Below are 113,074 nucleotides of genomic sequence, written 5' to 3'. Positions count from 1 at the left end.
TCGGGCGGGAAAAATCGGTGCGTGCCCTGGAAGAGGTGATGACCGACGACAAGCAGATCCTGCTGTCCAGTCAGATCGACCCGGCGGAAGATGATCCGCAATCCGATGGCATCTACAGTGTCGGCGTGCTGGCCAATGTGCTGCAGCTGCTGAAACTGCCCGACGGCACCGTGAAGGTGCTGGTCGAAGGTCATGCGCGGGTGAAAATCACCGAATATCTGGACAACGACAACTTCTTTGAAGCGCGCGCGGAGTATCTCAGCGAGATTCCCGGCGATGTCACCACCGTGGAGGCGCTGCTGCGCACGGTCGGCGATGAGTTCGAGCGTTATGCCAAGGTCCGCAAGAACATCCCGGAAGAGGCGCTGAGCGCCGTTGGAGAGACCACGGAGCCGGCCAAGCTGGCCGATCTGGTCGCCGGTCATCTGGGGATCGAGGTCGACAACAAACAGGATCTTCTGGAAACCCTGTCGGTGAGCGAACGTCTGGAGAAGGTCTATGGCCTGATGCAGGGCGAGCTGTCTGTGCTGCAGGTCGAGAAGAAGATCAAGACCCGCGTCAAATCCCAGATGGAGAAGACCCAGCGCGAATATTATCTGAATGAGCAGATGAAAGCCATTCAGAAGGAGCTGGGCGACAGCGAGGACGGTTCTAACGAAGTCGCCGAGCTGGAAGCCAAGATTGCCGAGACCAAACTCTCCAAAGAGGCGCGCGAAAAGGCCGAGGCCGAGCTGAAGAAGCTCAAGAACATGTCGCCGATGTCGGCGGAAGCCACGGTTGTGCGCAACTATCTGGACTGGATTCTGGCCCTGCCCTGGGGCACCAAATCCCGCGTGAAGAAAGATCTGAGCCGGGCGCAGGATATTCTGGACGCCGATCACTACGGGCTTGAGAAGGTCAAGGAACGTATCGTTGAATATCTCGCTGTGCAGCAGCGCTCGGCCAAGCTGAAGGGGCCGATCCTCTGCCTTGTTGGCCCTCCGGGTGTCGGCAAGACCTCGCTGGGCAAATCGGTGGCCAAGGCAACCGGTCGCGAGTTCATCCGCATTTCGCTGGGTGGCGTGCGCGACGAGTCCGAGATCCGCGGTCACCGCCGGACCTATATCGGCTCCATGCCCGGTAAGATCATTCAGGCGCTAAAAAAGGCCAAGACCACCAACCCGCTGATCCTGCTCGATGAAATCGACAAGATGGGGCAGGATTTCCGGGGTGATCCGGCATCGGCGATGCTGGAGGTGCTGGACCCGGAACAGAACGCGACCTTCATGGACCACTATTTGGAAGTGGAATATGACCTGTCGAACGTGATGTTCCTGACCACCTCGAACAGCTACAACATGCCGGGGCCGCTGCTGGACCGGATGGAGATCATTCCGCTGTCCGGTTACACCGAGGATGAAAAGCGTGAGATCGCCAAGCAGCACCTGATTTCCAAGCAGGTGAAGAACCACGGTCTGAAGGCCAAGGAATTCGAGCTCACCGATGAGGCGCTGACCGAGATCATCCGCACCTATACCCGTGAGGCGGGGGTGCGGAATCTGGAGCGTGAGATCGCCAAAGTGGCGCGGAAATCGCTGACCAAGATCGTCAAGAAAGAGGCGGAGAGCGTTTCTGTCACGCCTGAGAATCTGGATGAATTCCTTGGGGTTGCGAAGTATCGCTATGGTCTCGCCGAGAAGGAAGATCAGGTCGGTGTTGTCACCGGTCTTGCCTATACTTCGGTCGGGGGTGAGCTGCTGAGCATCGAGGCGCTGCGCCTGCCGGGCAAGGGTCGGATGAAGACCACCGGCAAGCTGGGTGATGTGATGAAAGAGTCGATCGAGGCGGCTTCAAGCTATGTCCGCTCCATCTCTCCGCAGTTGGGCATCAAGCCGCCGCGTTTTGACAAGTGGGACATTCACGTGCACGTGCCGGATGGGGCCACCCCCAAGGACGGGCCGAGCGCGGGCCTTGCAATGGTGACGGGTATTGTGTCGGTGCTGACGCAAATCCCGGTGCGCAAGGACATCGCCATGACCGGCGAGGTGACCCTGCGTGGCAATGCAACCGCGATTGGTGGTCTCAAGGAGAAGCTGCTGGCGGCGCTGCGTGGCGGCATCAAGACCGTGCTGATCCCGCAGGAGAATGAGAAAGACCTGCCGGATATCCCGGATAACGTGAAGGAGGGGCTGGAGATCATCCCCGTCAGCCACGTCTCCGAGGTGCTGAAACATGCGCTGACCGATACGCCCGAACCCATCGAATGGGATGAGGCCGCAGAAGAGGCCGCCGCCGCTGCCAAGGCAGCATTGGGTGTTCCCGAGGATGGCGCCAGCGCCACCGCGCATTGATCCAGGCCACGGGTGCTGCCCCTAAGCTGTTGAGATCAATCCGCAATAGGTAACAATAGATGGGCGTCCCTTATCCGGGGCGCCCATCTGCCTTATGTCCTGTGAGATGCGTTTGCGACCTTCTTGAAGCAGGCGACCTGTCGGTTCGTCGACGGTGGGAAGAGGAAGAAATAGATCAGTTCGCCGCATTGTTGGGCCGCTTGATTGTCGCAACAGGGGATACGCTGGCCTGATACGACAGGGCGACGAGAAACCGGTTGTTGGCCGGTCCGCCGGGCGGTGGCTCTGGCGGAGACGCAGGCGCGGGCCGTGTCATTGGCGGGTGATATCGTCATAATCGCCAAGTCGCAGATAGGCGTATTCACGGTAGAGTTTGATCGTCGGGCGCAGTCCGAAGAGGACGGATCCTACCAGAAACAGCCATGTGCCGGGGGTGACGGTTGCGTCGTTGAAGAACAGGATTGAACCTATCACAAACAGCACCGCAGCGGAGACATCGACCATCGTGTAGGCGATTTCACAATAGGCGTAGATCTTCTTGTGGCGGTCGCTGCGATTGCGATTGTCGGGGTGGAACAGGGCCATCATGTCCTCCGTCGGTCTGTGTCGGCTGCTTTTACCCTAACGCGCGGGGGGAGGATTGGTTCAAAGGAGATCTTCATAGCGGCAGTCAGTGACCCTCAGGGGTTCCCCGCAGGTCTCGCAAGAAAAAGGGCGACCGCAAAGGGTCGCCCAAATCAGGTTTTATTATTGTTTTCCCGAGGTTTCGGGTTCTTCCGTCTGGCGCCCGCTCTTATTCGGCGGGCTTGATCCAAGGCGCTGCATTGGGCAGCGCATCTTGGATGTTCGGGGCGGGCGACAGGGTCGCGATGCCGGGTCAGGCCGCTTTGGGCGCCATTTTTGCCTGCACGGTGGCGATGGCCACGGCGTCGGGGCTAACGTCATCGGCGGTGGCCTGCTTCAGGATTGCCGCCATGGTGACCTCCAGCGCCTCAAGCCGTTCGGCCACAAAGCTGTTGCGGTTGCCGATTTTCAGGATCTCGGTGGCGACATTGATAATGCCGCCGCCATTGGCCACGAAATCGGGCGCGTAGAGGATGCCGCGTTTGTGCAGTGCGGCTGCATCCTCGGCCGAGGCCAGCTGATTGTTGGCACCGCCTGCGACCAGGGCAACCTTCAGCTGCGGAATGGTTTCGTTGTTGAGGATGCCGCCGATCGCGCAGGGGGCAAAGATATCGGCCTCCACCGCGTAGATCTCATCGGGGGCGACAGCCGTGGCGCCAAAGGCGGCAACTGCACGTTCAACCTGTGTGCTGTTTACATCGGTGACGATCAGCTCGGCACCGGCCTTGTTGAGAAAATCGCAGAGATACCAGCCGACATGGCCCAGGCCCTGAACCGAAACAACCCGGTTTCTGAGGTCGATCTGGCCGGTCTTATGCGCCCAGGCGGTGCGGATCGCATTGAAGATGCCGCGCGCCGTGATGGGTGAGGGGTCACCGGAGGCATATTCACCATCGGCAAGCCCGGCGACGGAGCTGGTTTCCTCGGCCAGGATGGCCATGTCCGCGGGGCTCATGCCCATATCCTCGGCGGTGATGTAACGCCCGTCCAAGCTGTCGATGGCGCGGGCAAAGGCGCGCAGCAGCTCCGGGGTTTTCTGGGTGGCGGGATCGCCCATAATCACCGCCTTGCCGCCGCCAAGCGCGAGGCCTGCTGCGGCGTTTTTGTAGGTCATGCCTTCGCTCAGGCGTTTGACATCGGTCAGCGCGTCATCGGCGCTGGCGTAGGGGCGCATCCGCAGCCCGCCGGCCGCCGGGCCAAGCAGGGTGGAATGCACGGCGATAAAACCGGTGAGACCGACCGAGGCATCCTCGACGCGGTAGATTTCTTCATGTGTCGAGGTGGCGACGGGGGTGATTGTGGCTGTCATCTTTGGATTGCTCCTCCATTTCACCGCAGAATACCGCCACGCAACCGCCGGTTTCCTCCAAAATACGTCGCAGTTATTGATGCTGTTGGTGGTTTTCCCTAATATCGGGCCAAAATTAGGGGGAAACACGTGGATAAGATTGATCGCAGGATTCTGGCCGCCCTGCAGGAGAACGGTCGGATGAAGATCGCCGAGCTGGCGGAGAGAGTCGGCCTCTCTGCGACGCCCTGTGCGCGGCGGGTCGCCAATCTGGAGGACAGCGGCGTGATTTCGGGCTATTCAGCGCGGGTCGATCAGGCCGAGGTTGGCCTGCCGGTCACCATCTTTGTCGCGGTGGAGCTGGAACGCCAGTCCAGCGAGGGATTGCAGGCCTTTGAGGCGGCGGTGCGGCGGTTCGATCAGGTGATGGAATGTTATCTGATGACCGGCAGCCGCGATATTCTGCTGCGGGTCGTGGCGCAGGATCTGACCGATTTCGATCAGTTTCTGGAGCATCGTCTGATGCGGGTCCCCGGCATTCGCAACACCCGGTCCAGTTTTACCCTGCGCACGATGATCTGCCGCAATGTGCTGCCGCTGGAGTAGGAGGGGGCAGCGCCCGTGCGGCGCAAAAATCGCAGCGCAGCGGGATTTTTCATCACCCCCCTCTTGCAGCGACGCGCGACCGGCGGTATGACCGCCGCCAAGGGTGATTAGCTCAGTGGTAGAGCGCTTCGTTCACATCGAAGATGTCAGGAGTTCAAATCTCTTATCACCCACCATCCTCCTTTTGCAGTGCCGATTAGCTGACCTCTGCGTCTTGTGGTGCGGACGTGGTGTCGCGTTTCGCGCTTGGTTCTTCTCAGGCCGGAGAAACCTGTCTAGATGTTTAGGCAAGGGCCCGAGGGTCGGGCATCAACGAGGGCGGGCATGGACTATCCGAAGATCTGGTTTCTGCGGCATGGGCAGACGGAATGGAACGCCGAAGGGCGCATTCAGGGACAGCTGGAATCGCGGCTGAGTCCGCTGGGGATTGAGCATGCGCAGCAGCAAGCGGGGCTGATGGCGCCGATTCTGGCACAGGGGCCTGCCTGCTATGTCTCGCCGCTGGGGCGGGCGCAGCAGACGGCGCAGATCGCGCTTGGCGGTCAGCCCTATGTCACGGACGCCCGGCTGGCCGAGGCGCAGGCCGGCGTGTTTCAGGGCATGACCCGTGCCGAGGTCGCGGCTGAATACCCGGATATCTACGCCGCCAACCCGCTTAATCTGGATTTGTTCTGTGCGGCGCCACAGGGCGAGGGCTTTGCTGCGTTTCAGGCCCGGATCACGGATTTCCTGACCGGGCTGAGTGAGCCGACCGTTGTGGTGGCGCATGGGCTGTGGGGGCAGGTCCTGCGCGGGGTGATCTGCGGCTTGTCGCGCGCGAAAATGGCCGCCTTGCCCAATGAACAGGGCTGCATCTACGAGTTGTCGCAGGGCATGGAGCGGGTGCTGCGCTAGGGGCGGGAATTTTTTCGCAGATTTTTGCGATTTGCCTCTTGCGCAGAGCGCGCGCATTCTCTAAATCCGCGCTCACCGGGTCGTTAGCTCAGTTGGTAGAGCGCTTCGTTTACACCGAAGATGTCGGGAGTTCGAGCCTCTCACGACCCACCATCCCCCCCTTGAATTCCATATCAATAAGCTCTGCCAGCGCCAAAGTTGCGAGACATATGGTTTCGCAGTAGGCTCATGTCGCTCCTTCGGTGAATTGCCCGCCGGAGGGGAGTTTTTTTACCGAGTATATGACGTGGAGTTTATGTCGTGAAATATTTTGCAATCCTTTCAGTCGTGGTCTCTGTCCTGTTCTGTCTGCCCGCAGCGGGGCAGGCCGGGTCCTACAAACCAATCAAGACCGAGGCGGAGTTTCTCGCTCTTGTCGGTGGCAAGACCCTCAGCGCCGATTGGGGCAGTATGCAGATCCTGCCCAACGGGAAAATCAAGGGAAAGACCAACCAGGGCAAGCTGGTTGGCGCCTGGCAGTGGAATGGCGCCCTGTGGTGCCGCAATGTCCGCATCGGCAAGCAGCCGGAGCGGGGGACGGACTGCCAGAAAATCGGTGTCTCTGGAAATCAGATGCAGTTTATCCGTGAGCAGGGCCGGGGCGCGGCCGTTGTCATGGTGATCTCCAACTGATCAGGACTAACCGCTGGCGCGGCTCTGGTACGGCGCGCCATCGGTGCTGTCTGCGGCACCTTGCGGCTGGATGGCGCTGTTGTTGTCGCCGCGTGGCTCCGTGATCCGCGGATCTGAGGTTGGCTGTGATTTTCCTGATCGATTATCCCTGGTGTCCGGCGGGACGCCAGATGGGAATTTCGGAAAAACAATGGGTTAGGCGGTAATTTGGCGGTGGCTTTGTTTTTTTTCACGGAAACCGGAGAAAATGCCAAAACACCGCTTGACGATCCCTCGGTGCTGCGAATATTACAGCCCAACATTCAGCGGCGACGTTGGATGGAACAGCAAGCGGTTGTAGCTCAGTTGGTTAGAGTACCGGCCTGTCACGCCGGGGGTCGCGGGTTCGAGCCCCGTCAACCGCGCCACTGCTGTCCGCCCCGGATCCGGGTTAAGGGATCCAGATGAAAGTAAATGCGCGGTTGTAGCTCAGTTGGTTAGAGTACCGGCCTGTCACGCCGGGGGTCGCGGGTTCGAGCCCCGTCAACCGCGCCACTTTCATACGATGCCCTGTCGTTCAGGGTCCGCCCCGGAGGGGATATATAGGTCAGGCTGCTGCCTGATTTGCCGAAAGGCCCATGCGCGGTTGTAGCTCAGTTGGTTAGAGTACCGGCCTGTCACGCCGGGGGTCGCGGGTTCGAGCCCCGTCAACCGCGCCACTTTCTCCCCTAAATTTGTGGATGAACGCTCCCTGCTTCGGCGGGGTTTTTGCGTTTGTGGGGGGCGTTACTGTGATTGCCCCGTCGAGATGTGGTGCGCGCCGGAACGCACACCACTGGCCTTGTTATTTCGTGGTCAAAGCATCCAGCACCCGCGCCCAGGAGCGAATACCTTTGTGGAAGCTTTCCAGATCGTATTTCTCATTTGGGGAGTGGATGGCGTCATCTTCATTGGCAAAGCCGATCAGCATCGCATCCATACCGAGGATGGATTTGAAGAAGCCGGCAATGGGGATCGAGCCGCCCATGCCGCAGAATACGGCTTCGCGGTTCCATTCATCCGACAGCGCACCGCGGGCGGCTTCGAACTCGGGGCGGGCGATATTCATCACCGAGGCACGCGAGCCCTCCAGGTCATTGTCCCAGACCACCTTGCAGTCAGGTTTCAGCCGGTCTTCGACATGTTTGCGGATCTTCAGGCGCAGCGCATCCGGGTCCATGTCGCCGACCAGACGGCAGGTGATCTTGCAATGCGCCTCAGACGGGATCACGGTTTTGGAGCCGGCACCGTTGTAGCCACCCCAGAGGCCGTTCACCTCCAGCGTTGGGCGGGCCCATTGCTGTTCCAGAACCGAGCGGTCCTTTTCCCCGTGGGCCTGAGTATAGCCTGCGTTGGAGAGATAGTCCTTTTCATCAAAGCCGCAGCCTTCCCACTGGCGCAGCTGCTCTTCCGGCACCTCATGCACGCCCTCATAGAAGCCCTCAACCGCGACCTTGCTGGTGTCTTCGTCATAGAAGGACGCGACGATGCGGCTGATTTCGCGCAGCGGGTTGAGGCCGGGGCCGCCGTAATGGCCGGAATGCAGGTCGATGCGCGGGCCGATCAGGGTGAACTCATCCTTCAGCATGCCGCGCAGCTGCGAAGAGATCGACGGCACCCCGCGCGACACCATCGAGGTGTCGCAGATCAGCGCCAGATCCGCCTTCAGCTCGGCTGCGTGCTGTTCCATGAAGGGCACGAGAGAGGGCGAGCCGCTCTCTTCCTCGCCCTCAAAGAAGAAGGTGATACGGCAGGGCAGGGTGCCATTGACCGCCTGCCAGGCGCGGCAGGCTTCGACAAAGGTCATCAGCTGGCCCTTGTCATCCGAGGCGCCACGGCCGCGAATGACGGTGCCGCGCGCGGTCTCTTCCAGCTGCGGCTCAAACGGGGGGGTGGTCCAGAGGTTCAGCGGATCCACCGGCTGCACGTCGTAATGGCCGTAGAACAGCACATGCGGCAGCGCCTCATCCTGAGGGCCGACGTGACCCACCACCATCGGGTGGCCGGGGGTGACGCGCTTTGCCGCCTCGATGCCGATGGATTGCAGATCCGCCACCAGCCAATCGGCAGCCTTGTCGCATTCGGCCTTATAGGCGGGATCGGTTGAGATCGACTGGATGCGCAGCAAATCCATCAGCCGCTGCGTCGCGGCATCAAGGTCGCTGTCAATCCGGTTCAGGACGTCGTTCAAGGACATGGTCAGGGGGCTCCTGCAATTGATGATTGGCTCGCCGCGAAGCCTAACAGTGCCCGTCGGCAGGGGCCAGAGGCCGCCCACCTGTGATGTGCCAGTGATAAGCCTGTGATATGCGTCGGTTTGTAGCGTCAAACGGGCGTTACAATTCTTGCTGCCGTCGGCGCAAAGGTCTATTTGACCTGCATCAAGGCTGGACCGGCCCCTTCACCGTATTTGATTGATCAAACGGAGGGATCGGGTTATTTATTCGGTAACGTGAATATATCAGCCCGACCACAGCTCGCGCCAGATCCGCTGGTGCCAACTATGCCATGGAGATGCCGGTGGACTATACCGCGAAACTCGACCAAGCGATTGCTCAGCTTCACACCGAAGGTCGCTACCGGACATTTATTGATATCGAACGGCAGAACGGTCAGTTTCCACATGCGGTCTGGACCCGTCCAGACGGCAGCAAACAGGACATAACGGTCTGGTGCGGCAACGATTATCTGGGCATGGGTCAGCACCCGGTTGTGCTGGAGGCAATGCATGGGGCCATTGATGCCACCGGTGCAGGCTCCGGCGGCACCCGCAATATCTCGGGCACGACGGTCTATCACAAACAGCTGGAAGCCGAGCTGGCGGACCTGCATCAGAAAGAGGCGGCGCTGCTGTTCACCTCGGCCTATATCGCCAATGATGCCACGCTGAGCACGCTGCCCAAGCTGTTTCCCGGTCTGATCATCTTTTCCGATGCGCTGAACCACGCCTCGATGATCGAAGGTGTGCGGCGCAATGGCGGGGCCAAGCGCATCTTCCGCCACAATGATGTTGCGCATCTGCGGGAGCTGCTGGCAGCGGCGGATCCTGCCGCCCCCAAGCTCATCGCCTTTGAATCGGTCTATTCCATGGATGGCGACTTTGGCCCGATTGCCGAGATCTGCGACCTGGCTGATGAATTTGGCGCGCTCACCTATATCGACGAAGTTCATGCGGTTGGCATGTATGGCGCGCGCGGTGGCGGTGTGACCGAACGCGACGGGCTGATCGATCGCATCGACATTGTGAACGGAACCCTGGCCAAGGCCTTTGGCGTGATGGGCGGCTATATCGCCGCATCGGAAAAAATGTGCGATGCCATAAGATCTTATGCGCCGGGCTTCATCTTTACCACGTCGCTGGCCCCGGCGGTAGCGGCAGGGGCGGCGGCCTCGGTTGCCCATCTGAAGACGGCGCCGGAACTGCGCGAACAGCACCAGTTGCAGGCACGGATCCTGAAGATGCGGCTGAAGGGGCTTGGCCTGCCGATCATCGACCATGGCAGCCATATCGTGCCGGTGATCGTCGGCAACCCGGTCCATACCCAGAAGCTGAGCGACATGCTGTTGTCGGATCACGGGATCTATGTGCAGCCGATCAACTTCCCGACAGTGCCGCGCGGCACCGAGCGGCTGCGCTTTACCCCATCCCCGGTACATGGTCCCAAAGAGATTGACGCCCTGGTCAAGGCAATGGATGGGCTCTGGTCGCATTGTGCGCTGAATCGTGCCGAAATGGCGGGCTGAATCATAGCGCTGTGTCAAAATGGTAAGATTGTGGTAGTATGACCATAATCAAAGGGCGCAGGCGAATCGCATTCCGCGGATCCATGACGTCCTAAATGTCGAATGCGGCAGGCTAAAATGGGACAGCAGGCATGATCGGGCGCCTTACTCAGCGCAAATCGAAGACGCACGACGAATCGCCAAGGCCTCGCAGCTTTGATGATTACGAGCTTCGGTTGGGTGACATTATGCGCGGTGAACGGGCCACGATGGGCAAGTCGCTGCTGGATGTCCAACGTGAGCTGCGGATCAAAGCCTCCTACATCGCCGCGATTGAGAATTCTGACCCGACTGTCTTTGACACGCCGGGTTTTATTGCGGGTTACGTGCGCTCTTATGCGCGCTATCTCAATATGGATCCCGACACCACATTTGACGCCTTCTGCCAGGAAAGCGGTTTCCAGGTGGCCCATGGCATGTCCGCCGAGGCATCAGTGCGCAAATCCGCCGGGAAACCGATTGCAACCGGCATGGGTGGGCTGCGCAGCGATGCCTTCACCTCTCCCAATACACCCTTCGTACCCGCAGCCAGCAGCGTCTTCAGCCAGATCGAGTTGCGCGCGGTGGGGTCGCTTGCGGTGCTGGTGGCGCTGATCGGCGGCATTGGCTACGGCGGTTGGGCGGTTCTGAAAGAGGTCCAGCAGGTGCAGATGGCGCCGGTGGATCAGACCCCCATCGTGCTGGCTGATCTGGATCCGTTGGCCGGGGCTGCCCGCGAGGGGGATGCCCAGAACGAAGATCCCGCACTTGAGGCGCTGGATCGGCTCTATCGCCCGCAGGCGCTGGACGTGCCGGTCATGGTGCCGCGCGACGGCCCGATCGCGACGCTTGATCCACGCGGCTTCGGCAATTTTGTCATGCCGGAGCTGCCCTCGGTTGCGCTGGCAGATGCCAGCCTCAGCACGGCAGCACCGCTGCCCGCCATGCCGCAGGTCGTGGAAGAGACCGCGCCCGCGCTGCAGATGGTCGCCGTGCGCCCGTCCTGGGTTCAGGTCACTGCCGTGGATGGCAGCGTGATCTTTGAAACCATCATGGAGCCGGGTCAGCATTTCGAAATTCCCGCCACCGAAGAAGCACCGCTGCTGCGCACCGGCGAAAGCGGCGCGATTTACTTCGCAGTGAACGGCGCCCACTACGGACCGGTCGGCGAACGGGGGCAGGTGACGAAGAACGTCGTGCTGTCCTCCGATGCGCTCACCGAACGGTTTGCGCTGGCCGATCTGAGCGAGGATCGCAACAGCGCACTGGCCACGCTGGTCGCTGAATTGCAGGCCAGCAGCCTCACCGTTCCCGTGACCGAGACCACGGGCGAATAGGCCCCGTCCGGCCCGGATGTTTCCAGCCGGGGCGTCTGACCTGCCTTTGCCGTACAGCTGACCTTTCTGAGCCCGGGCCTCCCTCATGGGCCACGCGTGGTGATTGCGACATCTGGCCTGCGACCTTCAGGATTGCCTGCCTCCCATTGAAGCTGCGCGAGACTGCGCGTATTTATGCCCGGAACCCTGAACAGCGCGGACCGGACCTCATGTCGATCAACCACATTCGCCCCTGGCGCCACATCGAACGCCGCAAAAGCCGCCAGATCCATGTCGGCAATGTGCCTGTGGGTGGCGATGCGCCGATTGCGGTGCAGACGATGACCAATACGCTGACCACGGATGTTGCGGCGACGGTGGCCCAGGTGCAGGCCGCAGCGGAGGCTGGCGCCGATATCGTCCGGGTCTCGGTCCCGGATGAGGCCTCCTCCAAGGCACTAAAGGAAATCGTTCGCGAAAGCCCGGTGCCTATCGTTGCCGATATCCATTTCCACTACAAACGCGGCATCGAGGCCGCCGAAGCTGGCGCTGCCTGCCTGCGCATCAACCCGGGCAACATCGGCGATGAAAAACGCGTGGCCGAAGTGATCCGCGCGGCCCGCGACCACAATTGTTCGATCCGCATCGGCGTCAATGCCGGTTCGCTGGAAAAACACCTCCTCGACAAATACGGCGAACCCTGCCCGGAGGCGATGGTGGAGAGCGGTCTCGATCACATCCGTATCCTTCAGGATCACGATTTTCACGAGTTCAAGATCTCGGTCAAAGCCTCCGACGTTTTCATGTCCGCCGCCGCCTATCAGCAGCTGGCCGAGGCAACCGATGCGCCGATCCACCTTGGCATCACCGAGGCCGGGGGCTTTGTCTCCGGCACCATCAAATCCGCCATCGGCCTTGGCCAGCTGTTGTGGATGGGCATCGGTGACACGCTGCGGGTCAGCCTCTCCGCCGATCCGGTGGAAGAGGTGAAAGTGGGTTTTGAAATCCTGAAATCCCTCGGCCTGCGCCACCGTGGCGTCAATATCATCTCCTGTCCCAGCTGCGCGCGGCAGGGGTTTGATGTGATCAAGACGGTGGAGGCGCTCGAAAAGCGCCTGGAACATGTGAAGACCCCGATGAGCCTCAGCATCATCGGCTGTGTGGTGAATGGCCCGGGCGAGGCGTTGATGACAGACGTGGGTTTCACCGGTGGCGGCGCGGGATCCGGCATGGTTTATCTGGCCGGCAAGGCCAGCCACAAGATGTCCAATGATCAGATGGTGGATCACATCGTCGAAGAGGTAGAGAAAAAGGCGGCTCAGCTGGATGCAGAGGCCGCCGCGGCGGAATAGATCCGCGACCACCAACTGACAACGAGATGAGCAAAAGGGCGCTATGATGACATCAGCGCCCTTTTCTCGTGTCTGTTTCGCCCGTCATCTTTCCAGAAATACTCCGGGGGTCTGGGGGCTGGCCCCCAGTGAGACCTGTGTCTGGGGGCTGGCCCCCAGTCCGCCCTGCATATAGGGGGCAACCTGCGTCACACCCCCAGAAAAAGATCAGCTGCGGTTCTCGCGGATCTCGGCGACCATGATTTCCATCTGATCGGCGGGCAGGTAGCCACGCAGCAGCTCATCGCCAAGGACAAAGGTCGGGGTGCCCGAAATCGCCAACTGCTGGGCCAGCGCGCGGGTTTCCTGCAGCTGACGGGCAATCTCGGGATCTGACATCCGCGCGAGGATCGCATCGGCGTCCAGACCCAGCCCCTCTGCCAGGCGGCGCAGCGTGCCTTCGTTCGGCTCGCCTCCGAGGGTGATCAGCGCGTCATGCACCATCTTGTAGGCTTCATCCCCGGCGACCATCTTGGTGGCGATCGCAAACCGCGAGGTCAGCACGGAAGCCTCGCCGAGGATCGGGAATTCCTTGATGATCAGGCGGATATTGCCATCGCCGGAGACCAGTTTTTCCACCTCTGGCGCGGCGCGGCGGCAGTAGCCGCAGCGGTAGTCCATGAATTCGACCAGCGTGATATCGCCCTCGGGGTTGCCGCCGACCCAGGAAAACCCGTCATCATGCAGCGCGGTCATATTCTCGGCCACCAGCGCATCGTCGCGGGCGGCCTCATCGGCGGCCTGCTGCTGTTCCAGCTTGCTGACAGCCTCCAGGATCACCTCCGGGTTCTCCAGCAGATAGGCACGCACCTCGGCGCCAAAGGCGGCGCGTTCCTCGGCGCTCATCTTGCCGAGGTCGAGCGCCGAAGCGGCAGGAGCGATCATCAGCCCAAGCGACAGGGCGGCCGCCGACAGAACAGGCAGCGCCGGGGCGGGAAGGCGGGCAATACGGGTCATCTCGATTTCCTTTTTTCGTGTTGTTCGGCGGCAATCAGCACATCTTGTGCACGTCGCCAGGCAGGGGATCCGGTGGGCAGCTGCGCGGTGGCCCGTTTGGCATGGAGACCCGCATCCTTCAGCCGACCCTGTAGCGCATAGCGCTCGGCGGTGGCCAGTGCTGCCATGCCGGACTGGCCAAGTTTCGCGTAGGCCTGCGCCATGTCCCGCAGCATGTTGGCGTTGCGGAAATCCTGCGCGCGGGAGGCCTCAAGGGATTTCAGCGCCGCTTTCGGCTGGCCCGCCGCCAGTTGCGCGCGTCCGAGGCTGGCGAGGATCAGCGGATCACGCCCCGCCTTCTGAACGGCCCGGCCATAGGCGGCAAGTGCCGGCTGCCAGCGGCGGTTCTCCATCAGGATCTGGCCTTTCAGCTCCTGAAAATAGGGATCGGAGGGGCGGATCGCGAGGGCGCCGTCGATGGCGCGCAGGGCCTTGTTCAGATCGTTGCGGCGGTGATGGGCGATGGCTTCGCGCATCAGGCGCACATCCTTGTAAGGCTCATCCCCGATCCGGCGCAGGGTCCATTTGGGTGACCGGGTAAAGGCTGACAGCTTGCCGCGCACCCGCGCAAACCAATAGATCGCGTTGGCATCGGGTTTGGCGCTGTCACCGTGGCTCGCAAGATAGGCCTCGGCGGCGCGGATCCGGTCGCGGCTGAGCGGATGCGAGCGCATATAGGGATCCTGATTGACCGGGCTCAGCAGCTCTTGCCCGGCAAAGATCTTATGCACATCGACCAGTCCGCGCGGGCTGACACCGGCCCGTCGCAGGATGCCTGCGGCGGTGCGGTCGGCGGAGGCTTCCTCGGCGCGGGTATGAGCCAGAAAGCCGCGCAGCGCGGAGGATTGCGTGCCAAGCGCGATTCCGGCGGCGGCTTCCCCGGCGCCAGCGGCAGCCGCCAGCACCGCAAGAGCCGCGCCAAGCCCCGCCGCGGAGCGCGCAGAGCGCATGTTCTGCATCCGCCGGGACAGGTGGCCATTGGTGATATGCGCGGCCTCATGGGCAATCACCGCCTGCAGCATCTCGGGGCGGTCCACCTTCAGGATCAGCCCGTAATGTATGAAAATCGTTTGGGAATCGATGACGAAAGCATTGAAGGAGCCGTCATTGACCACCAGCACCCGCACCCGTTTGGCATTCAGCCCGGCGGCGCGCAGCACCGGGGCTGCCAGCTCGTTCAGTCCGCGTTCGATATCAGGATCGCGCAGCAGCGAGATCGAGGCCGCCTGCGCCGCGGGGGCCAGTGACCCCGCGACGAAACACAGCGCGGCAAGGGCCAGAGCCGGGATTGACGTGAGGCGGGAGAAGCGGTCAAAGGTCATGGCCGCACCATGGGAGATCAACATGCGAAACTCAAGCCGGTCCAACGTGGATCCCTTCATTGTGATGGATGTGATGGACGCCGCACGCCGGGCCGAGGAAGCTGGACGCCATATCATTCATATGGAGGTGGGCCAGCCCTCAACCGGCGCGCCGGATGCCGCGCGCAGGGCGCTGGCGGAGGCGCTGGATCGCGACAGCCTCGGCTATACGGTGGCGCTGGGTCTGCCGGCGCTGCGCAAGCGGATCGCGCAGCTATATGGCGACTGGTACAATGTTGATCTGAATCCGGAGCGGGTGGTGATCACGCCGGGCTCTTCGGGGGCGTTCCTGCTGAGCTTTACTGCGCTTTTTGACAGTGGCGACCGGGTCGGCATCGGTGCGCCGGGCTATCCCTCCTACCGTCAGATTCTGCATGCGCTGGGGCTGACGCCTGTTGATATCGAAACCTCGCTTGATCACCGCCTGCAACCGGTGCCGCAGGATCTGGCGGGGCTGGATCTGGCGGGTCTGATGGTGGCCTCACCGGCCAACCCGACCGGCACCATGCTGGACCGGGATGCGATGGCGGCGCTGATTGATGCGGCACAGGGGCAGGGGGCGGCGTTTATCTCGGATGAGATTTATCACGGCATCGAATATGACGCGAAAGCGGTCACCGCACTTGAGGTGACTGATGAGTGCTATGTGATCAATTCCTTTTCCAAGTATTTCTCCATGACTGGCTGGCGCGTGGGTTGGATGGTGGTGCCGGAAGACCACGTACGGGTGGTCGAGCGCATCGCGCAGAACATGTTCATCTGCGCGCCTCATGCCAGTCAGGTTGCCGCGCTTGCGGCGATGGACTGCGGTGCGGAGCTGGAGGAGAATCTGGCGGTCTATGCGCGCAACCGGGCGCTGATGCTGGAGGGGTTGCCAAAGGCCGGGTTTGACCGGATCGCGCCACCGGACGGGGCGTTCTACGTTTATGCGGATGTTTCCGAGCTGACCAATGACAGCCGCGCCTTTGCCAAGGAAATCCTGGATCAGGCCGGGGTGGCGGTGACGCCGGGGCTGGATTTCGATCCCAAGCGCGGCGCGACCACCCTGCGGTTCTCCTATGCGCGGTCGACGGCGGATATCGAAGAGGGGCTGGCGCGGCTCAAGAGCTTTATGGAGCAGCGTCGGGTCTGAGAGCGCGTCGCGAAAGGGCAGGCCGTGCGGGGCAAGCGGATGAGGCTGGCAATCAGGCCTCGCGATGGCTTAGTCTTTGGCCAAAAGCCGTGCCGCCACCAGCCGCGCGGCCATCCTGTGTCCTTATGGCAGGGCAATACAAAAAAACGGGCGGAGCAACAGCCATGAGCAGACCTATAAAAGCCCTCGCAGCGCTGCTGCCGGCCCTGGTGATCGCGATGACGCCGCCGGTTGTCGCTGAGGAAACAGCTGCTGCCAGCAGTCAGATCAGCGGGCAGGGCTTCAGCGGTCTGGCGCGGATCCTGCCGCAGGACAGCCGCGCCGCCGATCGCCGCTCGGGGGTGGATGTGACATTGGCGCTGAGCCAGGGGGTGCCGTATCGGCTGTTCACGCTGGATGGCCCGCCGCGCGTGGTGCTGGATTTTCAGGAGGTCGACTGGAGCGGCCTCGGCGCCGAGGCGCTGGTGACAGAGGACGGCATACGGACGGCGCAGTTTGGCACCTATGTGCCGGGCTGGTCGCGGCTGGTGCTGGAGTTGACGCGCCCAATGCAGGTCGAGACGGCGGCGATGGAGGTTGATCCGGTGACAGCGGCTGCGGGGCTGACCGTTGCCCTGCGCGAAACGAGCGCGGAGCAATTTGCCAAAACCACCGGCGCGCCGCGCGATGCCCGCTGGGATCTGCCCGCACCAACGCCAATGATCGCACCCGAGGATAAGGATTCGCTGGCGCCGCTCTTGGTGGTGATTGATCCGGGTCATGGCGGCATTGATCCGGGGGCGGAGGCCTTTGTTCAGGGCGGTCTGGTGCAGGAGAAGGATCTGATGCTGCAATTCGCCATCGAACTGGGCGAGATGCTGGTGCGGTCGGGCCAGTTCAATGTGCAGCTGACGCGCGACGACGATTACTTCGTCTCGCTTGAGCGGCGGATCGCGCTGGCGCATCAGGCCAAGGCGGATCTGTTCCTGTCGCTTCATGCCGACAGCCTGTCGGAAGGGCGCGCTCATGGCACCACGGTCTACACGCTGTCGAAAGACGCCTCTGATGCGGCCTCGGCGACGCTGGTGGAACGTCATGAACGCGGTGATCTGCTCGCGGGGACCGATCTGAGTCAGGTCGATGACCGGGTGACCGATGTGCTGCTGGATCTGGCGCGGGCGGAGACACATCCGCGCAGTCAGGCGCTGGCCCGGGCGCTGGTCAAGGGGCTCAAGACCCAAGGTGGGGCAATGAACCGCCGACCGCTGCGCGAGGCGGGCTTTTCTGTGCTAAAATCGGCCGACATCCCCTCGGCGCTCGTGGAAATCGGATTCCTGTCCAGCCCGCGCGATCTGGCCAATCTGATGGACCCGGAGTGGCGCGAACGCACGGCGCGGGGAATCCTGAATGGGCTTTTGTCCTGGCGCATTGCCGATGATGAGACCCGCCCGCTGGTGCGTCAGTAGCTGCCGCTCGCCGGGATCGCCGGTCAGGCGGAACGGATCTGGCGCAGGGGCGTTTGATATCCGGGGACGGTCAGCGTCGCTTTCCCCCTGTTTTCTCCGGGTCAGCGGCATCAATATGCCGTTTCCCGTTTTGACCCCACGCGCCGCTGCACCTATATAGGCGGCACTGCGCGAGAAAGGCTCTACAGTGGTCAGATATATTCTATCGTTCTTTGGTTCCATCTTCAGCACCATCACGCTGGGCATCGCGATGATCGCGCTGACCATTGGTGCGGTGTTCTGGATTTATGGCCGGGACCTGCCCAGCCATGAATCGCTGGCGCAGTATCAGCCGCCGACGATCAGCCGGATCTACTCCGGCGAGGGGCAGCTGATTGACGAATTTGCCCAGGAACGCCGCCTGTTCACGCCCTCCGAGGAAATTCCCGATCTGGTCAAACAGGCTTTCATCTCGGCCGAGGACAAGAATTTCTACAGCCACAAGGGCTATGACATGCGCGGCATCGCCGCGGCGGCGGTCGAGGCGGTGCGCTCGCGCGGGTCGAACGTGCGCGGCGCCTCCACCATCACCCAGCAGGTGATGAAGAATTTCCTGCTCTCCGGGGACCGCAAGGCGGAGCGGAAGGTGAAGGAGCTGATCCTGGCTTCCCGTCTGGAAGATACCCTGAGCAAGGAAGACATTCTCGAACTTTACATGAACGAGATCTTTCTGGGGCAGAACTCCTATGGCGTGGCCGCAGCCGCCCAGACCTATTTCAACAAGACACTGAGCGAACTGGCCCCGCATGAGGCCGCGACGCTGGCCGCCATGCCAAAGGCGCCGTCGGATTATCACCCGGTCCGCCAAAAGGACCGCCTGCTGACCCGCCGCAACTACGTGCTGCGCGAGATGCGCGAAAACGGCTATATCTCTGATGCGGTCTACAAGGTCGAGGTCGATCTGCCGCTGCGCTCGGTGCAGAATGGCGATTTTGAGAGCTTCCGCACCGCGCTGCCGCCGCGCGATTATTTTACCGATGAAATCCGTCGTCAGCTTTCGGAGGATTTTGGCGAGGGCGAATTCTTCACCGGCGGCTTTACCGTGCGGGCGACGATCGACGAGGAGATGCAGGCCGAGGCCGCTGTTGCGCTGCGTGCGGGTCTTCAGGACTATGACCGGTCGCGTGGCACCTGGCGGGGCACTGGCGTGACGCTGGACGCCGATCTGCTGGCATCCGAAGACAGCTGGCGCGCGGCGCTCAGCGCTGCTGCCGTGCCGCGTGATATCGAACTGGGCGGCAAATGGCATCCGGCGGTTGTGCTGGAGATCGGTGACCAGAGCATCAGCGTAGGCGTCGAGGAGGTGGCCGAAATCGGCTCGGTTCCGCGCTCTGACATCAAATGGATGAAGGGCAGCTTCAAGGACAATCTCGCCACCGGGGATGTGGTGCTGGTCCGCGCGGTCGAAAAGGACGGCGCACTGCAACATTGGTCGCTGCGTCAGGTGCCGGAAGTGCAGGGCGGCTTTGTCGCGATGGATGTGAACACGGGCCGGGTTCTGGCCATGCAGGGCGGGTTCTCCTACCAGCATTCGGTGTTCAACCGCGCGACCCAGGCGCAGCGCCAGCCGGGCTCCAGCTTCAAACCCTTTGTCTATGCGGCAGCTTTGGACAGCGGCTATAGCCCTGCGACCATCGTTGTGGACGCCCCGATCGAGATCAACACCCCGCAGGGGCTGTGGCGCCCCAAGAACTCCACCAACAAGTTCTACGGCCCGACACCGCTACGGACCGGAATCGAGATGAGCCGGAACCTGATGACCATCCGACTGGCCCAGGAGGTCGGCATGGAGGTGGTTGCAGGCTATGCGGAGCGTTTTGGGGTCTATGACAATATGGGGGCTTTCCTTGCCAACTCGCTGGGGGCCGAGGAAACTACACTCTACAAGATGGTGGCGGCCTATGCGATGTTTGCCAATGGCGGCGAACGGGTGCAGCCGACACTTGTGGACCGCATTCAGGACCGCCGGGGCGAGACCATCTATCGCCATGATGACCGTGACTGCGTGGACTGCGCCTCGCCTGCGCTGGCACCGGGGCAGGCGCCCCGGATCGTGGACAACCGCGAGCAGGTGATGGATCCGATCACCGCCTATCAGCTCACCTCGATGATGCGGGGCGTTGTGGAGCGTGGAACCGCCTCCAGCGTGATCAACCTGCCGGTGCCGACCGCAGGCAAAACCGGCACCACCAATGACTCGCGCGATGTGTGGTTTGTCGGTTTTACCTCCAATATCGTGGCGGGCTGTTACATGGGTTATGACCAGCCGCGTCCGATGGGCCGCGGCGCCTATGGTGGCACCATGTGTGGTCCGGTGTTCCAGCAGTTCATGCAGAAAGCGACGGCCAAATATGGCGGTGGTAAGTTCGCGGTGCCGGAGGGCGGCCATTTCATCAAGATCGACCGCTACACTGGTGCGCGCCTTGCCGATGCGGCTTCGGGGGCCAATGTGGTAGCGGAGTATTTCCGCGATGGTGAGGAGCCGATCTTTGGCCTGGCATTTGACGGTGGTTTTGCGATGGGGTCGAACCTGCCGCTGTTTGAGGAAGCCGCGCAATCAGCGCGCCGGGTGACCACATCGGATGGTGGCACGGCGGTTCTGGGACCGAAGGCGAGTTTTGGCACCATCAGTTCCGGCGGGCTTTACTGACGCCGACTGTTTTGGGCGAACCTATCTGTTGGGCGGGGCGTGGAAATCATGACCCCGCCCGTTTTATGCTGTGCGGTGGCGTGGTGCGCCAATCGCGCTGCTGCCTGCTGCGTCGGCTTGCCCGCAGGGCGCGGGTGGTTTATCACGCAGGCCTGATACGTGATTTCAAGGGATTGCCATGCGCGCCGAAACTCAGAACATCGTGGCCGATATCGAAAAGTCGCTGGAGCTTTTGGCGCAGCGTCTGGATTGGGAAACCGCAGAGTTCCGCCTGGAAGAGTTCAACGCCCGCGTTGAGGATCCCAACCTGTGGGACGACGCCGAGGCGGCGCAGGCCCTGATGCGCGACCGGCAGATGCTGGTTGATGCAATCGACACCTATAAATCCATCAAGCAGGATCTCAGCGACAATATGGAGCTGATCGAGCTGGGCGAGATGGAAGAGGACGATGAGGTCATCGCCGATGCCGAGGCCGCGCTGAAGGCGCTGAAGGAAAAGGCCGCCGAAAAGGAGCTGGAGGCGCTGCTGGATGGCGAGGCCGACAGCAATGACACCTTCCTTGAGATCAATGCAGGCGCAGGCGGCACCGAAAGCTGCGACTGGGCGTCGATGCTGGCACGGATGTATGTCCGCTGGGCAGAGAAAAAGGGTTACAAGGTTGAACTTCAGTCCGAAAGCGCGGGCGAAGAGGCGGGGATCAAATCCGCCGCCTACAAGATTTCGGGCCACAACGCCTATGGCTGGTTGAAGTCGGAAAGCGGCGTGCACCGTCTGGTGCGGATTTCCCCCTATGACTCCGCAGCCAAGCGCCACACCTCGTTCAGCTCGGTCTGGGTCTACCCTGTGGTGGACGACAATATCGAGATCGAGGTGAACCCGTCGGATATTCGGGTGGATACCTATCGCTCCTCCGGTGCCGGTGGCCAGCACGTCAACACCACCGATTCTGCGGTCCGCATCACCCACGTGCCCACCGGCATCGTGGTCACTTCCTCCGAGAAGTCGCAGCACCAGAACCGTGACATCGCCATGAAAGCGCTGAAGTCGCGGCTCTATCAGCTGGAGCTGGACCGCCGGAACGCCGATATCAACGCCGCCCATGAGGCCAAGGGCGATGCCGGCTGGGGTAACCAGATCCGTTCTTACGTGTTGCAGCCCTACCAGATGGTGAAGGATCTGCGCACGCAGCACGAGACCTCCGACACCAAAGGTGTGCTGGACGGCGATCTGGACGGGTTCATGGCGGCAACGCTGGCGTTGAACGTCGCCGGAAAGAGCCGCTCGGAAGCGCAGGGCGAGTGATCTCGACGCGGCATCCTGCCGCTTTGCGATAGCAGCACCCCCGGTTGAGAACTTGCAGACCCGTTTGCCTCGGCAAGCGGGTTTTCTTTGTGTTTTGCTGCGGCTAGGCTGACATCATCTGCCAGCCAGGAGCCCCCGGAGATGACCCAGATCCAGACCAGCGCCCGCGAGATCCTGCGCGATCTTTCGACCGGGCGTCGTCGCGCAGAGGCGCTGATGGAGGAGACGCTGGACCGCATCGAGGCGATCAACCCGAGCGTCAATGCAATTGTGGCCCTGCGGGCGCGAGACGTGCTGCTTGCCGAGGCGGCCGCTGCCGATCGGGCAGAGACGCGGGGGCCGCTGAATGGGCTGCCGATGGCGGTCAAGGATCTGGCAAATGTGGCTGGTGTTCCTTCGACGCAGGGTTCGCCATTGCTCGCAGATTTCGTGCCGCAGACGGACGATCTGATGGTGGCGCGGTTGCGGGCGGCGGGGGCTGTGATCATCGGCAAGACCAACACCCCGGAATTCGGCCTTGGGTCGCATACCTATAACCCGGTCTACGGGGCGACGGCCAACCCCTATGACCGCAGCCGCAGCTGCGGCGGTTCCTCCGGCGGCGCGGCGGTGGCATTGGCGACCGGGATGGTGGCACTGGCGGACGGGTCCGACATGATGGGATCTCTGCGCAACCCTGCCGGCTGGTGTAATGTCTACGGTTTCCGTCCCAGCTGGGGGCGGGTTCCGAATGAGCCACGCGGCGATCTGTTCCTGCATCCGCTGTCCACCAATGGGCCGATGGCCCGCAGCCCCGAGGATCTGGCGCTGCTGCTGGATGTTCTCTCCGGTCCCGATCCGCGTCAGCCGTTCTCGACCGGGTTTGCGGCGGCGGATGGTGTCGCCCCCCTGCCTGCCGCGCGACCGATGCGCATTGGCTGGCTTGCGGATTGGGGCGGTGCCTATCCGATGGAGGCAGGCATATTGGAAACCTGCGAGGCCGCGCTGGAGGTGCTGCGCGGCTTGGGGCATCAGGTCGAGCCGATTGCACCGCCTTTTGCAGCGGAGCGGATCTGGCAGAGCTGGAGCACGCTGCGCTCCTTTTCCGTGGCCTCTGGTCTCAGGGTGTTATCCGGGCAGCGGCAACAGCTGAAAGCCAGCGCCCAATGGGAGTTGGAACGGGGCATGGCGCTGAGCGGGCAGGAGGTTCAGGCAGCATCTGATTTGCGGTCGGACTGGCAGCGTGTCGCGGCGCGTCTGTTTTCACAGTATGACGCGCTGGTGTTGCCGACCGCGCAATGCTGGCCCTTTGATATCACGCTTGAGCACCCGCAGGCGATCAACGGCACCGCGATGGACAGTTACCACCGCTGGATGGAGGTGGTGACACCGGTCAGCCTGCTGGGCCTGCCCTGTCTGGCGGCTCCGGCGGGGTTTGGAGCTGGTCAGCTGCCGATGGGCCTGCAGATCTTTTCCGCCCATGGCCGCGACCGTGACCTGCTGGCGCTGGGGCAGCAGTATCATCTTGCGACCCGCTGGCCAGAGCGGCGCCCGCCCGAGCTGCCGTGCTCGGACACGCCCCCGTAAGGAGATCCTCATATGGACGAAAAAGCCTTTGGCGTGCCGCAGTTGCAGCCGATGACCCTGTCGACCCTTGGGCAGGCGCTGCGGCGCGGATGGGCTGATTTTCGGGCCAAACCGGGCTATGGGCTATTCTTTGCTGGGGTCTATGTACTGGCGGGCTGGATCATGGCCTGGATTACGGTTGCGACCGGCACAACCTTCTGGCTGGTTCTGGCGGCCATCGGCTTTCCGTTGGTCGGCCCTTTTGCCGCGGTCGGCCTATATGAGGTCTCGCACCGGCTTGAACAGGGGCGGGCGCTGGGTTTTGGCGCGATCCTGAGCGTTGTGCTGCAACAGAGCCGCCGTCAGCTGCCGTCGATCTGCGCCATCATCATCATTGTCTTCCTGTTCTGGTTCTTCCTTGGTCATATGATCTTTGCGCTGTTTCTGGGCCATTCGACGATGACCAATATCTCCAGCTCGCCCGAGGTTTTCCTGACGGCAAACGGGATAACCATGCTGCTGGTCGGCAGCCTGGTCGGGGCGGTATTTGCGCTGCTGCTTTACATGATCACAGTGATTTCCCTGCCGTTGCTGCTGGATCGTGAGGTGGATTTTGTCACCGCGATGATCACCAGTTTTTCCTATGTGCAGGCCAATTTTCTGGTGATGCTTGTCTGGGCCGCAGGCATTGCCATAGCCACATTCTTGGCCATGGTGCCGGGGTTTCTGGGGCTGTTTCTGGTGCTGCCATTGCTCGGCCATGCCAGCTGGCATATCTATCGGCTGATCGCGACCGCAGCCTGAGCGGCAGCTAGCGAAACCGGGTTCCCACGCCGAGCAACCGCTGCTGAAACGGGCTCAGCTCATGCTGTTCTATGAACCCGGCCCGGCGCGCGGCGCCGAGGATGGCGGCGGGATCCTGGCCGAGATGTTCATAGACCATGCGGGTTACCCGGTCCGACGTATCGCTTTCGCGGCTGGTGCGCGCAACATAGCCTGCCCAGATGTTGGCCTGCATTGACGGCACATTGGCAAGATAGTTGAAGGAGGAGGTCCGCCCGCCACGCCGCGACAGCAGAAAGGCTACCCCATCATCATGGGCCGAGGCGTAGCCACGGAACTCTCGTGATTGCGGATCCGACGGCAGGCCCTGGTAGCGCATGGCGGATTTCGCTTCATAACCGCGTAGGTAGGTGATGCCTTCGGTGCGAAAGACCAGCGCCAACCCCAGGATATAGCGATCCGTGCGTACAAAGCTGCGGCGTACGAACTGATAGAGGCCGGAGGGAAAGAATGCCTCGGTCACATTGGCAACGCCGGGGCCAAGAAAATCGCCGAGGAACGGCCCCTGAAGGATCTGCCCTTTGCAGGAGAGCTGATCGACGGGATCCAGCAGAATCCGCGCATCAACGTCAAAGAAATTGCAGATCCGGTCCAGCACGTCAGGGCGGGGGAAGCTCTCGCCGGTCAGGTAGCGGTTGAACTGGGTGCGATTGATCCCGAGGCGTCGAGACAGATCCGAAATTGAGCGGTAGCCCTTGGCGAGTTGACGCAGGTTGGCACCGAACATATTGCGCAGTTCCGCCGGCGAACGATCGGCCTGGTTCAAGATTGGCTCCCTCTGTGTCGTGGACCGGGTGTTACACCAGATCTTGTGGTTTCCCTAGGGACTCCCTAATACCCTTGTAGATAATACATGAGGATCTGACGCTATCCAGCATCAATTTTGCGCAAACCGGACACAAATTGACACAGATCTTGTTACAGGTTTTTGGTGTTCCTTTGCCATGATTTATCCCAGAATAGCTCGGGACCAATGTGAGGTATGATATGATTGGCGTCGTTCTTTGGACGGACTACGATCTGCGGCAGGCGGTGATCTGGAGCGAAGATCACGGTGATCTGGTATATTATCGCTGGACCTCGCTCGATGAACCCATAGAGCTGCGCAAGGGTGACTGCGTCGCTTTTCGGGTTGAGACCAAGGGCGCGTTGCGGTTCGCCAGCGATCTGCATGTCATCCAAGAAAGCCAGAGTCCGGAACTGGCGGCGAAGCTTGGCGATGCCGAGCATGAAGCCAGCCAATCGCTGCCCAACAGCCGCTCGGAGGCGACGGTGATGACCTGGGAGGACGCGCGCCACGATCCCTTGTTTGTGGATCCCTCGGTCTACCCGGAGCATAACGCCCATGAGGTAAAAGCGCCTGTTCGTGGTGCCGGTGATAGCCAGCCGTCCAGCGCGACCATTTTGTCCTTCCCTGACAAACAGGCCCGCGACGCCCGCGCGCAGGCGAAACGGCGCAGCGCTGATCGAAAGCTGATCCGTAGCTGATCTACAGAGCGGATCCGCCGCTGGAGCGTGATCGGATCAGTTTGTATGGGACACGAAAAAGGGCTGCGCGATGGCGCAGCCCTTTTTGTCATCCTGTCGGAATGATCAATTGCCGCGCAGCAGGGCAGCTACGCCGGTGCGGGCGATCTTGGTCAGGCCCAGCGGGCGCATCATCTCGGCAAAGGCGTCGATCTTGTCCGGTGCGCCGGTCAGTTCAAAAATGAAGCTGTTGAGCGTGGTGTCGACAACCTTGGCGCGGAAAATATCCGCCAACCGCATGGCTTCCACGCGCTTGTCGCCTTCGCCGACCACTTTCACAATGGCGAGTTCCCGCTCGACAAAGGGGCCTGCGACGGTGAGATCGGTGACTTCATGTACCGAAACGATCCGGCCCAGCTGCGCCTTGATCTGCTCGATCACCTGCGGCGTGCCGGTGGTGACGATGGTGATGCGCGACAGATGGCCGGTGTGATCGACCTCGGCCACGGTGAGGCTGTCGATGTTGTAACCCCGACCCGAGAACAGGCCGATCACACGGGCCAGAACACCGGGTTCGTTTTCCACCAGAATGGTGATGGTGTGACGTTCCTGAACATCCGAAAAATTCGGGCGCAGGTTATAGGCAGAATGGCTGGTGGAGCCTTTTTTGATGTGTAGGGCAGACATTTACGTCCCTTTCCTAGAAATCGGGGCAGGGCGATAGCGCCCCGCTGTATCTGTTCCTGAACCGGGTTAAACCAGCACCGCGCCGCCGGATTGGATGACGCCTTGGGTCTCGGCATCGCCCAGCAGCATTTCGTTATGCGCCTTGCCCGAGGGGATCATCGGGAAGCAGTTTTCGTGCTTCTCCACCAGACAGTCAAAGATCACCGGCCCGTCATAGTCGAGCATTTCCATGATCGCATCATCCAGATCCTTTGGATCCTTGCAGATGATGCCCTTGGCGCCAAAGGCCTCGGCGAGCTTGACGAAATCGGGCAGGGCTTCGGACCAGGAATGGCTGTAGCGTTCGCCGTGCAGCAGCTCCTGCCACTGGCGCACCATGCCCAGACGTTCATTGTTGAGGATGAACTGTTTCACCGGCAGGCGGTACTGCACGGCGGTGCCCATCTCCTGCATGTTCATCAGCCAGGAGGCCTCACCGGCGACGTTGATCACCAGCGCATCGGGGTGCGCGACCTGCACGCCGATCGAGGCCGGTGTGCCATAGCCCATGGTGCCCAGACCACCGGAGGTCATCCAGCGGTTGGGATCCTCAAAGCCGAGGTACTGTGCGGCCCACATCTGGTGCTGCCCCACTTCGGTGGTGATGTAGCGGTTGCGGTCCTTGGTCAGGGCTTCCAGACGCTCCAGCGCGTATTGCGGTTTGATGGAGGTCTCCGAGGCGGTGTAGGACAGACAGCGAATATTGCGCCATTCGGTGATCTGCTCCTGCCATTTTGCGATGGCAGCGCTGTTCACCTTGCGGCCGCGGCTCTTCCAGACTTTCAGAACGTCTTCCAGCACGTGGCCGATGTCGCCGACGATCGGAATATCGACGCGGATCACCTTGTTGATCGACGAGGGGTCGATGTCGATATGCGCCTTGGTCGATTTCGGGCTGAAGGCATCCAGACGACCGGTGATGCGGTCATCAAAGCGGGCGCCGATATTGATCATCAGGTCGCAGCCGTGCATGGCCATATTGGCCTCGTAAAGACCGTGCATCCCCAGCATCCCGAGCCAGTTCTTGCCCGAGGCCGGATAGGCCCCAAGCCCCATCAGCGTGGAGGTCACCGGAATGCCTGTGGCCTCGGCCAGCTCGCGCAGCAGCTGGCTGGCGCCGGGGCCGGAGTTGATCACGCCACCGCCGGTGTAGAATACCGGGCGTTTTGCGGTTTCCATAGCCGCCACCAGCTCGGTGATGGCCTCCAGATCGCCCTTCACCGGCGGCTGGTAATGCGACGCGGCGGGTTTCGGCCCCTGATAGGTGCCGGTGGCAAACTGCACATCCTTCGGGATGTCGATCAGCACCGGGCCGGGACGACCCGCGGTGGCGACATGAAAGGCCTCATGCAGGGTGCTGGCCAGCTTTTCGGTGTCTTTCACCAGCCAGTTGTGTTTGGTGCAGGGGCGGGTGATGCCCACGGTGTCGGCTTCCTGAAAGGCATCGGAGCCAATCATGAAGGTTGGAACCTGACCGGTGAGAACAACCAGCGGAATGGAATCCAGCAGCGCGTCGGTCAGGCCGGTCACCGCATTAGTGGCGCCGGGACCGGAGGTCACCAGAACAACACCGGGCTTGCCGGTTGAGCGGGCATAGCCTTCGGCGGCGTGAACCGCGCCCTGTTCATGGCGCACAAGAATGTGCCGGATATCATTCTGCAAAAAGATCTCGTCATAGATCGGCAGAACGGCACCGCCGGGGTAGCCAAAGACCGTGTCCACCCCCTGATCCTTCAGGGCCTGAACAACCATTTTTGCGCCGGTCATCTCACGTTTCATCTGCTTTAGCTCCAATTGGCGGCATCGTCCGTTTCGCATAAAAAAAGCCCCCGATTTCTGGTCGGAGGCGCATGGGTTCGATTATGGTCTACCGTTACCGGCCCATGCGCGTGGTTCCTACGACTACGACTAGGATATTCATCGTGTTGGCTCCTTTAGCGTTGCAGCGGACCTTAGGACCGGTGGCCGGGGGCGTCAACAGGGAAGTGAACCGAAAATACCCCAGTTTCGGACATTTTGTTGCGCTGGCGGGGTTCCTTGCGACATTTTCGCCTTTCGCGCTGCTAAAAATCGGACCACTTCGGCCCTAAAGTCGAAAATCTCCCTGAACCAAAGGCCAAGGTCAGATCGCGCGCGGCGGCGTTTTGCCAAATTGCGAGGCGCATCGGACCTAGTTTGCGGGAGTTTCTGCTGCATTGCGGCGCAATTTTAGCTCTGCCACCAGGCGGCGGGGTGGGCGGGTCAGAAACTGTGACCGGTGCCCTGCAGCACGCCATGTTCCAGCGCGTAGCGTGTGAGACCGGCGGTCGAGGAAATGCCAAGCTTGCGTTTGATGTTCTTGCGATGGGTTTCCACGGTGCGCACCGAGATATCCAGCGCCAGGGCAACGTCCTTGTTGGATTTACCCTGTGCGAGTTCGAGCAGAATGGTCTGCTCACGTCCGGTCAGCGCCTCGCGGGCGGGGTCGTCCTTGGGCTTCAGCGAGCCTTCGGCGCCGGTGCAGAGATATGTCTCGCCACGCATCACCGTGTCGATGGCCTGGCGGATCTCCTCGGTTGGGACATCTTTCAGCACATAGCCCATGGCCCCATGCGCCAGCGCGCTGGAGATATATTCGGGGCTGTCGTGCATGGACAGGATCAGGATGCGGGTGGCAGGGGTCTGCTCGAGGATGATTTCCGTGGCGCTCAACCCGCCCAGTTTCGGCATATTTAGATCCATCAGGATCACATCGGGTTTCAGCGCGCGGGCCTCGGCCACCGCCTCTTCGCCGTTGCAGGGGATGCCGACAACCTCGATATCGTCATAGCTTTCAAGGATGGATTGAATGCCCTCGGCGACCATCGGGTGATCGTCAACGATCAGAACGCGAATGGTATTTGGCATGGTCTCCCCCCTCATTTGGCGTGGCGCGGTCCAGCCCGTCGCGTGCATCCACCGGTGCGGCGGCGACAGTCTGGCAAGAGCGCCGATTGGCTCAGGACACCCGCTTGGACGCCGGTTTGGAGGCATCACCCGGGGGCAGCAGATGGCTCAGCGGCAGCAGGACCTCGATCACGGTGCCGCTTTGCGTGCCCCGTGATGACAAAATCCTGAGGGTGCCGTCAAGCTGTTCGATTCGTTCCTGCATATTGCGCAGCCCGATGCCGGGCCCGCTGCGGTCCTGAACCGGCGGCAGGCCGCGGCCATTGTCGGTGATCCGCATAGTGGCGCCGCGCGCGTGCCCGCGCAGATCCATGGTGACCTCCGTCGCCTCGGCGTGGCGTTCGATATTGGTGAGCGCTTCCTGCGCGATCCGATAGAGCGCAATCTTGGCATCCCCGTCCAGACGGTTGCGGAACACGACAGTGCTGAAACGGGTCTCGATGCCGGTGCGTGCGGCGAAATCATCGGTCAGTGCCTTCAGCGCCGGGCCAAGGCCGAGATCATCCAGCACACCGGGGCGCAGGTCGCGGCTGATGCGGCGCACCTCGGTGATGGCGGTGCCCAGATGCGAGATCCCTTTGTTCAGCGGATCCTCGACACGGTCAAAATCTCCCCGCGACAGGCGTCTGCGCGCGTTGTCCAGCGCGTAACGCACCCCGACGAGGAGCTGACTGATCCCGTCGTGCAGCTCGCGCGCCACCCGGCCGCGCTCTTCCTCCTGGGCGTCGAAAACCCGCTGGGTCAGCTCTTTCAACTTGGCGTCCGCCAGACGACGCTCGCGGATGTTCAGCACCATGCCGGAGGCGAAGACCAGCCCCAGTGCAAACAGGGTGATGCCACCGATGTAGTAGAACGTACGGCGCACACGGGTCTCGACCTCGGCGCGCGAGGCCGCGACAGAGGCCAGCACATCGTCAATGAACACCCCGGTGCCGATGGCCCATTGCCAGTCCTGCAAGCCCAGCACATAGGCAACCATCTGCGCCTCTTCGCCGGTTGAGGGTTTCTCCCACATAAACGTGTGCCATCCGGCGCCCTGACGGGCCAAGCGGATGAATTCATCCACGACCGGTGTGCCGCGGCTATCGGTCAGCCCCTTCCAGTTGTTGTTGATGAACTCGGTCTGGCGCGGGCTAACCAGATTGGTGCCGTCGTAGTCATAGACAAAGAAAAACCCGTCGCGGTCATAGATCATTGCACTGAGGATCTGGGTGACCTTTTCCTTGGCCTCCTCGTCATCTGGCGCCGCCAGACCGTAGATGTGCGAAAACCCATTGCGGGCCTGGGTCACATAGTTGCGCAGCTCGGCCATCTTGGCCTGCAACAGCTGCTGTTCCAACGCTTTGATCTCGCGTTCGGCCAATGCGCGCGACTGCACGGAGACCAGCACGGCAATGGCGGCCCCGGCCACGATCAGCGGCAGCGTCGCCAGCAGGGACAGCTTCTGGGCGTAGTTGGGTCGCAAGAATTGGGGGATCAGCTGCATGGTCGAATCGTTACGCAATCCGCCCGGAGAATCAAAGCCCCCACAGCTGCGCTCAGCGCGCAATTCTCGGGATCGGCCTTGGCGGTTGTCACAGGCTGCCCAGATTTTGGCCAAATAATTTGTCCAAAATGCGGTTTTCTACGCAGTAGTAGGTATTCACATGACGCAGCGTACAGCTAGGCTTGCGTCACTCGACAAGACCCGCCTCGGGCACAGACCCGGGGCAATCCAATTAAATGGGAGGAGAAACCTATGGATCGTCGTTCCTTTTTGAAGACATCCGCGCTGGGGGGCAGCGCCGCTGCAGCAACCACTCTGGCCGCACCGGCTTATGCGCAGGGCAAGCGTACCCTGACCATGGTCACCACCTGGGGCCGTGGCGCCGCGGGCGTTCATGACTCCGCACAGCGCGTCGCAGATTCGATCACCGCCATGTCCGATGGCGACCTGACCATCGACCTCAAAGCTTCCGGCGAACTGGTTGGTGCATTTGAGGTATTTGACGCGGTGACCGCCGGTCAGGCCGACATGTACCACGGTGCCGACTATTATTTCACCGGCCAGCACCCGGCCTATGCCTATTTCACTGCCGTGCCTTTCGGCATGACGCCGCAGGAACTGGTGAACTGGTACTACCAGGGCGAAGGCATGGCCCTGCATGATGAGCTGGGCCAGATCTTCGGTCTGAAATCCTTCCTTGGCGGCAACACTGGCCCTCAGGCCGGCGGCTGGTTCAACAAGGAAATCAACAGCCCCGAAGATTTCAACGGTCTGAAGTTCCGTATGCCGGGTCTGGGCGGCAAGGCGCTCGGCAAACTGGGCGCATCGGTTCAGAACATTCCCGGCTCCGAAGTGTATCAGGCGCTGTCCTCCGGTGCGATCGACGGCACCGAGTGGATCGGCCCCTGGGCAGATGAGAAGATGGGCTTCCAGGAAATCACCAAGGTCTACTACACCTCCGGTTTCCATGAGCCGGGTGCGGCGCTGTCCGTGGCGACCAACCGTGACGTGTTCGACAGCCTGTCGCCCGCGCATCAGAAAATCATCGAAATCGCGGCGGCCGAAGGTCACCAGTGGAGCCTGTCGCAGTTCATGAACAACCACGGTGCGGCTCTTCAGCGTCTGCAGACCGGTGGCGTGAAGACCCTGGAATTCCCTGACAGCGTCTGGGATGCCTTTGGCTCCGCGACCAAGGAAACCCTGGACGAGTTCATGGGTGACGAGCTGTTCGCAAAAATCCGCAACAGCGTCGAAGCGTCGATGAAAGCCTCTTCGGGCTGGATCACCAAATCTGAAGGTGCCTATCGCACCCAGCGCGACCGCGTTCTCGGCTAACCGCCCCAAGAGTGGGTTCAATCGGATCCTCCGCATCGGCGGGGGATCCTTTCGCAATAGCAGCCGACACGGATGGCTCGCGCCATTAGTGTCCATCGGGTCCCAGGATCCGTGCGGCCTGATTATTATCCCTATGATGACGATCCAGACCGCCCGCGCTGCACGCATTTATTCGAGGGAAAAATGCAGGACGAAAGTGGCGTTTCCTTTTTCGGGACCTTACTGGACGGCCTGATCTGGCTGGTACAGAACATCGCGGGCGCCTTTTACAACTTCGGCTATGCCGTCGCCAACCCGCAGCTCTGGCTCGACTGGTCGGACAAGGCTTCCATCATGCGGTTCGTCTACTATGGCGGGTCGGTTGAGTTCTTCTTTGTTGTCTTCACCGCGTTTCTGGTGCTGACGGCGGTCGGCATGTATCGCCGCTCCATCATGTGGGGGGTCGTGCGCGGACTGGAGGGCTTTGCCAACACGCTGGGTCGGCTGTTTGCCTGGGCAGGTCTTCTGATGGTGCTGCAACAGATCATCATCGTCTTCATGCAGCGGGTGTTTGCGCGCCCGGACATGAGCTTTGGTCTGGGTATCGCGCTGGAAAAAGACATCAGCTGGTTCGCAGAAGAACTGAAGCTTTACAATGCCTTGGTGGTCTGCCTTTGTGTCACATACACCTTTGTGCAGGGCGGCCACGTGCGGGTCGATCTGATCTACTCCGGCATCAGCTTCCGGGCCAAGCGGATGGTTGACATGCTGGGATCGCTGATCTTCATGATGCCCGCCGCGGTGCTGACCTGGATGTATGGCTGGTACTTCCTGTGGCGCCACCTGATCGTGCCGAAGCCCTCGGCCTCGGACACGCTGGAGCGTCTGGTGATGAAATCCCGCGCGCTGCGCTGGAACATCGAGACCATCGGCTTCAGCCCCAATGGGTTCAACGGATACTTCCTGTTCAAGATCCTTCTGGTGACATTCGCCGGTATCGTCTTCCTGCATGCCATCGCGTTTTTCTACCGCTCGTATCTTGAGTTTGTGGAAGGCCCCGGCAGCGAGAACAAACACCTCGACAAGGACAGCCTTGGTGAAGGTGAAGAAGCCTATGAAGGCGCGCATTAAATAAGGGACAGCCCCCATGCTATTCGGACTTGATGGCGTTGAAATCGGCCTGATCATTGTCTTCTTCTGCCTTTTCGGAGGCATTCTCTCCGGCTTTCCAGTGGCCTTTGCCATTGGCGGAGCCGGCATCATCTCCTTCGGGATCATTGCGGCGCTCGACAGTGCCGGGATCCTGGTTCACCAGGCCATCGACACCTCGTCGCAGGTCTATCGCGACCTGGTGGGCTCCGGCGTCAAGCCGGATGTCATATCGGTGTTCAGATATCCTGAACTGCCACGGGTCGCCGAGGCGGTGTTCCCGCAGGGTTGGGAAGTTGCGATGGACCGCAACATCTCCTTTGTCGTGAACCGTATGAACGAACGGGTTCTGGCCGGTGCCTCGATCGAGACCCTGCTGGCAGTGCTGATGTTCGTCCTGATGGGCATCACGCTGGAACGGTCGAAGATCGCCAACGACCTGCTGACCACCATGGCGCGCGTCTTTGGTCCGCTGCCCGGCGGTCTGGCAGTTTCCATCGTGGTTGTGGGCGCTTTCCTTGCGGCCTCCACCGGGATCGTCGGCGCAACCGTGGTGACCATGGGCCTGCTGGCGCTGCCCACCATGCTGCGCAACAACTATTCGCCGGAACTGGCGACCGGTGTGATCGCCGCCTCGGGCACGCTGGGGCAGATCATTCCGCCCTCCATCGTGATCGTTCTTCTGGGCACGCTTGCGGGGGATCTCTATTCCACCGCACAGGAAACCCGTGCGCAGGAATTCGGCTGCTCCGATGCGCTGACCTATCTGGGTGAGCCAGCGGTTGTTTCGGTCGGGACGCTGTTCCAGGCCGCGCTGCTGCCGGGTATCCTGCTGGCGCTTCTCTATGCGCTCTATGCCTTTGGCTATGCGCTGCTGAATCCGGAAAAAGCTCCGGCAGTTGTGCTTGAGGGCGGTACTGGCGAGCCGATCACCCGTGGCGAAGGCCTCACCTGGTTCCTCGGTGTGCCGGTGGCGCTGATTGCAGGTGCGTTGCTGCTGGGCCAGGTGAACCTGATCGGTAGCCAGAACATCACGGTTTCGACCTTCTCCGATGCGGGGCAGACGGCATCGCTGCGCACCAATGTGGCTGCGGACTGTCAGGCGGCAATGATTGACCTGCATGGCCAGGAGGCCTGGGATGCCGCCGTCGCCGAGCAGAAGAGCATCGACGACGCAGGCGGCGTTGCCCAGGCAACCAAGCTGACCGAGGACGAGATGGCCGCAGCCCGTGTCGCCAAGATCGAAGCCGCGGCTCCGATTGGCACCGGTCTGACCGTGCTGATGGTGCTGATGGGGCTGACGCTGGCGGTTGGTCGCGGGGTTTCGCCCTCGCGGGATCCCAAGCCCTTGATCCTGGGGGCGATTGGCGTGCTGCTGATTGCGCTGGTCGATATCGTGGCAATTTCACCGACCACGACGCCCGGGGTCACCGTGCTGCTGATCGCGCTGCCAAGCCTCCTGGCGCTCTATGGGTGCAAGGTCGCGGCGGTGCGCAGTTCACAGAATGATCTGATCCGCGTGGTGTTCCCGCCGCTGATCCTGATCATTGCGGTGCTGGGGTCCATTCTGGGCGGCATCACCAACCCGACGCCCGCTGCGGCGCTGGGGGCTGGGGGCGCCATCATGCTGGCGGCCTACCGCAAGCTGCAGGACCAGGGGAAATCCGGCTGGATCATCATCTGGGCAACCCTTGCGGTGGCGATCTGTATCCTAGTTGGTGTCAACTTCGATCTGCGGATCAATGGGCAGGATGGGGTTTCGGCAGAGACCATTATCGCCTTTGGTGTGGCCTATGGCGCCTATCTCTTTGCGCTCTTCGGGCTGCTCTACGGTTGCTGGGTGCTGTTTAAGGGCGGGGTGCTGACACCGGTGGTGCGCGAAACGGCCAAGGTCACGTCGATGGTCTTCACCATCCTGATCGGCTCGCAGCTGCTCAATCTGGTGGTGATCTCCTTTGGCGGGGAACACTATATCCAGCAGTTCCTCAAGAGCTTTGACAGCGAGCTGAAGGTCTTCCTGATCGTGATGGTGGTGCTGTTCATCCTTGGCTTCGTGCTCGACTTCCTGGAGATCATCTACATCGTGATCCCGATTGTCGGGCCGGTGATCTACGGCGGCTCCTTCGATCCGAAGTGGGTGACCATCATGGTTGCGGTGAACCTGCAGACGTCGTTCCTGACGCCGCCGTTTGGATTTGCGCTGTTCTATCTGCGCGGGGTGGCACCGAAGGAGGTGACCACAGGCCATATCTATCGCGGGATCCTGCCATTTGTGCTGATCCAGGTGGTGGGTCTGGGGATCCTGTGGATGTTCCCCTCCATCGTGACAATCGTGCCGGCGCTGATGCCAAACTGATTGCAATCAGCCAAAGACGACAAAGGGCCCCGCTTGCGGGGCCCTTTTTTCATGTCGGCACCGGGGCGAAAGCAGAAACAGGGGCGCTGCCCCTCTGCGCCATGCGGCGCATTCACCCCGGGATATTTGACGCCAGAAGATTGGCCATGCAGCCGTTTGCCGATGGCAGCTGAAGGGGCGGTGCCGAATGGGACCGGCGCCCTGCGGTTCAGGTGAGCTGGAGCAGATCCCAGCGGTTGCCGAACGGGTCGCGCCAGACCGCAACCCATCCGTAGGGTTCATGGCGGGGTGCTTCGTCGAAGGTGACGCCTGCGGCCAGCATGGCGGCATGGTCTCGGGCGAAGTCATCGGTGTGCAGGAACAATCCGACGCGGCCGCCAAATTGATTGCCGATGATGGTCTTTTGGGCATCACTGTCGGCCCGGGCCAGGATCAGGCTGCCCTCACGGGCGCCCGGCGGCAGGATCCGGACCCAGCGCTTGCGCCCCTGATCGACATCTTCGGCCAGCTGCCATCCGAGGGTGCCGCAGTAAAACGCGATCGCGCTGTCGTAGTCCGGGACGATCAGCGTCACGGCATGAAGAGATTGCATTGGGTTACCTGCTGTGGCTGCGCGATTCCGGCAGGTGAATATTAGCGACCTGTTCCGCAATCGGATCGGTCGACAGCGGGTGCGCCGTGTCATCAAAGGCGTCGGGATCGGTCATCGGCTGCCAGGCGCCGCGATGATAGACTTCAAGCCCGGTGAACTTCGCCTTGTAGCCCATCTTGGCGCTGCCTGGCACCCAATAGCCGAGGTAGACATAGGGCAGCCCGGCCTCGCGCGCGATGTCGATGTGATCCAGGATCATGAAGGTGCCGAGCGAGTTCTGCGGCAGATCGGGCCGATAGAAGGAATAGACCATGCTCAGCCCATCCTCCAGCACATCGGTCAGCGACACCGCCGTCAGCGCGTTGCTGTCGCGGTCGATATATTCGACGACGCGGCTGCGAATGGGCGTCTCCTCGATCATGGCGGCATATTCGAAGACATCCATATCGGCCATGCCGCCATCGGCGTGCCGGCTGTCGAGGTAGTTGCGGAACAGCGCATATTGATCTTCGGTCGCCCAGGGAGAGGTCGCGCGCCGATCCAGCCCGGCGTTGCGTTTCAACGTGCGTTTCTGCCCCCGGCTGGCGGTGAAGGCGGCGACATTGATCCGGGCAGACAGGCAGGCGGAGCAATCGGAGCAGGATGGCCGGTACAGAACATTCTGCGAGCGACGGAATCCCTGCTGCGACAGGCTGTTGTTGAGCTGTTCGACACCATCGCCCTGCAGGGCGGTGAACAGTTTGCGCTCCATCCGATCTGCCAGATAGGGGCAGGGCTGCGGCGCAGTCACGTAGAACTGTGGGGCAATCGGCAGAGTGTGGCGCATCAGGCGGTCAGGTGTCCGTTTGGGCTTGGCACAAATGGCCCCGAGTGTCGCGCGGGCGCCGAGTACTGATCACGGAGCCGCTGACAGATCGGGGCATTCTGGCCACAGGGTTATCTTGAATGATAGCAATGCCATCGCACTGCGCCAAGAGGCCAGTTGGGATTAAGGTTTACAGATTGCCCATCTTCGCCTTGAACCAGACGGTGGATCAGCGGCGCCGGTTCAGCATGACGGTGCCCATCACCGCATCCGTCAGCCCCTGACCGCGCGCGGACATCAGCATCATGAGGATGGAGATCACCTGCAGCAGCGGGAAGGCCATGGAGACTGTATATCCGGCGGTATGCAGCAATGCGCCCTGACCGTCGAGCTTGCGTCCCGACAGGTCGCGCAATTCGATGCCTGCGACGGCCATGCCCCAGGTCGCGGAACCAGAAGCGATGGTTGCAGCACGATAGATGAAACCGATCACCAGATAGAGCAGCGGCCAGATGAACAGCCCGGTAAAGGCGGTGAAAACCACGGCGATACTGGCAAGAACGGTGATCAACAGGCTGTCGATAAGCCAGGCAAACAGACGTTTGGCAGGGACCAGCTGATAGAAATCAGCCTGGTAGTCTGGATCGGGCAGGGCGGTCATCAAAGCTTCCTTATCGCGATAACGGGGTCGAAAGAACCGGGGCGGGGAACCGGGCTCATGGTTTGGCCGTCTGGCCAGGGTGGCGGCTGACACGAGGGCTGATCATCAGCTATGGCGCCAGGCCGCTCCCGCCGGGATAGGCCCCGCCCAATGCGGGCGGAGCTGGCGCTGGTCAGTGACGCTTGCTGCGCGGGCTGTCCGCGTCATCCTCTGCATCATCGATTTCGATGGCCTCATCGTCGTTCTGCAGCGCGCGTTCGTGCATGAACTGATCGAACTCCGATTTGTCCTTTGCAGCCCGCAGACGTTGCAGGAAGGCTTCGAAATCATGCTGTTCCTGCTCCAGCCGTTGCAGCGTATCGGCCTTGTAGGCGTCAAAAGCGCTGTTGCCGGACGGGGTCATCGCGGACATGCCATGACGGGCCCAGGATTTACGGCGTGTGGTGCAGGATTTCGAGAACATGCGCTTGCTCCAGATCATGTAAAACAACAGGGCGAGGCCAACCGGCCAGAAAAAGACGAAGCCGAGGACCATGGCGGCAATCCAGGCGCCTTTGCCTTTGCTGTCGAGCCAGGATTCACTGCGGGAAAACCAGCCCTGTTCGGACGGGTGCGGGGCGGTAGAGGTGTAACTCGTCATCGGGGTCTCCAGGTTAACGTTGCGAGGTTCGGCGTCCATGTAAATGCGCTTCACATTATGGAATATCGGACTGCCCTCACACGGTTTCAAGCCTGCATGTAAACATTTTTCACATTTTCGCAGATCGAAACAAGTAACCTGTTGATATGTTTTTATTTATTGATGATTTTGTGGCTAACGGGAGATAAACGGCTGCGCTTTGCTGTCAGACTTTGTGATACATATCCGATGACCTGAACACGCGTTGTATCGCCATTTTGGCAATACTAGGGTGCCGGTCGGTCACTGGTGCACTGGTTACTAAGACGCTGTCTGACATGCCCCCGGAACTTGAGCGCAGCCGCAGTACCAGCATTAATGTCTCATTCATAAAAGGGCTATTCCGGTATTCCTTACCTTACGTAAACTTTTGAACTCTGGCAGGGCCAAAGGGTGGTTTCCTCAATTGACGACGGCGGCGTCTCACCCCAGTGTCTGCGGATGGGACAGTCGATTGATATTCAGCGCCTTCCACGGGCATTTGATGCGGATCTGGCCGGCGATGCGCTTGCGCTTGTGCCGGACCTTGGCGGCGATGAGGCGCGCCTGGTCGCAGGGGCGGCGGGCTCCAGCCCCTATCTGAAGGAGCTGATCACCCGCGAGGCCACCTGGCTGGCGCCCGCACTGGCGGATCCGCTGGTCGCGCTTGGTAAGATCATGGAGGCTGTGCGCGGTTTGGCACCGGATCAGCTGAAGCCGGGGCTGCGGCAGGCCAAGCGCCGACTTGCGCTGCTGAGCGGGCTTTGCGATCTGGCCGGGGCCTGGGATCTGATGCAGGTGACCACGGCGCTGACGCAATTTGCCGAACTCTGCGCCGATCGGGCGATCAAGGCGGAAATTGCCGCACTGATCCGCCGTCAGAAACTGCCGGGCCTGACCGAGGCCGATGTGGAGACCGCCGGCGGGTTGACCCTGCTGGCCATGGGCAAGATGGGCGCCTATGAGCTGAACTACAGCTCCGACATCGACATGATCTGCCTGTTTGACGAGACACGGTTTGATCCGGCCGACTTCTATGAGGCGCGTCAGGGCATGGTGCGGGCGACGCGCAACATGTGCACGGTACTGAGCGAACGCACTGCCGACGGCTATGTCTTCCGTACCGATCTGCGCTTGCGGCCCGACCCGGCGGTTACACCGGTGGCCATGGCGATGGAGGCGGCGGAGCGCTATTACGAGAGCCTCGGGCGCACCTGGGAGCGCGCCGCCTATATCAAGGCGCGCCCCTGCGCCGGGGATCTGAAGGCGGGGGCCGAGTTCCTGCAGACGCTGCGCCCCTTTGTCTGGCGGCGGCATCTGGATTTCGCGGCTATTCAGGACGCCCATGACATGCGTTTGCGGATCCGCGAAAACAAGGGGACCGGCGGGCCACTGACGGTGCCCGGCCATGACATGAAACTGGGGCGTGGTGGCATCCGCGAAATCGAGTTCTTTACCCAGACCCGACAGCTGATCGCCGGCGGGCGGGATGAGAGCCTGCGCCAGCGCGGCACGCTCGATGGGCTGACCGCGCTCGCGGCCAAGGGCTGGGTGCCGCAGGAGGCCTGCGCGCAGCTCAGCGCGCATTACATTGCCCACCGCGAGGTGGAGCACCGCATCCAGATGGTGCATGACGCCCAGACCCACCGGGTGCCGCAGTCCGAAGATGGCATTGCCCGGATTGCCTGTCTGATGGACCGCGACCCGCAGGCGCTGCAGGCGGAGATCCGTGGGCGGTTGCAGGAGGTGCATGAGCTGACCGAGGGGTTCTTTGCCCCGGATGTGCCAAGGCCGCAACCGGCCGCGGCGGTGCCGGAGGCTCTGGATGGCGATATCCTGGCGCGCTGGCCGACCTATCCTGCGCTGCGCTCGGCGCGCGGTGCGCAGATATTCGAGCGGCTGAAACCGGAGCTGCTGGCGCGACTGTCCCGCACCGCCCAGCCGGCCGAGGCGCTGGTGGCGCTGGATGGGTTCCTGGCGGGGCTGCCTGCCGGTGTGCAGCTGTTTTCACTCTTTGAAGCCAACCCGCAACTGATTGATTTGCTGATAGATATTGTCGGCACCTCTGGTACGCTGGCGAGCTATCTGTCGCGTAATTCCGGGGTATTCGATGCTGTGATCGGCGGCTCGTTCTTCAGTGACTGGCCCAAGCGGGAGGGGCTCTGCCAGTCGCTTGCGGCGGTGCTGGCGCAGGAAGAGGATTATGAAACCCAGCTGGATGCCACCCGGCGCTGGTGCAAGGAGTGGCATTTCCGTATCGGGGTGCATCATCTGCGCGGGCTGATCGATGCTGCCACCGCAGGGGCGCAATATGCCGAACTGGCCGAGGTGGTGATTGCCGGGGTGGCGCCGGTTGTCCTGCAGCAGTTTGCAAAGAAACACGGAACGCCTCCAGGGCGCGGGGCGGCGGTTCTGGCCATGGGATCGCTGGGTGCGGGGCGGATCAATGCGCTGTCGGATCTCGACCTGATCGTGATTTATGACCCCGGAACCGCGGAGGCCTCGGAGGGGCCGCGACCGCTGGCGACACGCCCGTATTATGCGCGGCTGACCCAGGCGCTGATCACGGCGCTGACTGCGCGTATGTCGCAGGGGCAGCTCTATGAGGTGGACATGCGGTTGCGACCCTCCGGCACCCAAGGCCCGGTGGCCACGAGCCTCGAGAGCTTCTGCGCGTATCAGCGCAATGACGCCTGGGTCTGGGAACATCTGGCGCTGACCCGGGCGCGGGTGATGGCGGCTGTGCCAGCACCGGGTGCGGAGGGGCTGGCGCAGGATATCAACGCATTTCGAGCGGGTTTTCTCGGGGCGCCGCGCAGCCGCGCGGCGATCCTGCCCGAGGTCGCCAAAATGCGCGCCCGTCTGGCCGCTGCCAAGGTGCCGACAGGTCCCTGGGACGCCAAGACCGGCGCGGGTCGGCTGATGGATATCGAGCTGATCGCCCAGGCCGGGGTCCTGCTGAGCGATGCCACCGGGCAGGACGTGGCCGCCGGACTGGCGGGCGCTGTCGCCTGTGGCTGGCTGGATGCCGCAGATGCAGCGGAATTGCAGCGCGGCTATGATCTATTCTGGTCGGTACAGACGGCGGCGCGGCTGGTCTCGGGCAAGGCAATTGATGCACGGACATTGGGAGAGGGCGGCGCGCTCTTTCTGTGTCGCAGCACCGGCTATGACGATCTCGCCGCGCTGGAGGCGACGCTGACCGAGAGCTACGGCAGATGCGGTGACATCATCGCCGCCGCATTGGAGAGAGAGGGGGCGACAGGCCATGACGAATGAGGCGACGGTTGATGCGGCGCAGCTGGCGCGTCTGGATCCCAAGGGGTTGATCCGGGAAAGCTACCGTATCGAGGGGATTGGCGAGGGCGAATGCCGCAGCATCTTTCTGGATTGGGCGCTGAGCCTGCCTGATGGGGTCGACAGCCGTGTGGCAACCATCGCGCTCGTGGAGCAGCTTGCGGCAGTGCATCCCGATCACCCGATGACGGCTGTTCTGCGCGAGGGGCAGGAGGCTGCCGACAGGCCTCGCAGGCGCGGCGGCTGGCGTTCCCGTCCGCGGTGAACTCACTTGCGCCGCGCGGGATCGGGCCGCAGAGCCTGACGCGACCAAGGCATCGACCCTGCGTGGCGGATGCCCTTTCAACCGCGCGTCGTTGGGAGTAAGAGAGGCGCATGACAGCATCTTCCTCCGCGCCCGAGCGCGCCCGCGTAAAACTGAAACCCAAAGCCAATGCCCGTGCCCTGCGCCACGGCTTTCCCTGGGTCTATGCCAATGAACTGGTCACCGACCGGCGCACCCGGAAACTGGCACCCGGCACCCTGGCGGTGCTGGAAGACGACGCGATGACGCAGATGGGGCTGGTTGCGGTCAACCCCGAAAGCAAGATCATCGCGCGGATGCTGGACAGCGATCCTGCGGCCGAGCTGAGCGTGGAGTGGTTCAGCGCCCGCCTGCGCCGCGCGCTGGAGCTGCGCGAACAGCTGTATGATGCGCCGTTCTACCGGCTGGTCCATGCTGAATCCGATGGTCTGCCCGGCGTGGTGATCGACCGCTTTGGCGATACCTGCGTGGTGCAGCCCAATGCCGCTTGGGCCGAAGCCCATATCGAACCGCTGACCGAGGCGCTGGTGGCGGTGACCGGGGTGACAACGGTATTGAAAAACGCCTCGGGCCGTACGCGCAGCCTGGAAGGGCTGGACGATATCAGCACTGCTCTGCGCGGCACCGCCCCCGAGGCGCCGGTAGAAGTGTCCATGAATGGCGCCACCTATATGGCGGATCTGACCGGCGGGCAGAAAACCGGCCTGTTCTACGACCAGCGCGACAATCACGCCTTTGCCGCCAAGCTGGTCAGGCCGGGCGCAAATGTGCTTGACGTGTTTTCCCATGTCGGCGGTTTTGGTCTGGCGATGCTGGCGGCTGGCGCGGCGACGGCAACCTGTGTAGACGGATCCGCTCCGGCGCTGGATCTGGCGCGGGACGGCGCAGGTGCCAGCGGTTTTGGCGATCGGTTCAACGCACGGCAGGGCGATGCCTTTGAGGTGCTGGCCCAGCTCGCCGAAGAAGGGGCGCAGTTTGATGTGGTGATCTGCGATCCGCCAGCCTTCGCACCGTCGAAACAGGCGCTTGAGGCGGGGTTGAGGGCCTATGAGCGGATTGCCAAACTGGCCGCCCCTCTGGTGGCGCCGGGTGGTTATCTGGGGCTGTGCTCCTGCTCGCATGCGGCTGACCTCAGCCGGTTCCGCAATGCCTCGGCGCGTGGCATCGGGCGCGGCGGGCGGCGCAGCCAGCTGCTGCACACCGGGTATGCCGGGGCGGATCATCCACAGCTGCCTCAGCTGGCCGAAAGCGGCTATCTGAAGGCCGTGTTCTTCCGGCTCGACTGATCTGTTGCGGTTGATCAGGCCATGAAACTGCTGCTGGACGCCTGTGTCCTCTATCCGACCGTGATGCGTGAGATGCTGCTGGGGGCGGCCCGGATTGGCCATTTCACCCCGCTGTGGTCACAGCGCATCCTTGAGGAATGGGCGCGGGCGGCGCGCAAGATCGGTCCTGCGGGGGAGCCGCAGGCGCGGGCAGAGATCGCGCTGATCTCTGCGGCCTGGCCAAAGGCTGCCGTCACCCCGACAGCGGCGGTTGAAGCACGACTTTGGCTGCCGGACGTGGCCGATATCCATGTGCTGGCCGCCGCCATCGCCGGCCATGCCGACGGGATCGTGACCGTCAACAACAAGGACTTCCCGCGCCACACGCTTGCCGAGGAGGGGCTGGAACGGATCGGCCCGGACCAGCTGCTTTATGATCTGTGGCGACAGGATCCGGACGGGATTTCGGGCGTGGCAGCGGCTGTGCTCGCCGAGGCAAACCGGCTGTCAGGCGGCGGCTGGGAGCCGCGCCCGCTGCTGAAGAAGGCGCGGCTGCCAAGGGTGGCGAAGGCGCTGTCGACCTAGCGTGCTCAGCCGATGAGACCTTGGCGCGGCTCAGATGTCGCCCAGCACCTCAGCGGCGATCTCAAAGGATCGCAGCCGTGCATCGTGGTCATGGATCTGCCCGGTCAGAATGATCTCATCCGGTTGATACCGCTCAAGAATACCAGACAGTTCGGCGGCCACCGTGGCCTTGCTGCCGGTCGCGGAAATCCGCAGCGCCTCATTCACCCCGTGCAGCACCGGCGGGGCGATATGCTGGGTGATATCCTCCACCGGAGCCGGCAGCTTGCCGGGTTTGCCTTCGTGCAGCCGTGCAAAGGCCTGCTGCATGGTGGTTCTCAGCCGCTGCCCTTCGCGGTCGGTATCGGCGGCAAAGACGTTGACCGCGATCATGGCGCGGGGGGCGTCGAGATGCTCAGATGGCTGAAAGCCGCTGCGATAGGCGGCCAGCGCCTGCTCCAGCGCGGCGGGGGCAAAGTGCGAAGCAAAGGCATAGGGCAGCCCCAGCTGTGCCGCAAGCTGCGCCCCATAAAGGCTGGAGCCGAGGATCCACAGCGGCACCCTGGTGCCCTGTCCCGGAAAGGCCCGCACCCGCGCTTCGGGTGTTTCGGGGCCAAGGTAGTTGATCAGCTCGATCACATCATGCGGGAAGGTATCGGGATTGCGCTCACCGGTTTGCAAGCCCCGACGCAGGGCGCGGGCCGTCTGCAGATCCGTGCCGGGCGCGCGTCCCAGCCCAAGATCAATGCGGTTGCCATATAGGCTGGCCAGCGTGCCAAAGGCTTCGGCCACCATATAGGGGGCGTGGTTGGGCAGCATGATTCCCCCGGCACCGACCCGGATCGTTTTGGTCTGTCCGGCGATATGGCCGATCAGAACAGCGGTGGCGGCACTGGCGATCCCCGGCATATTGTGATGCTCCGCCAGCCAGTAGCGGTGATATCCCCAGGCCTCGGCCCGCTGTGCCAGATCAGTGCTGTTGCGCAGCGATTGAGCGATGTCATGGCCTTCGGGTACGGGGGCAAGGTCAAGAACGGAATAGCGCATGGTAGGTCTCCGGGAGCCCGCCCAGGCGGGTCGTTAGGTCTTGTGTCCGCAGGGACATATCTGACTGAAACGCCTGCAACGGGGGATTGGTTGCCCACAGATGGGGATGGCGGCCGCACGGGCCAAGGGGGATGACGCGCCCGGTTGCGCTTGATCTTGTGTAAATTTCAGTGAACCAATGGTTTGCGGCCTGATCTTCAGCTCTTTCCCTTACTCCAGCGCTGTTCGAGCCGGTCCAGCGCGGCAATACGCTCCTCGGTCTTGGGGTGGCTCATCAGCCAGGCGGGCGCCATGCCGCTGCGGGCCTGTGTCAGCTCTTCCAGCTTGCGAAACAGGCTTTTCTGCGGAGCGATGCCGATCCCTGCCTTGGTCAGCAGTGCTGCGGCATATTCATCGGCCTCATATTCATCGCTGCGCGACAGCCGTGCCGCCAGCAGTGAGGTCAGCACATTGGCAATCCAGGGCCCGACAAAAGGCACGAAACGGCCGATGATAAGCATCAGCGCCGTGCGCAGCGCGTTCTGCCCGGAAAAATCAATCATGCGTTTTCGTGCGTGCCCCAGCGCCACATGGCCCAGCTCATGTGCAATCACCGACGCCAGTTCAACATCGCTGACCTCGCCATTGCGGTATTTGCGATAGAACCCACGGGTGATGAAGATCCGGCCATCCGGCGCCGCCAGCCCGTTTACCGGATCGACCTCGTAGATATAGACCGGGATATGGCTGATGCCGAGCGCCGCTGCCATTCGATCCGTCAGCTGGCGCAGGCGGGCATCGGCCAGCTCGGTCGATTGCTGATCAAGGGCGCGATGGGTGCGCCAGACCGACAGGCGGTACATGACCAACCCGTAGATCACGGCGAGAAGGATGGGGGTTAGACGCAACATGCTTTAGGATATGGGGCTGGCGGTGAGAGCGGACAAGGCGCGTGGCCCGACAGACCGCGCGGTGGGCAGCGCGTCAGTCATCGCAGGATGGCGTGGCCGCGCGCGCCTCTGCCTTTACCTCGTCCCAGAGCGCGTCCATTTCCGCCAGGTCACTGTCTTCGGGACGTTTGCCGCGGTCGGAGAGCTTGGCCTCGACCCCTTCAAAGCGGCGGGTGAACTTGGCATTGGCGGCCCGCAGTGCGGCTTCCGGCTCCACCCCCAGATGGCGGCCCAGATTGGCCATCACAAACATCAGATCGCCAAATTCCTCCTCCACCTCGGCCTGGCTCAGGCTATCGCGGGCTTCTACCAGCTCGGCGGCCTCTTCAACGATCTTGGCGATCACATTGTCCGCCGACGGCCAGTCAAAGCCGACACGTGCGGCGCGTTTTTGCAGCTTGTAGGCGCGCAGCAGGGCGGGCAGGCCGACCGCCACACCGTCCAGCGTCCCCTGTTGCGCCTTGCCTGCGCGCTCCGCGGCCTTGATCGCCTCCCAGTCAGCGGTCTGCTGGTCGGCGGATTTCTCGCGGCTCTCGTCACCAAAGACATGCGGATGGCGCGCGACCATCTTGTTGGACATGGTGGTGACCACATCCTGAAAGGTGAAATGCCCGGCCTCTGCCGCCATCTGCGCATGAAACACCGACTGGAACAACAGATCCCCCAGCTCGCCCTTCAGCTCATCCCAGGCCTCGCGCTCAATTGCATCGGCAACTTCGTAAGCTTCTTCAATGGTATAGGGCGCGATGCTGGCAAAGTCCTGTTCAATATCCCAGGGGCAGCCATGCTGTGGGTCGCGCAAGCACGCCATGATCTGCAGGAGCCGGTCGATACCGGCGGTTTCATCGTGGATCAGGTTGGTATCGGGCATTGCGGCGGCTCTTGTTCCTGTGTCAGATGCATCAATCCCGAGTCTGACCAAGGAGTCCACCCCCATGCCGGTTGTGAACCGAATTGCCGATTATGCCGAGGACATGACAGCCTGGCGGCAGCATCTGCACCAGATCCCCGAGCTGGCGCTGGATCTGCCGAAAACAGCGGCCTTCGTGGCGGAACGGCTGCGGGACTTCGGCGTTGACGAGCTGCATGAAGGGATCGCAAAGACCGGCATCGTGGCCATCATCAACGGTCAGGAGAGCAGCGCGGCGGATGCCCCCTGTATCGGTCTGCGCGCCGACATGGACGCCTTGCCAATCCCGGAGGAGACCAGTGCGGCCTATGCTTCGACCCATGCCGGCAATATGCACGCCTGCGGCCACGATGGGCATACGACAATGCTGCTGGGTGCGGCGAAATATCTGGCGGAAACACGCAACTTCAAGGGCCGGGTGGCGCTGATCTTCCAGCCCGCCGAGGAGGCCATCGGCGGTGCGCGCATCATGGTCGAAGAGGGGATCATGGAACGGTTCAACATCGGTGAGGTCTACGCGCTGCACAATGCGCCGGGTCTGCCGGAGGGGCATTTCATGACAACTCCGGGTCCGCTGATGGCGGCGGTGGATAGTTTCCATATCCATATTCAGGGCGTTGGCGGCCATGGCGCGATGCCCCATGAAACCCGCGACCCGGTGATGGCGGCCTGCGGCATCGCCCAGGCGATCCAGACCATCGTCTCGCGCAACCATTACGCGCTGGATGATCTGGTGGTGTCGGTGACGCAGATCCACACCGGCACGGTGGACAATGTGGTCCCCGATACGGCCTATATCAACGGCACCGTGCGCACCTTTGATCCCAGGGTGCAGGAAATGGTGATACGCCGCATGGGTGAAATCGTGGCCGGGCAGGCGGCCAGCTACGGGGTCGAGGCGGAACTGGACTATGAGATCGGTTATCCCGCGACCATCAATGACGCGGCCAAGACCGATTTTGCGGTCTCCGTCGCGGCCGAGATCGCAGGCGCGGAGCATGTCGAGGCCGAGGCCGGCCGCGAGATGGGGGCGGAAGATTTCTCTTATATGCTACAGGCCCGTCCCGGCGCCTATCTGTTTCTGGGCCAGGGCAATAGTGCCGGGCTGCACCATCCAAAGTACGATTTCAATGACGATATCGCACCGGTCGGAGCCTCGTTTTTTGCCCGTCTGGTCGAGAAAGCACAGCCCGCAAGCTGATCTGGCGACAGCGCGGGGGCTTTCAGATGACAAGGCCACGCGCATTCGCTAGGAGATGGCCATAACCCGAGAAGAGGGAGCAGTCTGCATGGCGCTAGAAGACGCAAAGAAACAGGTCGATCAGGCCTTCACCCGCGACGACCTGAAGGGGTTGAGCTTTGAAAACACCTTTGGCGGGGCGACGTCCTTTCTGCGGCGCCGCTACACCAAGGACCTGACCCATGCGGATATTGCCGTCACAGGCATTCCCTTTGATCAGGCGGTGACGAACCGCCCCGGCACCAGGCTTGGCCCCCGCGCGGTGCGTGAAGCCTCGGCCCTGCAAAGCCCCGACGCCCCCTATGGCTGGGACATTTGCCCGGCAAGCGAGCTGGCGATTGTCGACTACGGCGATCTGGCCTTTGACTACGCCAATGTCGCGGCCTTCCCCGACACGCTCACCGAGCACATCCGCGGCATTCTGGCGACCGATACGGCTTCGGTGGCCATCGGTGGCGACCACTATGTGTCCTTCCCCATCCTCAAGGCCTATGCCGAGAAATACGGCCCGATTTCGCTGCTGCATTTCGATGCCCATAGCGACACCTGGCAGGATGATGATTTCAGCCGCGTCGATCATGGCACGATGTTCTACAAGGCGGTGAAATCCGGCATCATTGACCCCAAGACCTCGGTTCAGGTGGGCATTCGGACCACCAATGAGGACAATCTCGGCGTGCCCACCATCGACGCGCCCACCGTGCATGAGATTGGCCCGGACGAAACCGCGCGCCGTATTCGCGACGTGCTGGGTGACCGGCCGGTTTACCTGACCTTCGATATCGACTGTCTGGATCCGGCCTATGCGCCGGGCACCGGCACGCCGGTCTGGGGCGGTCTGACCTCGGCGCAGGCCGACGCCATCCTGAAAAACCTGCGCGGTATCAACATCCTGGGCGGCGATGTGGTTGAAGTGTCGCCCCCCTTTGACACCACCGGCGCCACCGCCATCGCAGGCGCGCATGTCGCCATGAGCATTATCTGTCTTCTGAGCTGGAGAATTACGGGCCGATGACTGACTTTAACCAGCCGATCAGCGGCAATGATCTGGCGCGGTTCTCCGGGCCGAACACCTTTATGCGGCTGCCGCAGGCGACCTCTCTGGAGGGGCTGGATGTGGCCATTCTGGGTGTGCCGATGGATATCGGCACCTCCTGGCGCTCAGGGACCCGCTTTGGGCCAAAGCAGATCCGCGCCGAAAGCGCGATGATCCGACCTTATAACATGACCAGCGGTGCGGCGCCCTTTGACAGTCTGAACATTGGCGATATCGGCGATCTGGCGATCAACACGTTCTCGCTGCCCGACAGCCTGCGCATCATTCAGGAAAGCTACAGCGCCATCCTGTCCAGCGACGTGACGCCGGTCGCGATGGGTGGCGATCATTCGATCACCCTGCCGATCCTGCGCGCGATTGCGGAAAAATACGGGCCTGTCGCATTGGTCCATGTCGATGCCCATGCGGATGTGAACGACGATATGTTCGGTGAGCGCGAGACCCACGGGACGGTCTTCAGGCGCGCCTATGAAGAGGGGCTGATCGTCGCGGACAAGACCTATCAGATCGGCCTGCGCGGCACAGGCTACGGGGCGGATGATTTCAAGGAGGCGCAGCGCTGGGGGTTTCAGCATTTCCCCGCAAGCGAGCTGTGGAACCGCTCCCTGCACGGGATGGGTGCGGAAATTCGTCGCGATATCGGCAATAGGCCGGTCTATGTCTCCTATGATATCGATAGTCTGGACCCGGCCTATGCACCGGGTACCGGCACGCCGGAAATCGGTGGGCTGACCACACCGCAGGCGCTGGAACTGATCCGCGCCCTGCGGGGTTTGAATATTGTGGGCTGCGATATGGTCGAAGTATCGCCGCCTTATGACACGTCGGGCAACACGGCGCTGACAGCGGCCAACCTGCTGTATGAGCTGCTCTGTGTGCTGCCGGGTGTGACAACCAAATAAGGCCGGCTGTCCAGTGGCAGCCGCCACGAGGGAGAGCGGACCATATGGGTCGAGTGATGATATTTGTCTGGCTGAGCATCGCGGCGGTTGTTGTGGTGCTCGGGTTTATCCGGCTGGCGCCCAGCGATCCGCTGGACTGGAACACCCAGCCTGAATTCACCGAAGACAAGACCTTTCGCGGTGGCGTGTTCCGGGTGCTGCGCAGTGGCGAGGACGGGCTGGAGCGGTTCCACAACGTTGCCAGCAACGCTCCGCGCACCCGTGTGCTGGCCGGTTCGGTTGAGGATGAGATGGTCACCTATGTGACGCGTACGCGGTTTCTGGGCTTTCCCGATTACACCACCGCGCGGCAGGATGGCGATCTGCTGAAAGTCTATGCCCGTCTGCGGTTTGGCCGCTCCGATCTGGGCGCCAACAATGACCGGATCAACAGCTGGATCGCGCAGATGGCGCCCGCACCGCAATAGCGCCCTGATGCGGATCTCCCGGCCGCGTATGCTGCCCGGCCTGATATGACAGGCCAATCTCAACAAACGCATATCGGAGGGATCAGATCCGTGGCAGCGGTTCCGCAGCCGTCGAGATGGCCGGCGCCGTATCAGCCTCAGCCGCAAGGCAGCCCGCCTGAACTTCGCGCCACATCGGCACATTCAGCGACATCTGGCATTGGGCCGTGAACATGCGCCCGTCGACCTGCAGGCAGACAAATTCGCCCAGCTCAACCCGGCTGCCGCTCTTGTCGGTGCAATAACAGTCGATCGTGCGCCCATTTGGCGCGACAACATCGGCCTGAATGGGCGACGCGGTTGCGCTCCAAGCCAGCGCAAACCCCAGCAGATACAGCAAAGAGCGGGGCAGGCCTGGTGTCGCAGGGGTCAGCCACCCAAGCTCAGGCAGGCGGCGCTGCGCATGATCCTTTCCCGCAATATGAGGACTGGCATGTTGCATGACCCTAGCATATCACAAGGGCAGCCTTGCGCAAAAGACAGATCGATATGGATATTGCACGCATGATCCCCGAAGACCGCCTCGAGCAGATTTTACAACGGTTTCAGTATCTTGAGGCCGCAATGGCAGAGGGTGTCGCAGGCGGCGATATTGCGGCTCTGGCCAAGGAATATTCCGATCTGCGCCCGGTTGCCGAGCAGATCAGCGCCTATCGCCGCCTGCTGTCCGATCTTCAGGAGGCAGAAGACATGCTCGCCGATCCCGATATGGCGGCGCTGGCGGAGGAGGAGCTGCCCCAGCTGCGCGCGGCGTTGCCCGAGGCCGAACATGCGCTACAACTGGCGCTGCTGCCCCGGGATGAGGCCGACAGCCGCCCGGCCATTCTGGAAATCCGCCCCGGCACCGGCGGCGATGAGGCGGCCCTGTTCGCCGGGGATCTGCTGCGCATGTATCAGCGCTACGCCGAGGCGCGGGGCTGGGGGTTTGACATCATCGAGGAACAGACAACCGAACTCGGCGGGCTGAAAGAGGTGGTCGCCCATGTCAAAGGCGAAAACGTCTTTGCCCGGTTGAAATATGAGTCCGGTGTCCACCGCGTGCAGCGCGTTCCGGTGACCGAATCCGGCGGGCGCATCCACACCTCTGCCGCCACGGTTGCGGTGCTGCCCGAGGCGGAGGATGTCGATCTGCGCATTGATCCGGCGGATCTGCGGATCGACACCATGCGCGCCTCCGGGGCCGGTGGCCAGCATGTGAACACCACCGATTCCGCTGTGCGGATCACCCATATTCCCACCGGTATTATTGTGGTCAGCTCCGAGAAATCGCAGCACCGCAACCGCGAGATCGCGATGCAGGTCATGCGCACGCGGCTTTACGATCTGGAGCGCCAGCGCATCGACAGTGAACGGTCCGCCGATCGCGCCAGTCAGGTCGGCTCTGGCGACCGGTCGGAGCGGATCCGTACCTACAACTTTCCGCAGGGCCGGATGTCGGATCACCGTATCAACCTGACGCTCTATAAGCTTGACCAGATCATGCAGGGCGATCTGGACGAGATCATCGACGCGCTGACGGCGGACGATCAGGCGCGGCTGCTGGCCGAGATGGGCCAATGAACGCGCCGCAAACAGCCGCGCAGGCGATGGCTGCCGCTGCGGCCCGGCTGCGCGCGGCCGGTGTGCCGGACCCGGCACGTGATGCGCGGATCCTGCTGGCCCATGCCGCCCGGATCGAGGCCAGCCGCGTGACCCTGATCGCGCCCGAAGATCTGGCGCCTGAAATCGCCGAGCGCTATGAGCAGCTCATCGCCTTGCGCGCCATCCGGGTGCCGGTGTCTCAGCTGATTGGCGAGCGGGAGTTTTATGGCCGCCGCTTTAAGGTCTCCGGCGATGTGCTGGATCCGCGTCCTGAAACCGAAACCCTGATCGAGGCGGCGTTGGCCGAACCGTTCTCGCGGGTGCTGGACCTCGGCCTTGGATCGGGCTGCATTCTGGTCACCCTGCTGGCCGAGCAGCGTGCCGCGACCGGCGTTGGCGTCGATCTGAGCGAAGCTGCCTGCCTTCAGGCGAGCGCCAATGCGGTGCTGCACCGGGTTGAGGCGCGTGCCGAAATCCTGCGGTCGGACTGGTTTTCCGCCGTCGAGGGGAAGTTCGATCTGATTGTCTCCAACCCGCCCTATATCGCGCTTGACGAAATGTCGGAGCTTTCGGATGAGGTGCGCGCCCATGAGCCGGAGATGGCGCTGACGGATGGCGGCGACGGGCTTGGCGCCTATCGGACCATCGCCGCCGATCTCGGCGATCATCTGGCCGCAGGGGGGCGGGTCTTTCTGGAGATCGGCCCGACGCAGGGTAGGGCGGTCAGTGATCTTCTGCTGTCGGCCGGGTTGAAAGAGGTCCGCATCCTGCCGGATATGGATGGGCGCGACCGGGTGGTCTGTGGCCGCAGCTGTGGCCAAAACAGCTCCTAAACCCGTGAAAATGGCCTGAATTTGTAGTTTCGTAAGAAAAAGCACCGATAATCGCCTGGACCCCCTTGTCTGAAAGGGCGGAACATGATTACTCAAAGAAGTCGCTTTAGGGTGAGGTAAAGAATACCTCCCGGCGACATCAAGCCCAAAATGGTCGATGATCCGGCGCAGAGGCGCGCTGGTATGGATCCACGACAAATACAATCAAGGCTGACGTTAGGCATATGAGATCGTCCAAATCACGTTCGCGTTCCAAGTCGAACCGGAACCGCCCAGCAGGCGCAAATGTTGTCAACCGCGTGTTCGACAGCTCCGGCCCCGAAGGCAAGGTACGCGGAACGCCGCAACAGATCATCGACAAATACAATCAGCTGGCGCGCGATGCCCAGCTGAGCAATGATCGCGTTGCCACCGAGAATTTCCAACAGCATGCTGAGCATTACCTGCGCATGCTGAACGAAGCGCAACGCGAAATTGATGCGCGTCGCGAAGAGCAGGAACGCCAGAACCGCGAGCGTCAGGCTGAGCGGGACCGTGAACGCGCAGAGCGTCTGGAGCGCCAGGAACGCGAGGCGGGCAGCCGCTCCGACGATACGTCCGCCGCGCCCCAGCCCGACGTGATGGATCCGCGCGATGGCAATGGTGACAGTGGCCTGGTGGAAACACCCGAGAGCCGCGATCAGTCCGCCGCCGCCGCCGCCGCCGCCGCCGCCGACAGCGACAGCAAACCGGCAAAGCCAGCAGCGCGCAAACCGCGCAGCCGCAAGCCCAAAGCTGAGGGCGACAAGCCTGACAGCAGCTCGACCGATGAGGCAAACGCGGACGCGCCTAAGGCGGGCGCCGATGCCCCGGCAGCAGATGGGACCGCGGCACCGGAACGCAAACCAGCACCTCGGCGCAAGCCCAAGCCGAAACCCACGGCTGAAGACGCTCCCGAAGCGGCCGAATGATCCGCAGACCGACCGTTCGACCGGATCGACGGATACAGGGATAGATAAAAAGCCCGGTCTCAGCTGAGACCGGGCTTTTCTCTTGTCAGTCACATTGCGGACAGCCTGGGATGGATGTCGTTGCCTGTCTGGCGTGGCTGGTCAGGATTCGTTCTTCAGGCTTCGCGCCAGCGCGCAGAAGGCTTCCAGCCCGACCTGTTCCGCCCGCTCGGTTGGTGGAATGCCCACCGCCACAAGGTGATCCTCAATATCGGGGCTCACGCTCTTGAGACTGGCGCGCAGCATCTTGCGGCGCTGGTTGAAGGCGGCGGCCACCACCTTGTTCAGGGTGCCGGCATCTGCCGGATACCGGGGTGCCTCCAGCGCTTTCAGATGCACCACCGCGCTATGGACCTTGGGTGGCGGGCTGAAGGCCTCCGGCGGCAGCGACAGCACGATGCGGGCATCGGCGCGCCATTGCGCCAGCAGCGCCAGTCGTCCATAGGCCTTGCTGCCGGGCTGCGCGACGATCCGTTCGGCGACCTCGCGCTGGAACATCAGCGTCAGGCTCTGCCAGAAGGGCGGCCAGGCCTTTGGTGTCAGCCAGCGCACCAGCAGTTCGGTGCCGACGTTGTAGGGCAGGTTGGCGGCGATGCGGATGGGCGGTGTCAGATGGGTGAGCGGGTTCACCTCCAGCGCGTCACCTTCGATGACCTGCAACCGGCCCGGATAGGCCGCGGCCACCTCTGCGAGTGCGGGGATGCAGCGGCTGTCCTTCTCCACCGCCAGCACGCGCCGCGCGCCTTCGGCCAGCAGACCGCGGGTCAGACCGCCGGGACCGGGACCGATTTCCAGCACGTCGCATTCGCTGAGGTCTCCGGCCTGGCGGGCAATTTTTGCCGTCAGGTTCAGATCCAGAAGAAAATTCTGCCCCAGCGATTTGCGCGCCGAGAGCTGGTGGGTCTCGATCACCTCACGCAGGGGAGGAAGGGAGTCGATAGCGCTCATATCATCTGTACCTTGGGACGGGGCGCAGCGGCTGCGCCTTAGATTTTCATGCCTCCGGCGGGGATATTTCCGGCCAGAAGAAGTTTCAAGTGCTGCTGGCCGCGTTCGGGGTCCGGCGCTGCGCCATGGATTGCGCCAGCCGCAGCGCCTCGATCAGGCTGGAGGGGTTGGCGATCCCCTGACCGGCGATATCGCAGGCAGTGCCGTGATCCGGCGAGGTGCGGATGAACGGCAGCCCCAGCGTGACATTGACGCCGCGATCGAAATCGAGCGTCTTGATCGGGATCAGCGCCTGATCGTGATACATGCAGATCGCCGCGTCATAACGCGCGCGTGCAGCGGCATGGAACATCGTGTCGGCAGGGTGCGGCCCAGAGAGCGTATAGGCGCCGCCCTGCATATCGGCAATCAGCCCGCGCATCCAATCCAGCTCTTCGTGGCCCATGGCGCCATCTTCACCGGCGTGGGGGTTCAGCCCCGCAACTGCAATCCGGGGGTGGGCCAGGCCAAACTGGTCCCGCAGCCCCTGCGCGGTGATTTCAATCGTGCGGCGCAGGCCGTCGGCCGTCAGCTGCTGCGGGACCTGTGATAGGGGGATATGGATGGTGGCGGGCACCACCCGCAGCTCCGGGCTTGCCAACATCATGACGACATTTGGCGTGCCGCCCAGATGGGCGAGAAACTCGGTATGGCCGGGGTAGGCAAATGCGGCGCCGTCAATCAGCGCCTTCTTGTGGATCGGTGCGGTGCAGAGCGCGCTGGCCTCGCCGGATTGCACCAGCGCGACACCGGCCTCAATGGCGCGGATGACACCGGCGGCATTGTCGGGGTTGAGCTGTCCGGGCACGGTTGGGGCGGCAAAGTTGACCCGCAGCACAGGCATAGCGCTGGCACTGACATCGACGGCCTCAGCGGCATTGTCGATCTCTTGCCAGTCTGTTCCCGTGGGCAGGTGTCGCGGATCGCCCAACCACAGGAACGGGCAACTGTCGCGCAAGTCCTGCCAGGCTTTGACCGCCAGTTCCGGGCCGATACCCGCCGGTTCCCCACAGCTGAGCGCGATGGGCAAGGGGCGGGCAGGGCGGCTCATTCCCCGCTGATCCGCGCGTCGGCTTTCAGCTGTTCCAGAAGGCTGTCGGCAAAGGCGCCGAGCCGTTGCTGGGTCAGCGCATTGCCGACGCTTTCGCGGCTGGCTTCGGCGTTCACTTCAGCGGTGCGGCCACAGAGCATCAGCAGCATCAGGGTCTGGCCATTGTTGCGGGTCAGCGCCAGCGAGGTCTCATTGGGATCGAGCTTGGCAAGTTCAATGGCGATATCCTGCGGGATCTCACCCGGCGCCAGGGTTTCGCGGTCCAGTACAGAGGGATCCTGACCCTTGGCCACACCGTAGAGATCATCGCAGCTGTCAACCGCATTGACCACCTTGGTGCCAGCGGCCAGCGCCTCGGGGGTGCGGCCTCCGGGCAGATAGTAGGCCGCGTATTCGATGGCGGCATAGCTGGGTGCGGCGCCGCTGGTTTCGCGCAGATCACGCAGCTGGAACAGGGCAACCGCGCCATCCAGCGGCAGCGGCGCAGTGACTTCACCGGGGCGCAGCGCCAGGACGACCTGTTGCAGCTGGGGGGGCAGGTTGGTCAGCGGCATCCAGGGCAGCCGTCCGCCGCTTTGCCGGGTGGCCGTGGCCGAATATTGCTGCGCGGCCTGCGAAAACGCGCCGGTGGTGGTGATCCGGCTGACCTGTTGGGCGATATCCTCGACCTGGGCGGCATTCTGCGCGTTGATCGGCATGATCAGCTCGGACAGGAGCACCTCGACACCACCGGAACCGGCAAGCCCCATGGCGCGGTCGATCTCTTCCTCGCTGGGGCGGGCCTGTGCAAGGTAGCGCGCAGCGATATATTCGCGCCAGGCAATGCCGACGCGGGTGAAATCGCGCAGGGTTTCAGGCGCCACGCCATTCTGACCCAGCACATTCAGGAATTCCTGCAGGCTGAGATTGGCGCGGCCGGCCAGTTCGGTCATACCTGCGACAATTTCTTCTTCGGTCGGCTCGATCCCGGCCTGGGCCAGAACGTCGAGTTTCAACCGGTCCTCGATGAGGTCTTCGCGGGCTTTTTCCAGCGGATCGCCCGGATCGCGCAGCAGGGTCAGGAACCGGGCGCGCTGTTGCAGCTCGTAATTTGTGACCACTGCGTCATTCACCGTCACCGCCGGGGCAAACAGCCCCTGTGCCAGGGCGGCGGGGGCGGGGGCGAAGATCACCGCCGCTGCCAGCGCCACGGCTGTTGCGGTCTGGGTCAGTCGCTGAACGAAGGGGGCCGCATCCTGGGGCCGGAAACTCAGGTGTTTTTGCATGATCGCCTGTACTTCTTGCTGCCGCTGTCCACGGAAAACCCGTTTAACGCGATGGTAAAGCCGAAATCCGTTGTCGGCTCAACACTTGTTGTCGATGTATAGCGCCGGTTGACCGAAAGATCGACCGTCACGCATTCGTTGGAATAGACCAGCCCGAGGCCTGCGCGGGTGGCCCGGGCGTCAGAGATGTCGTAGCGCAGATTGGCGCTGGCGGTCCAGCCGGGGCTGACCTCATAGGCACCGTCGAACCAGAGTTCGGAGACCTCCTCGGCGCGGCCTTCGGCGGGATCGGTGCCCAGCCACATATAGGTGCCGGTCAGGCGGCTGCGGTCGGTCATCCAGTCGCCGCGCACCTCCGCCTTGGAGAAGTTGAGTGAGCCGTTCAACAGGCCCCGCGTGGTGATCGCCAGATCATCGTTCAGCTTCAGCTGCGCGGCCATCAGGAGGTCGGAGGAGGTGCCGCCAAGGCCGGAGCTCTTGGTGAACCGACCATCGTCGCTGTCGCGGAACACCTGCCCGATGGTGGCAGAGGCCTGCCAGCCACTGGGCGAGAACCGCGCCCAGTTCAGCCCGAAAGCCACCGTCACCCCGTCCTCGCGCGCATCGGTGGCCGGAAACCGCGACAGATCCAGCAGGTTGCCCCGGTCGAACTCCACGAAATTGCTTTCGTCGTTGGGGACAGCGGTATCGCCGGTATCGGTCCAGCCGATCTGCAGGATCGGTTCCAGAAACTGCGTGGCGCCGGACTGCTCCCGCCGGGTCATCGGCAGGCGGAAGGTGAGCGCGCTGCGTGGGCTGAAGCGCGAGGTGTTATTGGCAAAGACATCGTCGTCATAGACCGCAAAGGCATCCGCCGCAGCGCCCAGCGACCAGTCCGCCACCAGCCCGTTGGCAAAGCGCCAGCTGCGGTTCCAGTCCACATCAAATGTCGCCCGGCCAATATCGCGGCCGCCCGGATCGGTCAGGTTGCCCCGGATGTCGGAGGTTCGGTTATGACCGTGGGTTTCCAGTGACAGGCGCAGCTCGCCGCCGATCGGCGTCGGGAAAAACCGTCGTTCATAGTAGAGGTTGCCGACGGAGGACGGGATCAGATCCTGATTTTCGCTATCGCGCAGTGTCTTGTAGGAAATCGCGCTGGCGCGGAACAGGCTGTCGCGCTCGACCTTTGTCACCACAACCTCGGAGCGGAGGCGGTCCAGATCACGCAGGCCGTAGTCGACCAGATAGGCATCATCCGACACCGTCTTGAGATCGAACCGCAGCTTGAACGCATTGGGCAGGTCAAAGGTCCCCTCGGCAAAGACATAGCCGCGATCCTCGCCCCGGTAGAGCTCATCCCGGGTATAGGCGCCGTTGATTTCGATCTCGCCACGGCGGAAGGCCTGACGATAGCGCATGTCCAGCGTCCGGGTACGCGACGACAGATAGGGCGACAGCGTCAGGTCACGATGTGGGCCGATGGTCAGGAAATACGGCAGTTTCACCCCGGTGCCGAGGTTCGAGGTGGTGCGGATCGACGGAATCAGAAATCCATTGGCCCGCTCCAGCGTCGGGTCGGGCAGGCGGATGCCGGGGAAATAGAACACCGGCGTGTCCAAGATCCTCAGCTGGGCGTTCTCCAGATAGAGCTGGCGCTCCTGCTGATCGTGGGTGATCCGCTCGGCCCGGATCTGCCAGAGCGGCGGCCGCCCGTCGGTGCAGACATGGCAGGAGGTGACGGCGGTTTTGTAAAGCTGCGTGTAGCGGCCGCCAACGCGGGTCATCTGCAGGGAGGCCAGTTGCAGCTGCTGCTGAAACACCATGCGCGCGCCGACCAGCAGGCCATTGCGCAGATCCCGGTCCAGCTCGGCAGCATCAGCCAGAATGGTGATGTCGCCGCCTTCGTCGATGCGAATGGGGCCTTCGATCTGCAGGGCGCCTTGGGTCTGATCAAAAGTGATCTTCCGCGCCCGGAGCCTGACATCGCCCTGGAACGCTTCGACATTGCCTTCGGCCACCAGGGTACGATCCGGGGTGATGAACAGCTGGTCTGCCACCAGAATTGCGGGCGTATCAGCCGATTGCGCAGCGGCGCCGGGGCGGGCGCTCTGGGCATGGGCGACATCGCTCAGCGCCAGCTGGCCAACCGCCAGCCAGGGCAGAACCGTCGAGAGTAGCAGGGCGCGGCGCATGTTATCCGTCCTCGGCATGTAAGAGTAACCCCATCGTCAGCAGGATCGCCGCCACCGGCGGTGCCCAGCCGGCCAGCGCCACGGGGATCTGGCCGTTTTCCCCCAGGATCTGGGCGAAATTGCGCAGGAAATAAAGCCCGAACCCCAGCAGCACCGCTGTCAGAACCGCCAGACCGGTGCCGCCAAACCGCGTATGGCGCATGGTAAAGGCGGCGCCAACCAGCGCCATGGCGATCAGGAACAGCGGTCGCGCCAGTTCCACCTGCAACCAGACCTCATAGCGCTTGGTGGAGAACCCGGCCTCGGACAGCTCGCGGATCGTGGCGGGCAGATCGTAGACGGAGATCCCGGTCGCAGTGCCCAGCGTGTCGCGAATCCGCTCCGATGTCAGCGTGGTCGAGAGGCGCAGTGTCGGGTGCCGCTCGGCGTTGGTCTCGGGGTTCACACCCACGATGAGCGGCCAGACCTTGGCCTTGGTCAGCACCCAGTCGCCGCCATCCAGCGTCGCCTGTTCCGCAAGCGTCTGGCGGATCGGGCGGCCTTCGGGGCCGTAAGAAAGGATCGTCACATCATGGAGCGTGATATCGCCGGTATCGCCGCTGTAGCCGGTGGCGTGGATGACCGATTGCCCCAGCGCGCCGCCCTGCCGCAGCCACAGGCCCTCACCGGTAAGCGACAGCGCCGCCGGGCCGCCGTTGCGGTAGGTCTCCGCCAGATCGCGGTAGCGGTTGGAGGTCGCCGCCACGATCGGGTTCAACGTGCTGACAGCCAGTACCCCGATCAGCGCCGCCAGCAGCACCGGAGCCGCCAGCGCGCGGATGCCCGAACGGCCAATGGCGCGGGTCACCACCAGCTCGCTGCTGCGCGCCAGCCCGATGAACAGCACGATGGTGGTGAGGATCATGATCAACGGCAGAAATTCACTCAGCGCCGCAGGGGTATTGAGCAGCGTCAGGCCAAACAGCTGGCCCAGCGACAGGTCCTGCGCCTCAAACCGGCGGATCTGCTCATTCAGGTCGATCAACATCACAAGCGTTAACAGGACGCCGCAAATCACTGCAAACCATTGCAAAAAGCGGCGCGCGTAATACAGATCCAGGGTCATGTGGCGCGCTCCCTGCGGGTTTGGCGGCTATGGCGCCGCCGCGCCAGCAGCGGTCCCAGCGGCTTGGCCGCCAATTGCAGAAACGCCAGCCCGACCAGCAGCCCGATCAGCGTCGGCAGGTAGATCAGCGGCCAGAAATCGGCGTTGCGCAGCACCGGCTCGGAGACCACGCCGCGCAGCCCCTCGACAAAGATCAGTAGCACAAAGGCAAGAAGCGCCTGCCGCCAGACTCCAAATCGCGAGAAACCGCCCAGCATCAGGGAGGCAAAGCCGATCAGCACCACAGCGACACAGACCAGGGCACGGGCAAACCGCAGGTGCAGCTCTTCGGCCAGCGCGCCGGCACTATAGGGGCCATCGGCGATCAGCTTCGGCATCTGGCGCAGCAACTCAAGGCTGGGGATGGCGCGGATATTGCGGGTCTTTTCTTCAGCTTTGTTGGCAAGGCTACTGATATCATAGGAAAAATCGGAAAAAATGGTGGAAGACAGGCGCTGGGTCTCAGCGTCGATACGCTGTGACATGCCATCAACCATCACCAGATGGGTCCTGTCGTCGTCGCGCACCAGATAGGCCTTGCCGCCGGTATAGGTGACGCTTTCTGCCGGGCTGCGGCGATCGGACAGGAACACGTCATTGAGCGTCCCATCGGGGTCAATCCGACCAATGTAAAAGGTGACGCCGCGCGCCGGATGCAGGAAATCACCCTCGCTCAACAGCTTGGCCGTCACATTGCGGGCGACCTCGGATTCGCGCTGCTCCAGCGTCGCGATGGAGGCAGGCAGCAGAACATGGGTCAGGATCGACATCATCAGCGCGGTGATCAGGCCAAAGGCCAGCGCCGGTTTCGCCATCTGCCAGGGGCTGGTGCCGGTGGCCCGCAGAACCGTCAGTTCGCTTTCGCTGTTGAGCCGGTTGGTCACCCAGACCGATGCGGCAAAGGCCGCAACCGGCAGCACCATACGCACCAGATTCGGCAGGGCAAGGGCGGTGAATTCCAGGAAAACCAAGGCCGACTGCCCGTCGCCGATCAGCCGGTCAAACAGCACCACCGCGCGGTTGATCCAGAATACGGCCACCAGAATCAAGGCAAAGAACCCAAAAAACAGCAGGTATTGGGACAGCACATATCTGTCGTATCGTGACACGCGATCCCCCCAGATCCTACTGCCCTTGTTTTGAGGAGACCTTAGAGGATTTGTTGGCCGGGGAAAACTGCATTCTGCGGACGCGCGACAGTCGGCCGGTGGCCGCCCGCTAGCCCGTTCGGCGCATCCTTCGACGGCGGTCAAACCATATCTGGCCCTAGTCATTGTCGCACAGGCAGGCTACCTGTTGGGGATTGAGGAATTGACCCTGACAGGAGCCCCGCACATGCGTCCGCTGACCCCTACACGTTTTGTCGAATTTGATCCCAAGACCCTCTCCGAGATTGAGGGCCGTGTGGTGGTTCAGATCACCCCGGAGGGGACATTGGGGCAGGCAGCGCGCACGGCAAACCGGTTGACCAAAGGGGCGCTGGCACGTCTGGTTGAAGCAAAGGGTTTTGAGAAGACCAAGGCGGGCGATGTGGTTTCGCTGGCCTGGCCCGCTGGCATGAAAGCCGAGGCGCTGGATATTCTGGTCACCCCGCGCAAGATCAGCGCGATCGAGGCGCGCAAGGCCGGCGCCAAGCTGGCCGCGCGCAGCGATGGAAAATCGGTGACGGTGATGGCAGGCTCCATGCCACGCGCTGCGGATCTGGCGCTGGGGATGGCTCTGCGCGACTATCGCTTTGACGATCACAAGACCGGCGACAAGGCCCCCTCCGACGCTGAGGTGGTGATCGCCCATAAATCCCCCGCCGATGTCGAGGCCGCCTATGGCCCGCTGGCAGCCGTGGCCGAAGGTGTCCACATGACCCGCGATCTGGTCAATGAGCCGGCCAATGTGCTGACCACTACCGAATTTGCCAATCGGCTGGCGGAGATGGAAAGCCTCGGACTGAAGGTTGAGGTGCTCGACGAGGACCAGCTGGAAGAGCTGGGCATGCGGACGCTGCTCTGCGTGGGGCAGGGGTCCGACAGCCCGTCGAAAGTGGTGGTGATGCAGTGGAACGGCGGCGAAACCGATGCCGCACCGCTGGCGCTGGTGGGCAAGGGCGTGGTGTTTGACACTGGCGGCATCTCGCTGAAACCGGGCGCGGGCATGGAAGACATGACCATGGATATGGGCGGTGCCGGCGTTGTTGCGGGCACCATGCGGGCGCTGGCCCTGCGCAAGGCGAAAGCCAATGTGGTCGGTCTTGTCGGGCTGGTCGAGAACATGCCGTCTGGCAATGCGACCCGCCCGGGCGATGTCATCAGATCCATGAAGGGTGACACCGTCGAGGTGATCAATACCGACGCCGAGGGGCGCTTGGTTCTCTGCGACGTGATGTGGTACGCGCAGGAGCGCTTCAAACCGGTGGGCATGATCGACCTCGCCACCCTGACTGGCGCCATTATTATCGGCCTTGGCCATGAAAACGCGGGGGTCTTCTCCAATGACGACACCTTCTGCAACCGCTTCCTGAAAGCCGCCGAAGCCGAGGGCGAGGGCGCCTGGCGGATGCCTCTGGGCAAGGCCTATGACGACATGCTGAAATCGCGCATTGCCGACATGAAGAACATCGGTGGCCGCCCGGCCGGGTCGATCACCGCCGCGCAGTTCCTGCAACGTTTCGTCAAGGAAGACACCCCCTGGGTCCATCTGGATATCGCAGGCGTCGCCTCGGTCAAGACAGACACCGACTACGCCCCCAAAGGCGCGACCGGCTGGGGCGTCATGGCGTTGAACCGGCTGGTGCAGAATATGTTCGAGACGGACTGAGACAGGCAGAGATACAGACCATGGGGGCGGCCTATTTCTACCATCTGACCCGGCGTTCGCTTGAAGAGACGCTGCCGGTCCTCCTCGACAAGGCGCTTGGCGCCGGGTGGCGCATTGTCGTGCGCGGGGTGGACCGGCAGCGGATCACGCAGCTGGACGAACGGCTGTGGCTTGGACCGGAGGAGCAGTTTCTTCCGCATGGTATTCTCGGCGGCCCCCATGATGCGCTTCAGCCCGTTCTGCTCAGCCATGAGACGACGCCGGTGCCCGGTACCAGCTGCCTGATGGCGGTGGATGGCGCCGAGGTCACGGCGGAGGAGGTTGCCGCGCTGGAGCGGGTCTGCATTCTGTTTGACGGCACCAACCCGGACGCGGTGGCCCGAGCAAGGGTGCAGTGGAAATCCCTCACCGATGCGGGATGCTCAGCGCAATATTGGTCCGAAGAGAGCGGGCGCTGGGAGAAAAAGGCCGAGAAAACCGCCTAGGTATCAACCCGCGAAAGGGGGGCGGCGCTGGCCTCAGCGCGTCAGGATCAGCGATCCGTTGCGGATCTCGATGCTGGACCAGCGTTGCAGGTAATCCATCCCCAGGAGCGACTGATCCATCTGCCCCTCGTTCACCGAAAGCGTGATGTCGCGGTCGGTGATGCCGCCCAGCGACATGCTCTTGACCGTGGCCAGCGCAGTGCGCACCTCGCCATTGGCGGTGCGCGCCCGTCCCAGATAGGCAAGGCTTTCGGGATCAATGCCAACCCGCCGCGCATCCTTTGCATTCAGCACCACGGCGCTGGCGCCGGTATCGACCAGGAAGCGCACCGGCACCTCGTTGACATCGACGGTCAGATAATAATGCCCGTCGCGCGCACGCGGCACATCCACGCGCCCCTCGTCGCGCATCACCACCTGCTGCGGCTGCACCGTGCTGCGGATGTCCTCCCACAGGCCGTAACCGGCTATCACGCCAAGAAAGATGAACGCCCAGATCGCCAGCTGCTGCACGGTTTTGCCCAGCCCCTGCCGGTTCTGCACAAACACCCAGGAGCCAACCGCGACCAGCAGCAACACCAGATAGATCAATCGTGGAGTTTCGATGCCGTCCAACCTGTTTCTCCTGCCTTGCGCCGATCTCTCCCCTCAATATGGGGAGGCACCCGGAAAGTTTCGAGAGGCTCAGCCCCCGGCAAATCCAAAGGCCTGCAACCCGTCCAGCACGAATTGCACCGAGAGCGCGGCCAGCAGCATCCCCAGCAGCCGTGTCACAACAGTAATGCCGGTCTTGCCCAGCAGCCGTTCAAACAGGCCGGAGAACAGGCACATCAGCAACAGGATGCTCAGCACTGCAAAGACCACCGCCATCACCATGGCAAATCCGGCAAACCCCGGCTGCTGACCGGTCAGCAGGATCACCGTGGCAATTGAGCCCGGCCCGGCAATCAGCGGGATCGCCAGTGGAAAGACCGAGGGATCGTCAAAGTCATCTTCCTCGCTGCGGTCCTCGCGCCGCTTGTTGCGACGTTCAAACAACATGTCGAGCGCGGTCAGGAACAGCAGAACGCCGCCGGCGATGCGAAAGGCGGCCATGGAAATCCCGGCAAACCCCAGCACCGCCTCGCCAAAGGCCGCAAACACCGCCAGCAGCACCGCAGCGGTGATGGTGGAGCGCAGGGCAATCGCCCGCCGCTGCGCTGGCGTCATGCCCTGGGTCAGCGCCAGAAAGATCGGCGTCAATCCAATCGGATCGACAATCACGAACAGCGTCACAAAGGAGGTGATCAGAAAGGCGGTATCGATCATAGCGCTTCTGCCTTTTCCAGTTTTTCAACCGCCTTCAGCCACAGATCCTCTGCCCGGTCCTGCGCCTCCATCACCTCGGCGTATTTGCGCTGCCAGACCAGCGCCTCATCCTTGCGATCTTCGTCATAGAGGGCAGGATCGGCCAGTTTCTTGGCCAGTTTGTCGCGCATTTCGCTGACCTTCTCCAGCCGTGCCTCGCCTTTGCGCACCTCGGCGCGCAGCGCCTGTAGCGCATCGCGCGACGGGCGTTTGGGCTTTTCCGCCTTGGCCTTGGATTTGCCCGCCGGTTTGTCCCGTGTGAGCAGCAGATCGCGGTAGGAGGGCAGATCGCCCTCATAGGGTTTCACCGTGCCGCCGGAGACCAGCCACAGCCGGTCGGCAACAAGGCTGAGCAGGTGCATATCGTGGCTGACCAGAATGACCGCGCCGGAATAGGCGGTCAGCGCCTCCACCAGCGCCTCGCGGCTTTCGATATCCAGGTGGTTGGTCGGCTCGTCGAGGATCAGCAGATGCGGCGCGGGCAGGGTGGCCAGCAGCAGCGACAGACGCGCCTTTTGCCCACCAGAGAGGCGCCCGACCTCGGTATCCGCCTGATCCGACCCGAGACCAAAGCCTGCCAGCCTTGCGCGCAGACGGGCCTGGCCCTCATTGGGGCGTTCGCGTTGCAGATGCTGCAACGGGGTTTCGTCAATATGCAGCTCATCGACCTGATGCTGGGCAAAGAAGCCGATCCGCAGCTTGCTGGACTGGGTCATCTTGCCCGTCATTACATCCAGCCGGCCCGACAGCATCTTGGAGAGGGTGGATTTGCCCTCACCGTTTTTGCCCAGAAGCGCAATGCGGTCGTCCTGATCAATCCGCAGGTCCAGCCGGCTCAGGATCGTGGTGCCGTCATAGCCCACCGATGCGCCCTCGGTGGCGATGATCGGCGGCGACAGTTCTTCGGGTTCGGGAAAGGTGAAGACTGTGCGCGCGGCGTCTTCGGGCGCGCGGATGGTCTCCATCTTCTCCAGCATCTTGACGCGGCTCTGCGCCTGTTTGGCCTTGCTTGCCTTGGCCTTGAACCGATCGACAAAGGCCTGCAAATGCGCCCGGCGGGCGTCCTGCTTCTTGGCCTGTGCCGCCTGATTGGCGCGGTTGGCAGCGCGCTGGCGGGCAAACTGATCATAGTTGCCGGAATAAAACGTCAGCCCGAGATCTTCGAGATGCAGGATGCCATTCACTGAGCGGTTCAGCAGCTCGCGGTCGTGGCTGATGATGATCACGGTGTGCGGATACTTGACCAGATAGGCCTCCAGCCACAGCGCGCCTTCCAGGTCCAGATAGTTGGTCGGCTCATCGAGCAGCAGCAGATCGGGCTGCGAAAACAGCACCGCCGCCAGCGCGACCCGCATCCGCCAGCCACCGGAGAAATCCGAACAGGGGCGCTGCTGCGCCTCATAGTCAAACCCCAGCCCCTTCAGGATCGAGGCGGCGCGCGCTTCGGCGGACCAGGCGTCGATATCGGCAAGGCGGGTCTGGATTTCGGCAATTCGGCCCGGATCCTGTGCGGTCTCGGCCTCCGCCAGCAGCTCGGCGCGCTCGGTATCGGCGGCCAGCACCGTATCGATCAGCGACACACCCGAGGCTGGAGCCTCCTGCGCGACACCGCCAATGCGCGACCGGCTGGGCAGCGAGATGCTGCCGGATTCCAGCGAGAGCTCATTGCGGATGAGGCGGAACAGGGTGGTCTTGCCGGTGCCGTTGCGGCCCACCAATCCGACCTTGTGGCCCGTGGGGATCGTGGCGCTGGCGCCATCGAACAATAGACGGCCTTCGACCGCATAGGAGATATCGCTGATACGTAACATGGCAGCGGTGTGACCCAGTGACCCGGTGCTGTCAATTGGCCTCAGGGCGTCCAATGGGCCAAAGCGTGCCGCGATGCGTCCGAACGGGCATATATGTCGCGACTCTGGCCTGCTACTTTGGCCCGCCGATGGCCCGCACGGGGCAGCGGCAGTGCAACAACCCCCTTCCCATGGCGCGCAAGCCATGCTAGGCGGCGCGCGAAGTTTCCGGTCCCGGGAGGTCCATCCCGCGACCCAAATTGCAGGAGTATGCCAAATGGCTCTGGAACGTACCTTTTCGATCATCAAACCCGATGCAACCCGTCGCAACCTGACCGGCAAGATCAACGCGAAATTCGAAGACGCAGGTCTGCGCATCGTCGCGCAGAAGCGCATCCACATGACCAAAGAGCAGGCCGGCGTGTTCTACGCTGTCCACGCTGAGCGTCCCTTCTACGACGAACTCTGCGAATTCATGTCCTCCGAGCCGGTTGTTGTGCAGGTTCTGGAAGGTGAAAACGCCATCGCGAAAAACCGCGAAATCATGGGCGCGACCAACCCCGCAGACGCGGCTCCCGGCACCATCCGCGCCGAATTCGCCGAATCCGTCGGCGAAAACTCCGTTCACGGGTCCGACGCACCGGAAACCGCAGCGGTTGAAATCGCCTATTTCTTCTCCGGTCTGGAGCTGGTCGGCTAAGCCACCGCTGTTTCAGCCTGACTAAAATTGGAAAAGGCCGCCCCGGATCATCCGGCGCGGCCTTTTTCTTGCGGTCACGGGTATCGCATGGTCATGATGCCAGTAAGCGGCAGCAATCAGCCGTGGCGCGGCTCTGCGGCCGGGCGCGCGCGGCCCGCGTGCAGCCGACGCGGCAGATCACGGGCGGCCTTCAGTGTTCTGCGGGTTGGGGCGTTGATATGGTCGAACCCTCTGCGGGCCAGCCGTTTGGCCAGAGGCTCGCCCGCCATCGTCTTTTTTTCGAGATGCCGCCTCAGCAGGGCAACATTGCGCAGGTTGGCCTTCCAGCCGATGTCGAAAATGTCACCGATCAGGGGCACGGTGCCGATCAGCGCGTCGATGCCGATGTTGCCGACCATCCGCGCCAGCGTCCCGGATGAGGCCCCCATGCGATAGCCCGAGAGCACGATATACCCCGCAGGCGCCAGCGCCAGCGCGTCGCCGACGCCGGGGACCAGCCCCAGGATACTGTCCCAGCCGATCCGCGTGCCGATCACCGGCAGGCGAAACGCGCGGTCCATCCCATGGGCCAGCCGCTCAAGCGATTGCAGGCGGTCTTCCTGCGGGATCTGCAGGTTAGGCATGCTGCGGCTCCCGCGCGATGACCCAGACGGCATGGACGATACCCGGAATATAGCCAAGCAGGGTCAGCAGGATGTTCAGCCAGAAATGCTTGCCCAGACCGACCTGTAGAAAGACGCCCAGCGGGGGCAGGATGACGGCGGCGATGATGCGGATAAGATCCATGAGAATTCTCCCGGATGTGCGGTTGCTGTTGCGAGGACAACGCGCATCATTCGGCAAATGTTCCCGGATTCAGCGCCGTTCGATCACGCCGATCTCGTCCAGCGCCCGCTCCAGAGCCGAGCGATTGGCATCGAAACTGCCCGCCTTCAGCGCATCGAACCGCTTGCGCAGCGCCGCCTTCTCCGCCCCCTTGCAGTCGTTCCAGGGCCGCCCCTGAAGCGCCATCACCAGAACATAATAGCCGATGAAATGCGGTCTGTTGCCAGCCTCCAGCAGGCGGGTGTAGGCGGCATCGGCCCCCAGGGCGCGCAGCGCCTCGGCCGAGGTGATCCCTGCCTTGCGACAGGCCTCTTCAAAGGCGGGGCCGAGATTGCGGATCGACGACACAGGGGTGGAGATAGATGCGGACATATCGGGAACATACTCAAGGCATCTCTGCCTGTCACGACCGTATTTTAAGGAAATTTGAAACATTTCTATGATGAATTGTGCCAAGGCCCAACGCTAAGGTTGTGCGGGTGCTATCCTTTTTCGCGCTTCAAAACGCCCACTGGATAGAAGATCGCAAGCACCGACTTCCCTAGTGTGAGATCAACACGTCATCCCTGGTTCAAGCCAGACACGCCACGATACGCCGAAAGGAATGCAGCATGATCTATCCCATCGTTCTCGCCGGAGCCACAGACGCCGATGTCACCAATGGCGCCGACATGGTGCCGATGCATTTTGAGGATGCTGCCGGCGTCCAAAGCCGCTTCCAGACCCTGCTGTCGGCCGTTGCCACTGCCGAGTTTCACGCCCCGACCGTGCTCACCTGCGGCGCTTTTGCCGAGGTGGCGGCCACCCAGATGGAGGCGATGAAGGTCGCGGGCCAGCTGCTGCTGGAGCCGGGCGCCACCAAAACCGCTGCCGGCACAATTGCAGCGCTGCACAGCCTGAAGGCGGCTGCCGACAGCCTGGTGCTGATCCTGCCTGCGGATCAGGATTTTGACGATGCGGATCAGCTTCAGGATGCTCTGGCTCAGGGGATGCAGTCGGCCCAGAACGGCGATATCGTGATGCTCGGCGTACAGACCGATCGCGCCTGCCGCAGCCACGGCTATATCGAATGTGCACGCAGCCTCAACGCAGAAGGCGCCACCCCGGTCAGCAGCTTCCTCGATCAGCGCAACCCGGCCTTTGATGGCTGGCGTGATCAGCCTGCCGCCAAACTCTGGAGCACTGGTATCTATCTGGCGCGGCTCGACACTTTGATGGCCGCCTACAAGAAATACGCCGCCCGCATTCTGATGCCCGCAAAGGCCGCCGCCACCCGCGGTATGAAGGTCGACGGGATCCTCGCGCTTGATGCCGACAGCTACCGTCGGGCCCGCAGCAGCACCTTCGAAAGCGCGATCCTGTGCCATGCCGCGCGCTTGTCCGTGGTCGAAATGGATGCAGGCTGGGACGAGATGTCGGCCTGGCAGGTGGAACCGGAAGTTGCCAGCGACGCCGAGTGGGAGGCCTGGTTGGCCGGCAGCGTCTCGGGCGAGGCGACCTGGTGCAAGACCATGCCGCACAGCCGCAAGGATGGCGCGCAGGGCCCCGCCGAGTTGACCCAGACCGCAACCGGTGTCAGCGACGCTGCGAGCCTGGCCAGCTGGTACGCCGATCAGCTGAGCGAGGGCGCCTCCCGCAACAGCAGCGAAATCGAAACCGAAAGCTGGGGCCGCAGCGAGACCCTCGACACCGGCGCTCATCACATTGTCAAACATCTGACCGTCTTGCCGGGGCAGAGCCTGCCGCTGTCTGTTGCGACCCTTGGCACCTACTGGCGGGTGGTCGAAGGCTCCGCGATGGTGACCTCGGATGAGCGGGTGCGGATGGTCTGGCGTGATCAGAGCCTCACCAGCGGTGGCGAAATCCAGCGAATCGACAATATCGGTATCCGTCCGCTGCGCTTGGTCGAAGTGGCCCCGGCGCGCAGTGCCAAGATGTCGAAGCGCAAGTTTGTCCAGGTGGTTGCCTGACCCGATCAGAGCGGCGCGAAAACCTCTCGCCGGTCGCAATCCGCGCATAGCCAACCGCCGAACAGCAGGCCGCGACAGTCAGCGGCCCGCTGTCTGTGTCCGGCACCAGATTATCCGCCGTGCAGCCCGGGGGCTGAGATTCGCATCGCCGCATCTTTCGGGCATAGGGCTTCTACCGCGTCGTGCTGACTGAGGAAGACCTGACCGCTCAGATGCGTGAGAAAATCGCCGCGCCGCAACCGGTCCATCACCGGTCCTTTAACCTCCGACAGATGCAGGGTGACCCCCATCTCCGACAGCCGGTGCATGATCTCCTCCAGCGAGTCCAGCGCGCTCAGGTCAATGTCATTGATCGCTGAGCATTGCAGCACCACATGGTCGATCTGCGGATCATCGGCGACCCGCCGGTGAATGCAGTCCTCCAGAAATCGCGCATTGGCGAAAAACAGGCTCTCATCCACCCGCAGCGTCAGCAGGCTGGGGTGGGTTTCCACCTCGTGACGCAGGACATTGCGGAAATGCTCGGTGCCCGGCACCCGCCCGACCTCGGCAATATGCGGGCGCGAGGATTTGTAAAGATGCAGCAGGATCGACAGCAGCACCCCGGCGGTGACCCCGGCCTCGACCCCCAGCAGCAGGGTCAGCGCGATGGTGGCCAGCACTGCGGCAAAATCCGCCTTTGAATAGGCCCAGCTCCGCCGCAGGATGGAGAAATCGACCAATCCAAGAACCGCCGTGATGATGGTCGCCGCCAGGGTCGCTTTTGGCAGGAAGTAGATCAGCGGCGTCAGCGCCACGGCGGCAATGGCCAGCCCGATGGCGGTAAACGCCCCCGCAGCCGGGGTTTCGGCGCCGGCATCAAAATTCACGACGGAGCGGGAAAACCCCCCCGTCACCGGGAAACCGCCGGTAAAGGCCGCGCCGAGATTGGCGCTGCCAAGGCCGATCAGCTCCTGATCCGGGTCAATACGCTGGCGCCGTTTCGCCGCCAGGGTCTGCGCCACCGAGATGGATTCGACAAATCCAATGACCGAGATCAGCACCGCCGGCAATATGAGCTGCCCCAGCAGCTCATACGACAGATCCGGCAGGGTGAAGGGCGGCAGCGCCTGTGGGACGGCCCCGACAATTCTGACCCCGCGCTCCGCCAGATCCAGCCCCCAGACCGCAAGCGTCGTGGCAATCACGGCGGCGACCGGTCCGGCCTTGGTCAGGAACCCGGCCAGCGGTGCGCCGACCCCAAGCGCACGCAGGGCGGGATTCAGCCCATGTCGGACCCAGACCAGAAACCCCGTCGTCCCAACCCCGATCAGTACCGTCGGCCAGTTCAGCTCAGGCAGGTTCTGTGCCAGCGACAGGAGCAGTTCGGGCAGCGTGTGCCCGTCGGCATTCACCCCCAGCACATGTTTGATCTGGCTGGTGGCGATCAACACGCCGGAGGCGGTGATAAAACCGGCAATCACCGGATGTGACAGGAAATTGGCCAGAAACCCAAGCCGCAGCAGCCCCATCGCCAACAGGATCGCGCCGGATAGCGCCGCCAGCGACAGTGCTGCAACCCCGTAGCCGATGCTGCCCTGCGCTGCGATCTCGCTCAGGCTGGCGGCCGTCATCAGCGAGACCACCGCCACAGGTCCGACGGCCAGCGCCCGGCTGGTGCCAAACACCGCATAAAGCAGGATCGGCACGATAGAGGCATATAGCCCGGCCTCGGGCGGCAATCCGGCCAGCAGCGCATAGGCCAGCGATTGCGGGATCAGCATGATCGTTACGATCACCGCAGCGATCAGATCATTGGTGAGGTTCAGGCGGCTATACGCCCGCCCCCAGGTCAGCAGCGGCACATAGCGGATCAGCAGAGGAGGCATTCAGGTCTTTCTTCGCGTGACACCGGACCGGGGGGCGGTTCGGTAGCGTTTGGCGCTCAGGGCGCTTGGCGTGATGTTGAACAGTGATCATCACGTCGGGTCAAGGGCGCGCAAGACGCGACAGCGCCGCGCGCCGCAACCGGTCAGCGCCGACAGCTGCGCAGGCCAAGGATCGTGTAGATCGGGCAGCTGCGCGTCAGCGCCACCAGCAGCATGACACTGCCAAGCGCCACCGACAGCAGTTTCGCCCAGCCTGCGGCAAAGATGGCATAATCACTGAGAAAGGGGGCGGCGATCAACCCAACACCGAGCATCAGCCGAATGGCCCGGTCAAGCGTACCTATGTTTCTGGTCATCTGGTCACTCCTTTGCGATGTCTCCCACCAGAAAACGCCGGTTCTGCGCAGATGTCTGTGACTAAGTCACCCTTGCTGCGCGCCACCCGCAGCCAGCCGCCAGCCTTGGGTTCTGAAGGGACGCCCCACCGGGGCGCGACGCTGACGCGCCCATGGATCAGTGCCGGGTCAGCGCCGGATCAGCCGCTGCAATGCCTCGCGGTCGAGGATATCGACACGGCCGCGTGCCAGTTGCACCCAGCCGCGACGCTGGAACTCCTGGATCTGCCGCGAGACCACCTCGCGCGCGGTGCCCAGATCGACCGCCAGCTGTTGATGGGTCACGGCGAGGTGATCGCCAGCCGCGGCCAGATCCAGCAGCGCCTGTGCCAGTCGCACATCGACGCGCTGAAACGCGACCTCGTCGATCACCAGAAACAGATCGGTAATCCGTTTGGAGAAGGCCGAAAACACAAAGCTGCGAAAATCCGCAGAGGCGGCGACCAGCGCGTCAAACACTGCACGGGGCAGGATGGCTGCGGTTACTGCGGTTTCGGCAATACCCTCTGCTGCATAGTCCTCATAGGCCAGCAGGCAGGCGGTGGTCAGCACGCAGCTTTCGCCCGCGTTGATCCGATACAGCAGGATCTCGCGGCCCGTCTCGGAAACCTGCTGCACCCGTACGGTGCCATCCAGCAGGAACAGCATGTTTTCCGGGGATTTGCCGGGGCCAAAGATCACCGTGCCGCGGGGCAGGCTCAACTGAGACGACTGCGCAAGAATATGCGCCTTGGTCTTGTCATCCAGTCGGGCCAAGCCGGGAAAGCGCTCTATCCAGGGGGTCTGTGCCTCGGTCATATCTGCATCTCCGTTTCTGCCTGCGCCAATGTGCCGCCGCCCGCGCTCCGCAGGTCCGGTTTGGCGGGGGCGGGGAAACCGGCAGGTAAATCCGCCCCTGATGGTCCTGAACCCGCGCTTGCCGCGTCGCTGCGCGAGGCCTAGCATAGCGGAATAGGCTTGGAATAACTGAGACCTGTCGCCGCGCTGCGGCTTTCTGCCACCTGCAACTTCTCCACCGCGTACTAACTTCTGTGCCAATGGATCGCTCGCTCCGCCACTGTCCGGCAGGCCAGACCGAGGCGGGCGGCGCAATTTCTAGGAAAGTGACCAGATATGTTCGATGGGCTGACAGCCGAGACACTGGCACGCATGCAATTTGCGTTCACCGTCTCGTTTCACATCATCTTCCCGGCGTTTTCCATCGGGCTTGCCAGCTACCTCGCGGTGCTGAACGCGCTGTGGCTGCGGACCCGGGACGACACCTATTACACGCTGTTCGAATACTGGAAAAAGATCTTCGCCGTTGCCTTTGGCATGGGGGTCGTCTCGGGCATCGTGATGTCTTACCAGTTTGGCACCAACTGGTCGGTGTTCTCGGACAAGACCGGCCCGGTGCTCGGGCCACTGATGGCCTATGAGGTGCTCTCGGCGTTTTTCCTGGAGGCCGGGTTTCTAGGGATCATGCTGTTTGGTCGTGCCCGCGTCGGCGATGGGCTGCATATGTTTGCAACCGCCATGGTGGCCTTTGGCACGCTGATGTCGGCCACTTGGATCCTGAGCGTGAACAGCTGGATGCAGACGCCGGCGGGCTATGCCATCAACGAGGTGGGCCAATTCGTACCGCAGGACTGGTGGCAGATCGTCTTCAACCCGTCCTTCCCCTATCGTCTGGTGCATATGGTGCTGGCGGCCTTCCTGACCACGGCACTGGTGGTGGGCGGTGTTGGCAGTCTGCACCTGTTGCGCGACAAGACCGATGTGGCGGCGCGGCGGATGTTCTCCATGGCGATGTGGATGCTGGTTCTGGTGGCGCCGATGCAGATCGTGGCCGGCGATATGCACGGGCTGAACACATTGGAACACCAGCCCGCCAAGGTGATGGCCATGGAAGGCCATTTTGACAGCCATCCCGACGGCGCCCCGCTCATCCTCTTTGGTCTGCCCAATGCCGAGACCAAGACAATCGACTATGCCATTGAAATCCCCAAACTCTCCAGCCTGATCCTGAAACATGACCTGAACGCACCGCTGGCAGGGCTCGATACGATCCCCGATGAAGATGAGCCGCCGGTGGCCATCGTCTTCTGGAGCTTCCGGGTCATGGTCGGCCTTGGCTTTGCCATGCTCGGCCTTGCGCTCTGGTCGCTCTGGGGGCGTCTGCGCGGGCAGCTCTATGAAAACCGCGGGCTCCAGCGGGCCTCGATCCTGATGGCACCGATGGGCTTTGTTGCGGTTCTGGCCGGCTGGATCACCACAGAGGTCGGGCGGCAGCCCTTCACCGTCTACGGGCTGCTGCGCACGTCCGACAGTCTGGCACCGGTGGCAGCGCCGGCAGTCGCCGCCTCACTCACGGCCTTCATCGTGGTCTATTTCTTCATCTTCGGCGCCGGAACTTTCTACATCCTGCGGATGATGAACAAGGTGCCTGCCACCCGGAACCTGGGGCTGCGCGACGGGCCGATCCGGGCCGCAGGGATCACCCCGGCGCAGCAGGTCGATCCCGATGTCACCGATGAACCCACCCCACAAGGCAACTGACAGAGGTCCTCGCTATGCTGTTTGAACTCTCCTTTATCTGGGCCGGAATCATTGCCTTTGCGGTGCTGACCTATGTTGTGCTCGATGGGTTTGACCTTGGCGTCGGGATCCTGTTCCCCTTCGCCGGTTCCGAACGCGATCGGGCCACCATGATGAACTCCATCGCCCCGGTCTGGGATGGCAATGAAACCTGGCTGGTGCTGGGCGGCGGCGGGCTGTTTGCGGTGTTCCCGCTGGCCTATGCGGTGATCATGCCGGCGCTCTACATGCCGATCACCCTGATGTTGCTGGCGCTGGTGTTTCGCGGTGTCGCCTTTGAATACCGCTGGCGCACCACCCGCTGGCGTGGCGTCTGGGACGTCGCGTTCTTTGGCGGCTCTGTTGTGGCGGCGATCATGCAGGGCATCGCGCTGGGCGCGCTGGTACAGGGGATCGAGATCGAGGGCCGCGCCTACGCAGGCGGCTGGTGGGACTGGCTGACCCCGTTTTCGCTGATCACCGGCCTGGCAGTGCTGACCGGCTATGCGCTGCTTGGTGCGACCTGGCTCTACATGAAGACCGAGGGTGATCTACAGCATCAGATGCGCGGCTACGCGCGCTGGCTCGGCGTCGTCACATTGGCGGCAATTGCGCTGGTCAGCCTGCTCACCCCGTTTCAGGACCCGGAGTATTTCCGCCGCTGGTTCAACCTGCCGGGCAGCCTGTTCAGCCTGTTGGTACCGGGGCTGGTTGTGGCGTGCAGCTACGCGCTGTTTCAGGGGCTGAAGGGCGCGCGCGACGCCCAGCCGTTTCTGGCAGCACTTGGGCTCTTTGTGCTGGGTTTCATCGGCATTGGCATCAGCTTCTACCCGTTCATCGTGCCGCCGGGCCTGACCATCGCCGAAGCCGCCGCCCCGGATGAAAGCCTGATGTTCACGCTGGTCGGCGCGGTGGTGCTGGTGCCTCTGATCCTGGCCTATACCGCCTATGCCTATTGGGTATTTCGCGGCAAGATCAACCCGGAGGAGGGCTATCATTGAGCACCTCCGAACAGCCTCCTGAGCGGGCAACCACACCCCGCGGCAGCGCCAGTCCCGAAGCAAAGGTCAGGCATCACCCGCTGGGGCGGCTGCTGTGGTTTGCGGTTATCTGGTGTGCCAGCGTCGGGGTGCTGGCCTGTGTCGCGGCGCTGATCCGCTGGGCCATCACACCTTAGGCGCGCGCCGGTTTTCTGAGTGCAAAGGCCAGCCGCGATGCAGCCAGGTCACGTCAAGTGGTCGGCCACGTCATGTAATCGACCACCGCATAGGTGGCCACCGGCTGAGATCGCAGCTGTACCGGGGCCGTCGCAGGCGCCTACTCGCAGGATGAGCGCCGCAACAAGTGGCAGCTGCCGAAGGCGGCTTTCCACCTCCTGGCAGATCGGGCGGACACGATTCGTCGCATCGGTTTCGGGATCAACAGCCCTGCGACACAGACCTACGGCTCAGACCCGGAGACTGGTCCTGACCCGGAGACTGGTCCCGACCTGGACACCGATCCATAGCCGGACACCGATCCAGCTCCGACATAGACGCGGACCCAGACACAGCTCTGCACGCCTGCGGCGTCTCACGACAGGCCGACCTCGCTGGGCAGAGCCAACAGTTTTCACAGAATACGTTTCACCAACCACAGGCCCCACCCATCGCAGCCCCTTCAAGATGGATCCAGCGATCATGCCCACATAAAGGCGCAGTCATTTGTGGCGCCGAGAGCTGCCCGTCAACGCAGCCCTTAGAACAGGCCTGCTTCCTTCGCGGTGAGAGCGGCCTGGGTGCGGTTCTTGGCCTCCAGCTTGCGGCACAGCGTGCGCACATGCAGCTTGATCGTCACCTCCTGCAACTCAAGCTCGCGGGCGATTTCCTTGTTCGACAGGCCGCGGCACAGCCCGTCCAGAACCTCGATCTCGCGCGGGCTGAGTTTTTCGGCAAGCGGATGGGCAGGGGCCTCGGCCTCCTTGCGCATCAATTCAACGGGCACATAGATTTCGCCGGCACTCATGAAGCGGACCGCGTTCAGCAGCGATTGGGCGCCCATGGTTTTGGGAATGAAGCCAATCGCCCCGGCATCCAGAGCCTCCTGAGCAGTCCGGGTCGGCGCGCTGCCGGAGATGATCGCAACCCCCTTGCCGCCATTGGCCTTCAGCGCCGTTCCCAAACCATCCAGCCCCTGCATTCCTGGCATATTGTAATCCAGCAGGACCAGATCATAGGGGCCGTTCTCTTCGATCTCGCTCAGCGCGCCGGGCAGATCGACGGTCGAGGTTACTGCCGCGCCGCCTTCTGATGTCAGATAAGCGGAAATGGTTTCACGCACCATGTCGTGGTCGTCCGCCAATAGAATACGCATGTAAGCTCCTGCAAAGTACCGGCCTGAACGTCAGCATACCCTCAATTTGGTTGATAAAAAGTCAATTCCACGCAACCGCAGCGCGTGCAGGGGCGCCTTTTGAGGTTACCGGAACATTGTACAGGCGCGTATTCCCCGCATAATTGCGGCCGTGGAGGCATAAAATCGGCCGGAATTGCCAAAAAAATGCAGCGCTGGTTACGAATCCTATACCAAAGAATAGCAGTCTATCCGCAGGAACAGATGCTCTGGACGGCGGTTTGTGACAGGTTCGACCCAGATCAAGAATGTGCATCACCCGGTAGCGGGGCCGCAATCGGCGGAATGGCACAGGCAAAAGGATAGACGCGATGAAATACTGGCACCTCCACATTGTAGCCCTGCTTGCAGCGGTCACATTGCTCTGCGGTCTGGCCCCTCAGGACGCCCGGGCGTCCCAATCCGGCGAGACGGTTCTGACCGTTGCCGTCAAACCCCAGAACGGCGGCGATACGCAGCAGTTCGTATTCTCGATGGATGAATTGCGCAGCCTGCCGGTCGCCCAGTTCGATACCCGCACCATCTGGACCTCCGGCGAACAGGCCTTTACCGGTGTCAGCCTGGCTGCGTTGCTGGCCCATGTCGGTGTGGATCAACATCAGGCCGGTGTCGTCGTGGCACGGGCAATCAACGATTATGCCGTGGAGATTCCGGTTTCAGACGCCACCAATGGCGGGCCAATGGTCGCCTATGAGCGCAATGGCGCAACAATGTCGGTCCGCGACAAGGGCCCGTTGTGGATTGTCTACCCCTACGACAGCGATCCGACCTACCGTACCGAGGCGGTTTATTCCCGCAGCATCTGGCAGCTTGAGGAGATCACGATAGGCGAATGACCCGAACAGGCATAGGCACAGGTCTTTCATAGGTGCGGCTCAGGGAAAACCCTCTGCTGTCGCGCAGCGTCCTCATCACCGTGGGCTTGGTTCTCGCCTTGCTCGCGGTGCAGTCCGTTCGGCTGGGGCGCGAGGTGCTGGTGCGTCTGGATGGCCTGTCAACCGCCGCCACCGACAGCCTGCAATGGACCCTGTCACAGGCCGAAATCGAACAGCTGAAACTGGAAAACGCGGTGCTCTCCGCCCGGAGTGAGCAGGATCTGTCTCAGGTCCGCCGCGAATTCGACATCCTCTACAGCCGGGTCGCCACCATCCGCGAAAGCCGCACCTTCAAACCGGTGCGGGACGAACCCGAAAACGCCCGGGTTCTGGCGCGGGTCATGTCGCGGATCGACCGGCTGATCACCTATATCGACGGCCCGGATGAGGCGCTCCTGTTCGGGCTGCCCCAGGTGCGGGACATGCTGCGGGACAATCGCGCCGATCTGCGTGTTCTGGCGCTGGCCGGGTTGACGGAACATGCCCGCACAACCGAGGAGAAACGCCTCAACCTCTTTGCGATCCTGTCCCGGCTGGCGTGGGTGGTCCTCGCGCTCTGTGTGGCGCTGGGGCTGACGGCATTGATGATGGGGCGGCTTTACCAGCGCGGCAAGCGGCTGGCGGAGCGCACACGCTTTGCCGTCAGCCGGATGCGCGCCATGATCACATCATCGCTGGATGCCATTCTGGTGGTTGGTGACGACGGGCGCATTCAGGAGGTCAACGGCGCCGCCGAGACGATCTTTGGCTATTCGCGGGGCGAGGCGACGGGCGCCGATATGGCGGATCTGATTGTCCCCGATCACCTGCGCGACGCCCATGAGCAGGGCATGCAGGCCTATCGGTCCGGGGCGACGCCCAAGGTCATCGGGCAGGGGCGTATCCAGCTGGAAGCAAAGCGTAAATCCGGCGAGGTCTTTCCGGTGGAACTGTCGATTACGGCCAGCCAGTCGGCAGAAGAAACCGTCTTTGTCAGCTACCTGCGCGATATTTCTGACCGCATCGCCGCGGAGGAGGCGCTGACGCGCGCCCGCGATGAGGCGCTGGCCGGTGAACGGGCAAAGGCGGATCTCCTCACGGTGATGAGCCACGAAATGCGGACGCCGCTTACCGGTGTTCTGGGCGCGGTTGAGCTGCTGGACGGCACGCCGCTCACCGCTGATCAGCGTGAATACCTGTCGGCGATCCGCGACTCCGGCGATCGCCTGATGGCCCATGTCAACGACGTCCTGCAGCTGTCACACCTGGAAACCGGCGTCGAATATGAACATCAGCGCATCTTCGATCTTTGCGATCTGGTGCAGGAACTGGTCGATTCCCATCAGGCCGTGGCGCGCCGCGGCCGCAACGATCTCAGCCTGCATTGCAGCCTTGGCCCCTGTGACGAAGTCCTCGGCCGCCCCGTCGCTCTGAAGAAGGTGCTGGTCAACCTTGTTGAAAACGCGTTGCAGTTCACCACCGATGGCGCGGTGTCAATCGACGTGCTGCGGGTGAGGGGCAGCGATACCGTGGAGATCTGCATTGCCGACACCGGGGCCGGCATCGCTGAGCATGATCTGGACCGGATCTTTGAAGATTTCATCCGGCTGGACGCCAGCTATGCGCGCAGCAGCGAAGGCACCGGTCTGGGTCTTGCGATCACCCGTCGTATCGTGGTGTCGATGGGGGGCGAGATCACCTGCGAAAGTGAGCTGGGGGAGGGCAGCCTGTTCACCATTTCGCTGCCACTGCCGGCCTCGGACGGGCGCGGGCGGATCGGTCAGGCGACCCCCGATACGCCGCTGATTGCGAATGCGGAACAGACGTCTCCGCAGCCCGGCGATACAGCCGCGGATGAGGCACAGTGCGCGCGGATCCTTGTGGTCGAAGACAATGAAATCAATCGTATTCTTGTCGAACGGATGCTGATCACGCTTGGGCATGAGGTGGTGCTGGCCGAGGGGGGCGCCGAAGGGGTGGAGGCCGCACGGCGCGAGGATTTTGATCTGATCCTGATGGACATCAGCATGCCTGAAGTAGACGGGATCGAGGCCACCCGCCGCATCCGCGCCGAGGCGCTGGCGGAGGGCACGCAGATTGTCGCGCTGACGGCCCATGTCGGGCAGCAGGATCACGCACGAATCCTGGCAGGCGGGCTTGCCGAAGTGGTCACCAAGCCGGTGAGCAAGCAGGCATTGGCAGAGGTGATTTCACGCCGCGCCAGAATGCAACGCAGCGCCGTAAAAGAGGTCGCCGGACAGCCGCCCGCACAGCTGCCTGCCGCGCCTCACAGCCAAATGCCCATGGCGCAGCCTGCACCGCAGCCAGCCGAGGGGCAATCGGATATAACGCAATTTTTTCATGCGCTTGGTGCTGAACGTGGGGCGCAGTTCCTGCACGTCTACAGTGACGAGGTCGATCAGTTCCTGACCGATCTGCGCGCGGCAGATGAGCTGGGGCAGGCGCACCGGCAGGAGGCACACAGGCTCGCTGGTTCCGCCGCGGTGCTGGGCTTTACCGCGCTGCGGGAGGCCCTGCTGACGCTTGAACATTCGGAGATGGACGCCATGCCCGATCTGATGCCCCTCATGGCCGAGTGGGAACAGGCGAGCGCGGAAATCGGTGGATATCTTCCCGGCAAGGCGGCCGGCTGAGCAGCCGCGTGCAAAAGCAAAAACGGCGCGCCGCTGACCCAGAAGGGGTATTGGCGCGCCGAGACATGTAACACCGGCTATCAGGTCATGAGATGCCGACCCATGCGGGGCTTAAACCGGCGGGATTTGGCCAGACGGCGTTTAGACCGGCGGCTTACCCTTGAGTGCGCGCATGACCATGGCCACGACGAACAGCACCAGGAATATGAAGAACAGGATCTTGGCGATGCCTGCCGATGCCCCGGCGATGCCGCCAAATCCGAGTAGGGCCGCGATCAGCGCCACGACCAGAAATGTAATTGCCCAACCAAGCATTCTCTCTCTCCTCCAAAAGGTTAGTCCACGATCCGCAGATGAGGAGACAACGTTTCAGCTTGCGAATTGTTCCCGGCAGGTTTCCTGGCCCCCTTGCGCCGCGGCGTCAGCCAGCTCTTGATCATTGACGCCGAAAACGGGCGAAACAGCACGGGCCAGGGGTAGGTGCCTATGTCGGCAAGCTCCAGTTCAGCCTCAGCCCGGGTGCCCATCAGAACCAATGTGCCAGACCGCGCCGCAATGATCTCGTCCAGTTTCAGCTGGTCGATCTGTGCACTGCCGACCTCGGCAAAGACCACGGCCAGAGTGTGGCTCTTGCAGATATCCGGCATGGCCGCGTCGATCGACGGATGGCACAGCACCTCGGCGTTGGTCTCGCATTCATGAATTGTATCTGAGATATCGCAGGTGGTCAGATGATCCTGTGTTGCAATGATATAAATTGGGGTTTCCGCAGCGGTCGTATTGACCGGAACATCGTCTTGCATAAGCTGATAGACCTTCGTTTCGTGCATTCTGCGCCGAATTCAGCCTGCTCGCATTAATCTGTGACATACCATTTAGGGAATAATCCAGTGTCGACCACCGATTGCAAAGATTGTCCCCTGCGGCATCGTGATGTGTTCACGCCGATGACGGAGCAGGAGCTGGCGTTTACCCAAGGGTTCAAGACCGGCGAACTGGTTGTCGATCCGGGCACCACGATCCTGCTGGAAGGGTCAAACAGCCCGCAGCTCTACACCGTGCTAAAAGGGATGGGGACCCGCTACACCACGTTGGAGAATGGCCGTCGGCAGGTGATCAACTTTATTTTTCCTGGTGATTTCATCGGTTTGCAGGCCGGTCTTATGGGGGAGATGAAACATTCGGTCGAGGCGACAACAGCAATGACGCTCTGCGTGTTTCGCCGGTCCGAGACCTTTAGCCTGTTTGAACAGAACCCGGCGCGGGCCTATGATCTGACCTGGATCGCCGCCGTGGAGGAGCATTTCCTCGGCGAGACCATCGCTTCGCTCGGGCAGCGCGACGCTTCGCAGCGGATTGCCTGGGCGCTGGTGAAAATCTACCTGCGGCTGCGCGCTGTCGGTCTTGAGGTCGGCAATACGGTTCCGCTGGCCTATCGTCAGCAGGATTTGGCGGATGCCCTCGGTCTGTCGCTGGTCCACACCAACAAGCGGCTTAAGGTGCTGCGGGATGCGGGCCTTGCCGAATGGCAGAACGGGCTCTTGTCGATCACGGATCTTCAGGCGCTGGCAGACCTAGCGCTTGTCGATCTGGAAAAACCCGAAACGCGCCCGCTGATCTGACCGATCAGCGGCCTGGACGCAGGCAGGGTGCGGCGCCTAACGCGACCGCAGCAGCTTTCGAACCCTGCCTGCCATTCTCCCGATCAGAAGATGAAGTCTTCTTCCTCAAGCTCCTGATCGGATTGGATCGTCACCAGTCTGGTTCCCTCATCAAGCTCAATATTGAAGCTGGTCTGCCCGTCGGAATGGCTCAAGGCTGCCATCAGGGCTTGGGGATCGGCGAAGAAAGAAGTCAGAGCAGAGACATCAATCTGATCAGCGTCGCCGTTTTGCCCAAAGTCGGTGATCTGCACTGACCCGGTATCCGCCGTCACGGCAAAGACGTCGTTCCCTGCGCCGCCGGTCAGAACATCGTCACCCGCGCGGCCATTGAGGATATCATCGCCGTCGCCGCCATTCAGGTAGTTGTCCGCATCGTCGCCACGCAATGTGTCATCGGCGGTGCCGCCCAGAATGTTTTCAATGCGGGTGTAGCTGTTGTGGTACTGATCCGTTCCCGTGTTGAGATCAATGTTGAAGCCATAGCCGCGAACATCTGAATTCGCGATGTCATAGGTATCGCTCCCCGCGCCACCATCAAACACGTCGCCGGTTCCGTCGTCAAAACCCGCGCGCAACGTGTCGTTGCCGTGGCCGCCACGCAGGATGTCCTTGCCGTTGCCGCCGTCGAGCACATCAGCGCCATACCGCCCGGAAAGCGTGTCATTGCCATTGCCGCCATGCAGATAGTTGCGCGAGCCGTTGCCAAGCAACCGATCATTCGTATCGCTGCCCAGAATGTTCTCGATACCCGAGTAGGTATTGCCGTATTGATCCGTGCCATCTCGGAGATCGATATTGAACCCATAAACGCTGACATCGGAATTTGCGATGTCATAGGTATCTCTGCCCGCGCCACCGATAAAGACATCGCCGGTGCCATCGTCAAAACCGGCACGCAGGGTGTCATCGCCAGTGCCGCCGTCCAGGGTATCCTTGCCGCCCTGGCCGTCCAGCAGATCATCGCCCGCCCCTCCGGAAAGCAGATCATTGTCATTGCCGCCGATCAGGATATCTGCACCATCGCCGCCGGCGCCGGGCACCCAGTCATCAATCTGCGTGGTCAGGCTGCCATCCGGGTCAGCCACCGGCAGCTGCGTCGGCAGGTCGGCTGCAAAAGACGCGAAGTTCGGCAGCCAATGGCCAGGCCCGATGTTGGCGCCCATTTCCGCAGCATAAGTTTCGGTCCATTCCACAACATTCGAATAGGCATGATAAAAGGCCGGGTTCTCTGTTTCGGCAAACATCGCCCAATAGCCATAGGCCGAAGAGATCGCGATACCAGCCGAATGCGAAAACCCGACCCCCGCATCCAGACGTGCACCTTCGGTATCCAGCAGCTCTGCAAGCGAACCATCGGTGACGCTCTGCAACATCTGGGTATGGATGTCGTCAAACAGCGCCGTATCTGTTTCTCCCGCAATCACATGGGCATAGGCCGAGAGCGAAAGCGACGAAAAGAAATCGCCCTCATCAATTTCCGTCTCCCCGGATACATTCGTATCCGACTGAATTTGCTCAAACATCTGCATGTAACGCGCTTCAGCCGGTGCATCGTTCTGATGCTGGGCGTATTGGATCAGATTTGCGATCTGCCAGTTTGCATCACCGTAGGAGCCCGTACCCGCATCGGAAGTTCCGGCTTCAATGCGCTGGGACAGACGGGCCTCCAGTTCGGCGGCAAAATGATCACCGGCAGGTGCCAGGTTGTCGATGCCATTGTCCTGAAGCTTGGTGTCCAGTTTCAGCAGCCACGCCCAGCCATAAGGGTCGTTATGGGTGAGGTCGATTTCGCCCTGCACGTCCTCGGCGGAAAAACGGTCATCGGCAAAGGCCTGCAACCCGGCTTGATCGCCAGTGGCCTCGTAGGCCGCAACATTGGCCAGATGAGCATGCACGCTGGAATGCCAGTCAACCGAGCCATTGAAAATCGGCGCTGTGGCATGACCCCGTGCGTCAAGATACCGGTCGGCCAACGCATCAAAGGTGGTCAACAGCTCATCATCGGCATCGCCATTGAGGTAATCCGTCTCCAGCACAGGATCACCCGGGTCGGTAACACCGTCGTCAGGATCGGAGGTGTCTCCTCCGACTTCCTGCCAGGTGGCACCGGTTTCGCTGACAACCAGTTCCAGGTCCTGCTGGCTGACTTCGGCACCATTCGCATCGGTCCCGATGACGGAGATTTCATAGATATGGTCCCGGTCCAGATCCCAGACCTCTTCGTAGTTGGGCGTGAACCAGCTCTGATAGGAGACATCGCCGCTGTCAGGATCAACCAGGAATATCGCGGCGTCCTGCCCCGTCAGCGTGTAGGTTACACCGGCAGCGTTTTCCCCCTCCCAGACGCCTGCACCGGGGTCTTGCTGATCCGAGCCGCCGTTGCCAGGATTGGGGATGTCGCCAGTGGCGTCCTGCCAGGTGGCACCGGTTTCGCTGACAACCAGTTCCAGATTCTGCTGGCTGACTTCGGCACCATTCGCATCGGTCCCGATGACAGAGATTTCATAGATATGGTCCCGGTCCAGGTCCCAGACCTCTTCGTAATTTGGCGTGAACCAATCCTGATAGGAGACATCGCCAGTGTCAGGATCAACCACGAATATAGCAGCGTCCTGCCCGGCCAGCGTATAGGTGACGCCAGTTCCGCCAGTTCCGCCAGTTCCGCCTGTGCCTGTGCCGGTGCCTGTGTCGACATCAGGCGGAGGTGTGTCGGGGCCTGTGCCACCGCTGCCGGTATCACCGCCGCCGAATTCGGTCGGACCTTCGCCGGTGTCGGTACCGGTCAAGGCGCCCGACAGCCCAAGATCCGCCGCCGTCAGGGGTGTTTGATGCTGGATCGTGATCACCAGCTCCCCACCGGTGACATTGAGGTTCAACGTGGTCTGATAGGGGCCGAAGGTCATGCCGGACGACACCGCCTCCGCTGAACCATAGCCGGTCAGCTCCGACAGATCGATCATATCCGCAGCGCCATTTGCGCCGAAATCGGTGATCAACAGGCGGCCCGGCACGTCTTGGATCAGAAAGATATCGTCGCCATCGCCGCCGGAAATTGTATCGCTGTCGCCGCCACCGGAAAGCAGGTCATTGCCGCTGCCGCCGCTCAGCAGGTCATCTCCGCTGCCGCCCAGCAGCGTGTCGTTGCCAACACCTGCGGTCATCGTGTCGCTGCCCGAGCCGCCTTCTGCATAAAACGACGAACCGGCCAGGGCGCCATCGACAATATCATCGCCCGCATCCATGAAAATCCGGTCGGAGTCTTCGAACGTACCGATGAACGCGATGTCGTTTCCGTTCCCGCCATGGATCTCATCATTGCCTTGGCTGCCGGCCAGCACGTCATTGCCGTCGCCGCCATAGACAGTGTCGGTGCCAATGCTGCCAATCAGATGGTCGTCACCACTGCGCCCAAAGATAAGATCATCACCGTCGCGGCCAAAAACATGGTCATTGCCCGCGCCTGTGTCGATCACATCATTGCCGTATAGCCCCTCGATTTCGTCATCGCCGTCACCGCCTATGAGGGTATCGTCGCCGTGCCCCCCCCGCAGCGTGTCATTCCCGCTGCCGCCGACAAGTGAATCATTGCCCGCATCTCCGATCAGGCTGTCGTCGCCCCCCAGCCCAACGAGCGTATCCGCGTCCGCCGTGCCCATGATCGTGTCTGCGTTGACTGTACCTCTGACGGGGCTCACCGGATTTACGGGCATCATCTTTCCTTCGTACAACGGAAATCGTGAATTAACGGATTTCAAATCGTCTAGCACGAAAGCGGGGCATCAATAGATTTACGGAGAAAATTGGGCCAAATTGCCCGGAAATGGTTAATAATGATGGTCAATGTTTAGCTAAATTTTTCTAGAAAACCCGGACTGTTTCCAGAACGCGCCCAATCCATTTGATCGGCCCCAGCTGATCAGTCCGCTATCGTCGTCAGGGGCAGAACAGATGGGGGCATTGGCTTAGCAGCGCTTGCAGGCGGGTGCTGGAACTTGGGGTGGAAACAGTGCTACACGGCGCCGTCGGTGCTACAGTCTGTAGCGCCGCACCCGATAACGGGGCTGAATCGGGCCAGATCGAGGGAAACGGTGACAATGGAAAACTCGAAAAACCAAGAAGAAATAAGGTTTTCCGAAGTTCGGAACGCGGCGCGTCTTTCTGTGGCGCCCATGATGGACTGGACCGACCGCCATTGCCGGTATCTGCACCGGCTGCTGAGCCGTGAGGCGCTGCTTTATACCGAGATGGTAACGGCACCTGCCTTGGTGCGGGGCGGGGCGTTGCATCTGTTGGACTTCAGTGCCGAAGAGCATCCGGTGGCGCTGCAACTGGGCGGCTCTGACCCGGAGGAGCTGGCGCAGGCTGCCGTGTTCGGCGCCGAGGCGGGCTATGATGAGATCAATCTCAACTGTGGCTGCCCGAGCGACCGGGTGCAGTCGGGGGCCTTTGGCGCCGTGCTGATGAAAACGCCGGATCTGGTGGCCGATTGTGTTGCTGCGATGCGGGCAAAGGTCGATGTCGAGGTGACGGTGAAATGCCGCATTGGCGTTGATGACCAGGACCCGCAGGAGGTGCTGCCTGCCTTTCTTGAACAGATCGCGGCGGCGGGCTGCGAGCGGGTGACGATCCACGCGCGCAAAGCCTGGCTAAAGGGACTGAGCCCCAAGGAAAACCGCGATATCCCGCCCCTCGACTACGAGATCGTGCATCAGATGAAGGCGGAATTCCCGCAGCTGCATATCTCGCTCAACGGAGGGGTCGCACGTCTGGAGGATGCGCTCCTGCATCTGGAACGGGGCCTTGACGGCGTAATGATCGGTCGCGCCGCCTATCATCAGCCCAGCGATATCCTGTCACAGGCGGATCCGCTCATTTTTGGCAGCGGCAGCGGAACCGATCCGGTCGCGGTTGTCGGGCAGATGCTGGGGTATATCGACGATCAGATGGCGCAAGGTGCGCGATTGCATCAGATCACCCGGCATATGCTGGGGCTGTTTGCAGGCCGTCCGGGAGCGCGCAATTGGCGGCGGGTGCTGTCCGAAGGCGCCAGCCGACCGGGCGCAGATACAAGGTTGGTGCAGACCGCCCTGGAGCAGGTGACAGGCCTCGCGGCCTGATCCACCGGCGCGCGGAGGGGCAGGGCGCGGATCCACCGGCGCAGCCCTGCGACCACGGGTCACCGCCATTGGCTGCTAAGCCGCACGAATTCCTGAGACAATTTTTGCCCGCCCATGCTAGGGGATGGGAATGTCAGCGCAAGACAGCCGCCCATATCCGCTGCGGATGGGGGCGGTCTGCGGCCGCTGATCCGGGTAAGAGGAGAGCCGCCGATGTCAGCCCTGACAACCAGTCTTGTGACCACTGCCACCCTGTGGCCGGAGCCTGCCGTGCTGGCGCAGATGGCCGGTCTCTTGATCGTGACAGGCGCGGTGGCCGGGGTTCTGGCGGGCCTGCTGGGGGTTGGTGGCGGCATCGTTCTGGTACCTGCGTTTTTCTACGTGTTTCAGACGCTGGGCTATGGGGGCGACCAGCTGATGCAGATGTGTCTGGCAACGTCTCTGGCGACGATCATCGTGACCTCTCTGCGCTCGGTGATGAGCCACAACAAGAAGGGTGCCGTGGATTGGGACATCCTGCGCGGCTGGGGGCCGGGAATTGCCATCGGCGCCATCGTCGGAGTCACGGTTGCGGCCTCTTTGCGGTCAACCACATTGCAGGCGCTGTTTGGCGTGCTGGCGCTGGTGATTGGCTGTTACATGGCCTTTGGCCGCTCAGATTGGCGGCTGGGCAACGAGATGCCCAAGGGCGCGCGCCGCATCATCCTGTCCCCCATGGTCGGGTTCCTGTCGGTGCTGATGGGCATCGGCGGCGGCAGTTTTGGCGTGCCATTGATGAGCCTGCATGCAACGCCTATTCACCGGGCTGTGGCCACGGCGGCGGGCTTTGGTGTGATCATCGCGGTGCCGTCGGTGATTGGCTTTCTGTTCCTGCCGATTGATCCGTCGACGCGCCCGCCGCTGACGCTGGGGGCGGTCAATATGGTTGCCTTTGTGGTGGTGATCGCGATGACGCTGATCACCGCCCCCTGGGGGGTGAAGCTGGCCCATGCGATGGATCCGAAACCGCTGAAACGGGTGTTTGCAGTCTTTCTGATCCTTGTTGCGCTCAATATGCTGCGCAAGTCTCTGGGTTTCTGATTTCAGGTATTGGTAAGGTTTTGCAATGGATTGGCAGCGGTTCTTGACAAAGGGGTGGTGTGATTTTCCGGCCCATGCTGCCACATTGGCCTGGGCGCGCCACGCCCATCAGGCCGGGATCCGGGCCCTTAACGATCCGACCAATGCCGACTGGCTGCAATGTGAGGGCACCTGGTTCATCGGTGTTGATGCGCTGCCCAATGACGGGCGCGGCCAGCTGCCGGAGGGGCCGCCGCTGGCCGGCCCCGCCATCGACTTCATCAGCGCCCATCTTGGCGGCCTGCCGGATCTGCATCGCGCGCAGGTCTCCTCTGTCTTTCCGGGCTATCCACGGCCGCGCCCCGGTGAGGGGGAGGCGGCGCTGCGCTACCGGATCAACCGCGACGCGGCGCATGTGGACGGGGTGAAGATGTTCGGGGAGACCCGCCGCCGCCGGGTCGAGGAACCCCATGCCTGGGTGCTGGGGCTGCCGCTGAATGTCAGCAGTCCCGATGCTTCGCCGCTGGTGATCTGGGAGGGCAGCCATGTGATCATGCGCCGCGCCTTTGCAGCGCTGTTTCAGGGCGTCCCTGCGCAGCAATGGGGCGAGGTGGATGTGACCGACGCCTATACCGCTGCCCGCCGGGAGGTGTTTGACACCTGCCCAAGGATCACGGTTTCAGCCCGCCCCGGTGAGGCCTATCTGATGCACCGGCTGTGCCTGCATGGTGTCGCGCCATGGGCCGAGGGGGCCAGCGCCCCCGAAGAGGGGCGCATGATCGCCTATTTCCGCCCCGAGCTGGCGGATTGGACCCAGAGGTGGCTGGCGGAGGGCTAGCCGGGAAAGGTCAGCATCCCTGCCTGAATGTTTCGCGTGCGAAACAATGGGTCAGCAGTTGTTCCGCATGATTTTCAGAAGGTTACCGGGGCGTGCGCAACCATTGGCGGGCAAAAGCCGAGCGCTGTCAGCCCGTTATCCGTTGCCGCGAGACATGTGCCGCGCGCCGCGTTAGCTGCGGTTTAGGCGGGCGCTGCGGCCGCCGCGGCGCTTGGTCAGCTCCTTGGCGCGGTCGGGCAGGGCTGCGAGCAGCTCGGCGCGTTCTTCGTTGCTCATCTTTGACCAGCGGGTGATTTCGTCGATGGAGCGATAGCAGCCGGTGCAGATCCGCGCCTCGGGGTGGACGACACAGATTTGGATGCAGGGGGACTGCACCTCGTCACGTTTCCAGACCTCGTCACTCATGCGTTTTATCCCGCCTTGATATGGCGCATGCGATCCAGCGCCCCTTGCAGGATATACGATGCGGCAACATGGTCGATCACCTCTGCGCGACGCTTTCGGCTCGTATCCGCCTCCAGAAGCGCCCTTTCGGCGGCGACCGTGCTCAACCTTTCGTCCCAGAAGCCGATCGGCAGTTCGGTCAGCTTGGCCAGATTGCGGGCAAAGGCGCGGGTTTTCTGGCAGCGCGGCCCTTCGGAGCCGTCCATATTGCGCGGCAGCCCCAGCAGCAGGGCGCCGACCTCTCGGGTCTTGACGATCTCGAACAGGCGGTCGGCATCCAGGGTGAATTTCTTGCGCCGGATGGTTTCCAGCGGCGTCGCCACGGTGCCCATACGGTCGGAGATGGCGACACCAACGGTTTTGTCGCCAAAATCCAGCCCCGCAATCGGGGTGAAGGCGGGGACGGCTGCGGCGAAGGCTTCGAAGTCGTCATGGATCATTGGGTCAGTCCTGCATTTTTCGCGGCTTCGGTGATGGTGGCGAGCGCCTCTGGCATCTCGGCAAAGACCTCTTGTGCCTCCGCGTAGATCGCCTGCGCGCGCTCGGTCTCTTGCAGCACGGCAAGGGCGCCGATCAGCCGCGCCCATTCCTGCGGTGTGCCGCCGCTGTCGGCCAGCCGCTGCGACAGCCCCTCGACCATGCCGCGGATCATCTGCTGGCGTTCCTGCGCGCTCATCTCCCCGGCCGCGGCGATATCGTCCTGGCTGGGACCCGAGAGCGCCGGGGGTCCGCCGGGGGCCGGTCTGCTGCCCGGGGCGATCGGCGTATAGTCGACCCCGGCGCGATAGGCGATATCCTCGATCTGGGCGGAGATGGCGGTGATCCAGGGGGCGCCCTCCGGGCCCATGGCCAGGGTCTCGCTCCAGACCTCATAGGCGAGGTCCGGGCGGCCGATCTGCGCCATCATCAGCCCCCAGTAGTAGCGCGCGCCGCCATCAAAGCGGTTGAGCGTCAGTGCGGTGCGCAGGGCGTCCTCGGCCTCTGGGGAGACATAGCCGCCTGCGGCCATGATCTGCAGCTCTGCCAGCTCGCCGAAATCGCGCGCCTCGACGTCGCCGGACATGATGCGGATGTAATTGGCCTTGGCCTGTGCGGCGGCGGCGAAATTGCCGAGGTTCGCCTCATGCTGGGCGAGCAGCGCCTGGCCCTGGGCGTCGTTGGTGCGGGCGGCGGCGGTTTCGCGCAGCTGATCGACCAGGGTCGCATATCCGGGTTCCACCACGCGTTCGGGGCGGGCCGGGGCATCGGCCTCGGCTTCGGCCTGCGAGGGGCGGCTGGCGGCGCGTTCGGCGGCGGCATCAATCCGCAGCTGCAGGCCCAGATCGCTGTATCCGGGTGCCCCGAGATTGGCATAGAGCAGATAGGTGCCGGCGCAGATCCCAGCGGTCAGCACAACAGCGGTTGCGCCGGTCAGCAGGCGCGGCTGCGAGCGGCCGGTGGCGGCGGCCTGCGCCTGGGCATCGGCGGTCAGGATGCGGCGCGAAATCTCTGTGCGGACCCGTTCGGCGTCACCCTCCTGCAGCACGCCACGCGCCAGATCCTTGTCCACGTCGCGCAGCTGCTGGCGATAGACCTGAAGATCATAGGCCGCAGCAGGCGCGCCGCTGTCACGGCCCCGCAGTAGCACAAGGGACAGCAGAATGGCCGTGGCCAGCGTGATAAGACTGATGACAATCCAGAAGGTCATGGCGGCTCCCGCAGTTTCACACTCATGTATAGGGGCGCAGGCGCGGAAAAAAGGCCTAACTGCTGCGGCGCGCTGTCCCGGCTGGTCGGAGGGCCGCCTGCGCGCCAAAGCACAGGCAAAGCTCAGCCTACAGCTTCGGGCAAACTGGCTGGCATAGCGGCGGCGGCGCGTCGTCTTTGGGTCCGCATGTCGCAACCATGCACGATTGCGACGATAAACGGCGCAGCCCGGGGCGATCTGTGGTGCATACCCGGTAGCAGTCTCGAACCACGGATTCGCCCATGAAACGTTATTCTGCCTTTGCTGTCGCGCGTGAGGCGCTGCGCTACCACACCGGATGGGAACGCGCCTGGCGCTCGCCTGAACCGAAACGCCACTATGATGTGATCATCGTCGGGGCCGGGGGGCATGGTCTGGCCACAGCCTATTTCCTTGGCAAGAATTTCGGCATCACCAATGTCGCCGTTCTGGAAAAGGGCTGGCTGGGCGGCGGGAATACCGGGCGTAACACCACCATCATCCGCTCCAACTACCTGCAGGATCCCTCGGCGGCGATCTATGAGAAGGCGCGCTCGCTCTATGAGACGATGAGCCAGGACATCAACTACAACGTGATGTTCAGCCCGCGCGGCGTGATCATGCTGGCGCAGACCGAGCATGAGGTGCGCGGCTACAAGCGCACCGCCCATGCCAATGCCCTGCAGGGCGTGCAGACCGAATGGATTGAGCCTGCGCGCGTGAAGGAGCTGGTGCCGATCATCAACCTCGAAGGGCCGCGCTATCCGGTTCTGGGCGGCCTCTGGCAGGAACGCGGCGGCACCGCGCGTCACGATGCGGTGGCCTGGGGCTATGCGCGGGCCTGTTCCAACATGGGTATGGACATCATCCAGCAGTGTGAAGTCACCGGCGTGCGCAATGAGAATGGCCGCGTGGTTGGCGTCGACACCACCAAGGGCGCCATCGACTGCGACAAGCTGGGCATGGTGGTTGCGGGCAATTGTTCGCATCTGTCGGACATGGCGGGTTTCCGTCTGCCGGTGGAAAGCGTGGCGCTGCAGGCGCTGGTGTCCGAGCCGATCAAACCCTGCATGGATGTGGTTGTGATGGCCAATACCGTGCATGGCTACATGTCGCAGTCCGACAAGGGCGAGATGGTCATCGGCGGCGGCACCGACGGGTTCAACAACTACACCCAGCGCGGATCTTTCCATCATATCGAGGAAACCGTGCGCGCGCTCAACGAGACCTTCCCGATGGTCAGCCGTCTGAAGATGCTGCGCCAGTGGGGCGGGATCGTGGATGTGACCGGCGACCGCTCGCCGCTGATCTCCAAGACACCGGTTGGCAATATCTTTGTCAACGCAGGCTGGGGTACCGGCGGCTTCAAGGCGATCCCGGGTTCTGGCTGGGCGATGGCCGAGCTGATGGCCACAGGTCATTCGCCGCTGGCCGAAGAGTTTTCGATGATGCGCTTCAAGGAAGGCAAGTTCATCGACGAGAGCGTTGCTGCCGGTGTGGCGCACTGATGTTAGTTATTGCTTCCATATCGGCTCAACGCGTTTGCGAGTCCGCTCAAGCCTGGTGCGGTACCTGCAAGAACATTGTGTTGAACATTAAGGGGCGGGTTCAGGCCCTTTATAAGGTCGGTTTCAGTGGCTCTTCGAGAGAACTCGTTCTCGTTGAAGATGATGCCAACGGAGTTAGCCCCCATGTTGCAGGCGGGTTGCCATTTTTCATGGTCGCCAAACCTAGTTGTGAAGTCGGAAGCGATGCCTACGTACAGAACGTTAAACAGGTCAGTTCGAAAATCTCGCGCCATGAACGCGTAAATTCCTCCGAAGTGTCCGAAGTCAGAAGCTGGGGGGTAGACCGAGAAATCGTACCGTCCCCCCGATGCTCCGTAGAGAGTGAGAATTCTAAGGTTGCTCATTACGGTACCTTTTTGATGTTCGCATTATGTTCCAGTGTGTCCTGTGTTCGGAAATGTGTCAACACCTTGTGTGTCTTCCTGCGCTCTACCCAAGAAATGGTGGTGAAATGCTGATCCTTGAATGCCCCTATTGCGGCGTCAAAGCCGAAGAAACTGAACTGGCCGCTGGTGGCGAGGCGCATCTGAAGCGTTTTGGTCCCGGCTCGTCGGATGACGAGTTTCATGACTATCTGTTCATGCGCGAAAACCCCAAGGGCGTGCATTTTGAGCGCTGGCGCCATGCCAATGGCTGCGGCAAGTGGTTCCATGCTGCGCGCTGCACCACCACGCTTGAGGTTTTTGGCACCTACAGCGCCCAGACCACCGAGCCGCCCAAGGACATTCTGGATGCGGTCACGGCCAAGCGTCCCGGCTGGACATGGCGGGATCTGAAATGATCGCCTGTCTGAACGTTACCTCCCTTTTCGTCGCCCTCTCTTGCGAAAGGTCCGCCACATGAGCACGCGCCTTGCCAAAAACGGCCGGTTGATCGACCGCTCCAAACCGATCGAATTCACCTTCAACGGCAAGCGGATGAAGGGCTATGTAGGCGATACGCTGGCGTCGGCCCTGTTGGCCAATGACCAGATGATGGTTGGCCGCTCGTTCAAATATCACCGCCCGCGCGGTCTGGTTGCGGCTGGCCCGGAAGAGCCCAATGCGCTTGTGGGTCTGGGCACCGGCGACCGGTTTGAACCCAACCAGCGCGCCACCACGACCGAGCTGTTCTCGGGCCTGTCGGCGCAGTCGCAGAACCATTGGCCGAGCCTTGAGTTCGACGTGGGCGTGGCCAATAACGCGCTGGCGCGGTTCCTGCCTGCGGGGTTCTACTACAAGATGTTCATCCACCCGCGTCCGCTGTGGAAACATGTCTACGAGCCGATCATCCGCCAGTCCGCCGGTCTGGGCAAAGCGCCCGACAAGGAGCTGAAGGACGCCGACACCTACGAGCATTTCTATTATTTCGTCGATGTGCTGGTGATTGGTGGTGGTGTTGCGGGTTTGCAGGCGGCCAAGGCTGCGGCGATGTCCGGTGCCAAGGTTCTGCTGCTGGAGCAGCACAACCATTGGGGTGGCCGCGCGCCGGTTGATGGCGGCACCATCGACGGGATGGAACCCGGCGCTTGGGTCGAGAAAACCCTCGCCGAGCTGCGGGGCATGGACAATGTGCTGCTGCGCGACCGCTGCATGGGCGCGGGCGTCTATGATCACGGCTATGCGCTGGGGTATGAGCGTCTGACCGATCATGCGCCGGGGCAGGGTGGTCCGCGCCACCGTCTGTGGCGGATCCGGGCCAGCCAGATTGTGACGGCGACCGGTGCGATTGAACGGCCTTTGTCCTTTGCGGGCAATGATGTGCCGGGCGTGATGCTGGCGGCCTCGATGCGCGACTATGCGGTGAACTGGGGGGTGACACCCGGCCAGAAAGTGGTTGTGGCCACCAACAATGATGACGCCTATCGCACCGCGATTGCGCTGCATGCTGCGGGTGTCGAGGTGGTGCGCGTGCTGGATGCCCGCGACAGCGGCGGCGGCGCGCTGATGGAAGAGGTTCGTCAGCTGGGCATCCGCGTCGAATGTGGCCGGGCCATTGCCAAGGTGAAAGGCGGCAAGCGCGTCACCTCGGTGGCGATCTGTGCCCAGAACGGCGAGGGTGGTGCGCAGGAGGAGGTCGAGGCCGATGCGGTCGCGATGTCCGGCGGCTGGTCGCCGGTTGTGCACCTGTGGTCCCATTGCGGTGGCAAGCTCGTCTGGGATCAGACCCATGCGAACTTCCGCCCCGATGCCACCCGTCCGCCGCTGGGTGCGGATGGCAAGGGTTTTGTGATTGCGGCGGGGGCTGCCAATGGCGCCGCTGGTCTGGCGGAGGCGCTGAGCGATGCGCAGGCCGCAGGCGAGGCGGCAGCCAAGGCCGCTGGCCGCAAGGTCAAGGCAGGCACCGCGCCCGTTGGTGATGCCCCGACAGAGACGGCGATGGAGCCGGTCTGGCTGATGCCTGCCAAGGCCGACATCAAGCTGCGGATGAAAACCTGGCTGGACTATCAGAACGACGTCAAAGTGTCGGATGTGCAGCTGGCCGCGCGCGAAGGGTTCGAAAGCGTCGAACATACCAAGCGCTACACCACGCTGGGCATGGCGACGGATCAGGGGAAGTTGAGCAATATCAACGGTCTGGCGATCCTTGCTGATGCGCTGGGGTCTGAAATCCCGCAAGTGGGCACCACCACCTTCCGACCGCCCTATCACCCGATTTCGATGGGGGCGATCGGCGGTGAGGCCCGCGGGGAGATCTTCCAGCCGCTGCGCAAGACGCCGATGTATGACTGGCACGACAGCAACGGGGCGGATTGGGAACCGGTTGGCCAGTGGCGTCGCCCCTACGCCTATGTTCGCTCCGGCGAGAGCGTGCATGACGCGGTGAACCGCGAGGTGAAGAACACCCGCGAGAACCTCGGCCTGCTGGATGCCTCGACCCTCGGCAAGCTGGTCGTCAAAGGGCCGGATGCGGGCAAGTTCCTCGACATGATGTATACCAACATGATGTCGACGCTGAAGCCGGGCAAATGCCGCTATGGTCTGATGTGTTCGGAGAACGGTTTCCTGATCGACGACGGCGTGGTTGCCCGGATCGACGAGGACACCTGGCTTTGCCACACCACCACCGGCGGTGCCGAGCGGATCCATGGCCACATGGAAGAATGGCTGCAGACCGAATGGTGGGACTGGAAAGTCTATGTTGCCAATGTCACCGAACAGCTGGCGCAGGTCGCCGTCGTGGGCCCCAACGCCCGCAAGGTGCTGGAAAAGCTGAATGAAAAAGCGGGCGGCGGTATGGATGTCTCCAAGGAGGCGCTGCCCTTCATGGAATGGCGTGATGGGGAAATCGGCGGCTTCAAGGCGCGGGCCTATCGCATCTCCTTCTCGGGCGAATTGTCCTACGAGATCGCGGTTGCGGCCTCCGAAGGTCAGGCGTTCTGGACTGCGTTGATGGAGGCGGGCAAGGAATTCGGGGTGATGCCTTATGGCACCGAATGTCTGCACATCCTGCGGGCCGAAAAGGGCTTTATCATGATCGGCGACGAGACTGACGGGACCGTTATCCCGCAGGATCTGGGGCTCAACTGGGCGCTGTCGAAGAAGAAAGAGGATTTCCTCGGCAAACGCGCGCATTCCCGCAGCCACATGGCCGATCCCGACCGCTGGCAGCTGGTGGGTCTGGAAACCGTAGACGGGTCGGTCCTGCCGGATGGCGCCTATGCGGTCGGCAATGGTGTCAACGCCAATGGCCAGAAAAACACCATCGGGCGCGTCACCTCGACCTATTATTCGGCCAATCTGGGCCGTGGCATTGCCATGGGTCTGGTCAAGCATGGTCCGAAGCGGATGGGCGAGGTGATCGAGTTCCCTGGCACCGACGGGACAATCTACAAGGCCAAGATCGTCGATCAGGTCTTTTACGACAAGGAAGGGGAGAAGCAGAATGTCTGATCCTGTCAGCGCAGTGAATGGGGCGAAATTCTCCGGTCTGGCACAGGTCGAGGACCGCGGGTTGCAGGGGATGATCACCCTGCGCGGCGATCTGGCCTCTGCCACCCTGAAGGCGGCGGTAAGGGCCGCCGCCGGGGCGGATGTGCCGACCAGCGGTCAGATCTCCCTGACCGAGCAGGGCGGTGTGGCCTGGATGTCGCCGGATGAGCTGCTGCTGCTGGTGCCTTACGGCGAGGTTGACGCCAAGGTGGCGGATCTGGCAGAGGCGCTGAAAGGCGAACATGCGCTGGCCGTCAATGTCTCCGACGCCCGTGGTCTGTTCCGCCTGTCCGGTGACAGCGCCCGCGAAGTTCTGGCGAAAATCTGCCCGGTCGATATGTCGGCTGAGGCCTTCAAACCGGGCCAGTTTCGCCGCACGCGCATGGCGCAGGTGGCGGCGGCCTTCTGGCTGGACAATAACGGTGCATTTCACATCGTTTGTTTCCGTTCAGTGGGCGGATATGTCTACAACTTGTTATGCACCGCCGCGCATCCACAATCTAAGGTAGGTGCGTTAACTGGTTAAGGCAATTTAGCCTTGTGGTGCGTTTTACGTGCAGGTAAAGTGCTTCTGGATTTCCGGGGGCACTTTTTACTTGGCTTTGTTGGTTCTTCACCATTTGTGATTCATGATCACCGCCAATTCGGGAGTTATCTGTCTGCTGCATAGCCGGGCTATGCTGTATTAACTGGTGGGAGGTTAATATGTTCAAGGTCGCTGACCTGCTGCTGCCAATTGCAAGGACGCTGGGCTTTGCTGCCTGCGTGGCACTTGGCACCGGTCTGGCGACCCCGGCGGCGGCGCTGGAAGGGATTTATACCTGCAAGGTGAAATCGCTGTCTGGCCGAGGGTGGATCCCGCCGCTGATCAGCCTGCGTTTCCACGATGAATGGTCGGCGGAAGTGGTGCATTCCGGCAATGTCAGTGCGCTGTCCGGCCGCCCGCTGAAGGCCGGGTTTTTCCGCATCAGCGATATCTCCTACCGGGTCAGCTGGACGGTCACCAGCGCCTCGGTCGGCAATGGCGCGAGCGCGGTGGAAACCCATTATCGCGCGGTGTTCAACACCCAGAACAAGAAACTGTCGGTAAAGGTGATCTCCGGTGGCGTCGGGGAGAAATCGCCACGCGGCATCGGCCAATGCGCCCAGGTCACAAGTTAGCTGATGATGTCGCGGCTGCATCGTAGCGGCAATTCCATAGAAAAGACTTCACAACCTGCGCGCGATTGACGATATAGCGGCTGTATCCATTTCCTGAGAGCGCGAGCATTCCCGATGAAATCTTTGATCAGAGCCGCAGTGGCGGCCTGCACCCTATTTGCCGCAGCGCCCGTTGTCGCGGCACCGGTGACCTATGATTGCCAGATCACCTCCTATGAGAAATACGGATGGCTGTCGCCGCGTGTTCTGGTCTTTGTCGATCATGACCAGAAAGTCACGGGCGTGATGGATGGCGTTATTGCCAGCGTACAGAAAACCCCGATGATCGTGCCTTACGATCTGCGTTCCAAAAACCGGCTCAAGCTGAAGTGGACCGTCAATAATATTGATGCGCGTTCGGGGTCTGCCAAGGCAAGCTATTCGGCCACGATGGATGAGCCGCGCATGAAGCTGTCGATTACAGCGCGCGTGCATGGCTATGATAACCGTCCGTCCGGCAGCGGGCCGTGCACCCGCAGCAACGTTAAGCTGAGCAGGTAAGCCCGCAGTGCAGGATCCGTTGCCGATCGTCTAACGGCCTGCGGCGGCTGCCTCTTTTCCTGCTGACCGGGTTATTTTTTAGCTGTTTCCCCGGCTTGGCCTTGACCAATGGGGGCACCAGCCGCATGTATCTGCCTAGGAACGAAACAGACAATACAGGGGGCCCAGATGGCTTTTGAACTTCCCGATCTTCCTTATGCCCATGACGCGCTGGCATCCAAAGGCATGTCCGCAGAAACGCTGGAATACCACCACGACCTGCATCACAAGGCCTATGTGGACAACGGCAACAAGCTGATCGCCGGCACCGAGTGGGACGGCAAGTCCATGGAAGAGATCATCAAGGGCACCTATGACGCAAATGCCGTCGCCCAGAGCGGTATCTTCAACAACATCTCCCAGCTGTGGAACCACAACCAGTTCTGGGAAATGATGGGTCCGGGCGACAGCAAGATGCCGGGCGAGCTGGAAAAGGCTCTGGTCGACAGCTTTGGCTCCGTTGACAAGTTCAAGGAAGAGTTCTCTGCCGCAGGCGCGGGTCAGTTCGGCTCCGGCTGGGCCTGGCTGGTCAAGGACACCGACGGCGGCCTGAAGGTGACCAAGACCGAAAACGGCGTGAACCCGGTCTGCTTTGGTCAGACAGCACTGCTGGGCTGTGACGTGTGGGAGCATTCCTACTATATCGATTTCCGCAACAAGCGTCCGGCCTATCTGACCAACTTCCTCGACAATCTGGTCAACTGGGAAAACGTCGCTTCGCGCATGTGATCTTTTGGGATCAGTGATTGATCTTGGGCCTCGTCCGGTATCGGACGGGGCCTTTCTTTATTGCGCGGGCGCGGGCCGAGGGGGGAACAAAACGCCTCTTTGGCGGTTGTGTTGGTGAACCCGATAAAAATGGAGGACCGACATGGCAGACCGCGTGAGATCAAAGGATGGCCGTCAGGAAACCAAGGAAATCCTGGGCGCCGAGGGCAGCGTTTCGCATGGCGGGCGCACCGGTGGCCGACTGGCCCGGGAGGTGGCGACCGAGGACGAGGAAAAACGTGCCAAGGAACGCCCTGCCGGTGCGACACGGGTGACCAAATCCAACGAGCAGGAGGACCAATAATGGCTCAGCTAGACCACGGCACATATGTTCTGGTGACCGACAGCGAAAAGGCATTGCTGCTGCAAAACACCACCGATGCGCAGAACCCGCATCTGGAGGTGCGCCGCAAGGAAGAGCAGGACAATCCCTCCGATATCGAACAATCGGCCAACCGTCCCGGCCGGATGCACGACGGCGGTGTTGGCCACCGTTCGGCGCTGGATGATACCGACTGGCACGAGCTGGCCAAGGAGCGCTTTGCCGACGATATCGCAGAGCTGCTCTATGAGCGGGCGCACAAGGGCAAACTGGGCAAGATCGTTCTGGTCGCCTCGCCGCAGGTGCTCGGCAATCTGCGCGACAAGCTGCACAAGGAGGTGCAGGATCTGGTGCTGGCGGAGATCCCGAAGACGCTGACCAACCACCCGATCGACGAGATCGAGAAGATTGTTCAGCAGGAGCTGGCCGCCTGATCCCGGCGGTGTGCGCGAAACGCATTTATCTGGCAAATTCACAGACCAACGCGGTGCAGGAATGCGCCGCGTTATTTGTTGTCGAGATCAGCCGCGCAGCGCGGTCAGCGCATCCTCGACGCTGGTGACCCAGGTGAGCGCCGCCGTTGTCTCGGCCCCGGCGAACCCTTCGGCCACCACATGCTCCACCAGGGCCTTCAGCGGATCCCAGTAACCGTCGATGTTGAGGACCAGGATCGGTTTCCGGTGCAGGTCGAGCTGACGCCAGGTCAGCGCCTCGAACAGCTCGTCAAGCGAGCCGGCACCGCCCGGCAGCACCACCACGGCATCGGCGTTGTAGAGCATCACCTTTTTGCGTTCGTGCATGGTTTCGGTGACCACATAGGTGTTGAGGTCGGTCTTGGCGACCTCGCGGCGGACCAGATGTTCGGGAATGACGCCAAAGGTGCGCCCGCCCGCCGCCTGTGCCGCCCGCGCCACCCGGCCCATCAGCCCGACATCCCCGGCGCCATAGACCAGCCGCTGCCCCTGTTGGGCAAGCCCGGTTCCGAGCGCCTCGGCGGCCTCGGCATAGGCCGGACGGATCCCATCGCGCGATCCACAATACACACAGACGGAATGAATACGCATGGCAGTCACCTTTTTTGTTGTGTTCGGCGGGGAAATAAGTCGTCCTTTGGTCCCTGATAGCGGCATTGTATGGCTGGCTCAAGCAAGCGGGGGGGACATCCCGCAGGATCGGACCCGAGGACGACCGGTGGAGGTCTTTTCGGGGTCGGAAGGGAAGGAATGGAATGACGGATGTAACGGGCAAAGGTGGCATATCCGCCATCGCCATCGGGGGCGCTGCTGCGGTGGTCGCGGTGCTGGGCGGGGTGGTTTTCCTGCAATGGGGCGGTGGTGAGCGCGGCTTGGGCGGCGATGGCTCCGCCGCCAATGGCGACAAGGTGGTGATCACGCCGAGCGTCTCCGCCTCAGATCGCAAGCTGGCTTCGCCCGAGGTGGGCAGCGATGCGCCCGAAGAGACGGTGACAGAAACCGAGGTGACAGTGGCTGCGACGGATGCGACGGCACCGGCCGAGGTCGATCAGCCTGCGGGCGGTGAAGCGCCTGTCGAAGCGGCGGCGCGCGCGGATGCGGAGCAGGCGGCCGAGGCCGAGCAGGCGGTCGAGGTGGTTGTGGCAGGGGCAGCAGAGACCAGCGCCGTCGAGGCCGCGCCATCGGCAGATGAGACGCCTGCTGAAACACCCGCCGTGACGTTGACAGCCCCGCAGATGGATCTTGCACGGTTTGAGACCGATGGCAGCGGAATGGTTGCCGGGCGGGCGACGCCGGGATCGGTGATCTCGCTAATGCTGGACGGTGCGGTGCTGGAGACGCTGACGGTGCCGTCGGATGGCAGCTTTGTGCTGTTCACCTCGGTTGCGCCCTCGGATCAGCCGCAGGTGATTTCGCTGACAGCCACCTTGGGGGAGGCGGTTGCGGCCTCTGATGCAGAGTTCATTCTGGCACCTGTCGTGCCCGTCGCGCCGGTGCAGGTGGCACAGGCCGACGCGGTTGATGCCCCGGTCGCCGAGGCGCCGGTGGCAGCGGATGTCGCAGCCGATGCGGCCGCCGAGGAAACCGTGAACGTGGCCGTTCAAAGCGAGGCTGCGCAGGCTGAGGCCGTGCAGAGCGAGGCAGTGGCAAGTGAGGCGGTGGCAAGTGAGGCGGTGCAGGCTGAGGTCACGACCGCTGCAACGGAAACAGCTGAAGCCTCTCCTGTTGTGAGCGCTGCACCTGCCGCACCGGTGGCGGCAGAGCTGGCCGCAGAACCGGATGCAGATCCCGCAGATGTTGCGCAGGCTGCGGTGGACAGCCCGGCTGAGGATAGTGCGGTGGCACCTGCCGAGGTGGCGGAAACCACAGTCGAGATGGCTGAGGCCGCTGCGGCGGATGTGGCGCAGACCACAGGCCAGGACGCGCCAGCCGCCGCCGCACCGGAACAGGTGGCGGTGCTGCGGTCCGATGCCAGCGGCGTGACGCTGGTCCAGCCCCCCACGCCGCGACTGGCAGAGGCGCCCGATACCGTGGCGCTGGAGACCATTTCCTATGATGATGCGGGCTCCGTGGTGCTGAGCGGGCGGGTGCGCGCGGATGCGGTGGTGCGCGCCTATCTTGACAATGCGGCGATTGCCGATCTGCCGGTGGATGAGGAAGGCCGCTGGTCCGGTATTCTGCCCAATGTGGCGCCGGGGATCTACGCGCTGCGACTGGATGCGCTGGATACCGAGGGCAAGGTGCTGAGCCGGCTTGAAACCCCGTTCAAACGGGAAGCGCCGGAGGTGCTGCAACCGCCTGTCGAAACCGCAGCTGCCCCCGATGCCGCCCCAACCGGCACGCAGCCTCAGGTGCGCCTGGTCACGGTGCAGGAGGGCGATACGCTCTGGGCGATTTCGCGCGAACGTTATGGCGACGGGCTGCTGTATGTGCGGGTATTTGATGCCAACCGCGCGGCGATCCGCAACCCGGATCTGATCTACCCCGGTCAGGTATTCTCGGTGCCGGTGCAATAAGACGACTGTCGCCGCGCGGGGGGGCTGCGCAAAGGCCGGGATAATAGTCGGGCCAAAAGTCGGGATACGGCGCAGGGCCATGCTGGCCAATTGGTCGGCACGGCCCTATGTCAGAGGTCTTGCAACAAGGACATGTGATGACGGACAGCGATATGACCACTGCGCAGGAGGAGCGCCGTTCCGGCCTGCGCACCCTGCGCCGCGTTTTTCCCTACCTGTGGCCAAAGGATCAGGCCTGGGTCAAATACCGCGTGGTGGCGGCGCTGGCGGTGCTGATCCTGGCCAAGCTGGTCGCGGTCTATACGCCGATGCTCTACAAGGGTGCGGTCGATAGCCTCGCGGGAGAAGGCGTGCCGCCTCTGGCGTTGGGGGCTGTTGGTCTGACGGTGGCCTATGGCGTGGCGCGGGTTCTGACCACCGGGTTTCAGCAGCTGCGTGATGCGGTGTTTGCGCCTGTCGGTCAACGGGCACTGAGGCGTCTGGCGCTGGAGACCTTTCGCCATATTCACCGCCTGTCGATGCGCTATCACATCACCCGCAAAACCGGCGGGCTGAGCCGGATTATCGAACGTGGCGTCAAAGGCGTGGAGTTCCTGCTGCGCTTTCTTCTGTTTTCCATCGGGCCTCTGGTGCTGGAGTTGGTGCTGGTTGCCGTCATCCTCGCGGTGCTGTTTGACATCTGGTATCTGGTCGTGGTGGCGGTCACTGTCGGGCTTTATGTCTGGTTCACCTTTGCGGTGACGGAATGGCGGGTGAAACTGCGCCGCGAGATGAACAAGCAGGACACCGATGCCAACCAGAAGGCGATCGACAGCCTGCTGAACTATGAGACGGTCAAATATTTCGGCGCCGAGGATCGTGAGACCGAGCGCTACGACGTGGCGATGCGGGCCTATGCCAAGGCCGCGCTGAAGACTGCCTATTCGCTGGCATTCCTGAACTTTGGCCAGAGCCTGGTGATCACCGGCGGTCTGGTGGTGGTGATGGTGATGGCCGCGATCGGCGTGCAGCAGGGTAATCTGACGGTGGGCGATTTTGTCATGGTCAACGCCTATATGATCCAGATCACCGTGCCGCTGAACTTTCTCGGGACCGTCTACCGTGAGATCCGTCAGAGCCTTGTGGATATGGGCGAGATGTTCGATCTGATCGAACAGGACCCGGATGTGAAGGATCGGGGTGATGCCAAGGTGTTGCAGGTCAACGGCGGTGCCATCACGCTGGAGAATGTGGAGTTCGGCTACGACAGCGACCGGCAGATCCTGAGAGGCGTGAGTATTGAGGTGGCGGCGGGGCAGACCGTGGCCATCGTTGGGTCTACCGGGTCGGGCAAATCCACTATCGGGCGGCTGTTGTTCCGGTTCTATGATGTCACCCGCGGGGCCTTGCGCATTGACGGGCAGGATGTGCGGGATGTCACGCAAAAGAGCCTTCATGCCGCGATTGGCGTGGTGCCGCAGGATACCGTGCTGTTCAACGATACGATCCGCTACAATATCGCCTATGGCCGTGCTGGAGCCACGCAGGAAGAGGTGGAACAGGCCGCGCGGGATGCGCAGATCCACGACTTCATCATGCGGCTGCCTGAGGGGTATGAGACGCAGGTCGGCGAGCGGGGGCTGAAGCTGTCGGGCGGTGAGAAGCAGCGGGTGGGCATTGCCCGTACCCTGCTGAAGAACCCGCCAATCCTGCTGCTGGACGAGGCGACATCGGCGCTGGACAGCGACACAGAACAAGAGATCAAGGAGGCGCTGTCGCGCGCCGGGCAGGGGCGGACGGTGATCACCATTGCCCACCGTCTGAGCACGGTTGCAGAGGCCGACCAGATCATTGTGCTGGAACAGGGCGAGATCGCCGAGCGCGGCACCCATGACGAGCTGCTGGCCAGCGAAGGCCGCTACGCGCATCTGTGGCAGCGCCAGCAATCGGATCAGGACGCCGCCTGATCACCCTGCGGGGATAAGGGGGGTCTGCGGCGCGGCTAGCCGCTGACGTAGACCCCGTCCTTTGGTTTGTAGAAAATCTTTTGATTGTGCAGCCGTCCGAGCAGATCGTGGATCTGACGCAGGCTGTCGGCGCGGTTGTGACCGGCGATGCCCTGCACGGTTTGACTGCCGTCAGCCAGTGCGTCCCGCGTGCGTTGCAGTGCGGTTTCGATCAGATCGACGTCGGCAATGGTGAGTTCGAACATATCGTTGAAATCGGGCATCTGATGGGTCCTCTCTGCTGGCGGGGCTGGCTGGAACCGCGCGGCTGTCTTCTGGCGCCCGGCTGGTGCTGCGGTCGGCGGAATGTCTTCAGGCTGGCCCAGCTGGCCGTTCATTACCACCAAAATATGCAGATGCGGCGGATTGGTCGCTGGCCGCCGATGGCTGCGCTTTGGTCCCAACAAACGCACAACGCCCCGCGGTGGCGGGGCGTTGGCTGGTTATTCGGCGGCGCGCAGCGGTGTTGAGGGCGGTTTGCCCTTCTCTTCCTCCCAGCCCTCGTCCGGCCTGGTCTGTGCCGCTTCGGGCGCCGACATCGCTGGGTCTCGTTCATTGTCCAGCCTGCCTTCACGCTCCCACAGGATCTCGGTGGTGGGCAGGGTGCGGGCCTTGGTCGCGAGGCGCATGTCTCGCGCGATCTGGCTGGACCGCCCGCCGGTAAGCCGTGCAAGCAGGCGGCCAAGGGCGGCGACATAGATCCACAGCCACACCCGGATCGCCAGCAGCGAGGGTGTCACCAGCAGCGTCAGCACGGTGGCAATCCCCAGACCAAAGACCACGGCGGTAGCCAGCTGTTTCCACCACAGCGAGGTCGGGCTGTCGATGGAATAGCCGCCATTGATGAAATCGAGGCTGAGCCCGAACATCATCGGTGCCAGGCCGGCCATCGTGGTGATGGTGGTCAGCAGAACCGGACGGATCCGCGCCTCGGTGGTGCGGATGATCGCCTCGATCCGGGGCATCTTCTGGGCATATTCCTGATAGGTGTCGATCAGAACGATATTGTTGTTCACCACGATGCCTGCCAGCGCCACGATGCCGGTGCCGGTCATGATGATCGAGAACGGCTGCTGCATGACCATCATGCCAATCAGCACGCCGGTGGTGGACAGCACCACCGCCAGAAGAACCAGGATGGAATTGTAAAAGCTGTTGAACTGCGCCAGGAGGATCACGAACATCAGCCCCAGCGCCCCGGCAAAGGCCTTCATCAGGAAGGCGCCGGATTCGGCCTGTTCTTCCTGATCGCCGGTCCATTCCCAGGTGATATCGGCGGGCAGCGGATCGCTCTCCAGCCACTCGGTCAGCTTGGCGATGCGCTCGTTGGCGTTGAGCGCCACAACACGGGCGCCATCCTCCAGCGCCGATTGCAGGGCCTCTTGTGTGGCCGCGCCTTCAAGACTGCGCAGCCTGAACGCTGTGCCATCCGGGCCGGTCAACTCGCCGGTTGCGGTTCCTTCGGGGAGAGATTTGACATAGGCCAGCGTCTGCTCCTTGCCGTCCTCGGTCTCGGTGGTGATGACCTTTGACAGGCCCGGTTCGATATCCGCCTTCACGTCGTAATAGCGCTGCTGTTCGACGCGGCTGATTTTTTCCAGCTTGGGAACAGGATGGCGGGTGATGAAGTTCGACAGCGGCACCAGCCCATCCTCGGTGCGCAGTTTCAGCGCATCAAGGGTGGAGAGGACGCGGTCTTCTTCGGGCAGGCGAACGCGGATTTCAATTTCCTCGTCCGAGCTGTCAACGCGCATGGTGTCCAGAAGGATGCCGCGCGTGACCAGCTGCACCATGGCGCCAACGGTCGCCACATCGGCGCCGTACCGCCCGGCCTTTTCGACATCGACGTCGATCTGCCAGTCGATACCGGGAAGCGGCAGGCTGTCCTCGATCAGGTCAAGACCGGGGGTTGCCTCGAACTGGGCGCGGGCCTGCTCGGTGGCGGCGGTCAGCGTGTCCCAGCTGTCGCCTTTCAGACGCAGGTGCACAGGTTTGCCGGAGGCGGGCCCCTGTGCCAGCGCGCGGATTTCCGCTTCAAAGCCCGGCAGCTTGGCCAGTTCGGCGTTGATCTCCTCGATCACCGTATCGCCGTCGAACTCGGTTGCCGTCACCTCGCGGGTGAACCAGCCGTTGAACCAGCTTTCGGTCTGGGTCGGCCGGTCCTCCCATGGGATGATCTCGAACTGGACCTGACCGATGGTATCGGGTGGGGTCTGGGCGCCCGAGGCATCGGTGTTCAGCCCGCCTTCACCGGCAAAGGAGAAGACATTCACGACCGCCGGATGCGACAGGATCACCTGTTCGGTCTGGCGCACCATCTCATCCTCTTCGGTCAGCGAGGTATTGCCACGGGCGCGCACATAGGCGGTGGCCTGCTCCGGCTCGGATTCGACGAAGAATTCAACGCCGTAGTTGTTCTGACCGAACATGGTGAAGACGGTCATGATGGCAAAGGCGATCGCCCCGATGGTGACGATGGGCATGACCGGATTGCCGACGATGAATTTGATGAAATGGCCAAAGGGCGTGTGTTTGTAGCCGGCATCGACGGATTTCTCGGTCCGGTGCAGACTGGCCGCGCCCAGCGTGACCGAGGCCCCGAAGGCCGCCAGCACGAAGACCAGCGCACCAAAGATCAGCGCGGCGGTATCGGGCACCTGAGCGGGCAGCAGATAGCCCCCGTTGAGCATCTGCATCGCCCCTGCAAACATACCCCAGAGCATCACCGGCACCAGAGCGGCCCGCAGCCACCAGGGTGCAACCGCCCGTAGCCCGTCGGAGAGGTTTTCAAACAGGCGGCTCATGCGGCCGGTGACACCGCCCATGACGGGCAGATAGATCAGCGCCACCACCAGCGATGCCGAGAGCACGAAGATCAGCGTGACCGGCAGCATTCCCATGAATTCACCGGGGACACCGGGCCAGAACAGCATCGGCAGAAAGGCACAGAGCGTGGTCGCGGTTGAGGAAACCACCGGCCAGAACATCCGCTGCGCCGCCTCGACATAGGCGTGCATCGGGCCGGTGCCTTCCTTGATCCGCTTGTCGGCGTATTCGACCACCACGATGGCGCCATCCACCAGCATACCCACTGCAAGGATCAGGCCGAACATCACGATATTGGAGATGCTCACGCCCATCACCGCAAGGAAGGCAAAACACAAAAGGAAGGAGGTCGGGATTGCAAAACCGACCAGCAGCGCGGCACGGCTGCCAAGCGCCGACAGCACCACGATCATCACCAGAGCAACAGCGGTCAGGACCGAACCTTCCAGCTGGCTCACCATGGAGCCGACGACGCGGCTCTGGTCGTTGGAGGTGCCGACGGAGACGGCGGCCTTCAGCTCGGGCGGCCATTTGGTCTTGGCCTCGGCCAAGGTTACCTTGACCAGATCCACCGTGTCGATCAGGTTGTAGCCCTTGCGCTTGACCACCTGCAACGCCACCGTGTCCTCGCCGTTGAACCGCGCGGTGCCGCGACGATCCTCGAAGGTGAAATTGATCGTGGCCAGCTCACCCAGGGTGACCACGCGGTCGCCATTGGTCTTCACTGGCAGCTCGTAGATGTCGCGCACATCATCAAAGGATGACGGGATCTTCACGGAGAAGGTGCCCTGATTGGTTTCCACCTCACCGGCGGCGATCAGCTGGTTGTTGTTCTGCACAACGGTGATCAGTTCAAGCGCGGTGACGTTATAGGCCTCCAGCCGCAGCGGGTCGATCAGTACTTCGACCATCTCGTCGCGATTGCCGGCGATCCCGGCTTCGAGCACCGGTTCCAGCGCCTCAAGATCGTCCTGCAAGTCCTTGGCGATACGGGCCATCGTGCGTTCGGGCACGGCGCCGGTCAGGTTGACGATGACGATGGGGAATTCTGAGAAGTTGATTTCGTTGATGGTGTATTTTTCAGCCCCCTCGGGGAAATCGGCCTCGGCGGCATCCATCGCGTCACGGACATCTGCCATGATCGCTGTCTTGTCCCAGCCAAAGTCGAACTCAAGCGCCACACCGGCGTAGCCTTCGGCGGCGGTTGAGGACATCTTGTCCAGCCCGTCGAGATCGGCCAGCTCGGTCTCCATCACCTTGACCAGCAGGGTCTCGGCATCCTCGGCGGAGATGCCGGGGAAGGGGACAGAGATGAACAGCGCCGGGATTTCGATATCCGGCTCGCCCTCTTTGGGCAGGCTGGCATAGGCAAAGCCGCCGACCAGCAGCGAAATGGCGATGAACGCCAGGATCATACGGGCCCGTTCTGCGGCCCAGCTGACGATACCGGTCATTGGGTAACCTCTTTATACGTGGGCTCAACAGCGACGCCCGCAACAACAAAATCCTGCCCGACAACAATCACATCCGCCTGTTCAGGCAGGCCGCTAACCCAGACACCGCTGGCCTCATCCCGCAGGAGGCTGACGGGGTAAAATCCGACCGTCCGATCCTCTTTGACCACGCGCACGCCCAGCTGGCCGTCATTGTTCAGCGTCAGCGAGGATTGCGGCAGGTAATGCGCCTTGGAACCTTCGGCGGAGATCACGATATCGGCGGTCTGGCCGTCGCGGATCGCCAGATCCGGGTTCGGCACGGTGATTTCCACCTCAAATGTGCGGGTGGTGGGATCGGCCGAGCGGCTGATAAAGGTCACCTTGCCCGCAGCCAGACGCCCGTTTGCCAGTTCGGCGCGGGCCATGGCGCCAATGGTGACACGGTTGACTTCGGCTTCTGGCACGTAACCGACCAGTTTGATGGTTTCGAGCTGGATCACGGTTGCACAAAGACTGCCGGGCTGCATCAGGCTGCCCAGTTCGGCGGTGTCGCTTTCCAGCAGCCCGTCAAATGGCGCGAGGATATCCAGACGCGACAGTTCCTTTTCAGAGGCGGCAACCTGTGCCGAGGCGGCTTCGATGCCTGCGCTGGTGGTTTCCAGCCCGGTTTCCGCCGTTGCCACGCCCGCCACCGCAGAGCGCTCGGCAGCCTGCGCCGAAGCCAGCCGGGTTTCAGAGGCAAAGCCACCTTCGGAGAGTTTCGCCGCAGCGGTCAGATTGATCTGCGCCTCGCGCAGCCGCGCGCGGGCCTCTTCCAGCCGGGCCTTGGCCTCAGGGACGCGGATTTTCGCTTCGCTCAGCCGGGCCTTCGCCTCCAGCAGGGCTGAGGGGCGGGTGCCGGGATCCAGCTTGCACAGCAGATCGCCAGCCTTCACCTGCGCACCCTTGCGCAGCGGTTCGGACAGGACGGTGGATGTGGTTTCAGACCGGACCTCAACCTCGCGGATGGCCTGGGTCTGACCACGCAGCACGACAGCGCTGTCGATACCACGGGCGCTGCTGCGGATGGCGACAACCCCGACCGGCGATTTGCCGGTCTCCTTGGTATATGCCGCCGCGGCTGCAACGGCTCCGGTTGGATCAGCGGCGTCAGCTGCCGGGGCCGCAGCGTCCGCATCAGATGGGGCAGCCACCGCGTCCACGTCGCTCTGCTCCCCCCGGGCGAAGGCAAGAAGCGCATCCCGCTCGATCACGGCATAATACAAGCCTGCAGTTACAACAGCAGCAGTTATCAGGGGAATTACACGCATCTTGGGCCTTCCTAAATTCATAGTCATCCCATCCGGGACATATAGAACCACTCAACAACCATACCATTAATTCGGCATGTTCAGGCGAACTCGCGCTAAGTGATATGGGCGATATAGGCATTGTCCATACTAAACTCTGTAGTTCAGTTCACATTTTTTGCCTTTTTGGAGCGGTTTGTGCGGGATCGGGCACAACAGGGCCACTTGGCTTGGCACCGGTTGCACTGTAAGAGAAGCAGAACACAGGAAACTTTCCGGCAAGCGCGGGGGCGGTTGCCGGATCTGCCAGGGACATTTTCATGAGCGACACCGACAGCTTTATCGATGAGGTGACAGAAGAGGTCCGTCGCGATCGCCTGTTCAAGATACTCAAACGTTATGGCTGGATTGGCGGCGTGGCCGTGGTGCTGATCGTGGGCGGGGCGGCGCTGCGCGAATACAACCGCGCCCAGACCGAGGCCGCCGCGCAGGCGCTGGGTGACCAGATGATCGCCGCGCTGGACAGCGACGACAGCGCGGCCCGTGCCAATGCGCTGGATGCCATCACCGCTGAAACCGCCGGGGGCGATACGGTGCTGAAGCTGTTGCAGGCCGGTGCTCTGGCCGACGCAGGCGAGCGCGCGGCCGCTGTTGAGCGGCTGAATGCGGCGGCCAGCAATGGCGAGATGCCAGTGATCTATCGCCATATCGCGACCTTCAAGGCGCTTGGCCTGCAGCAGGACAGCCTGCCCATCGCCGACCGCCGGATCCAGTTCGAGGCGCTGGCCCAGCCCGGTGCGCCGCTGGCGCTGCTGGCGCAGGAACAGCTGGCCCTGATCGACATCGAAGACGGCAATGCCGAGGGCGCCATCACCCGTCTGCGCGACATTATTGCGTCGGCGGCGGTCACCTCGGACTTGAAAGACCGTGCCTCGCAAGTGATTGTGGCGCTTGGGGGAGCGCTGGAGCCGGCCGCGGCACCAGAAGGCTGAGGACAATATCTGCGCTGACGGGCGCAGCGAGAAACGTGCAGTATAAGTGCAGTAACGGGGCAGGGTAATGACGGCAGTAACAAGCTTTTGGGGAGCAAGGGGCATTCTGGCAGGAACCGCATTGGCGTTGGTCCTGTCCGCCTGCACCGAGCCTGAGGTCATCCTGCGCGGTGAACGTCTGGATCTGCGCGATGACAGCGTCGCCGTGGTGACCAATGAAACCCGCGCCATTGCCCTGCCTGCGGCACGCAGCAACACCAGCTGGCCACAGGGCCCCGGTGTCGAAGGGCTGCGGCCGGTCCACCCGGCGCTTGCCGCCGCTCCAAACGCGATCTGGTCTACCTCCATCGGCGCGGGCGACAGCCGTCGTCAGCGCATCACCGCCACGCCGGTTGTCGGCGATGGCCGCATCTACACGCTGGACAGCGGCGCCAGAGTTTCCGCCGTTGCCACAAACGGGGCCTTGCAGTGGCAGAGCGAGCTGCTGCCTGCCTCCGACAGCTCCGGTCAGGCCACCGGCGGCGGTTTGGCGTTTGACAATGGCGTGGTTTATGTCTCCTCCGGCTATGGCGTGCTGACCGCGCTGGATGCGGCGACCGGCGCGACCCTCTGGCGGCAGGAGCTTGAGGCGACCGGCTCGGGGCAGCCCACCGTGCACGATGGGCTGATCTATCTTGTGGCCGGCGATGACACCGGCTGGGCGGTCCATGCCAAGGATGGCCGGATTGCCTGGCAGATCCAGGCCACACCGAGCCCGTCGAACATCCTGGGCGCGCCTGCGCCTGCGGTGACCTCCGATCTGGCGATTTTTGCCTTTGGATCCGGCGATCTTACAGCGACCTTCCGCAAGGGCGGCCTGCGCCGCTGGAACGCCTCGGTTGCGGGCAAGCGGATCGGGCGGACGATTTCGCGGATCAGCGATGTGACCGGCTCGCCCGTGGTGTCCGGCAACCGCATGTATGTCGGCAACCAGTCCGGGCGTACTGCGGCCTTTGATCTGGCGGCTGGCGATCGTCTGTGGACCGCCCCCCATGGCGCGGTGGATCCGGTCTGGGCGGTTGCGGGCAGTGTTTTCCTGATCAGCGATCTGGGCCAGCTGCTGCGGCTGGACGCGGACAGCGGCGAGGCGATCTGGGCGGCCGATCTGCCCGGATACTTGAAGGACAAACCCCGCAAGCGGGGCGCCATCGTGGCGCATCACGGCCCGGTGGTGGCCGGGGGGCAGGTGGTTGTCGCCTCCAATGATGGGCTGCTGCGCTTTTTCAGCCCCGAAAGCGGAGCACTGCTGCGCACGGTTGCGGTGCCGGGCGGTGCCAGCACCGCGCCGGTGGTGGCTGGCGGCACGCTTTATGTCGTGTCGACCAAAGGACAATTGCACG

General features: G+C 62.5%; 98 protein-coding genes and 5 tRNA genes (2 of these 103 only partly in view). 59 read left to right on the top strand and 44 right to left on the bottom strand.

Going from position 1 to position 113,074, the window contains the following annotated elements; translation table 11 throughout:
* On the top strand, window positions 1-2,330 hold the 3' portion of the coding sequence (gene lon / locus WLQ66_RS08710; protein ID WP_340545930.1) for an endopeptidase La. 85 nt of this gene lie to the left of the window's left edge; only the last 2,330 of its 2,415 coding nucleotides appear in the window; its start codon lies beyond the left edge, outside the window; it ends in the stop codon at window positions 2,328-2,330.
* A 312-nt stretch (window positions 2,331-2,642) separates the two neighbouring features.
* Here lon and WLQ66_RS08705 read toward each other — a convergent pair whose 3' ends face one another.
* Complete coding sequence (locus WLQ66_RS08705) at window positions 2,643-2,915, bottom strand: YrhK family protein (protein ID WP_340545929.1); 273 nt, start codon at window positions 2,913-2,915, stop codon at window positions 2,643-2,645.
* 292 nt (window positions 2,916-3,207) lie between these two features.
* Complete coding sequence (locus tag WLQ66_RS08700) at window positions 3,208-4,263, bottom strand: Leu/Phe/Val dehydrogenase (RefSeq protein WP_340545928.1); 1,056 nt, start codon at window positions 4,261-4,263, stop codon at window positions 3,208-3,210.
* A 129-nt stretch (window positions 4,264-4,392) separates the two neighbouring features.
* On the opposite strand from WLQ66_RS08700, the gene WLQ66_RS08695 reads away from it, so the two are divergent.
* The 8 genes from WLQ66_RS08695 (at window position 4,393) to WLQ66_RS08660 (ending at window position 7,112) form a co-directional block, all read left to right on the top strand.
* A complete protein-coding gene (locus tag WLQ66_RS08695) occupies window positions 4,393-4,848 on the top strand; it encodes an Lrp/AsnC family transcriptional regulator (protein ID WP_340545927.1) in 456 nt (151 codons plus the stop codon).
* A 101-nt stretch (window positions 4,849-4,949) separates the two neighbouring features.
* Window positions 4,950-5,024: transfer RNA gene (locus WLQ66_RS08690), tRNA-Val, on the top strand.
* Between the two features lie 148 nt (window positions 5,025-5,172).
* Window positions 5,173-5,742 carry a histidine phosphatase family protein gene (locus WLQ66_RS08685; protein ID WP_340545926.1) on the top strand — a complete coding sequence of 190 codons (570 nt, stop codon included), beginning with the start codon at window positions 5,173-5,175 and terminating at the stop codon, window positions 5,740-5,742.
* A 77-nt stretch (window positions 5,743-5,819) separates the two neighbouring features.
* Window positions 5,820-5,895 (top strand) — tRNA-Val (locus tag WLQ66_RS08680).
* A 147-nt stretch (window positions 5,896-6,042) separates the two neighbouring features.
* The gene (locus WLQ66_RS08675) at window positions 6,043-6,414 is read left to right on the top strand and encodes a hypothetical protein (RefSeq protein ID WP_340545925.1); all 372 of its coding nucleotides are present in this window, start codon (window positions 6,043-6,045) and stop codon (window positions 6,412-6,414) included.
* A 330-nt stretch (window positions 6,415-6,744) separates the two neighbouring features.
* A tRNA-Asp gene (locus WLQ66_RS08670) sits at window positions 6,745-6,821 on the top strand.
* A gap of 50 nt (window positions 6,822-6,871) precedes the next feature.
* A tRNA-Asp gene (locus WLQ66_RS08665) sits at window positions 6,872-6,948 on the top strand.
* A gap of 87 nt (window positions 6,949-7,035) precedes the next feature.
* Window positions 7,036-7,112, top strand: a tRNA-Asp gene (locus tag WLQ66_RS08660).
* 125 nt (window positions 7,113-7,237) lie between these two features.
* Here WLQ66_RS08660 and WLQ66_RS08655 read toward each other — a convergent pair.
* Entirely contained in the window at window positions 7,238-8,629 is a 1,392-nt protein-coding gene (locus WLQ66_RS08655; protein ID WP_340545924.1) for a M20/M25/M40 family metallo-hydrolase, read from the bottom strand.
* Window positions 8,630-8,952: 323 nt separating this feature from the next.
* Between WLQ66_RS08655 and hemA the strand changes: the two genes are divergently transcribed.
* The 3 genes from hemA (at window position 8,953) to ispG (ending at window position 12,862) form a co-directional block, all read left to right on the top strand.
* Window positions 8,953-10,176, top strand: a complete 1,224-nt coding sequence (gene hemA, locus WLQ66_RS08650) for a 5-aminolevulinate synthase (protein ID WP_340545923.1) — start codon at window positions 8,953-8,955, stop codon at window positions 10,174-10,176.
* Between the two features lie 131 nt (window positions 10,177-10,307).
* The gene (locus WLQ66_RS08645; RefSeq protein ID WP_340545922.1) at window positions 10,308-11,531 is read left to right on the top strand and encodes a helix-turn-helix domain-containing protein; all 1,224 of its coding nucleotides are present in this window, start codon (window positions 10,308-10,310) and stop codon (window positions 11,529-11,531) included.
* 209 nt (window positions 11,532-11,740) lie between these two features.
* On the top strand, window positions 11,741-12,862 hold the full coding sequence (ispG, locus tag WLQ66_RS08640; RefSeq protein ID WP_340545921.1) for a flavodoxin-dependent (E)-4-hydroxy-3-methylbut-2-enyl-diphosphate synthase: 1,122 nt from the start codon (window positions 11,741-11,743) through the stop codon (window positions 12,860-12,862).
* A 207-nt stretch (window positions 12,863-13,069) separates the two neighbouring features.
* Here ispG and WLQ66_RS08635 read toward each other — a convergent pair whose 3' ends face one another.
* Window positions 13,070-13,858 carry a DsbA family protein gene (locus WLQ66_RS08635; RefSeq protein WP_340545920.1) on the bottom strand — a complete coding sequence of 263 codons (789 nt, stop codon included), beginning with the start codon at window positions 13,856-13,858 and terminating at the stop codon, window positions 13,070-13,072.
* Window positions 13,855-15,243 (bottom strand): M48 family metalloprotease, encoded by a 1,389-nt coding sequence (locus WLQ66_RS08630; RefSeq protein ID WP_340545919.1) that lies wholly within the window; start codon window positions 15,241-15,243, stop codon window positions 13,855-13,857. The genes WLQ66_RS08635 and WLQ66_RS08630 overlap by 4 nt, the downstream gene beginning before the upstream one ends.
* Here WLQ66_RS08630 and WLQ66_RS08625 point away from each other — a divergent pair.
* From WLQ66_RS08625 to WLQ66_RS08600, 6 genes are all read left to right on the top strand, one after another.
* A complete protein-coding gene (locus WLQ66_RS08625) occupies window positions 15,242-16,390 on the top strand; it encodes a pyridoxal phosphate-dependent aminotransferase (RefSeq protein ID WP_340545918.1) in 1,149 nt (382 codons plus the stop codon). The two genes, WLQ66_RS08630 and WLQ66_RS08625, sit on opposite strands and share 2 nt — an antisense overlap.
* A 164-nt stretch (window positions 16,391-16,554) precedes the next feature.
* Entirely contained in the window at window positions 16,555-17,835 is a 1,281-nt protein-coding gene (locus tag WLQ66_RS08620) for an N-acetylmuramoyl-L-alanine amidase (protein WP_416633986.1), read from the top strand.
* Window positions 17,836-18,022: 187 nt separating this feature from the next.
* A complete protein-coding gene (locus WLQ66_RS08615) occupies window positions 18,023-20,524 on the top strand; it encodes a penicillin-binding protein 1A (protein ID WP_340545917.1) in 2,502 nt (833 codons plus the stop codon).
* A gap of 178 nt (window positions 20,525-20,702) precedes the next feature.
* Entirely contained in the window at window positions 20,703-21,827 is a 1,125-nt protein-coding gene (gene prfB, locus WLQ66_RS08610) for a peptide chain release factor 2 (protein WP_340545916.1), read from the top strand.
* A gap of 141 nt (window positions 21,828-21,968) precedes the next feature.
* On the top strand, window positions 21,969-23,393 hold the full coding sequence (locus WLQ66_RS08605; RefSeq protein ID WP_340545915.1) for an amidase: 1,425 nt from the start codon (window positions 21,969-21,971) through the stop codon (window positions 23,391-23,393).
* 12 nt (window positions 23,394-23,405) lie between these two features.
* Window positions 23,406-24,176, top strand: coding sequence for a DUF2189 domain-containing protein (locus WLQ66_RS08600; protein ID WP_340545914.1), 771 nt, complete (start codon window positions 23,406-23,408; stop codon window positions 24,174-24,176).
* A gap of 7 nt (window positions 24,177-24,183) precedes the next feature.
* Here the strand turns inward: WLQ66_RS08600 and WLQ66_RS08595 are convergent, their stop codons facing one another.
* Window positions 24,184-24,942, bottom strand: a complete 759-nt coding sequence (locus WLQ66_RS08595; protein WP_340546329.1) for a helix-turn-helix domain-containing protein — start codon at window positions 24,940-24,942, stop codon at window positions 24,184-24,186.
* A gap of 260 nt (window positions 24,943-25,202) precedes the next feature.
* Between WLQ66_RS08595 and WLQ66_RS08590 the strand changes: the two genes are divergently transcribed.
* A complete protein-coding gene (locus WLQ66_RS08590) occupies window positions 25,203-25,703 on the top strand; it encodes a hypothetical protein (RefSeq protein WP_340545913.1) in 501 nt (166 codons plus the stop codon).
* 105 nt (window positions 25,704-25,808) lie between these two features.
* Here WLQ66_RS08590 and ilvN read toward each other — a convergent pair whose 3' ends face one another.
* The 4 genes from ilvN to WLQ66_RS08570 form a co-directional block, all read right to left on the bottom strand.
* Window positions 25,809-26,369, bottom strand: a complete 561-nt coding sequence (gene ilvN / locus WLQ66_RS08585; RefSeq protein ID WP_340545912.1) for an acetolactate synthase small subunit — start codon at window positions 26,367-26,369, stop codon at window positions 25,809-25,811.
* Between the two features lie 66 nt (window positions 26,370-26,435).
* Window positions 26,436-28,187, bottom strand: a complete 1,752-nt coding sequence (locus tag WLQ66_RS08580) for an acetolactate synthase 3 large subunit (protein WP_340545911.1) — start codon at window positions 28,185-28,187, stop codon at window positions 26,436-26,438.
* Window positions 28,188-28,649: 462 nt separating this feature from the next.
* Window positions 28,650-29,294, bottom strand: coding sequence for a response regulator transcription factor (locus WLQ66_RS08575; protein WP_340545910.1), 645 nt, complete (start codon window positions 29,292-29,294; stop codon window positions 28,650-28,652).
* Window positions 29,295-29,385: 91 nt separating this feature from the next.
* Window positions 29,386-30,819 carry a cache domain-containing protein gene (locus WLQ66_RS08570; RefSeq protein ID WP_340545909.1) on the bottom strand — a complete coding sequence of 478 codons (1,434 nt, stop codon included), beginning with the start codon at window positions 30,817-30,819 and terminating at the stop codon, window positions 29,386-29,388.
* Window positions 30,820-31,071: 252 nt separating this feature from the next.
* Between WLQ66_RS08570 and WLQ66_RS08565 the strand changes: the two genes are divergently transcribed.
* From WLQ66_RS08565 to WLQ66_RS08555, 3 genes are all read left to right on the top strand, one after another.
* Window positions 31,072-32,154, top strand: a complete 1,083-nt coding sequence (locus WLQ66_RS08565; protein WP_340545908.1) for a TRAP transporter substrate-binding protein — start codon at window positions 31,072-31,074, stop codon at window positions 32,152-32,154.
* Window positions 32,155-32,337: 183 nt separating this feature from the next.
* Window positions 32,338-33,264, top strand: coding sequence for a TRAP transporter small permease subunit (locus tag WLQ66_RS08560; protein ID WP_340545907.1), 927 nt, complete (start codon window positions 32,338-32,340; stop codon window positions 33,262-33,264).
* A gap of 16 nt (window positions 33,265-33,280) precedes the next feature.
* The gene (locus WLQ66_RS08555; protein WP_340545906.1) at window positions 33,281-35,638 is read left to right on the top strand and encodes a TRAP transporter large permease; all 2,358 of its coding nucleotides are present in this window, start codon (window positions 33,281-33,283) and stop codon (window positions 35,636-35,638) included.
* Between the two features lie 208 nt (window positions 35,639-35,846).
* Here the strand turns inward: WLQ66_RS08555 and WLQ66_RS08550 are convergent, their stop codons facing one another.
* From WLQ66_RS08550 to WLQ66_RS08535, 4 genes are all read right to left on the bottom strand, one after another.
* On the bottom strand, window positions 35,847-36,230 hold the full coding sequence (locus WLQ66_RS08550; protein WP_340545905.1) for a VOC family protein: 384 nt from the start codon (window positions 36,228-36,230) through the stop codon (window positions 35,847-35,849).
* A gap of 4 nt (window positions 36,231-36,234) precedes the next feature.
* A complete protein-coding gene (locus tag WLQ66_RS08545; protein ID WP_340545904.1) occupies window positions 36,235-37,056 on the bottom strand; it encodes an arginyltransferase in 822 nt (273 codons plus the stop codon).
* Between the two features lie 208 nt (window positions 37,057-37,264).
* The gene (locus tag WLQ66_RS08540; protein WP_340545903.1) at window positions 37,265-37,696 is read right to left on the bottom strand and encodes an RDD family protein; all 432 of its coding nucleotides are present in this window, start codon (window positions 37,694-37,696) and stop codon (window positions 37,265-37,267) included.
* A 172-nt stretch (window positions 37,697-37,868) separates the two neighbouring features.
* Window positions 37,869-38,336, bottom strand: a complete 468-nt coding sequence (locus WLQ66_RS08535; RefSeq protein WP_340545902.1) for a DUF2852 domain-containing protein — start codon at window positions 38,334-38,336, stop codon at window positions 37,869-37,871.
* A 480-nt stretch (window positions 38,337-38,816) separates the two neighbouring features.
* Here WLQ66_RS08535 and WLQ66_RS08530 point away from each other — a divergent pair, with 480 nt between their 5' ends.
* The 4 genes from WLQ66_RS08530 to WLQ66_RS08515 all read left to right on the top strand — a co-directional run bounded on the left by WLQ66_RS08530 (window position 38,817) and on the right by WLQ66_RS08515 (window position 43,805).
* Window positions 38,817-41,633 (top strand): [protein-PII] uridylyltransferase family protein, encoded by a 2,817-nt coding sequence (locus tag WLQ66_RS08530; protein WP_340545901.1) that lies wholly within the window; start codon window positions 38,817-38,819, stop codon window positions 41,631-41,633.
* Complete coding sequence (locus WLQ66_RS08525; protein WP_340545900.1) at window positions 41,623-41,916, top strand: hypothetical protein; 294 nt, start codon at window positions 41,623-41,625, stop codon at window positions 41,914-41,916. Before WLQ66_RS08530 ends, WLQ66_RS08525 begins: the two co-directional genes overlap by 11 nt.
* 110 nt (window positions 41,917-42,026) lie before the next feature.
* Window positions 42,027-43,241 (top strand): RSP_2647 family RNA methyltransferase, encoded by a 1,215-nt coding sequence (locus WLQ66_RS08520; protein WP_340545899.1) that lies wholly within the window; start codon window positions 42,027-42,029, stop codon window positions 43,239-43,241.
* 21 nt (window positions 43,242-43,262) lie between these two features.
* A complete protein-coding gene (locus WLQ66_RS08515; protein WP_340545898.1) occupies window positions 43,263-43,805 on the top strand; it encodes an RSP_2648 family PIN domain-containing protein in 543 nt (180 codons plus the stop codon).
* A gap of 30 nt (window positions 43,806-43,835) precedes the next feature.
* Here WLQ66_RS08515 and WLQ66_RS08510 read toward each other — a convergent pair whose 3' ends face one another.
* The 3 genes from WLQ66_RS08510 to mazG form a co-directional block, all read right to left on the bottom strand.
* Window positions 43,836-44,831, bottom strand: a complete 996-nt coding sequence (locus WLQ66_RS08510; RefSeq protein ID WP_340545897.1) for an LLM class flavin-dependent oxidoreductase — start codon at window positions 44,829-44,831, stop codon at window positions 43,836-43,838.
* 197 nt (window positions 44,832-45,028) lie between these two features.
* Window positions 45,029-45,721, bottom strand: a complete 693-nt coding sequence (locus WLQ66_RS08505) for a M48 family metallopeptidase (RefSeq protein ID WP_340545896.1) — start codon at window positions 45,719-45,721, stop codon at window positions 45,029-45,031.
* A gap of 73 nt (window positions 45,722-45,794) precedes the next feature.
* Complete coding sequence (gene mazG, locus WLQ66_RS08500; protein ID WP_340545895.1) at window positions 45,795-46,631, bottom strand: nucleoside triphosphate pyrophosphohydrolase; 837 nt, start codon at window positions 46,629-46,631, stop codon at window positions 45,795-45,797.
* A 64-nt stretch (window positions 46,632-46,695) separates the two neighbouring features.
* On the opposite strand from mazG, the gene WLQ66_RS08495 reads away from it, so the two are divergent.
* From WLQ66_RS08495 to WLQ66_RS08480, 4 genes are all read left to right on the top strand, one after another.
* Window positions 46,696-47,871 (top strand): M20 aminoacylase family protein, encoded by a 1,176-nt coding sequence (locus WLQ66_RS08495; RefSeq protein WP_340545894.1) that lies wholly within the window; start codon window positions 46,696-46,698, stop codon window positions 47,869-47,871.
* A gap of 88 nt (window positions 47,872-47,959) precedes the next feature.
* Window positions 47,960-48,925, top strand: coding sequence for an agmatinase (speB, locus tag WLQ66_RS08490; RefSeq protein ID WP_340545893.1), 966 nt, complete (start codon window positions 47,960-47,962; stop codon window positions 48,923-48,925).
* On the top strand, window positions 48,922-49,869 hold the full coding sequence (speB, locus tag WLQ66_RS08485; RefSeq protein ID WP_340545892.1) for an agmatinase: 948 nt from the start codon (window positions 48,922-48,924) through the stop codon (window positions 49,867-49,869). The genes speB (WLQ66_RS08490) and speB (WLQ66_RS08485) overlap by 4 nt, the downstream gene beginning before the upstream one ends.
* Window positions 49,870-49,913: 44 nt before the next feature.
* Window positions 49,914-50,336: a DUF1499 domain-containing protein gene (locus WLQ66_RS08480; protein ID WP_340545891.1), complete on the top strand. Its 423-nt coding sequence runs from the start codon at window positions 49,914-49,916 to the stop codon at window positions 50,334-50,336.
* An 82-nt stretch (window positions 50,337-50,418) separates the two neighbouring features.
* Here the strand turns inward: WLQ66_RS08480 and WLQ66_RS08475 are convergent, their stop codons facing one another.
* On the bottom strand, window positions 50,419-50,715 hold the full coding sequence (locus WLQ66_RS08475; protein ID WP_340546328.1) for a hypothetical protein: 297 nt from the start codon (window positions 50,713-50,715) through the stop codon (window positions 50,419-50,421).
* A gap of 164 nt (window positions 50,716-50,879) precedes the next feature.
* On the opposite strand from WLQ66_RS08475, the gene prfA reads away from it, so the two are divergent.
* The 3 genes from prfA to WLQ66_RS08460 all read left to right on the top strand — a co-directional run bounded on the left by prfA (window position 50,880) and on the right by WLQ66_RS08460 (window position 53,739).
* The gene (gene prfA, locus WLQ66_RS08470) at window positions 50,880-51,935 is read left to right on the top strand and encodes a peptide chain release factor 1 (protein WP_340546327.1); all 1,056 of its coding nucleotides are present in this window, start codon (window positions 50,880-50,882) and stop codon (window positions 51,933-51,935) included.
* Window positions 51,932-52,789: a peptide chain release factor N(5)-glutamine methyltransferase gene (gene prmC, locus WLQ66_RS08465; protein WP_340545890.1), complete on the top strand. Its 858-nt coding sequence runs from the start codon at window positions 51,932-51,934 to the stop codon at window positions 52,787-52,789. The genes prfA and prmC overlap by 4 nt, the downstream gene beginning before the upstream one ends.
* Before the next feature lie 224 nt (window positions 52,790-53,013).
* On the top strand, window positions 53,014-53,739 hold the full coding sequence (locus tag WLQ66_RS08460; protein ID WP_340545889.1) for a DUF4167 domain-containing protein: 726 nt from the start codon (window positions 53,014-53,016) through the stop codon (window positions 53,737-53,739).
* Between the two features lie 141 nt (window positions 53,740-53,880).
* On the opposite strand, the gene rsmA is transcribed toward WLQ66_RS08460, so the two are convergent.
* From rsmA to lptF, 6 genes are all read right to left on the bottom strand, one after another.
* Entirely contained in the window at window positions 53,881-54,726 is an 846-nt protein-coding gene (gene rsmA / locus WLQ66_RS08455) for a 16S rRNA (adenine(1518)-N(6)/adenine(1519)-N(6))-dimethyltransferase RsmA (protein WP_340545888.1), read from the bottom strand.
* 85 nt (window positions 54,727-54,811) lie between these two features.
* A complete protein-coding gene (gene pdxA / locus WLQ66_RS08450) occupies window positions 54,812-55,816 on the bottom strand; it encodes a 4-hydroxythreonine-4-phosphate dehydrogenase PdxA (protein ID WP_340545887.1) in 1,005 nt (334 codons plus the stop codon).
* Complete coding sequence (locus WLQ66_RS08445) at window positions 55,813-57,081, bottom strand: peptidylprolyl isomerase (protein WP_340545886.1); 1,269 nt, start codon at window positions 57,079-57,081, stop codon at window positions 55,813-55,815. The genes pdxA and WLQ66_RS08445 overlap by 4 nt, the downstream gene beginning before the upstream one ends.
* Window positions 57,066-59,252 (bottom strand): LPS-assembly protein LptD, encoded by a 2,187-nt coding sequence (locus WLQ66_RS08440; RefSeq protein WP_340545885.1) that lies wholly within the window; start codon window positions 59,250-59,252, stop codon window positions 57,066-57,068. Before WLQ66_RS08440 ends, WLQ66_RS08445 begins: the two co-directional genes overlap by 16 nt.
* 1 nt (window position 59,253) lies before the next feature.
* Window positions 59,254-60,357, bottom strand: a complete 1,104-nt coding sequence (gene lptG / locus WLQ66_RS08435) for an LPS export ABC transporter permease LptG (RefSeq protein ID WP_340545884.1) — start codon at window positions 60,355-60,357, stop codon at window positions 59,254-59,256.
* The gene (gene lptF, locus WLQ66_RS08430) at window positions 60,354-61,505 is read right to left on the bottom strand and encodes an LPS export ABC transporter permease LptF (RefSeq protein ID WP_340545883.1); all 1,152 of its coding nucleotides are present in this window, start codon (window positions 61,503-61,505) and stop codon (window positions 60,354-60,356) included. The genes lptG and lptF overlap by 4 nt, the downstream gene beginning before the upstream one ends.
* 226 nt (window positions 61,506-61,731) lie before the next feature.
* On the opposite strand from lptF, the gene WLQ66_RS08425 reads away from it, so the two are divergent.
* Window positions 61,732-63,207 carry a leucyl aminopeptidase gene (locus WLQ66_RS08425; protein ID WP_340545882.1) on the top strand — a complete coding sequence of 492 codons (1,476 nt, stop codon included), beginning with the start codon at window positions 61,732-61,734 and terminating at the stop codon, window positions 63,205-63,207.
* A 20-nt stretch (window positions 63,208-63,227) separates the two neighbouring features.
* A complete protein-coding gene (locus WLQ66_RS08420) occupies window positions 63,228-63,692 on the top strand; it encodes a DNA polymerase III subunit chi (RefSeq protein ID WP_340545881.1) in 465 nt (154 codons plus the stop codon).
* Window positions 63,693-63,725: 33 nt separating this feature from the next.
* Here WLQ66_RS08420 and WLQ66_RS08415 read toward each other — a convergent pair whose 3' ends face one another.
* The 3 genes from WLQ66_RS08415 to WLQ66_RS08405 all read right to left on the bottom strand — a co-directional run bounded on the left by WLQ66_RS08415 (window position 63,726) and on the right by WLQ66_RS08405 (window position 66,850).
* Complete coding sequence (locus WLQ66_RS08415; protein ID WP_340545880.1) at window positions 63,726-64,307, bottom strand: retropepsin-like aspartic protease family protein; 582 nt, start codon at window positions 64,305-64,307, stop codon at window positions 63,726-63,728.
* 69 nt (window positions 64,308-64,376) lie between these two features.
* Window positions 64,377-65,000, bottom strand: coding sequence for a MarC family protein (locus WLQ66_RS08410; protein ID WP_340545879.1), 624 nt, complete (start codon window positions 64,998-65,000; stop codon window positions 64,377-64,379).
* Window positions 64,997-66,850, bottom strand: a complete 1,854-nt coding sequence (locus WLQ66_RS08405) for an ABC-F family ATP-binding cassette domain-containing protein (RefSeq protein ID WP_340545878.1) — start codon at window positions 66,848-66,850, stop codon at window positions 64,997-64,999. Before WLQ66_RS08405 ends, WLQ66_RS08410 begins: the two co-directional genes overlap by 4 nt.
* A 256-nt stretch (window positions 66,851-67,106) precedes the next feature.
* On the opposite strand from WLQ66_RS08405, the gene ndk reads away from it, so the two are divergent.
* Window positions 67,107-67,529, top strand: coding sequence for a nucleoside-diphosphate kinase (gene ndk, locus WLQ66_RS08400; protein ID WP_340545877.1), 423 nt, complete (start codon window positions 67,107-67,109; stop codon window positions 67,527-67,529).
* A gap of 116 nt (window positions 67,530-67,645) precedes the next feature.
* Here ndk and WLQ66_RS08395 read toward each other — a convergent pair whose 3' ends face one another.
* The 3 genes from WLQ66_RS08395 to WLQ66_RS08385 all read right to left on the bottom strand — a co-directional run bounded on the left by WLQ66_RS08395 (window position 67,646) and on the right by WLQ66_RS08385 (window position 68,714).
* Complete coding sequence (locus WLQ66_RS08395; RefSeq protein WP_340545876.1) at window positions 67,646-68,152, bottom strand: DUF4112 domain-containing protein; 507 nt, start codon at window positions 68,150-68,152, stop codon at window positions 67,646-67,648.
* On the bottom strand, window positions 68,145-68,315 hold the full coding sequence (locus WLQ66_RS08390; protein ID WP_014874958.1) for a YqaE/Pmp3 family membrane protein: 171 nt from the start codon (window positions 68,313-68,315) through the stop codon (window positions 68,145-68,147). The genes WLQ66_RS08395 and WLQ66_RS08390 overlap by 8 nt, the downstream gene beginning before the upstream one ends.
* Before the next feature lie 69 nt (window positions 68,316-68,384).
* Window positions 68,385-68,714 carry a TfoX/Sxy family protein gene (locus tag WLQ66_RS08385; RefSeq protein ID WP_340546326.1) on the bottom strand — a complete coding sequence of 110 codons (330 nt, stop codon included), beginning with the start codon at window positions 68,712-68,714 and terminating at the stop codon, window positions 68,385-68,387.
* Between the two features lie 251 nt (window positions 68,715-68,965).
* Between WLQ66_RS08385 and WLQ66_RS08380 the strand changes: the two genes are divergently transcribed.
* On the top strand, window positions 68,966-70,324 hold the full coding sequence (locus WLQ66_RS08380) for an alginate biosynthesis protein (RefSeq protein ID WP_340545875.1): 1,359 nt from the start codon (window positions 68,966-68,968) through the stop codon (window positions 70,322-70,324).
* 110 nt (window positions 70,325-70,434) lie between these two features.
* On the opposite strand, the gene WLQ66_RS08375 is transcribed toward WLQ66_RS08380, so the two are convergent.
* The 3 genes from WLQ66_RS08375 to WLQ66_RS08365 all read right to left on the bottom strand — a co-directional run bounded on the left by WLQ66_RS08375 (window position 70,435) and on the right by WLQ66_RS08365 (window position 73,385).
* Window positions 70,435-72,192 (bottom strand): SulP family inorganic anion transporter, encoded by a 1,758-nt coding sequence (locus WLQ66_RS08375; RefSeq protein WP_340545874.1) that lies wholly within the window; start codon window positions 72,190-72,192, stop codon window positions 70,435-70,437.
* Between the two features lie 143 nt (window positions 72,193-72,335).
* A complete protein-coding gene (locus WLQ66_RS08370) occupies window positions 72,336-72,548 on the bottom strand; it encodes a YgaP family membrane protein (RefSeq protein WP_340545873.1) in 213 nt (70 codons plus the stop codon).
* A gap of 168 nt (window positions 72,549-72,716) precedes the next feature.
* Window positions 72,717-73,385, bottom strand: coding sequence for a Crp/Fnr family transcriptional regulator (locus WLQ66_RS08365; RefSeq protein WP_340545872.1), 669 nt, complete (start codon window positions 73,383-73,385; stop codon window positions 72,717-72,719).
* Window positions 73,386-73,700: 315 nt separating this feature from the next.
* Between WLQ66_RS08365 and WLQ66_RS08360 the strand changes: the two genes are divergently transcribed.
* Genes WLQ66_RS08360 through WLQ66_RS08350 form a run of 3 tightly spaced genes read left to right on the top strand, consistent with a single transcriptional unit; the run spans window position 73,701 to window position 76,320 of the window.
* Window positions 73,701-75,125 (top strand): cytochrome ubiquinol oxidase subunit I, encoded by a 1,425-nt coding sequence (locus WLQ66_RS08360; RefSeq protein ID WP_340545871.1) that lies wholly within the window; start codon window positions 73,701-73,703, stop codon window positions 75,123-75,125.
* Between the two features lie 14 nt (window positions 75,126-75,139).
* Complete coding sequence (cydB, locus tag WLQ66_RS08355) at window positions 75,140-76,144, top strand: cytochrome d ubiquinol oxidase subunit II (protein ID WP_340545870.1); 1,005 nt, start codon at window positions 75,140-75,142, stop codon at window positions 76,142-76,144.
* A complete protein-coding gene (locus WLQ66_RS08350; protein WP_340545869.1) occupies window positions 76,141-76,320 on the top strand; it encodes a hypothetical protein in 180 nt (59 codons plus the stop codon). The genes cydB and WLQ66_RS08350 overlap by 4 nt, the downstream gene beginning before the upstream one ends.
* A 560-nt stretch (window positions 76,321-76,880) precedes the next feature.
* Here the strand turns inward: WLQ66_RS08350 and WLQ66_RS08345 are convergent.
* Window positions 76,881-77,495 (bottom strand): response regulator, encoded by a 615-nt coding sequence (locus WLQ66_RS08345; protein WP_340545868.1) that lies wholly within the window; start codon window positions 77,493-77,495, stop codon window positions 76,881-76,883.
* A 350-nt stretch (window positions 77,496-77,845) separates the two neighbouring features.
* Between WLQ66_RS08345 and WLQ66_RS08340 the strand changes: the two genes are divergently transcribed.
* Both WLQ66_RS08340 and WLQ66_RS08335 read left to right on the top strand, forming a co-directional pair.
* Entirely contained in the window at window positions 77,846-78,370 is a 525-nt protein-coding gene (locus WLQ66_RS08340) for a putative pterin-binding protein (RefSeq protein WP_340545867.1), read from the top strand.
* Between the two features lie 32 nt (window positions 78,371-78,402).
* The gene (locus WLQ66_RS08335; RefSeq protein WP_340545866.1) at window positions 78,403-81,042 is read left to right on the top strand and encodes a hybrid sensor histidine kinase/response regulator; all 2,640 of its coding nucleotides are present in this window, start codon (window positions 78,403-78,405) and stop codon (window positions 81,040-81,042) included.
* Between the two features lie 141 nt (window positions 81,043-81,183).
* On the opposite strand, the gene WLQ66_RS08330 is transcribed toward WLQ66_RS08335, so the two are convergent.
* Window positions 81,184-81,357: a DUF1328 domain-containing protein gene (locus WLQ66_RS08330; RefSeq protein WP_340545865.1), complete on the bottom strand. Its 174-nt coding sequence runs from the start codon at window positions 81,355-81,357 to the stop codon at window positions 81,184-81,186.
* Window positions 81,358-81,377: 20 nt separating this feature from the next.
* A complete protein-coding gene (locus WLQ66_RS08325) occupies window positions 81,378-81,845 on the bottom strand; it encodes a hypothetical protein (protein WP_340545864.1) in 468 nt (155 codons plus the stop codon).
* 144 nt (window positions 81,846-81,989) lie between these two features.
* Here WLQ66_RS08325 and WLQ66_RS08320 point away from each other — a divergent pair, with 144 nt between their 5' ends.
* Window positions 81,990-82,664, top strand: a complete 675-nt coding sequence (locus tag WLQ66_RS08320; RefSeq protein ID WP_374015617.1) for a Crp/Fnr family transcriptional regulator — start codon at window positions 81,990-81,992, stop codon at window positions 82,662-82,664.
* 83 nt (window positions 82,665-82,747) lie between these two features.
* Here the strand turns inward: WLQ66_RS08320 and WLQ66_RS08315 are convergent, their stop codons facing one another.
* Complete coding sequence (locus WLQ66_RS08315) at window positions 82,748-86,416, bottom strand: DUF2891 family protein (protein ID WP_340545862.1); 3,669 nt, start codon at window positions 86,414-86,416, stop codon at window positions 82,748-82,750.
* A 384-nt stretch (window positions 86,417-86,800) separates the two neighbouring features.
* Here WLQ66_RS08315 and dusA point away from each other — a divergent pair, with 384 nt between their 5' ends.
* The 3 genes from dusA to WLQ66_RS08300 all read left to right on the top strand — a co-directional run bounded on the left by dusA (window position 86,801) and on the right by WLQ66_RS08300 (window position 89,720).
* Window positions 86,801-87,823: a tRNA dihydrouridine(20/20a) synthase DusA gene (gene dusA, locus WLQ66_RS08310; RefSeq protein WP_340545861.1), complete on the top strand. Its 1,023-nt coding sequence runs from the start codon at window positions 86,801-86,803 to the stop codon at window positions 87,821-87,823.
* Window positions 87,824-88,036: 213 nt separating this feature from the next.
* Window positions 88,037-88,903 carry a sulfite exporter TauE/SafE family protein gene (locus tag WLQ66_RS08305; protein WP_340545860.1) on the top strand — a complete coding sequence of 289 codons (867 nt, stop codon included), beginning with the start codon at window positions 88,037-88,039 and terminating at the stop codon, window positions 88,901-88,903.
* Between the two features lie 25 nt (window positions 88,904-88,928).
* The gene (locus tag WLQ66_RS08300) at window positions 88,929-89,720 is read left to right on the top strand and encodes a hypothetical protein (RefSeq protein ID WP_340545859.1); all 792 of its coding nucleotides are present in this window, start codon (window positions 88,929-88,931) and stop codon (window positions 89,718-89,720) included.
* A 171-nt stretch (window positions 89,721-89,891) separates the two neighbouring features.
* On the opposite strand, the gene WLQ66_RS08295 is transcribed toward WLQ66_RS08300, so the two are convergent.
* The 3 genes from WLQ66_RS08295 to ccmI are packed head-to-tail and all read right to left on the bottom strand — an operon-like array spanning window position 89,892 to window position 91,851.
* Complete coding sequence (locus WLQ66_RS08295) at window positions 89,892-90,125, bottom strand: DUF1289 domain-containing protein (RefSeq protein WP_340545858.1); 234 nt, start codon at window positions 90,123-90,125, stop codon at window positions 89,892-89,894.
* 5 nt (window positions 90,126-90,130) lie between these two features.
* Complete coding sequence (gene ruvX / locus WLQ66_RS08290) at window positions 90,131-90,604, bottom strand: Holliday junction resolvase RuvX (protein ID WP_340545857.1); 474 nt, start codon at window positions 90,602-90,604, stop codon at window positions 90,131-90,133.
* Window positions 90,601-91,851: a c-type cytochrome biogenesis protein CcmI gene (gene ccmI, locus WLQ66_RS08285; RefSeq protein ID WP_340545856.1), complete on the bottom strand. Its 1,251-nt coding sequence runs from the start codon at window positions 91,849-91,851 to the stop codon at window positions 90,601-90,603. The genes ruvX and ccmI overlap by 4 nt, the downstream gene beginning before the upstream one ends.
* A gap of 281 nt (window positions 91,852-92,132) precedes the next feature.
* Between ccmI and WLQ66_RS08280 the strand changes: the two genes are divergently transcribed.
* The 9 genes from WLQ66_RS08280 to WLQ66_RS08240 all read left to right on the top strand — a co-directional run bounded on the left by WLQ66_RS08280 (window position 92,133) and on the right by WLQ66_RS08240 (window position 100,612).
* Complete coding sequence (locus tag WLQ66_RS08280; RefSeq protein ID WP_340545855.1) at window positions 92,133-93,377, top strand: sarcosine oxidase subunit beta family protein; 1,245 nt, start codon at window positions 92,133-92,135, stop codon at window positions 93,375-93,377.
* Between the two features lie 511 nt (window positions 93,378-93,888).
* Window positions 93,889-94,218 (top strand): sarcosine oxidase subunit delta, encoded by a 330-nt coding sequence (locus WLQ66_RS08275; RefSeq protein WP_340545854.1) that lies wholly within the window; start codon window positions 93,889-93,891, stop codon window positions 94,216-94,218.
* Between the two features lie 58 nt (window positions 94,219-94,276).
* A complete protein-coding gene (locus WLQ66_RS08270; protein ID WP_340545853.1) occupies window positions 94,277-97,309 on the top strand; it encodes a sarcosine oxidase subunit alpha family protein in 3,033 nt (1,010 codons plus the stop codon).
* A complete protein-coding gene (locus WLQ66_RS08265) occupies window positions 97,302-97,874 on the top strand; it encodes a sarcosine oxidase subunit gamma (protein WP_340545852.1) in 573 nt (190 codons plus the stop codon). The genes WLQ66_RS08270 and WLQ66_RS08265 overlap by 8 nt, the downstream gene beginning before the upstream one ends.
* A 179-nt stretch (window positions 97,875-98,053) precedes the next feature.
* Entirely contained in the window at window positions 98,054-98,509 is a 456-nt protein-coding gene (locus WLQ66_RS08260; protein ID WP_340545851.1) for a hypothetical protein, read from the top strand.
* Between the two features lie 114 nt (window positions 98,510-98,623).
* Complete coding sequence (locus WLQ66_RS08255; protein ID WP_340545850.1) at window positions 98,624-99,049, top strand: hypothetical protein; 426 nt, start codon at window positions 98,624-98,626, stop codon at window positions 99,047-99,049.
* A 168-nt stretch (window positions 99,050-99,217) separates the two neighbouring features.
* Window positions 99,218-99,817, top strand: coding sequence for a superoxide dismutase (locus WLQ66_RS08250; RefSeq protein WP_102896828.1), 600 nt, complete (start codon window positions 99,218-99,220; stop codon window positions 99,815-99,817).
* Between the two features lie 142 nt (window positions 99,818-99,959).
* Window positions 99,960-100,160 (top strand): hypothetical protein, encoded by a 201-nt coding sequence (locus WLQ66_RS08245; protein WP_340545849.1) that lies wholly within the window; start codon window positions 99,960-99,962, stop codon window positions 100,158-100,160.
* Complete coding sequence (locus WLQ66_RS08240) at window positions 100,160-100,612, top strand: host attachment family protein (RefSeq protein ID WP_340545848.1); 453 nt, start codon at window positions 100,160-100,162, stop codon at window positions 100,610-100,612. The genes WLQ66_RS08245 and WLQ66_RS08240 overlap by 1 nt, the downstream gene beginning before the upstream one ends.
* A gap of 87 nt (window positions 100,613-100,699) precedes the next feature.
* Here WLQ66_RS08240 and WLQ66_RS08235 read toward each other — a convergent pair whose 3' ends face one another.
* Window positions 100,700-101,242 carry an LOG family protein gene (locus tag WLQ66_RS08235; protein ID WP_340545847.1) on the bottom strand — a complete coding sequence of 181 codons (543 nt, stop codon included), beginning with the start codon at window positions 101,240-101,242 and terminating at the stop codon, window positions 100,700-100,702.
* A gap of 164 nt (window positions 101,243-101,406) precedes the next feature.
* On the opposite strand from WLQ66_RS08235, the gene WLQ66_RS08230 reads away from it, so the two are divergent.
* Window positions 101,407-103,167, top strand: a complete 1,761-nt coding sequence (locus WLQ66_RS08230; protein WP_340545846.1) for a LysM peptidoglycan-binding domain-containing protein — start codon at window positions 101,407-101,409, stop codon at window positions 103,165-103,167.
* Between the two features lie 137 nt (window positions 103,168-103,304).
* Window positions 103,305-105,113, top strand: coding sequence for an ABCB family ABC transporter ATP-binding protein/permease (locus WLQ66_RS08225; RefSeq protein ID WP_340545845.1), 1,809 nt, complete (start codon window positions 103,305-103,307; stop codon window positions 105,111-105,113).
* Window positions 105,114-105,148: 35 nt separating this feature from the next.
* On the opposite strand, the gene WLQ66_RS08220 is transcribed toward WLQ66_RS08225, so the two are convergent.
* From WLQ66_RS08220 to WLQ66_RS08210, 3 genes are all read right to left on the bottom strand, one after another.
* Window positions 105,149-105,376, bottom strand: coding sequence for a hypothetical protein (locus WLQ66_RS08220; RefSeq protein WP_340545844.1), 228 nt, complete (start codon window positions 105,374-105,376; stop codon window positions 105,149-105,151).
* 219 nt (window positions 105,377-105,595) lie between these two features.
* Window positions 105,596-109,432 (bottom strand): efflux RND transporter permease subunit, encoded by a 3,837-nt coding sequence (locus WLQ66_RS08215; RefSeq protein ID WP_340545843.1) that lies wholly within the window; start codon window positions 109,430-109,432, stop codon window positions 105,596-105,598.
* Complete coding sequence (locus tag WLQ66_RS08210; RefSeq protein WP_340545842.1) at window positions 109,429-110,724, bottom strand: efflux RND transporter periplasmic adaptor subunit; 1,296 nt, start codon at window positions 110,722-110,724, stop codon at window positions 109,429-109,431. The genes WLQ66_RS08215 and WLQ66_RS08210 overlap by 4 nt, the downstream gene beginning before the upstream one ends.
* A gap of 299 nt (window positions 110,725-111,023) precedes the next feature.
* Between WLQ66_RS08210 and WLQ66_RS08205 the strand changes: the two genes are divergently transcribed.
* Window positions 111,024-111,695, top strand: coding sequence for a tetratricopeptide repeat protein (locus tag WLQ66_RS08205; protein WP_340545841.1), 672 nt, complete (start codon window positions 111,024-111,026; stop codon window positions 111,693-111,695).
* A gap of 67 nt (window positions 111,696-111,762) precedes the next feature.
* On the top strand, window positions 111,763-113,074 hold the 5' portion of the coding sequence (locus WLQ66_RS08200; RefSeq protein ID WP_340545840.1) for a PQQ-like beta-propeller repeat protein. It continues 11 nt past the right edge of the window; 1,312 of the gene's 1,323 nt are visible here — the first part of the coding sequence; it begins with the start codon at window positions 111,763-111,765; the stop codon falls past the right edge of the window.

Origin of the sequence: Phaeobacter sp. A36a-5a, from assembly GCF_037911135.1 — a bacterium.
GTDB classification, from domain to species: Bacteria; Pseudomonadota; Alphaproteobacteria; order Rhodobacterales; family Rhodobacteraceae; genus Phaeobacter; species Phaeobacter bryozoorum.
Note: the sequence above shows the minus strand (reverse complement) of the source record. Positions and strands in the feature narration are given on the sequence as shown.

Excerpts from the sequence above, each read along its gene's own strand:
- WLQ66_RS08705 (WP_340545929.1), bottom strand. The coding sequence starts at position 2,915 with ATGGCCCTGTTCCACCCCGACAATCGCAATCGCAGCGACCGCCACAAG.
- WLQ66_RS08700 (WP_340545928.1), bottom strand. The coding sequence starts at position 4,263 with ATGACAGCCACAATCACCCCCGTCGCCACCTCGACACATGAAGAAATC.
- WLQ66_RS08685 (WP_340545926.1), top strand. The coding sequence starts at position 5,173 with ATGGACTATCCGAAGATCTGGTTTCTGCGGCATGGGCAGACGGAATGG.
- WLQ66_RS08655 (WP_340545924.1), bottom strand. The coding sequence starts at position 8,629 with ATGTCCTTGAACGACGTCCTGAACCGGATTGACAGCGACCTTGATGCC.
- WLQ66_RS08645 (WP_340545922.1), top strand. The coding sequence starts at position 10,308 with ATGATCGGGCGCCTTACTCAGCGCAAATCGAAGACGCACGACGAATCG.
- ispG (WP_340545921.1), top strand. The coding sequence starts at position 11,741 with ATGTCGATCAACCACATTCGCCCCTGGCGCCACATCGAACGCCGCAAA.
- WLQ66_RS08635 (WP_340545920.1), bottom strand. The coding sequence starts at position 13,858 with ATGACCCGTATTGCCCGCCTTCCCGCCCCGGCGCTGCCTGTTCTGTCG.
- WLQ66_RS08625 (WP_340545918.1), top strand. The coding sequence starts at position 15,242 with ATGCGAAACTCAAGCCGGTCCAACGTGGATCCCTTCATTGTGATGGAT.
- WLQ66_RS08630 (WP_340545919.1), bottom strand. The coding sequence starts at position 15,243 with ATGTTGATCTCCCATGGTGCGGCCATGACCTTTGACCGCTTCTCCCGC.
- WLQ66_RS08620 (WP_416633986.1), top strand. The coding sequence starts at position 16,555 with ATGAGCAGACCTATAAAAGCCCTCGCAGCGCTGCTGCCGGCCCTGGTG.
- prfB (WP_340545916.1), top strand. The coding sequence starts at position 20,703 with ATGCGCGCCGAAACTCAGAACATCGTGGCCGATATCGAAAAGTCGCTG.
- WLQ66_RS08605 (WP_340545915.1), top strand. The coding sequence starts at position 21,969 with ATGACCCAGATCCAGACCAGCGCCCGCGAGATCCTGCGCGATCTTTCG.
- WLQ66_RS08600 (WP_340545914.1), top strand. The coding sequence starts at position 23,406 with ATGGACGAAAAAGCCTTTGGCGTGCCGCAGTTGCAGCCGATGACCCTG.
- WLQ66_RS08595 (WP_340546329.1), bottom strand. The coding sequence starts at position 24,942 with ATGTTCGGTGCCAACCTGCGTCAACTCGCCAAGGGCTACCGCTCAATT.
- WLQ66_RS08590 (WP_340545913.1), top strand. The coding sequence starts at position 25,203 with ATGATTGGCGTCGTTCTTTGGACGGACTACGATCTGCGGCAGGCGGTG.
- ilvN (WP_340545912.1), bottom strand. The coding sequence starts at position 26,369 with ATGTCTGCCCTACACATCAAAAAAGGCTCCACCAGCCATTCTGCCTAT.
- WLQ66_RS08580 (WP_340545911.1), bottom strand. The coding sequence starts at position 28,187 with ATGAAACGTGAGATGACCGGCGCAAAAATGGTTGTTCAGGCCCTGAAG.
- WLQ66_RS08575 (WP_340545910.1), bottom strand. The coding sequence starts at position 29,294 with ATGCCAAATACCATTCGCGTTCTGATCGTTGACGATCACCCGATGGTC.
- WLQ66_RS08570 (WP_340545909.1), bottom strand. The coding sequence starts at position 30,819 with ATGCAGCTGATCCCCCAATTCTTGCGACCCAACTACGCCCAGAAGCTG.
- WLQ66_RS08565 (WP_340545908.1), top strand. The coding sequence starts at position 31,072 with ATGGATCGTCGTTCCTTTTTGAAGACATCCGCGCTGGGGGGCAGCGCC.
- WLQ66_RS08560 (WP_340545907.1), top strand. The coding sequence starts at position 32,338 with ATGCAGGACGAAAGTGGCGTTTCCTTTTTCGGGACCTTACTGGACGGC.
- WLQ66_RS08555 (WP_340545906.1), top strand. The coding sequence starts at position 33,281 with ATGCTATTCGGACTTGATGGCGTTGAAATCGGCCTGATCATTGTCTTC.
- WLQ66_RS08550 (WP_340545905.1), bottom strand. The coding sequence starts at position 36,230 with ATGCAATCTCTTCATGCCGTGACGCTGATCGTCCCGGACTACGACAGC.
- WLQ66_RS08545 (WP_340545904.1), bottom strand. The coding sequence starts at position 37,056 with ATGCGCCACACTCTGCCGATTGCCCCACAGTTCTACGTGACTGCGCCG.
- WLQ66_RS08540 (WP_340545903.1), bottom strand. The coding sequence starts at position 37,696 with ATGACCGCCCTGCCCGATCCAGACTACCAGGCTGATTTCTATCAGCTG.
- WLQ66_RS08535 (WP_340545902.1), bottom strand. The coding sequence starts at position 38,336 with ATGACGAGTTACACCTCTACCGCCCCGCACCCGTCCGAACAGGGCTGG.
- WLQ66_RS08530 (WP_340545901.1), top strand. The coding sequence starts at position 38,817 with ATGGGACAGTCGATTGATATTCAGCGCCTTCCACGGGCATTTGATGCG.
- WLQ66_RS08525 (WP_340545900.1), top strand. The coding sequence starts at position 41,623 with ATGACGAATGAGGCGACGGTTGATGCGGCGCAGCTGGCGCGTCTGGAT.
- WLQ66_RS08520 (WP_340545899.1), top strand. The coding sequence starts at position 42,027 with ATGACAGCATCTTCCTCCGCGCCCGAGCGCGCCCGCGTAAAACTGAAA.
- WLQ66_RS08515 (WP_340545898.1), top strand. The coding sequence starts at position 43,263 with ATGAAACTGCTGCTGGACGCCTGTGTCCTCTATCCGACCGTGATGCGT.
- WLQ66_RS08510 (WP_340545897.1), bottom strand. The coding sequence starts at position 44,831 with ATGCGCTATTCCGTTCTTGACCTTGCCCCCGTACCCGAAGGCCATGAC.
- WLQ66_RS08505 (WP_340545896.1), bottom strand. The coding sequence starts at position 45,721 with ATGTTGCGTCTAACCCCCATCCTTCTCGCCGTGATCTACGGGTTGGTC.
- mazG (WP_340545895.1), bottom strand. The coding sequence starts at position 46,631 with ATGCCCGATACCAACCTGATCCACGATGAAACCGCCGGTATCGACCGG.
- WLQ66_RS08495 (WP_340545894.1), top strand. The coding sequence starts at position 46,696 with ATGCCGGTTGTGAACCGAATTGCCGATTATGCCGAGGACATGACAGCC.
- speB (WP_340545893.1), top strand. The coding sequence starts at position 47,960 with ATGGCGCTAGAAGACGCAAAGAAACAGGTCGATCAGGCCTTCACCCGC.
- speB (WP_340545892.1), top strand. The coding sequence starts at position 48,922 with ATGACTGACTTTAACCAGCCGATCAGCGGCAATGATCTGGCGCGGTTC.
- WLQ66_RS08480 (WP_340545891.1), top strand. The coding sequence starts at position 49,914 with ATGGGTCGAGTGATGATATTTGTCTGGCTGAGCATCGCGGCGGTTGTT.
- prfA (WP_340546327.1), top strand. The coding sequence starts at position 50,880 with ATGATCCCCGAAGACCGCCTCGAGCAGATTTTACAACGGTTTCAGTAT.
- prmC (WP_340545890.1), top strand. The coding sequence starts at position 51,932 with ATGAACGCGCCGCAAACAGCCGCGCAGGCGATGGCTGCCGCTGCGGCC.
- WLQ66_RS08460 (WP_340545889.1), top strand. The coding sequence starts at position 53,014 with ATGAGATCGTCCAAATCACGTTCGCGTTCCAAGTCGAACCGGAACCGC.
- rsmA (WP_340545888.1), bottom strand. The coding sequence starts at position 54,726 with ATGAGCGCTATCGACTCCCTTCCTCCCCTGCGTGAGGTGATCGAGACC.
- pdxA (WP_340545887.1), bottom strand. The coding sequence starts at position 55,816 with ATGAGCCGCCCTGCCCGCCCCTTGCCCATCGCGCTCAGCTGTGGGGAA.
- WLQ66_RS08445 (WP_340545886.1), bottom strand. The coding sequence starts at position 57,081 with ATGCAAAAACACCTGAGTTTCCGGCCCCAGGATGCGGCCCCCTTCGTT.
- WLQ66_RS08440 (WP_340545885.1), bottom strand. The coding sequence starts at position 59,252 with ATGCGCCGCGCCCTGCTACTCTCGACGGTTCTGCCCTGGCTGGCGGTT.
- lptG (WP_340545884.1), bottom strand. The coding sequence starts at position 60,357 with ATGACCCTGGATCTGTATTACGCGCGCCGCTTTTTGCAATGGTTTGCA.
- WLQ66_RS08425 (WP_340545882.1), top strand. The coding sequence starts at position 61,732 with ATGCGTCCGCTGACCCCTACACGTTTTGTCGAATTTGATCCCAAGACC.
- WLQ66_RS08420 (WP_340545881.1), top strand. The coding sequence starts at position 63,228 with ATGGGGGCGGCCTATTTCTACCATCTGACCCGGCGTTCGCTTGAAGAG.
- WLQ66_RS08410 (WP_340545879.1), bottom strand. The coding sequence starts at position 65,000 with ATGATCGATACCGCCTTTCTGATCACCTCCTTTGTGACGCTGTTCGTG.
- WLQ66_RS08405 (WP_340545878.1), bottom strand. The coding sequence starts at position 66,850 with ATGTTACGTATCAGCGATATCTCCTATGCGGTCGAAGGCCGTCTATTG.
- ndk (WP_340545877.1), top strand. The coding sequence starts at position 67,107 with ATGGCTCTGGAACGTACCTTTTCGATCATCAAACCCGATGCAACCCGT.
- WLQ66_RS08395 (WP_340545876.1), bottom strand. The coding sequence starts at position 68,152 with ATGCCTAACCTGCAGATCCCGCAGGAAGACCGCCTGCAATCGCTTGAG.
- WLQ66_RS08390 (WP_014874958.1), bottom strand. The coding sequence starts at position 68,315 with ATGGATCTTATCCGCATCATCGCCGCCGTCATCCTGCCCCCGCTGGGC.
- WLQ66_RS08380 (WP_340545875.1), top strand. The coding sequence starts at position 68,966 with ATGATCTATCCCATCGTTCTCGCCGGAGCCACAGACGCCGATGTCACC.
- WLQ66_RS08375 (WP_340545874.1), bottom strand. The coding sequence starts at position 72,192 with ATGCCTCCTCTGCTGATCCGCTATGTGCCGCTGCTGACCTGGGGGCGG.
- WLQ66_RS08370 (WP_340545873.1), bottom strand. The coding sequence starts at position 72,548 with ATGACCAGAAACATAGGTACGCTTGACCGGGCCATTCGGCTGATGCTC.
- WLQ66_RS08365 (WP_340545872.1), bottom strand. The coding sequence starts at position 73,385 with ATGACCGAGGCACAGACCCCCTGGATAGAGCGCTTTCCCGGCTTGGCC.
- WLQ66_RS08360 (WP_340545871.1), top strand. The coding sequence starts at position 73,701 with ATGTTCGATGGGCTGACAGCCGAGACACTGGCACGCATGCAATTTGCG.
- cydB (WP_340545870.1), top strand. The coding sequence starts at position 75,140 with ATGCTGTTTGAACTCTCCTTTATCTGGGCCGGAATCATTGCCTTTGCG.
- WLQ66_RS08345 (WP_340545868.1), bottom strand. The coding sequence starts at position 77,495 with ATGCGTATTCTATTGGCGGACGACCACGACATGGTGCGTGAAACCATT.
- WLQ66_RS08340 (WP_340545867.1), top strand. The coding sequence starts at position 77,846 with ATGAAATACTGGCACCTCCACATTGTAGCCCTGCTTGCAGCGGTCACA.
- WLQ66_RS08330 (WP_340545865.1), bottom strand. The coding sequence starts at position 81,357 with ATGCTTGGTTGGGCAATTACATTTCTGGTCGTGGCGCTGATCGCGGCC.
- WLQ66_RS08325 (WP_340545864.1), bottom strand. The coding sequence starts at position 81,845 with ATGCAAGACGATGTTCCGGTCAATACGACCGCTGCGGAAACCCCAATT.
- WLQ66_RS08320 (WP_374015617.1), top strand. The coding sequence starts at position 81,990 with ATGACGGAGCAGGAGCTGGCGTTTACCCAAGGGTTCAAGACCGGCGAA.
- WLQ66_RS08315 (WP_340545862.1), bottom strand. The coding sequence starts at position 86,416 with ATGCCCGTAAATCCGGTGAGCCCCGTCAGAGGTACAGTCAACGCAGAC.
- dusA (WP_340545861.1), top strand. The coding sequence starts at position 86,801 with ATGGAAAACTCGAAAAACCAAGAAGAAATAAGGTTTTCCGAAGTTCGG.
- WLQ66_RS08305 (WP_340545860.1), top strand. The coding sequence starts at position 88,037 with ATGTCAGCCCTGACAACCAGTCTTGTGACCACTGCCACCCTGTGGCCG.
- WLQ66_RS08300 (WP_340545859.1), top strand. The coding sequence starts at position 88,929 with ATGGATTGGCAGCGGTTCTTGACAAAGGGGTGGTGTGATTTTCCGGCC.
- WLQ66_RS08295 (WP_340545858.1), bottom strand. The coding sequence starts at position 90,125 with ATGAGTGACGAGGTCTGGAAACGTGACGAGGTGCAGTCCCCCTGCATC.
- ruvX (WP_340545857.1), bottom strand. The coding sequence starts at position 90,604 with ATGATCCATGACGACTTCGAAGCCTTCGCCGCAGCCGTCCCCGCCTTC.
- ccmI (WP_340545856.1), bottom strand. The coding sequence starts at position 91,851 with ATGACCTTCTGGATTGTCATCAGTCTTATCACGCTGGCCACGGCCATT.
- WLQ66_RS08280 (WP_340545855.1), top strand. The coding sequence starts at position 92,133 with ATGAAACGTTATTCTGCCTTTGCTGTCGCGCGTGAGGCGCTGCGCTAC.
- WLQ66_RS08275 (WP_340545854.1), top strand. The coding sequence starts at position 93,889 with ATGCTGATCCTTGAATGCCCCTATTGCGGCGTCAAAGCCGAAGAAACT.
- WLQ66_RS08270 (WP_340545853.1), top strand. The coding sequence starts at position 94,277 with ATGAGCACGCGCCTTGCCAAAAACGGCCGGTTGATCGACCGCTCCAAA.
- WLQ66_RS08265 (WP_340545852.1), top strand. The coding sequence starts at position 97,302 with ATGTCTGATCCTGTCAGCGCAGTGAATGGGGCGAAATTCTCCGGTCTG.
- WLQ66_RS08260 (WP_340545851.1), top strand. The coding sequence starts at position 98,054 with ATGTTCAAGGTCGCTGACCTGCTGCTGCCAATTGCAAGGACGCTGGGC.
- WLQ66_RS08255 (WP_340545850.1), top strand. The coding sequence starts at position 98,624 with ATGAAATCTTTGATCAGAGCCGCAGTGGCGGCCTGCACCCTATTTGCC.
- WLQ66_RS08250 (WP_102896828.1), top strand. The coding sequence starts at position 99,218 with ATGGCTTTTGAACTTCCCGATCTTCCTTATGCCCATGACGCGCTGGCA.
- WLQ66_RS08245 (WP_340545849.1), top strand. The coding sequence starts at position 99,960 with ATGGCAGACCGCGTGAGATCAAAGGATGGCCGTCAGGAAACCAAGGAA.
- WLQ66_RS08240 (WP_340545848.1), top strand. The coding sequence starts at position 100,160 with ATGGCTCAGCTAGACCACGGCACATATGTTCTGGTGACCGACAGCGAA.
- WLQ66_RS08235 (WP_340545847.1), bottom strand. The coding sequence starts at position 101,242 with ATGCGTATTCATTCCGTCTGTGTGTATTGTGGATCGCGCGATGGGATC.
- WLQ66_RS08230 (WP_340545846.1), top strand. The coding sequence starts at position 101,407 with ATGACGGATGTAACGGGCAAAGGTGGCATATCCGCCATCGCCATCGGG.
- WLQ66_RS08225 (WP_340545845.1), top strand. The coding sequence starts at position 103,305 with ATGACGGACAGCGATATGACCACTGCGCAGGAGGAGCGCCGTTCCGGC.
- WLQ66_RS08220 (WP_340545844.1), bottom strand. The coding sequence starts at position 105,376 with ATGCCCGATTTCAACGATATGTTCGAACTCACCATTGCCGACGTCGAT.
- WLQ66_RS08215 (WP_340545843.1), bottom strand. The coding sequence starts at position 109,432 with ATGACCGGTATCGTCAGCTGGGCCGCAGAACGGGCCCGTATGATCCTG.
- WLQ66_RS08210 (WP_340545842.1), bottom strand. The coding sequence starts at position 110,724 with ATGCGTGTAATTCCCCTGATAACTGCTGCTGTTGTAACTGCAGGCTTG.
- WLQ66_RS08205 (WP_340545841.1), top strand. The coding sequence starts at position 111,024 with ATGAGCGACACCGACAGCTTTATCGATGAGGTGACAGAAGAGGTCCGT.